Origin of the sequence: Neoroseomonas lacus (assembly GCF_014644535.1) — a bacterium.
GTDB classification, from domain to species: Bacteria; Pseudomonadota; Alphaproteobacteria; order Acetobacterales; family Acetobacteraceae; genus Neoroseomonas; species Neoroseomonas lacus.
Genome location: NZ_BMKW01000011.1, coordinates 55695 through 168245 on the forward strand (window position 1 = coordinate 55695; position 112551 = coordinate 168245).

Annotated in this window: 104 protein-coding genes and 1 pseudogene (2 of these 105 running past the window's edge); 53 read left to right on the plus strand and 52 right to left on the minus strand. The window is 70.2% G+C overall.

The window, feature by feature from the left end:
* Positions 1-62: the end of a DMT family transporter gene (locus tag IEY36_RS21035; protein WP_229681468.1), read on the plus strand. Its footprint begins 844 nt before the window's first position; only the last 62 of its 906 coding nucleotides appear in the window; the start codon falls outside the window, past its left edge; it ends in the stop codon at positions 60-62.
* Here IEY36_RS21035 and IEY36_RS21040 read toward each other — a convergent pair.
* From IEY36_RS21040 to IEY36_RS21050, 3 genes are all read right to left on the minus strand, one after another.
* Positions 35-841, minus strand: a complete 807-nt coding sequence (locus IEY36_RS21040; protein WP_188970503.1) for a GNAT family N-acetyltransferase — start codon at positions 839-841, stop codon at positions 35-37. The two genes, IEY36_RS21035 and IEY36_RS21040, sit on opposite strands and share 28 nt — an antisense overlap.
* A complete protein-coding gene (locus IEY36_RS21045; protein ID WP_188970867.1) occupies positions 838-1338 on the minus strand; it encodes a Fur family transcriptional regulator in 501 nt (166 codons plus the stop codon). The genes IEY36_RS21040 and IEY36_RS21045 overlap by 4 nt, the downstream gene beginning before the upstream one ends.
* Before the next feature lie 326 nt (positions 1339-1664).
* Positions 1665-2090 carry a MucR family transcriptional regulator gene (locus tag IEY36_RS21050; protein WP_188970505.1) on the minus strand — a complete coding sequence of 142 codons (426 nt, stop codon included), beginning with the start codon at positions 2088-2090 and terminating at the stop codon, positions 1665-1667.
* 105 nt (positions 2091-2195) lie between these two features.
* Between IEY36_RS21050 and IEY36_RS21055 the strand changes: the two genes are divergently transcribed.
* Entirely contained in the window at positions 2196-2441 is a 246-nt protein-coding gene (locus tag IEY36_RS21055; RefSeq protein ID WP_188970869.1) for a sulfurtransferase TusA family protein, read from the plus strand.
* Here the strand turns inward: IEY36_RS21055 and IEY36_RS21060 are convergent.
* Positions 2410-2874 carry a GNAT family N-acetyltransferase gene (locus tag IEY36_RS21060; RefSeq protein WP_188970507.1) on the minus strand — a complete coding sequence of 155 codons (465 nt, stop codon included), beginning with the start codon at positions 2872-2874 and terminating at the stop codon, positions 2410-2412. The two genes, IEY36_RS21055 and IEY36_RS21060, sit on opposite strands and share 32 nt — an antisense overlap.
* On the minus strand, positions 2871-3542 hold the full coding sequence (gene tsaB, locus IEY36_RS21065) for a tRNA (adenosine(37)-N6)-threonylcarbamoyltransferase complex dimerization subunit type 1 TsaB (protein ID WP_188970516.1): 672 nt from the start codon (positions 3540-3542) through the stop codon (positions 2871-2873). The genes IEY36_RS21060 and tsaB overlap by 4 nt, the downstream gene beginning before the upstream one ends.
* 197 nt (positions 3543-3739) lie before the next feature.
* Between tsaB and IEY36_RS21070 the strand changes: the two genes are divergently transcribed.
* Positions 3740-4708 (plus strand): Bug family tripartite tricarboxylate transporter substrate binding protein, encoded by a 969-nt coding sequence (locus tag IEY36_RS21070; RefSeq protein ID WP_188970518.1) that lies wholly within the window; start codon positions 3740-3742, stop codon positions 4706-4708.
* Between the two features lie 289 nt (positions 4709-4997).
* Here IEY36_RS21070 and IEY36_RS21075 read toward each other — a convergent pair whose 3' ends face one another.
* Complete coding sequence (locus IEY36_RS21075) at positions 4998-5651, minus strand: dienelactone hydrolase family protein (RefSeq protein ID WP_373290340.1); 654 nt, start codon at positions 5649-5651, stop codon at positions 4998-5000.
* A gap of 47 nt (positions 5652-5698) precedes the next feature.
* Between IEY36_RS21075 and IEY36_RS21080 the strand changes: the two genes are divergently transcribed.
* Together IEY36_RS21080 and IEY36_RS21085 are read left to right on the plus strand one after the other, a co-directional pair.
* Positions 5699-5875 carry a DUF4169 family protein gene (locus IEY36_RS21080; RefSeq protein ID WP_188970522.1) on the plus strand — a complete coding sequence of 59 codons (177 nt, stop codon included), beginning with the start codon at positions 5699-5701 and terminating at the stop codon, positions 5873-5875.
* A 5-nt stretch (positions 5876-5880) separates the two neighbouring features.
* On the plus strand, positions 5881-6267 hold the full coding sequence (locus tag IEY36_RS21085) for a RidA family protein (protein WP_229681469.1): 387 nt from the start codon (positions 5881-5883) through the stop codon (positions 6265-6267).
* A gap of 6 nt (positions 6268-6273) precedes the next feature.
* Here the strand turns inward: IEY36_RS21085 and IEY36_RS21090 are convergent, their stop codons facing one another.
* From IEY36_RS21090 to petA, 5 genes and pseudogenes are all read right to left on the minus strand, one after another.
* Positions 6274-7179, minus strand: a complete 906-nt coding sequence (locus IEY36_RS21090) for a hypothetical protein (RefSeq protein WP_188970526.1) — start codon at positions 7177-7179, stop codon at positions 6274-6276.
* Positions 7180-7360: 181 nt separating this feature from the next.
* Positions 7361-7978 (minus strand): annotated as a pseudogene (locus tag IEY36_RS30750) (acetyl-CoA hydrolase/transferase C-terminal domain-containing protein).
* A 137-nt stretch (positions 7979-8115) separates the two neighbouring features.
* Positions 8116-8883, minus strand: a complete 768-nt coding sequence (locus IEY36_RS21105; RefSeq protein ID WP_188970530.1) for a cytochrome c1 — start codon at positions 8881-8883, stop codon at positions 8116-8118.
* 2 nt (positions 8884-8885) lie between these two features.
* Positions 8886-10154, minus strand: coding sequence for a cytochrome b (locus IEY36_RS21110; protein ID WP_188970532.1), 1269 nt, complete (start codon positions 10152-10154; stop codon positions 8886-8888).
* A gap of 10 nt (positions 10155-10164) precedes the next feature.
* Positions 10165-10710 (minus strand): ubiquinol-cytochrome c reductase iron-sulfur subunit, encoded by a 546-nt coding sequence (petA, locus tag IEY36_RS21115; RefSeq protein WP_188970534.1) that lies wholly within the window; start codon positions 10708-10710, stop codon positions 10165-10167.
* A gap of 406 nt (positions 10711-11116) precedes the next feature.
* Between petA and hemF the strand changes: the two genes are divergently transcribed.
* From hemF to IEY36_RS21135, 4 genes are all read left to right on the plus strand, one after another.
* Positions 11117-12004, plus strand: a complete 888-nt coding sequence (hemF, locus tag IEY36_RS21120; RefSeq protein ID WP_188970536.1) for an oxygen-dependent coproporphyrinogen oxidase — start codon at positions 11117-11119, stop codon at positions 12002-12004.
* A gap of 96 nt (positions 12005-12100) precedes the next feature.
* Positions 12101-12553 (plus strand): (2Fe-2S)-binding protein, encoded by a 453-nt coding sequence (locus IEY36_RS21125; protein ID WP_188970538.1) that lies wholly within the window; start codon positions 12101-12103, stop codon positions 12551-12553.
* Positions 12550-14799 (plus strand): xanthine dehydrogenase family protein molybdopterin-binding subunit, encoded by a 2250-nt coding sequence (locus IEY36_RS21130; protein ID WP_229681470.1) that lies wholly within the window; start codon positions 12550-12552, stop codon positions 14797-14799. The genes IEY36_RS21125 and IEY36_RS21130 overlap by 4 nt, the downstream gene beginning before the upstream one ends.
* Before the next feature lie 480 nt (positions 14800-15279).
* Positions 15280-15954, plus strand: coding sequence for an RraA family protein (locus IEY36_RS21135; RefSeq protein WP_188970540.1), 675 nt, complete (start codon positions 15280-15282; stop codon positions 15952-15954).
* Between the two features lie 221 nt (positions 15955-16175).
* Here IEY36_RS21135 and IEY36_RS21140 read toward each other — a convergent pair whose 3' ends face one another.
* The gene (locus IEY36_RS21140) at positions 16176-17120 is read right to left on the minus strand and encodes a Tim44 domain-containing protein (protein WP_229681471.1); all 945 of its coding nucleotides are present in this window, start codon (positions 17118-17120) and stop codon (positions 16176-16178) included.
* Between the two features lie 152 nt (positions 17121-17272).
* On the opposite strand from IEY36_RS21140, the gene IEY36_RS21145 reads away from it, so the two are divergent.
* From IEY36_RS21145 to IEY36_RS21160, 4 genes are read left to right on the plus strand one after another with little or no spacing between them, the layout of a single operon-like run.
* Positions 17273-18493 carry a hypothetical protein gene (locus IEY36_RS21145; RefSeq protein ID WP_188970550.1) on the plus strand — a complete coding sequence of 407 codons (1221 nt, stop codon included), beginning with the start codon at positions 17273-17275 and terminating at the stop codon, positions 18491-18493.
* Complete coding sequence (locus tag IEY36_RS21150; protein ID WP_188970552.1) at positions 18490-19671, plus strand: hypothetical protein; 1182 nt, start codon at positions 18490-18492, stop codon at positions 19669-19671. The genes IEY36_RS21145 and IEY36_RS21150 overlap by 4 nt, the downstream gene beginning before the upstream one ends.
* 39 nt (positions 19672-19710) lie before the next feature.
* Positions 19711-20460: an ABC transporter ATP-binding protein gene (locus IEY36_RS21155; RefSeq protein ID WP_188970554.1), complete on the plus strand. Its 750-nt coding sequence runs from the start codon at positions 19711-19713 to the stop codon at positions 20458-20460.
* A complete protein-coding gene (locus IEY36_RS21160; protein ID WP_229681472.1) occupies positions 20457-21287 on the plus strand; it encodes an ABC transporter permease in 831 nt (276 codons plus the stop codon). The genes IEY36_RS21155 and IEY36_RS21160 overlap by 4 nt, the downstream gene beginning before the upstream one ends.
* 46 nt (positions 21288-21333) lie before the next feature.
* Here the strand turns inward: IEY36_RS21160 and IEY36_RS21165 are convergent, their stop codons facing one another.
* Positions 21334-21828 (minus strand): GNAT family N-acetyltransferase, encoded by a 495-nt coding sequence (locus tag IEY36_RS21165; protein WP_188970556.1) that lies wholly within the window; start codon positions 21826-21828, stop codon positions 21334-21336.
* Positions 21829-21891: 63 nt separating this feature from the next.
* Between IEY36_RS21165 and IEY36_RS21170 the strand changes: the two genes are divergently transcribed.
* From IEY36_RS21170 to IEY36_RS21180, 3 genes are all read left to right on the plus strand, one after another.
* The gene (locus IEY36_RS21170) at positions 21892-22530 is read left to right on the plus strand and encodes a histidine phosphatase family protein (protein WP_188970558.1); all 639 of its coding nucleotides are present in this window, start codon (positions 21892-21894) and stop codon (positions 22528-22530) included.
* 106 nt (positions 22531-22636) lie between these two features.
* A complete protein-coding gene (locus tag IEY36_RS21175) occupies positions 22637-23473 on the plus strand; it encodes a lipid-binding SYLF domain-containing protein (RefSeq protein ID WP_229681473.1) in 837 nt (278 codons plus the stop codon).
* Between the two features lie 252 nt (positions 23474-23725).
* On the plus strand, positions 23726-24856 hold the full coding sequence (locus tag IEY36_RS21180) for a YbfB/YjiJ family MFS transporter (RefSeq protein WP_188970562.1): 1131 nt from the start codon (positions 23726-23728) through the stop codon (positions 24854-24856).
* A gap of 298 nt (positions 24857-25154) precedes the next feature.
* Here IEY36_RS21180 and IEY36_RS21185 read toward each other — a convergent pair whose 3' ends face one another.
* From IEY36_RS21185 to IEY36_RS21200, 4 genes are all read right to left on the minus strand, one after another.
* Complete coding sequence (locus tag IEY36_RS21185; RefSeq protein WP_188970564.1) at positions 25155-26744, minus strand: hypothetical protein; 1590 nt, start codon at positions 26742-26744, stop codon at positions 25155-25157.
* A 19-nt stretch (positions 26745-26763) separates the two neighbouring features.
* Complete coding sequence (locus IEY36_RS21190; RefSeq protein WP_188970566.1) at positions 26764-28161, minus strand: amidase; 1398 nt, start codon at positions 28159-28161, stop codon at positions 26764-26766.
* Complete coding sequence (locus IEY36_RS21195) at positions 28161-28346, minus strand: hypothetical protein (RefSeq protein ID WP_188970568.1); 186 nt, start codon at positions 28344-28346, stop codon at positions 28161-28163. Before IEY36_RS21195 ends, IEY36_RS21190 begins: the two co-directional genes overlap by 1 nt.
* Before the next feature lie 118 nt (positions 28347-28464).
* Complete coding sequence (locus IEY36_RS21200; protein ID WP_188970570.1) at positions 28465-28875, minus strand: globin family protein; 411 nt, start codon at positions 28873-28875, stop codon at positions 28465-28467.
* A gap of 300 nt (positions 28876-29175) precedes the next feature.
* Between IEY36_RS21200 and IEY36_RS21205 the strand changes: the two genes are divergently transcribed.
* The 5 genes from IEY36_RS21205 to IEY36_RS21225 all read left to right on the plus strand — a co-directional run bounded on the left by IEY36_RS21205 (position 29176) and on the right by IEY36_RS21225 (position 33171).
* Positions 29176-30381 carry a CaiB/BaiF CoA transferase family protein gene (locus IEY36_RS21205; RefSeq protein ID WP_229681474.1) on the plus strand — a complete coding sequence of 402 codons (1206 nt, stop codon included), beginning with the start codon at positions 29176-29178 and terminating at the stop codon, positions 30379-30381.
* Positions 30382-30405: 24 nt separating this feature from the next.
* Entirely contained in the window at positions 30406-30933 is a 528-nt protein-coding gene (locus IEY36_RS21210) for a biotin transporter BioY (RefSeq protein ID WP_188970574.1), read from the plus strand.
* Between the two features lie 100 nt (positions 30934-31033).
* The gene (locus IEY36_RS21215; protein WP_188970576.1) at positions 31034-31936 is read left to right on the plus strand and encodes a hydroxymethylglutaryl-CoA lyase; all 903 of its coding nucleotides are present in this window, start codon (positions 31034-31036) and stop codon (positions 31934-31936) included.
* Positions 31937-32001: 65 nt separating this feature from the next.
* On the plus strand, positions 32002-32922 hold the full coding sequence (locus tag IEY36_RS21220) for a S1C family serine protease (protein ID WP_188970578.1): 921 nt from the start codon (positions 32002-32004) through the stop codon (positions 32920-32922).
* Between the two features lie 111 nt (positions 32923-33033).
* A complete protein-coding gene (locus tag IEY36_RS21225; protein ID WP_188970580.1) occupies positions 33034-33171 on the plus strand; it encodes a peptide chain release factor 1 in 138 nt (45 codons plus the stop codon).
* Between the two features lie 29 nt (positions 33172-33200).
* Here IEY36_RS21225 and IEY36_RS21230 read toward each other — a convergent pair whose 3' ends face one another.
* The 10 genes from IEY36_RS21230 to IEY36_RS21275 form a co-directional block, all read right to left on the minus strand.
* Positions 33201-33938: a TlyA family RNA methyltransferase gene (locus IEY36_RS21230; protein WP_188970582.1), complete on the minus strand. Its 738-nt coding sequence runs from the start codon at positions 33936-33938 to the stop codon at positions 33201-33203.
* Between the two features lie 103 nt (positions 33939-34041).
* Positions 34042-35214: a cobalamin-independent methionine synthase II family protein gene (locus tag IEY36_RS21235; RefSeq protein WP_188970584.1), complete on the minus strand. Its 1173-nt coding sequence runs from the start codon at positions 35212-35214 to the stop codon at positions 34042-34044.
* A 63-nt stretch (positions 35215-35277) separates the two neighbouring features.
* Positions 35278-36417 (minus strand): mandelate racemase/muconate lactonizing enzyme family protein, encoded by a 1140-nt coding sequence (locus tag IEY36_RS21240; protein WP_188970586.1) that lies wholly within the window; start codon positions 36415-36417, stop codon positions 35278-35280.
* 4 nt (positions 36418-36421) lie between these two features.
* On the minus strand, positions 36422-38341 hold the full coding sequence (gene dxs / locus IEY36_RS21245) for a 1-deoxy-D-xylulose-5-phosphate synthase (protein ID WP_188970588.1): 1920 nt from the start codon (positions 38339-38341) through the stop codon (positions 36422-36424).
* The gene (locus IEY36_RS21250; protein WP_229681475.1) at positions 38341-39255 is read right to left on the minus strand and encodes a polyprenyl synthetase family protein; all 915 of its coding nucleotides are present in this window, start codon (positions 39253-39255) and stop codon (positions 38341-38343) included. Before IEY36_RS21250 ends, dxs begins: the two co-directional genes overlap by 1 nt.
* A gap of 1 nt (position 39256) precedes the next feature.
* The gene (locus IEY36_RS21255; protein ID WP_188970880.1) at positions 39257-39484 is read right to left on the minus strand and encodes an exodeoxyribonuclease VII small subunit; all 228 of its coding nucleotides are present in this window, start codon (positions 39482-39484) and stop codon (positions 39257-39259) included.
* Between the two features lie 64 nt (positions 39485-39548).
* The gene (locus tag IEY36_RS21260; RefSeq protein ID WP_188970590.1) at positions 39549-40517 is read right to left on the minus strand and encodes a Bug family tripartite tricarboxylate transporter substrate binding protein; all 969 of its coding nucleotides are present in this window, start codon (positions 40515-40517) and stop codon (positions 39549-39551) included.
* Positions 40518-40592: 75 nt separating this feature from the next.
* On the minus strand, positions 40593-40871 hold the full coding sequence (locus tag IEY36_RS21265) for a hypothetical protein (RefSeq protein ID WP_188970592.1): 279 nt from the start codon (positions 40869-40871) through the stop codon (positions 40593-40595).
* 71 nt (positions 40872-40942) lie between these two features.
* Positions 40943-41872: a histone deacetylase family protein gene (locus IEY36_RS21270; protein ID WP_188970594.1), complete on the minus strand. Its 930-nt coding sequence runs from the start codon at positions 41870-41872 to the stop codon at positions 40943-40945.
* A complete protein-coding gene (locus tag IEY36_RS21275) occupies positions 41869-42108 on the minus strand; it encodes a sulfurtransferase TusA family protein (RefSeq protein ID WP_188970596.1) in 240 nt (79 codons plus the stop codon). Before IEY36_RS21275 ends, IEY36_RS21270 begins: the two co-directional genes overlap by 4 nt.
* Before the next feature lie 98 nt (positions 42109-42206).
* Here IEY36_RS21275 and gltS point away from each other — a divergent pair, with 98 nt between their 5' ends.
* The 6 genes from gltS (at position 42207) to IEY36_RS21305 (ending at position 49277) form a co-directional block, all read left to right on the plus strand.
* Positions 42207-43388 (plus strand): sodium/glutamate symporter, encoded by a 1182-nt coding sequence (gltS, locus tag IEY36_RS21280; RefSeq protein WP_188970598.1) that lies wholly within the window; start codon positions 42207-42209, stop codon positions 43386-43388.
* A 5-nt stretch (positions 43389-43393) separates the two neighbouring features.
* Positions 43394-44857: a TAXI family TRAP transporter solute-binding subunit gene (locus IEY36_RS21285; protein ID WP_188970600.1), complete on the plus strand. Its 1464-nt coding sequence runs from the start codon at positions 43394-43396 to the stop codon at positions 44855-44857.
* Positions 44858-44861: 4 nt separating this feature from the next.
* Positions 44862-45752 carry an ROK family protein gene (locus IEY36_RS21290; RefSeq protein WP_188970602.1) on the plus strand — a complete coding sequence of 297 codons (891 nt, stop codon included), beginning with the start codon at positions 44862-44864 and terminating at the stop codon, positions 45750-45752.
* Between the two features lie 262 nt (positions 45753-46014).
* A complete protein-coding gene (locus tag IEY36_RS21295; RefSeq protein WP_188970604.1) occupies positions 46015-46413 on the plus strand; it encodes a hypothetical protein in 399 nt (132 codons plus the stop codon).
* Positions 46394-47650, plus strand: a complete 1257-nt coding sequence (locus tag IEY36_RS21300) for a DNA polymerase IV (protein WP_188970607.1) — start codon at positions 46394-46396, stop codon at positions 47648-47650. Before IEY36_RS21295 ends, IEY36_RS21300 begins: the two co-directional genes overlap by 20 nt.
* 301 nt (positions 47651-47951) lie before the next feature.
* Positions 47952-49277, plus strand: coding sequence for a FliI/YscN family ATPase (locus IEY36_RS21305; RefSeq protein ID WP_188970609.1), 1326 nt, complete (start codon positions 47952-47954; stop codon positions 49275-49277).
* A gap of 29 nt (positions 49278-49306) precedes the next feature.
* On the opposite strand, the gene IEY36_RS21310 is transcribed toward IEY36_RS21305, so the two are convergent.
* Positions 49307-50281 (minus strand): Bug family tripartite tricarboxylate transporter substrate binding protein, encoded by a 975-nt coding sequence (locus IEY36_RS21310; protein ID WP_188970611.1) that lies wholly within the window; start codon positions 50279-50281, stop codon positions 49307-49309.
* Positions 50282-50391: 110 nt separating this feature from the next.
* Here IEY36_RS21310 and IEY36_RS21315 point away from each other — a divergent pair, with 110 nt between their 5' ends.
* Both IEY36_RS21315 and cls read left to right on the plus strand, forming a co-directional pair.
* Positions 50392-51633, plus strand: coding sequence for an amidohydrolase family protein (locus tag IEY36_RS21315; protein ID WP_188970613.1), 1242 nt, complete (start codon positions 50392-50394; stop codon positions 51631-51633).
* Between the two features lie 43 nt (positions 51634-51676).
* A complete protein-coding gene (cls, locus tag IEY36_RS21320; RefSeq protein ID WP_188970615.1) occupies positions 51677-53128 on the plus strand; it encodes a cardiolipin synthase in 1452 nt (483 codons plus the stop codon).
* Positions 53129-53134: 6 nt separating this feature from the next.
* Here cls and IEY36_RS21325 read toward each other — a convergent pair whose 3' ends face one another.
* From IEY36_RS21325 to IEY36_RS21340, 4 genes are all read right to left on the minus strand, one after another.
* Positions 53135-54502 carry an LLM class flavin-dependent oxidoreductase gene (locus IEY36_RS21325; RefSeq protein ID WP_188970617.1) on the minus strand — a complete coding sequence of 456 codons (1368 nt, stop codon included), beginning with the start codon at positions 54500-54502 and terminating at the stop codon, positions 53135-53137.
* A 19-nt stretch (positions 54503-54521) separates the two neighbouring features.
* The gene (locus tag IEY36_RS21330) at positions 54522-56105 is read right to left on the minus strand and encodes an ABC transporter substrate-binding protein (RefSeq protein WP_188970619.1); all 1584 of its coding nucleotides are present in this window, start codon (positions 56103-56105) and stop codon (positions 54522-54524) included.
* Between the two features lie 17 nt (positions 56106-56122).
* Positions 56123-57502, minus strand: coding sequence for an LLM class flavin-dependent oxidoreductase (locus IEY36_RS21335; RefSeq protein ID WP_188970621.1), 1380 nt, complete (start codon positions 57500-57502; stop codon positions 56123-56125).
* 321 nt (positions 57503-57823) lie between these two features.
* The gene (locus IEY36_RS21340; protein ID WP_188970623.1) at positions 57824-58678 is read right to left on the minus strand and encodes a branched-chain amino acid aminotransferase; all 855 of its coding nucleotides are present in this window, start codon (positions 58676-58678) and stop codon (positions 57824-57826) included.
* A 78-nt stretch (positions 58679-58756) separates the two neighbouring features.
* On the opposite strand from IEY36_RS21340, the gene IEY36_RS21345 reads away from it, so the two are divergent.
* The 3 genes from IEY36_RS21345 to IEY36_RS21355 all read left to right on the plus strand — a co-directional run bounded on the left by IEY36_RS21345 (position 58757) and on the right by IEY36_RS21355 (position 61526).
* The gene (locus IEY36_RS21345; RefSeq protein WP_188970625.1) at positions 58757-59986 is read left to right on the plus strand and encodes a phenylacetate--CoA ligase family protein; all 1230 of its coding nucleotides are present in this window, start codon (positions 58757-58759) and stop codon (positions 59984-59986) included.
* A 74-nt stretch (positions 59987-60060) separates the two neighbouring features.
* Positions 60061-60345: a UxaA family hydrolase gene (locus tag IEY36_RS21350; RefSeq protein WP_188970627.1), complete on the plus strand. Its 285-nt coding sequence runs from the start codon at positions 60061-60063 to the stop codon at positions 60343-60345.
* Positions 60346-60350: 5 nt separating this feature from the next.
* The gene (locus tag IEY36_RS21355) at positions 60351-61526 is read left to right on the plus strand and encodes a UxaA family hydrolase (protein ID WP_272873139.1); all 1176 of its coding nucleotides are present in this window, start codon (positions 60351-60353) and stop codon (positions 61524-61526) included.
* 273 nt (positions 61527-61799) lie between these two features.
* Here the strand turns inward: IEY36_RS21355 and IEY36_RS21360 are convergent, their stop codons facing one another.
* On the minus strand, positions 61800-62975 hold the full coding sequence (locus IEY36_RS21360) for a M20 aminoacylase family protein (RefSeq protein WP_188970629.1): 1176 nt from the start codon (positions 62973-62975) through the stop codon (positions 61800-61802).
* Positions 62976-63069: 94 nt separating this feature from the next.
* On the opposite strand from IEY36_RS21360, the gene IEY36_RS21365 reads away from it, so the two are divergent.
* From IEY36_RS21365 to IEY36_RS21400, 8 genes are all read left to right on the plus strand, one after another.
* Entirely contained in the window at positions 63070-64050 is a 981-nt protein-coding gene (locus IEY36_RS21365; RefSeq protein WP_188970631.1) for a Bug family tripartite tricarboxylate transporter substrate binding protein, read from the plus strand.
* A complete protein-coding gene (locus tag IEY36_RS21370) occupies positions 64050-65051 on the plus strand; it encodes an Ldh family oxidoreductase (protein ID WP_229681477.1) in 1002 nt (333 codons plus the stop codon). The genes IEY36_RS21365 and IEY36_RS21370 overlap by 1 nt, the downstream gene beginning before the upstream one ends.
* Positions 65048-65785, plus strand: a complete 738-nt coding sequence (locus IEY36_RS21375; RefSeq protein WP_229681478.1) for a TrmH family RNA methyltransferase — start codon at positions 65048-65050, stop codon at positions 65783-65785. The genes IEY36_RS21370 and IEY36_RS21375 overlap by 4 nt, the downstream gene beginning before the upstream one ends.
* 92 nt (positions 65786-65877) lie before the next feature.
* Positions 65878-66990 carry an ABC transporter permease gene (locus IEY36_RS21380; protein ID WP_188970633.1) on the plus strand — a complete coding sequence of 371 codons (1113 nt, stop codon included), beginning with the start codon at positions 65878-65880 and terminating at the stop codon, positions 66988-66990.
* 2 nt (positions 66991-66992) lie between these two features.
* The gene (locus IEY36_RS21385; protein ID WP_188970635.1) at positions 66993-67745 is read left to right on the plus strand and encodes an ABC transporter ATP-binding protein; all 753 of its coding nucleotides are present in this window, start codon (positions 66993-66995) and stop codon (positions 67743-67745) included.
* A 1-nt stretch (position 67746) separates the two neighbouring features.
* Positions 67747-68790: an MlaD family protein gene (locus tag IEY36_RS21390; protein WP_188970637.1), complete on the plus strand. Its 1044-nt coding sequence runs from the start codon at positions 67747-67749 to the stop codon at positions 68788-68790.
* Positions 68791-69396 carry a hypothetical protein gene (locus tag IEY36_RS21395; RefSeq protein WP_188970639.1) on the plus strand — a complete coding sequence of 202 codons (606 nt, stop codon included), beginning with the start codon at positions 68791-68793 and terminating at the stop codon, positions 69394-69396.
* 110 nt (positions 69397-69506) lie between these two features.
* Complete coding sequence (locus tag IEY36_RS21400; RefSeq protein ID WP_188970641.1) at positions 69507-70169, plus strand: hypothetical protein; 663 nt, start codon at positions 69507-69509, stop codon at positions 70167-70169.
* Between the two features lie 180 nt (positions 70170-70349).
* On the opposite strand, the gene IEY36_RS21405 is transcribed toward IEY36_RS21400, so the two are convergent.
* The 10 genes from IEY36_RS21405 to IEY36_RS21450 all read right to left on the minus strand — a co-directional run bounded on the left by IEY36_RS21405 (position 70350) and on the right by IEY36_RS21450 (position 84807).
* Positions 70350-72680, minus strand: coding sequence for a xanthine dehydrogenase family protein molybdopterin-binding subunit (locus IEY36_RS21405; RefSeq protein ID WP_188970643.1), 2331 nt, complete (start codon positions 72678-72680; stop codon positions 70350-70352).
* Positions 72681-73040: 360 nt separating this feature from the next.
* Positions 73041-76184, minus strand: coding sequence for an efflux RND transporter permease subunit (locus IEY36_RS21410; RefSeq protein WP_188970645.1), 3144 nt, complete (start codon positions 76182-76184; stop codon positions 73041-73043).
* A 6-nt stretch (positions 76185-76190) separates the two neighbouring features.
* A complete protein-coding gene (locus IEY36_RS21415; RefSeq protein ID WP_188970647.1) occupies positions 76191-77360 on the minus strand; it encodes an efflux RND transporter periplasmic adaptor subunit in 1170 nt (389 codons plus the stop codon).
* A gap of 121 nt (positions 77361-77481) precedes the next feature.
* Positions 77482-78315 (minus strand): universal stress protein, encoded by an 834-nt coding sequence (locus IEY36_RS21420; protein WP_188970649.1) that lies wholly within the window; start codon positions 78313-78315, stop codon positions 77482-77484.
* Between the two features lie 279 nt (positions 78316-78594).
* Entirely contained in the window at positions 78595-79362 is a 768-nt protein-coding gene (gene phnE, locus IEY36_RS21425) for a phosphonate ABC transporter, permease protein PhnE (protein WP_188970651.1), read from the minus strand.
* Positions 79359-80213 carry a phosphonate ABC transporter, permease protein PhnE gene (gene phnE, locus IEY36_RS21430; protein ID WP_188970653.1) on the minus strand — a complete coding sequence of 285 codons (855 nt, stop codon included), beginning with the start codon at positions 80211-80213 and terminating at the stop codon, positions 79359-79361. The genes phnE (IEY36_RS21425) and phnE (IEY36_RS21430) overlap by 4 nt, the downstream gene beginning before the upstream one ends.
* A complete protein-coding gene (gene phnD / locus IEY36_RS21435) occupies positions 80210-81121 on the minus strand; it encodes a phosphonate ABC transporter substrate-binding protein (RefSeq protein WP_188970655.1) in 912 nt (303 codons plus the stop codon). The genes phnE (IEY36_RS21430) and phnD overlap by 4 nt, the downstream gene beginning before the upstream one ends.
* A 224-nt stretch (positions 81122-81345) precedes the next feature.
* On the minus strand, positions 81346-82527 hold the full coding sequence (locus IEY36_RS21440; RefSeq protein WP_229681479.1) for an MFS transporter: 1182 nt from the start codon (positions 82525-82527) through the stop codon (positions 81346-81348).
* Between the two features lie 34 nt (positions 82528-82561).
* A complete protein-coding gene (locus IEY36_RS21445; RefSeq protein ID WP_188970662.1) occupies positions 82562-83953 on the minus strand; it encodes an FAD-binding oxidoreductase in 1392 nt (463 codons plus the stop codon).
* A gap of 5 nt (positions 83954-83958) precedes the next feature.
* Positions 83959-84807, minus strand: coding sequence for a dimethylarginine dimethylaminohydrolase family protein (locus tag IEY36_RS21450; RefSeq protein ID WP_188970664.1), 849 nt, complete (start codon positions 84805-84807; stop codon positions 83959-83961).
* Between the two features lie 112 nt (positions 84808-84919).
* On the opposite strand from IEY36_RS21450, the gene IEY36_RS21455 reads away from it, so the two are divergent.
* The 4 genes from IEY36_RS21455 (at position 84920) to IEY36_RS21470 (ending at position 89004) form a co-directional block, all read left to right on the plus strand.
* Positions 84920-85678, plus strand: coding sequence for an HpcH/HpaI aldolase family protein (locus IEY36_RS21455; protein ID WP_188970666.1), 759 nt, complete (start codon positions 84920-84922; stop codon positions 85676-85678).
* Between the two features lie 14 nt (positions 85679-85692).
* Positions 85693-86151 carry an acyl-CoA thioesterase gene (locus tag IEY36_RS21460; RefSeq protein WP_229681480.1) on the plus strand — a complete coding sequence of 153 codons (459 nt, stop codon included), beginning with the start codon at positions 85693-85695 and terminating at the stop codon, positions 86149-86151.
* 31 nt (positions 86152-86182) lie between these two features.
* Positions 86183-87775 carry a GMC family oxidoreductase gene (locus tag IEY36_RS21465; RefSeq protein WP_188970671.1) on the plus strand — a complete coding sequence of 531 codons (1593 nt, stop codon included), beginning with the start codon at positions 86183-86185 and terminating at the stop codon, positions 87773-87775.
* A gap of 68 nt (positions 87776-87843) precedes the next feature.
* Complete coding sequence (locus IEY36_RS21470; protein WP_188970673.1) at positions 87844-89004, plus strand: MFS transporter; 1161 nt, start codon at positions 87844-87846, stop codon at positions 89002-89004.
* 368 nt (positions 89005-89372) lie between these two features.
* Here the strand turns inward: IEY36_RS21470 and IEY36_RS21475 are convergent, their stop codons facing one another.
* From IEY36_RS21475 to IEY36_RS21485, 3 genes are read right to left on the minus strand one after another with little or no spacing between them, the layout of a single operon-like run.
* Positions 89373-90041, minus strand: a complete 669-nt coding sequence (locus IEY36_RS21475; RefSeq protein ID WP_188970675.1) for a M35 family metallo-endopeptidase — start codon at positions 90039-90041, stop codon at positions 89373-89375.
* Positions 90042-90087: 46 nt separating this feature from the next.
* Positions 90088-90807, minus strand: a complete 720-nt coding sequence (locus IEY36_RS21480) for a Crp/Fnr family transcriptional regulator (protein WP_188970678.1) — start codon at positions 90805-90807, stop codon at positions 90088-90090.
* Complete coding sequence (locus IEY36_RS21485) at positions 90804-92525, minus strand: tetratricopeptide repeat-containing protein (protein ID WP_188970680.1); 1722 nt, start codon at positions 92523-92525, stop codon at positions 90804-90806. The genes IEY36_RS21480 and IEY36_RS21485 overlap by 4 nt, the downstream gene beginning before the upstream one ends.
* A gap of 175 nt (positions 92526-92700) precedes the next feature.
* Here IEY36_RS21485 and IEY36_RS31135 point away from each other — a divergent pair, with 175 nt between their 5' ends.
* Genes IEY36_RS31135 through ggt form a run of 3 tightly spaced genes read left to right on the plus strand, consistent with a single transcriptional unit; the run spans position 92701 to position 96051 of the window.
* On the plus strand, positions 92701-94038 hold the full coding sequence (locus IEY36_RS31135) for a TIR domain-containing protein (RefSeq protein ID WP_188970682.1): 1338 nt from the start codon (positions 92701-92703) through the stop codon (positions 94036-94038).
* A 20-nt stretch (positions 94039-94058) separates the two neighbouring features.
* Complete coding sequence (locus tag IEY36_RS21495) at positions 94059-94346, plus strand: hypothetical protein (RefSeq protein WP_188970684.1); 288 nt, start codon at positions 94059-94061, stop codon at positions 94344-94346.
* A gap of 16 nt (positions 94347-94362) precedes the next feature.
* On the plus strand, positions 94363-96051 hold the full coding sequence (gene ggt, locus IEY36_RS21500) for a gamma-glutamyltransferase (RefSeq protein WP_188970686.1): 1689 nt from the start codon (positions 94363-94365) through the stop codon (positions 96049-96051).
* A gap of 36 nt (positions 96052-96087) precedes the next feature.
* Here ggt and IEY36_RS21505 read toward each other — a convergent pair whose 3' ends face one another.
* Positions 96088-97431, minus strand: coding sequence for an aminotransferase-like domain-containing protein (locus tag IEY36_RS21505; RefSeq protein ID WP_188970687.1), 1344 nt, complete (start codon positions 97429-97431; stop codon positions 96088-96090).
* A gap of 93 nt (positions 97432-97524) precedes the next feature.
* Between IEY36_RS21505 and IEY36_RS21510 the strand changes: the two genes are divergently transcribed.
* Genes IEY36_RS21510 through IEY36_RS21520 form a run of 3 tightly spaced genes read left to right on the plus strand, consistent with a single transcriptional unit; the run spans position 97525 to position 100278 of the window.
* Entirely contained in the window at positions 97525-98796 is a 1272-nt protein-coding gene (locus IEY36_RS21510; protein ID WP_188970689.1) for an aminotransferase class I/II-fold pyridoxal phosphate-dependent enzyme, read from the plus strand.
* The gene (locus IEY36_RS21515) at positions 98793-99422 is read left to right on the plus strand and encodes a glutathione S-transferase family protein (RefSeq protein WP_188970691.1); all 630 of its coding nucleotides are present in this window, start codon (positions 98793-98795) and stop codon (positions 99420-99422) included. Before IEY36_RS21510 ends, IEY36_RS21515 begins: the two co-directional genes overlap by 4 nt.
* A 16-nt stretch (positions 99423-99438) precedes the next feature.
* Positions 99439-100278, plus strand: coding sequence for a PhzF family phenazine biosynthesis protein (locus tag IEY36_RS21520; RefSeq protein WP_188970693.1), 840 nt, complete (start codon positions 99439-99441; stop codon positions 100276-100278).
* 378 nt (positions 100279-100656) lie between these two features.
* Here IEY36_RS21520 and IEY36_RS21525 read toward each other — a convergent pair whose 3' ends face one another.
* Genes IEY36_RS21525 through IEY36_RS21535 form a run of 3 tightly spaced genes read right to left on the minus strand, consistent with a single transcriptional unit; the run spans position 100657 to position 102691 of the window.
* Positions 100657-101241, minus strand: a complete 585-nt coding sequence (locus IEY36_RS21525) for a nucleotidyltransferase family protein (protein ID WP_188970695.1) — start codon at positions 101239-101241, stop codon at positions 100657-100659.
* Complete coding sequence (locus tag IEY36_RS21530) at positions 101238-101918, minus strand: N-acetylmuramoyl-L-alanine amidase (RefSeq protein WP_373290341.1); 681 nt, start codon at positions 101916-101918, stop codon at positions 101238-101240. The genes IEY36_RS21525 and IEY36_RS21530 overlap by 4 nt, the downstream gene beginning before the upstream one ends.
* 2 nt (positions 101919-101920) lie before the next feature.
* The gene (locus tag IEY36_RS21535; RefSeq protein ID WP_308423193.1) at positions 101921-102691 is read right to left on the minus strand and encodes a TerB family tellurite resistance protein; all 771 of its coding nucleotides are present in this window, start codon (positions 102689-102691) and stop codon (positions 101921-101923) included.
* Between the two features lie 137 nt (positions 102692-102828).
* Here IEY36_RS21535 and IEY36_RS21540 point away from each other — a divergent pair, with 137 nt between their 5' ends.
* The 3 genes from IEY36_RS21540 to IEY36_RS21550 all read left to right on the plus strand — a co-directional run bounded on the left by IEY36_RS21540 (position 102829) and on the right by IEY36_RS21550 (position 111010).
* Positions 102829-104457: an FMN-binding glutamate synthase family protein gene (locus IEY36_RS21540; protein WP_188970699.1), complete on the plus strand. Its 1629-nt coding sequence runs from the start codon at positions 102829-102831 to the stop codon at positions 104455-104457.
* 62 nt (positions 104458-104519) lie between these two features.
* Entirely contained in the window at positions 104520-108167 is a 3648-nt protein-coding gene (locus IEY36_RS21545; protein WP_229681481.1) for a hydantoinase B/oxoprolinase family protein, read from the plus strand.
* Complete coding sequence (locus IEY36_RS21550; protein WP_188970701.1) at positions 108164-111010, plus strand: AsmA family protein; 2847 nt, start codon at positions 108164-108166, stop codon at positions 111008-111010. Before IEY36_RS21545 ends, IEY36_RS21550 begins: the two co-directional genes overlap by 4 nt.
* 322 nt (positions 111011-111332) lie before the next feature.
* On the opposite strand, the gene IEY36_RS21555 is transcribed toward IEY36_RS21550, so the two are convergent.
* Positions 111333-112136 carry a crotonase/enoyl-CoA hydratase family protein gene (locus IEY36_RS21555; RefSeq protein ID WP_188970703.1) on the minus strand — a complete coding sequence of 268 codons (804 nt, stop codon included), beginning with the start codon at positions 112134-112136 and terminating at the stop codon, positions 111333-111335.
* Positions 112133-112551 carry the final stretch of an acyl-CoA dehydrogenase gene (locus tag IEY36_RS21560; RefSeq protein WP_188970705.1) on the minus strand. It continues 592 nt past the right edge of the window, so 419 of the gene's 1011 nt are visible here — the last part of the coding sequence; its start codon lies off the right edge, out of view — the gene reads right to left on this strand; its stop codon occupies positions 112133-112135. The genes IEY36_RS21555 and IEY36_RS21560 overlap by 4 nt, the downstream gene beginning before the upstream one ends.

Below are 112551 nucleotides of genomic sequence, written 5' to 3' on the forward strand. Positions count from 1 at the left end.
TGGGCCTCGCGGCGATCGACGGCCGGCCGCTGGCCTATGCTTCGCGGATCTTGCGCTGGTAGTGCTTCGAGTACTTCTCGGTGATCAGGTCTGTCTTCACCAGGACCGCGACGTCGGTGGTATTGAATTGCGGGTCGATCACCGCCCCTTCGCCGACAAAACCGCCAAGTCGCAGATAGCCCTTGATCAGCGGCGGCAGGCCGACGAGCGTGCGCTTCGTTTCGATGGTGGCGGGGTCCTTGCGCATCATCTCGACATAGCGGTCGGGCAGGGCGCGCGGGCGTATCGCTTCCGGCGCCATGTGATGGGAGGCCAGATAGGTCAGCTCGTCGGCCAGCGCATCGAGATCGGTGCCGGGCAGGGAGGCGCAGCCGAACAAGATGGCGATTCGGTGCCGCGCCACATAGGCGGCGATGCCGCTCCAGAGCAGTTGCAGTGTGCCGCGCGTCCGATAGGCGGCATCGACGCAAGATCGCCCGCATTCCACCAATTCGCCCTCGACGGCGAGGATGCGCGAGATGTCGTATTCGGCGGCCGAATACCAGCGGCCGAGCCGGGCCGCGGCGCCGCGGCGGATCAGCCGATAGGTGCCGACGACCGATTTGGCGCCCTCGCCCTTGTCGTGGTCCAGCACCAGCAGATGGTCGGCCACGGCGTCGAATTCGTCGCGGTCGCGCCGGCTGGCGGCCGTCGCCGCATCGGCATGGGCGCCCATTTCCTCGTAGAAGACGCGGTAGCGTAGCGCCTGCACGGCATCGATCTCGTCGGCATCCCGCGCCAGGCGTACTCCGAGGTTGCCGGAACGGAGTTCGCCGAAACCGGGGTCGTCACTGTCGTTCACGAGTCACGCCCGGCTTTGGGGCGCTTGGCCGGTGGCTCGGCTGCCCTGGTTTCGATGCGGCGGCCAAACAGTTCGAGCCGCTGCCCGACCAGGGTGAAGCCGAGCTTGCGCGCCAGGATGCGGGCCAGCGCCTCGAATTCCTCGTCGGCGAATTCGATCACCGTGCCGGTATCCACATCGATCAGATGATGGTGGTGGCCACGGTCGGCCGGGTCGTAGCGGGCGCGGCCGCCGCCGAAGTCGCGCCGTTCCAGGATGCCCTTTTCCTCGAGCAGGCGGACCGTGCGGTAGACGGTGGCGATGGAGACCTTGTTGTCGAGCACCAGCGCGCGGCGATAGACGTCCTCGACATCCGGATGGTCCTCGGCCTCGCTGAGGACGCGCGCGATCAACCGGCGCTGCCCCGTCATCTTGAGGCCGCGTTCGATGCAAAGCTGTTCGATCCGGGACGGCGTGTGGTCCTGGTTCGGCGGGCGGGCCTGGATGCGGCTCTCCATGCGGTGGTCGGTTCCCCGATCTGTCATGCGCCGATCCGGCGCGGTCGCGGACCATAATCCCGGCGGCCCTGTCAGGCCACAGCCAAGGCAAGACGGTTGCTGGTCGCCATATGGGGTGACGGCGCGTGGCCATACCATGCCGCACGGTGCTGTGATCGCCCCCATGCGGCTCGGCAGGCCGCGTCCCGTGACGGGCCGCGGACGGTATCCGGTCGCCTTGGCGACCGGAACCCTTGCCGATACGTCATGTCAGTCAGGTCGTCGCCTGCCATGACCGAGCGCCCGGCCGGGATCCGGCCTGGCCGAGTTCCCGGGGGGGCGGAACCTCAGCCCTTGGTCTTGCCGCGAGCGCGCGGCGTCGTGCCCAGACCGATTTTCTTGGCCAGCGAGGACCGATGGCGAGCGTAGTCGGGCGCGACCATGGGATAGTCGGCGGGCAGGCCCCAGCGCTCGCGATACTGCTCCGGCGACAGGTTGTAGGAGGTCTTGAGATGCCGCTTGAGCATCTTCAGCTTCTTGCCGTCCTCGAGGCAGATCAGGTAGCCCGGCGTGATGGACTTCTTGATCGGCACAGCCGGCTGCGGCCGTTCGGGCTCTGGCGCCGGGTGGCTGCCGACGCCCGCCAGCGTGCGGAAAACCTCCTGGATAAGGCCGGGAAGTTCCGCGGCCGGTACTGGGTTGTGCGAGACATGGGCAGAGACAATCTGGGCCGTTAGACCCAGAAGTTCGCCATGAAGATTGGATTCAGCCATTGTTGATGCCCCCTGGAACCGAAACAGGGGCATTTCTAGCTGTGCTGTGCGGTGCCGGCAATTGCCACTGGAGTGAATTCGATGACACGAGAAAATTCTACGTCGATGGGTGAAGAAACAACGGCCAATTCCACCCTAGACATAACGGGTGAGACTTGTCCGATGACGTTTGTTCGGGTCCGCCTGGCACTTGATCGTCTCTCGACGGGTGAAGTCCTTGAAGTGTTGCTGTCCGGCGAAGAGCCGCGGCGCAACGTCCCACGCACTGCCGTCGAGCAGGGGCACGCCATTCTCGCCCAGGTCGATGAGCCTGCCGGCATTACTCGCCTGCTGCTTCGCCGGGGCGGCTGAGGGCCAGGCGCAGGACGAGCGCATCCGCGCCGTCGGGGTAATAGGCGCGGCGCCGGCCGGCCTGGGTCGCGCCCAGCCCCGCATAGAGCGCACGGGCCGCGCGGTTGGTCTCGGCGACTTCCAGGAACAGTTCGGTCGCGCCGCGCCGCGCGGCCTCGGCCGCCAGCGCCTGCATCAAGGCCCGGCCGTGCCCCGCCTGCCGGGCCTCGGCCAGGACCGCGAGGGTCAGGATCTCGGCTTGGTCCGCCGCGATGCGGCCCATGATGAAGCCGAGCGGCGCCTCGCCCCGCGTCGCCAGCAGCGCGACATGGCCCGGCAATTCGAGTAGCAGGGCGATCGCCTGCTTCCCCCATTGGTCGGCCGGCGGGAAGGCCTCGGCATGCAGCGCGGCCAGCAATGCCGCCGATTCGGCGCCGACCGGGCGGATCGTCATGCCGGCGGGCCGGCTTTCGGTGCGCTGACCGCCGGCGGTTCGGCATAGAGCGGGGCGGCGCCGCGCGTGGGCAGGTCGCCGGCATGGCGGCGGGCGGCGACGCGGGCGACGGCATCGGCCAGGGGCAGGCCGGGGCGGGCCTCGACGGCGTCGCCGCGCGCGGCGAGTAGGCCGGCCACGGCCGCCGCGGCGTCACCGAGGAGGAGGACCGGCGCGGCGGCGGCCGGCAGCGCGTCGAGCGGCGCGACGACTGGCGGGGCGGGCAGCAGGCTGCCCGGGGCGAAGCACTCCAGCACGACGCGGCCGCGGCGATTGTCGATGGCGGCCCAGATCGCCCGGCCGGCCGCGGCGCCGGCGGGCAGGGCGGCGGCGAGGGCCTCGCCGGTGGTCACGCCGATGAGGGGCTTGCCAGCGGCCCGGGCCAGGCCCTCCGCCAGGGCGATGGCCGCGCGCAGGCCGGTGAAGCCGCCCGGGCCGACGCCGACCGCCACGGCATCGAGCGCGGTGGCAGCGAGGCCTGTCTCGGCGAGAACCTCCGCGACGAAACGCGGCAGCAGGGCGGGGTGGCCGCGCGCAGCCTCGGCCTGCCGGGACGCCAGCACCGCGCCATCGGCCAGCAGGGCGACGGAGCAGCAGGCGAGCGCGCCCTCGATGGCGAGAATCCTCATGCGGCGCGGCTTTAGAGCAGTTCCGGTCCGGGTGAAATCACCCGATCGGGCGAGGATGCGGTGCAGGCGCCGATCCAGCGCGCCAGCGCGAATGTGAGCCGTGCTGGGATGCGGCCGGACATCGGCCTCTTTCGTCGCGCCAATGAACGGGTCACGATGGCGGCAAGGACAGCATCAAGTCCAGGGAAGGAAACATCATGATGGTCACGCGGCGCGCTTTCGGATCCGGGGTGCTAGCGGCGCCTGCCTTGGTCATTGGTCACCGCGCCGGGGCGCAGGCCGCCTGGCCGAGCCGTGCGGTGCGCATCATCGTGCCGTATACGCCGGGCGGGGTGTCGGACATCACGGCGCGGCTGCTGTCGGACCCGCTCTCGACCGCCTGGGGCCAGCCGGTGCCGGTCGAGAACCGCGCCGGGGCCGATGGCGTGATCGGCACCGAGGTTGTCGCCCGCAGCCCGGCGGATGGCTACACGCTGGGGCTGGTCTCGGTCGGCCATCCAGTGAATGCGGCCTTCTACAAGCTGCCCTACGACACGATGCGCGACTTCACCTTCGTGACGCAGACCACCTCGACGCCGCTGGTGTTGTGCGCGCCGCGTGCCTTCGGGCCGAGCACGCCGGCGGAACTGGTGGATTATGCGAAGGCCCATCCGGGGGTGACCTTCGCCGGCACCGGCGGCGTGGTGCGGCTGGCCCCGGTGCTGTTCGCGCAGCGCACCGGGATCACGCTGGAATACGTGCCCTATCGCGGCAGCACCCAGGCGCATCCGGACCTGATCGCCAACCGGGTGAACATCATGTTCGACACGGTGCCCGCGGCCTTGCCGCATATCCAGTCCGGCGCGTTGAAGGCGCTGGCGACCACCGGGGCGCAGCGCAGTCCGCAGCTGCCGGACGTGCCGACGCTCGGCGAGGCCTTCCTGCCGGGGTTCGAGGCGGCGACCTGGGGCATGATCATCGCGCCGGCCAACCTGCCCGCGCCCGTGCTGGCGAAGCTCAACGCCGATATCCGCGCCGCGCTGCGGAACCCGACGGTGGTGGAGCGGCACAAGACCTTGGGGGCGGAGGTTGTCTCGAACACGCCGGAGGAAATGCGGGCCTTCGTCCAGGCCGAGATGGAGAAATGGGGGGCGGCGGCGCGGGCTTCGGGGGTGCAGCCGCAGTAGTCGGGGCGGAACCGGAGAGGGGCGTCGCCCCTCTCCGGACCTCACCCCACCAAAGGCTTAAGGCCTTTGGAAACCTCGCACGTGGTGTTGGGCAGGGGGTCGGGTTTCTCGGGACCAGAGCGCGCGCTTCGCCCGGTACTAGGCGTACTGACAGGTATTGTGCCCGCCGCGGCTTTTCCCTTTTGGCAGGCCCGCCAGGCCCAACGCCAAGTATTGGTGTCCAGAGGCCCTTAGGCCTTTGGCGGGGTGAGGTCCGGAGAGGGGCAGAGCCCCTCTCCGTTCTCCCACATCACAGATGCTTGCCGAAGAATGCCAGCGTCCGCTTCTGCGCCAGCTCGTAGTCGGCCTTCACATAGGACCCGCGTTCGTCGCAGCCGAAGCCGTGGCCGCCGCCATAGACGTGGATCTCCACGCCGGGCTGCGCCGCCTTGACTGCCGCGACATCGGTCATCGGGATGGAGGCGTCGGTTTCGCCGAAATGCAGCTGGACCGGGCAGCGCGGCTTCTCGTCCTTCGCCCCGGCGATGCCACCGCCATACCAGCCGCAGGCGGCAGAGAAGGCGCTGGAACGCGTTGTGCCGAACCAGGCGATGGTGCCGCCCCAGCAATAGCCGACGATGCCGCGCTTCACCCCGGCCGGCAGGGCGGCGGCAGCGGCGAGGATGTCGAGCATGGTGTGCCCGTCATCGATCTTGCCGCGCAGTTCGCGCCCCTGCGCGACGTCGGCGGCCTCGTAGCCGAGTTCGATGCCGCGGCCGACGCGGTCGAACAAGGCGGGGGCGATGACGGCGTAGCCTTCCGCGGCGAAGCTCTCGCACACGTTGCGCATGTGGTGGTTCACGCCGAAGATTTCCTGCACCACGACCAGGGCGCGGGCGGCGTTCTGTGGGCCGGCACGATAGGCGGACAGGCGATGGCCATCCGCGGCTGTCAGCGAGATCATGGGCATGGGCGTCTTCCCTTGGGGGTGAGGCGGCGTATCCTCACCGCATGGGCGAGATCGTCAACCTGAACAAGCTGCGCAAGGCGCGGGCCCGCCAGGATGCGCAGGCGGATGCCGCGGCGAACCGGGTGAAGCATGGACGCAGCAAGGCCGAGAAGACGCAGGACGCGCAGGCGGCCGCGCGCCGCAAGGCGCTGCTGGACGGCGCGAAGAAGGAGGAATGAGCGGCGTGCGCCACCATCTGCTGCCCGGCTTCCCGCCTTCCGTCTCGCCATCATCCCATGCGGTGGAGGCAGATGGCTTCGTCTTCCTGACCGGGCAGTTCCCGCGCGATCTGGACGACCCGGAGGCGCCGCTGCCCGTAGGCATCGCGGCGCAGACGACGCGCACCATGGGCAACCTGGCGCGCGCGCTGGGGGCGCTCGGGCTGGGGCTCGAGCACCTGGTGTCGGTGCGGGTGTATCTCGCGGCGTTCGAGCGCGACTATGCGGCGATGAACGCCGCCTATGCCGCCGCGCTGCCCGAGGGCGGCCGACCGGTGCGCACCTGCATCGGCGTCACCGCGCTGGTGCGCGGTGCGCTGATCGAGGTCGAGGCGGTCGCCCGGCGGCCGTGAGGTGGGTCAGAAGCCCCGGTTGATGGTGAAGGCGATGCCCTGGTTCACCAGCCGGCCGGCGGACGAACCCACCAGCGTGCCGTTGATGAGCGTGCCGTCCGTGCCGTTCGGGTTCGAGAAGGTGCTGGCGTAATTGCCGGTCTGCCGCTGCGTGGCCGAGAGAGTGTAGCGCACATCAACGAACCACGACGCGTCGAAGAACAGCGTCACGCCCAGCATGGCGGCGCCACCGAATACCCAGCCCTCGGTGCCGAAATTCTGTGGCGCGCCGGAGATGTCGCTGCGGGTGCCGTTGGTGTCGGCGAAGCCGATCAGCCCGTTCAGCTTGGTGCTCATGCGCGACAGGGTGGGCCCGGCGCCGAGATAGACGAAGCCGCCCGCATCGAAGGCATGGCCGATGAACGGCATCAGCGCGACCTGGTGGGTGACCTCGGTCTGGTAGGATTGCACGATGGCGTTGCCGGTGAAGGGCACCGGCGTGCTGCTGCCGGTCGGCGTGTAGGACCCGGCCTGCGGGATGCGGGCGTTCTGCACCGAGGCCGAGGCGTTCAGGTAGGTGTAGTTGAGGTTCGCGCCCCACAGCCAGGCGCTGTCGGTGAAGCGCTGGAAATAGCCGAGTTGCACGACCGGGGCGATCGCCGTGTCGGTGCCCATGCCGACGCTGCCGGGCCCGGCTGCCGAGCCGCTGGAGATGCGCGCCCCGTCGCGGAAGACGTCAGAGGTGCCGACGGCGTAGACGTCCTGCGTGCCGAAATTCGCGAGGTTCGCGCTGCCGCCGACACCCAGGTAGAAGGCGTGCTGCGGGACGGCGGGGGCGGCATGGTCCTGCGCCACCGCCGCGGCGGGCACGCCCACCCCGGCGGCGATGATTGCGGCGATGACATGGTGGCGGCGCGAGAGAGCGTGGTTCATCGATGTGACCTTCTTGGTCGTAGAGGGCATGGTTGCGCTGCGCGTCGTCCGCCCTCGGGGCAAGGTCACGGTCGGGCCGGCTGGCGCTTGCGGGGATCGTCTCAGGGAGGCGACCCGGGTATCGCCGGGCCTTCCTGTCAGCAGGATCGGCGAAGCTGGCCTTTCTCTCGTGTTTTGCGAATCACACAATCACGATAGTCGGGATACGGGAATTGTAGAGGCCCACTACGCGCTCCGGTGCTGATTTTCCCGTAAAATTCGCGATGTCGTTTTCAACGACGACGAACATCATGACCGTGCGCAGCGTCGTCATGATGGTGTCGGGCGTCGGGTCGATCACCATCCGACCTTTGTGCGCGCCAGGGCGTTCATCGGTCGAGGCCAGGCAGATGAACGGCTTGCCACCCTCCGAGGCATCGGCGCCGCGGATGAACTGCAGCTACCCGCCGGTGCCGCTGATATGTCGGTGGCCATCCGGCTCCGACGCCGCTTGGCCCTGCAGGTTGATCTGCGTCGTGTTGTCGATTGCCACCACGTGGCCACTGCTGGCAACGATGTCGGGTTTGTCGCGCACCGTGTCGTAGAGCACATGGCTGCCGAGGGCGGCGCTGTCGGTCGCCTTGGTCCTGGTCGAAGCTGTCGGGCCGATTGAAGCCGACGCCGTCGTCGAACCAGTCGCCGGACCGAAGGAGCGGCGCCGGCTCGGACGCCGAGATGCGGCGCGCGACCTCGGGCTGCATGCATGGCGACCTGTTCGACGCGTGCCGGCCTTGTGGGGCGCCGGCGCTTCACGGGACATGCGCAGTCATCCGCCCGGTCAGCCAGCCACGCGGGGCGCTGAACAGCAAAACGGCGGGCGGTGGTTGCCCACCTGACCCGCCGTTCCGAACCCGCTGCCGGGAAGGGGCCGCGCCACCCGAGGGCGGCGCACCCCGTTCAGTGCGCGTTCGCCCAGACCCGGCGCTTCACCGCATAGGCGATGCCGGCGAGGAAGGTCAGGAAGATGACGATCTTCACGCCCATGGCGCGGCGGATTTCCAGCTCAGGCTCGGCGGCCCATTGCAGGAACGTCGCGACGTCATGCGCCATGTTCTCGACCGTGGCCGGGGTATGGTCGGCGTATTCCACCTGGTCCGGGTTCAGCGGCCGCGCCATGGCGATCTGATTGCCCGCGAAGTAGCGGTTGTAGTTCATGCCATCGCCCATCACCATGCCGGCGGGCGGGTCGGCATAGCCGGTCAGGAGGGCGTAGATGTAGTTCGCGCCGCCCTCACGCGCCTTGGCCATCAGCGACAGGTCCGGCGGCAGGGCGCCGTTGTTCGCCGCGCGGGCCGCCTGCGGGTTCGGGAAGGGACTGTGGAAACGGTCGGACGGGCGGCCCGGCCGTTCGAACATCTGCCCTTCGTCGTTCGGCCCGTCCTGCACCTGGACCTGGGAGGCGATGGCCGCGACCTGCGCCGGCGTCAGGCCGAGTTCGGTGAGGTTGCGGTACGACAACAGCTGCATCGAGTGGCAGGCCGCGCAGACCTGCGAATAGACCTGGAAACCGCGCTGGGCGCTGGCGCGGTCATAGGTGCCGAAGATGCCCTGGAAGCTGAAATTGGCATTCGGGATGTGGACGGTCTCTCCGGCCGCATGGGCGGCCGGAGCGGCGAGGATCAGCCCACCGACGATGGCGAGGGCCTTGAGCGAAGTACGCAGCATGGTCAGGCCTTCTCCATCGGCTTCGCCGCGGCGCCGGCGGGCAGCGGCCCGCCACCGAGGACGGCGCGCGAGATGCTCTCGGGCAGCGGCAGCGGCTTTTCGAGCCGCGAGAGCAGCGGCAGGATCACCAGGAAATACGCGAAGTAGTATGCGGTCGCGAAGCGGCTCACGGTGACGAAGGGCTCTTCGGGCGGCTTGCCGCCGCAATACAGCAGCACGAAGAAGCAGACCGTCCAGAGCAGGAAGGCGATGCGCGCGATCGGGCGGAAGCGCATCGAGCGCACCGGCGAGCTGTCGAGCCAGGGCAGCACGAAGAGCAGCGCGATCGAGCCGAACATCATCAGCACGCCGCCGAGCTTGTCCGGCACTGCGCGCAGGATCGCGTAGAACGGCAGGAAGTACCATTCCGGCACGATATGCGCGGGCGTGACCAGCGGGTTCGCCGGGATGTAATTGTCCGGGTGGCCGAGATAGTTCGGCATGAAGAACACCAGCACGGCGAAGACGATGAAGTAGATTACCAGGCCGAAGCTGTCTTTCGCCGTGTAGTACGGGTGGAAGGGCAGGGTGTCCTGCGGGCCCTTCGGCTCGATGCCGAGTGGGTTGTTCGAGCCCGTGATGTGCAGCGCGACGATGTGCAGGAAGACGACGCCGACGATCACGAAGGGCAGCAGGTAGTGCAGGGAGAAGAAGCGGTTCAGCGTGGCGTTGTCGACGCTGAAGCCGCCCCACAGCAACGTCACGATCCATTCGCCGACCAGCGGGAAGGCCGAGAACAGGTTGGTGATGACGGTCGCGCCCCAGAACGACATCTGGCCCCAGGGCAGCACGTAGCCCATGAACGCCGTGGCCATCATCAGCAGGAAGATGACGACGCCGAGCATCCACAGCAGTTCGCGCGGCGCCTTGTAGGAGCCGTAGTACAGGCCGCGCCAGATGTGGATGTAGACGACGATGAAGAACATCGACGCGCCATTGGCGTGCACGTAGCGCAGCAGCCAGCCGAAATTCACGTCGCGCATGATGCGCTCGACGGAATCGAAGGCCATGGAGGTGTGCGGCGTGTAGTGCATCGCCAGGAAGATGCCCGTGGCGATCATGATCATCAGGTTGACCATGGCGAGAGCGCCGAAATTCCAGAAGTAGTTGAAATTCCGGGGCGTCGGGAAGGAGCCGTACTCCTTCTGCATCATGGTGAAGACCGGCATGCGCTGGTCGATCCAGCGCAGGACGGGGTTGGGAATGTCGCTATTGTGCAGGCCGCTTGCCATCGTCTCGCCCTCAGCCAATCCGGATCTTGGTGTCGGAGGTAAAGGCATAGGGCGGAATGTCGAGGTTCCGCGGCGCCGGTCCCTGCCGAATGCGGCCCGATGTGTCATAGGCGCTGCCATGGCAGGGGCAGAACCACCCGTCATACGGCCCCTTGTTGTCGGTCGGCTTCTGGCCGAGCGGAATGCAGCCCAGATGCGTGCAGATGCCGATCATGACCAGCCACTGCTCCTTCTGGACGCGCGACTGGTCGGTCGCGGGGTCCTTCAGGTCGCCCATCGGGACAGCGCGCGCTTCCTCGATGTCCTTGGGGGTGCGGTGGCGGATGAAGATCGGCTTGCCGCGCCACATGATGGTGACGGCCTGGCCCACCGTGATGGGGCCGAGTTCCGCGTCGGTGCTGGCCAAGGCGAGCACGTCGCGCGCCGGCTGCATCGAATTGATGAAGGGCCAGGCGATGGCGCCGACGCCCACGGCGGCGAAGGACGCCGTCACCAGATTCAGGAAGTCCCGCCGCGGCGTTTCGCCTGCCGCGGTGGCCTCGCCACTATCCGCCATGCCTCACCATCCCTTCCGCCGGCACGCCGAGGGGCGGAGCCGGCCGCATCAACCCGAACCGGGCGCCGACGTGGCGCCCGTAAAGCAGCTCAAGGCAGGCGCGCAGCCACACACGCTGCCGTCCCTGCGCGGCCGACCTTATAAGGGGCGGTCCGGCGGGGTGTCCATGGCACGACCACCACGCGCGGTCCTGACATGCAAGATGGCCAAACGGTATGCTTTTCGTGCCTCAGCGCGAGGCCGGAGGGGCCGCTTCCCTGATCGGTATCAAGCGCGGCACCCCTGACGCGAGGGAAATCATCCTCCGACACGGTGCATGGGCTTTTCGTCCGGCGCCGCGGATGCGATGCGAGGCAGCGGAGACGGCCGCGCGGGCAGCGTGGCCATCGCAGCGCAGGAGTGGACCATGACCGCCGTCGCCCCCGTGGACCACCCCCAGCTCGGCCCGGTCCGCGCCTGGTTCGAATTGTTGCGCGACCGGATTTGTGGCGAGTTCGAGTCCATCGAGGACGACCTCGCCTCCGGCCCGCATCGCGACCTGCCGGCCGGCCGCTTCGAGCGCACCGCCTGGACCCGCGCGGAAGGCGGCGGCGGCGTGATGTCGGTGATGCGGGGGCGGGTGTTCGAGAAGGTCGGCGTCAATGTCTCGACCGTCTTTGGAGAGTTTTCCCCCGAATTCCGCAAGCAGATCCCCGGTGCCGACCAGGATCCGCGCTTCCTGGCCACCGGCATTTCGCTGGTGGCGCATCTGCGCAATCCACGCGTGCCGGCCGCCCATATGAACACCCGCTTCATTGTCACCAGCCGCGCCTGGTTCGGCGGCGGCGGCGACCTGACGCCGATGTTCCCCGACAGCGCCGAGGCCGCCGAGGACGCCGCCGTCTTCCACGCCGCCTTCAAGGCCGCCTGCGACAAGGCGGACCCGACCTACTACCCCCGCTTCAAGCAGTGGTGCGACGAGTACTTCTTCTTGCCGCATCGCAACGAACCGCGCGGGTTGGGCGGCATTTTCTACGATTGGCTAGGCGACCGCACGCCGGGCCACGGGATCGAGGCGGATTTCGCCTTCACCAGGGATGTCGGCCTGGCCTTCCTCGAGGCATATCCGGCCATCGTCCGCCGCCGCATGCGCGAGGCCTGGACCGCGGAGGAACGCCGGCAGCAGCTGATCCGCCGCGGCCGCTACGTGGAATTCAATCTGATCCATGACCGCGGCACGCTGTTCGGCCTTAAGACCGGCGGCAATGTGGAGGCGATCCTGATGTCGCTGCCGCCGGAGGTGGCCTGGCCCTGAATCGATCTCGCCGGGGCGGCTGCGCATCGTCCGGGCTTTCCGGCGGCGGCCTGCGACCCCATCTCCGCCACCAACGCGCCATGACAAGGGGTGACGATGATTGAATTGACCGTCAACGGCACCGTTCGCCAAGTCGAGGTGGAAGCCGACACGCCCCTGTTGTGGGTGTTGCGCGAACAACTCGGCCTGACCGGCACGAAATATGGCTGCGGCATCGCCCAATGCGGCGCCTGCACCGTGCTGGTGGACGGGCAGGCGACGCGATCCTGCTCCCTGCCGGTCGAGGCGGCGGTCGGCCAGCCCATCGTCACCATCGAGGCGATCGAGGCGCATCCGGTCGGCGCCAAGGTGGTCGAGGCCTGGGTCGCCGCCCAGGCGCCGCAATGCGGCTATTGCCAATCCGGCCAGGTGATGGCGGCGACCGCGCTGCTCGCCACCACGCCGAAGCCGACGCCCGACGAGATCCGTGAGGCGATGACCAATATCTGCCGCTGCGGCACCTACAACGCCATCGCCGAGGCCATCACCCTCGCCGGGGCAAGCCTGTGAGCGGCGGTCTCGCGGCGGCCTTGCGCGGGGCGATGCCGCCCGGCCGCCCGGTCAACCTGTCGCGCCGGGGCATCTTCGCCGCGGCCGGGGCGGGGCTGTTCCTGGGCCTGGCGATTCCGCTCCGCGCCCCGCGTGCGCAGGGCTCGCAGGGGGCCGCGCTGCGTCATGCCGGCAAGGTCGCCGCCTATCTGCGCATCATGCCCGACGGCACGGTGCAGTTGCAGAACCCCTTCGTTGAGGGCGGGCAGGGCATCGATTCGGCCATCGCGCAGATCGTCGCCGAGGAACTCGACGCCGACCCGGCCGCCTTCTCCGTCACCTGCGCCCCGCCCGGCGAGGATTACCGGGTGATGCAGGGCGGCAATGGGCGCTTCACCGGCGGGTCGTTCTCGGTGCGCTCCTCCTTCGCGCATTTCCGCACCCTGGGGGCGACGGCGCGGGCGATGCTGGTCGCCGCAGCCGCCGAGCGGCTCGCCGTGCCGGCCGAGTCGCTGACCACGGCAGCCGGGCGCGTCATCCAGCCGGGCGGGCGGGAGCTGACCTATGGCGAACTCGCCGCGGCGGCGGCCTTGCTGGCGCCGCCGGCCAATCCGCCGCTGCGCGACCCCGCCGCTTTCCGTGTGATCGGCCAGCCCATCCCGCGGCTGGGGGTGCGGGAACGCTCCACCGGCAAGGTCACCTATGCGATCGACGTGACGGTCGAGGGCATGCTGCTCGCCGCGGTGATGCATGCGCCGCGCGCCGGCGCGGGACCCGCCGCGGTGACCAATGAGGACGCGCTGCGCGCGCTGCCCGGCGTGCACTCGGTGCATCGCTTGCCCGGGGCGGTCGCGGTGGTGGCCAATAGCTGGTGGCGCGCAAGAAGCGCGGTGACGCAGGCGCAGGTAGCCTGGCAGGCGCTGCAGGGCCCGGTGATGGAGGCGGATTTCACCGCCGAGGCGATGCTCGGCCGACTCAAGGCCGCCGCCGGCACCCAGGGCAACACCGCCGAGGAAGCCGGCGAGGTCACCCCCGCCTTCGCCGCCGCGGCGCGCGTCATCGAGGCCCAATATGACGCGCCCTACCTCGCCCATGCCCAGATGGAGCCGCCCTCGGCCACCGCGCGCTTCAACGCCGATGGGACGCTCGATGTCTGGGTGCCGAACCAGGCGCCGGACCTGTTCCAGGCCAGTGCTGCCCGCGTAGCGGGGATCGAGACCGACAAGGTGCGGCTCCATTCCCCGCCGCTCGGCGGCTTCTTCGGCCGGCACTTCGCCTATGGCTCGGGCAATGCGCATCCGCAGGCGATCCTGCTGGCCAAGGCCACCGGCCGGCCGGTGAAGGTGATCTGGAGCCGCGAGGAGGAATTCGCCCGCGACGCCTATCGCCCGCTCACCTTCGCCACTTTCCGCGCCGGGCTGGACGCGGCCGGGCAGATCGTCGCCTTCCAGGCCGCCGGCTATGGCGAGGGGCCAATCACGCGGCATTTCGGCAGCGGCGGGCTGGGCAACCCGCCGATCGACGGGTCGATCATGGAAGGGCTGACGGGCAAGCCCTATCGCTTCGCCACCAAGCGGATTGAATTCGTGCCGGTGCCGCATCCGCCGGGGGTCAATCTCGGCTTCTGGCGGTCGGTCGGGCATTCGATGAACGACTTCTTCTTCGAGAGCTTCCTCGACGAGGTCGCTGGCGCCGTCGGGCAGGACCCCTTCGCGCTGCGCCTGGCGCTGGTTTCGCACAGCGAGCGGCACCAGGCGCTGTTGCGCGGCGTGGCCGAGCTGGCCGGCGGCTGGCGGAGCGGGCCCTTCGACGCGCCTGATGGCACGCGGCGCGCCCGCGGCGTGGCGATGGCCTCGCCCTTCGGCACGGAGGTCGCGACCATCGCCGAGGTCTCCGTCAGCGATGGGGAAGTTGTGGTGCATGATCTGTGGGTCGCGATCGACCCCGGCCGCGCGGTCAATCCGCGTACCATCGCCGAACAGGTGCAGTCGGCAGCCGCGATCGGCCTGTCCTCGGCACTGTCCGAGGAGATCCGCTTCGAGGGCGGGGAGGTGGCGACGCGCAACTACGACACCTACCGCGTGCTGCGACGCGACCGCATGCCGCGGGTGCATGTGCGCGTCATCGAAAGCGGCGCGCCGATGGGCGGGATCGGCGAACCTGGGACGCCGGGGGTGCCGCCGGCGGTGGCGAATGCGATCTTTGCACTGAACGGGCAGCGGCTGCGCAGCATGCCGTTTGGGCGGACACGGCTGTCGGGGGCTTGATCTGGCAATTCGAGAGGGGCGCCGCCCCTCTCCAAACCTCACCCCGCCAGGGTGCCGGGCACCTTGGACCGCCGGAACCGGGTTTGGGGCATGGAGGCAACGGCGGCGTGGTGAAGGGCGGTCGGGCACCATGCCCCGCCCCGGTATCGGGCGCAGCGCATCGCTCGTTCGCGCGGCGTGCCCGCCCCGCTCAATACCAGGTGCTGGGCCGGGGCGGTCGAGTCCATTCGTGAAGGCCGTGCCGGGCACGGGCGTTCCTTCGGGTACCCGTCCAGCCTGTCATGCACTGAGCCAGGTATCGGTTTCCAAAGGCCTCGGGCCTTTGATGGGGTGGCTTGGAGGGGCAACGCCCCTCCAATCTTCGCGCCAATGGGGCAGAGCCCGTCCCGGTTCCGACCGCGACGCGCGTGACACACCCCTGGCCCCCGCCCGCCGCCCATGCTGGATTGCCCGCCCAACAATTTCGGGAATCACAGCCCCATGACCGTCGGCTTTCGCATCGCCCCCGTTACCCAACGCGTTGGTCCGGCGCTGATCGCCCGCGCCGCGGCGCTGCCTGCCGCTAATATCGGCGATGTCATGAGCCGTATGCAGACCATGCGCGGCGGCTTCCGCCCCTTCGGCGGCAGGAAGGTCATCGCCGGCCCGGCCTTCACCGTGCGCGCCCGCGCCGGCGACAACCTGCTGCTGCACCACGCCTGCGACATGGCCGCGCCCGGCGACATCATCGTCGGCGATGGCGGCGGTGACCTCGCCATCGCGCTGATGGGCGAGCTGATGATCGGCCACGCGCTGACGCGCGGCGTGCAGGGCATCGTGCTTGATGGCGCGGTGCGCGATGTCGAGGCACTGGCGGCGATGGATATCGGCGTCTGGGCCTGCGGCGCGACGCCCTCCGGCCCCTACAAGGACGGCCCCGGCGAGATCGGCCACCCGATTTCCTGCGGCGGCCAAGTGGTGATGCCGGGCGACCTGATCGTCGCGGATGCCGATGGCGTGGTGGTGGTGCCGCGCGCCGAGGCGGCCGAGGTCATCGCCCTGGCCGAGGCGCACAACGCCAAAGAGCAGAAGGCGCAGGCGGCGATCGACGCGCGCAGCTATGACCGCGCCTGGGTGCTGGAGATGCTGCGCGCCAAGGGCTGCGCCGGCGCGTGAGCCGGCGTCCTGGCCTCAGGCGCCGCCTCCGCGTGCTTGGCTTGCGCGCCGTGCACTGAGGCACGGGCCGCGGCGGGACGTCTCGGCGCGGTCGCGCTGTACGCTCGCGGCCCGATGCCGCGCACCGGGCCGAATGGTGCGGCGGGCGATACCGTCGCGCCCGACACAAAAGAGGGCCGGGGAACTCTTCCCCGGCCCTTCGGCATTGGCGCCGGCTGGCGTCAGGCCGTCTGCGTCTGCTGGATCGCCGAGAGCATCCAGTTGCCGCCCGGGCCCTTGCGCACGAAGGTCCACAGCTCGGTCGCCTCGGTGCGCACCGTGGTGCTGCCCTCGACCAGCTTGTTGGTCGCGTTGTCGAAGGTCGCATCCAGCATCGAGAAGCGCATCGCGACGGTGGCGTAGTCCTCGCCATCCTCGCTCCAGGCTTCCGACAGATCGCCCTGTTCAAGCTTCACGTCGCGCGTCTCGTTGCGCCAGTTGCGCGCTTCGAGGTCGCGCAGATCCTGCGCGAAATACGACACCATCTCGGGCGTCGAGACGGCGCGCAGCGCGGACAGGTCGCGCTTCGACCAGGCGATGTTGACGGCCTGCAGCGTCCGCTCGAAGGCCTGGAAGTCGCCCGGACCGATATTGACCGGCGCCGCGGCTGGGGCCGCCCCCTTCATGCCGCCCAGACCACCGAACTGCTTCGCCTCGGGCTGCGGCTGGAAGGCGTAGCCCGGCTGCGGCCCGCCGGCGGTGGCGGCACGGCGGCCGCGGATCAGCCGCACCACGAACATCACGGCGAAGCCGATCAGCGCGATCTGCAGCAGCATGCCGAGCATGGCGCCGAAGCCCGCCCCGCCGCCGAACAGGCCGAAGCCGAGCAACCCGCCGATCAGTCCGCCGGCCAGCAAGGCACCGCCGAACGACCCGAGGAAGCCGCGCTGCGGCGAGGCCACGCCGGGCGTCATGCCCGGGCGGGTCGGCGTGCTGGGCGTCGTCGCGGTGCGGCCGAAGGTCTGCGCGCTGCCCGGCGCGGTCTGCGTCGGCGGCGGTGCCGAATAGGTCCGGCTGCCGCGGCTGCCCGAGGAGGTGCTGCCGCCCGGCCGTGCCTCGGCCATGAACGGCGCGAGGACGAGGGCAACGGCGGCGAAGGCCGTCAGGAAGGCTGCGATGCGGCGCATGGGTCTTGGCGTCTCCGACATGAATTTCTGGCAATATAGGCGATCTGCTCGCCGATTTCGATGGGCATGCGCGCAACACTTCCTTCACCCGCCTTGCCGGATGCTCGGCGGGCGCGCGGACTGTCCCGCCGCGCCTCCGCAGGATGCAGGGTATGACACGGCAGGAAAATTCCGCCGCCGTTGGCGATGCCGGCGCGCCGACGGGGCCCGGCGCCGATGCGGTCAGGCGCGCCCTGCGCGGGCCGCCTGGCCGCGTGGCGTTGCGCCTTGCCGCACCTGGCCTGCCGGCCCGGCGGCGAGTCGCCCTGGCACTGCTCGAGGAAGCCGGCCGGCCGCGTGGCGGTAGCGTGATCGAGACCGCCGCGGGCGAATTGCTGCTCACCGAGGCGGAGGCCGCCGACGGCGCGCGTGTCGCTGCCCTGCTCGAACGGCTCTTGGGCGCGGCGCCGGAGCGACTCGACCTGCCCGATGCGGTGGCGATCCTGCTCACCCTGCCGGGGCTGGTGCCGGCCGCCGCCGCCAACGCCACCGCGCCCCTCGCCACGCGGATCGAGGCGCTGGCCGATGCCGTCACGCTGCCGGCGCTGCTGCGCCGGGAGGGCGTGCTGCATCTGGCCGCCGGGGCGCCGCAACGCTTGGTATTGCTGCGGTTGCGGGTGCCGGTCGAGGCGCTGGCGCCGCATCTGGGCGCCGCCGGGGCGGATGCCGATCTCGCGCGCCACGCGCATGACCGGCTCTGCGGACGCCTGCTCACCGAGCTTGCAGAGCCGCCGCGGCGGGATGAGCTGCTCGGCACCATCCCCACCGTGCCGCTGCTGATCGACCTGCCGCTGGCGCTGCTGCCCGACATGCCGGTGGCGAGCGGGGAGGACGACGCGGCCGCCGTCGCGCCCGCGCTGATCGCCACGCTCTCGGCGGCGGAGGCGATGGCCGACGGCCTCGCTCTGCGCCGCGCGGCATTGCGCCGGGCGGGGTGGGGGTTGGCGGTGCGAGGCCTCGATGCCGCCGCCCTCGCGCTGCTGGTCCCCGAGGCCTTGCCTGCCGACCTGTTGCTGCTGCGCTGGTCGCCGGCGATGGCCGAGCGGACGGCGGCCAGCGCGCTGCGCCGGGTGGACCCGGCGCGGCTGGTGCTGACGCGCTGCGACGGCGCGGCGGCGCTGGAATGGGGGGTCTCGGTCGGCATCACGCGCTTCGCCGGCAGCTGGATCGAGGCGCTGCTCGCCGCCCGACGGATGGCGGCCTGCCCGCAGGCGGGCGCCTGCACGCGCAGTGCCTGCGCCGCGCGCGCCGCCGCCGCCACGCCGGCGGGCCGTGCCGGCTGCGCGAACCTGTCGCTGCTCGCCGCGCTGCTGCCGATGGAGGCCGCGCCATGATCCTCGACGAGGTGCCGGTCCTGGGCGCGCTCGGCACGCCGCCCGGCGCTGCCGGTGCCGTTGCCCTGGCCGGGCTGGTGCGGGAGACCGTCGCTGCCGGGGTGGAGCGGCGGGTGCTGCTGTTTCGCCCGTCGCGCCTCGCCCCGGTGCGGCGCCATGGGCCGCAATTCGCGATGCTGGTGGGGGCGTGGGAGGGGCTGCGCCGCACCTCGCGCACGCGGGTCTTCGACCTGCCGCGCGGCGGGCTGGTGGCGGTCGAGGCGATGCCTGGTCATCACCTGGCCGAGACCGAACGCATCCTTGCCGGAATGCTGGAACCGCAGGAGGCGGCCGCCTCTGTCAGCCTGTTGCGGCTGCCTGACCAGGCCGCGGCGGTGTTGGCGGCGGTCGAGGAAGCGCTGGGCCTGCTTGCCGCCGTGCGAGCGGCCGCGCCCCCGCCGGCGGGCCGTGCCCCGGATGGCGACGCGATCGCCGCCGCCGAACGGGCACTCGCCTCGGCCGATGTCTCCGCCTTCCTGCGGCGGCGGAAGGTCTGCCGCCTGGTGCCTGGCGGCGGCGCGCCGGAACCGTTGCGCGAGGACCGGCGCCTGTCCCTGCTGGATGTCCGGGATGCGCTGCTGCCGGGGACCGAACTGGGCCTGGCGCCGGGGTTGGCGCGGCGGTTGCGGCGCGTGCTCGACCGCCGGCTGCTGGCCGGGCTGGCGCGCACCGAGGAACTGCGCGGGATCGGGCCGCTGAGCCTCGCCTTGGGGGTGGATGCGGTCACTTCGCCGGATTTCCTGCGCCTGGACGCGTTGTGGCCGGCGGCGCTGCGCGGTGCGCTCACCGTCGCCCTGGCGGCGGAGGAGGCGGCGATCGACCCGGTGGGCTTCGTCTTCGCGCGGGACCTGCTGCTGGCGCGCGGGCATCGGCCGATGCTGGAGGCGGCGGGGCCGGGGGCGCTGCTGGCGGTGCCGCCGGCCCGGGCGGGGATCGGCCGGGTGCGGCTGCGCTGGTCGGAGGCCTTGCCGGCGCTGGGCACGCCGGCGGCGGAGGCGCTGCGCGCCGCTTTTCCGGGCGAACGCGATGCTGTCGAGCTGTCGGGGGTCGATCGTCCCGCCGCCATTGCCTGGGGCTGGGAGATGGGCATCACCCTGTTCCAGGGCCGCCTGGTGGAGAGCCGCCGGCCAACGGGTTGAGCCTTGGCGCGCGGCGCCGGAGGGCCGATATGCGGCAGCATGGAAACGCCGGCGCTGCTCGTCGAGGGCCTCACCAAGACCTATCGCCCCGGCGACACGCCGGCGGTGGACGGGCTGACCTTCACCATGCCCATGGGCGAGACCTGGGGGCTGCTCGGTGGCAATGGGGCGGGGAAGTCGACCACCATCGCCATGCTGCTCGGGTTGCTGGTGCCGAGCGGGGGGCGCGTGGTCGCGCTCGGCCACGACATGGCGACGGACCGCTTCGCCGCGCTGGCGGGGATGAACTTTTCCTCGCCCTATATCGCGCTGCCGCACCGGCTCACGGTGGACGAGAATCTGCGCGTCTATGCGCATCTTTATGGCGTGCCGGACAGCAAGCGTCGCATCGCCGAACTGGTCGAGGAATTCGCCCTCGGCGATTTCGCCAAACGCCCGGCGGGGCAGCTTTCGGCCGGGCAGAAGACGCGGGTCGCGCTGGCCAAGGCACTGATCAACCGGCCGGCATTGCTGCTGCTGGATGAACCGACGGCGAGCCTCGACCCCGATACCGGCGATTGGGTGCGCAGCGCGTTGGAACGCTATCGGGCGGAGAGCGGCGCGGCGATCTTGCTGGCCAGCCACAACATGGCGGAGGTGGAGCGGCTCTGCTCCCACGTGCTGATGCTCAAGGGCGGCAAGGCGGTCGATGCGGGCAGCCCGGACGACCTGCTGCGCCGCTATGGGCGCGACGACCTGGAGGAGGTGTTCCTCGACATCGCACGCGGCCGGGCGAGGGAAGAAGCATGACCGGCATGGTGATCCCGACGAGGCCGCAGGGGTCGTCCGCGCGGCGCATCTGGGGGCTGATGTTCCGCCACCTGGCGCTGTACCGGCGCTCGTGGCCGCGGCTGCTGGAGCTGATGTACTGGCCGGTGCTGCAGATGGTCGTGTGGGGCTTCATCACCGCTTATCTCGCGGGGGTGCAGGGCAATACCGCCTCGGTCGCGGCCGGGGTGCTGCTCGGCGGCGTGCTGCTGTGGGAGGTGACACTGCGCAGCCAAATGGGCTTCGCCATCTCCTTCCTCGAGGAAGTCTGGTCGCGCAATCTCGGGCATCTGTTCGTCTCGCCGCTGCGGCCGTGGGAATTGGTGGCGGGGCTGGCGGCGATGAGCGTGTTGCGCACCGTCGCGGCGGTGCTGCCGGCCATGGTGCTCGCCTTCTTCCTGTACGGCTTCGGGGTGTGGACGCTGGGCCCGGTGCTGGTCGCCTACGTCTTTGCGTTGATGGCGATGGGCTGGGCGGTGGCACTCGCCGTCACCGCGCTGATCCTGCGCCATGGCGCCGGGGCGGAGGCACTGGCCTGGGGCGTGATGTTCGGCATCGCGCCCTTCGCGGCGGTGTTCTACCCGGTGGCGATCTTGCCGACCTGGCTGCAGCCGGTGGCGCTGGCCATTCCGGCGGCGCATGTCTTCGAGGGCATGCGCGCGGCGTTGATGGGCGGCACCATCGCCTGGGGGCACCTGGGCTGGGCGTTGCTGCTCGATGTGGTGTGGATGGCGGTGGCGGCGTGGATCTTCCTCGCGCAGTTCTATGCGGCGCGGGTCCGTGGGGCGCTGCTCAACATCGGGGAGTGATGCGGGGCCGCCCGCCGCATCGGCACGGCGGGCCGGCGAAGGATCGTCAATCCGGTGCGAGCGGCATCGCCAGGCGCCGTTCTGTCACGCTGCGGCCCCATTGTTCCGCGACGACCTCCTCCGTCAGGACGAAGCCGGCGCTGGCGTAGAGATGCGCGGCGGCGTCGAGGCCGGCCAGCGTCCAGAGATGGATTTGCGGTGCGGCGATACGTTGTGCCTGTGCGATCGCCTCGTCGAGCCAGCGGCGGCCCAGGCCTTTGCCGCGCAGCGCGGGGTCCATGATGAACCAGCGCAGATGGGCCGAGGCGGGGTCCTCGCCGCAATCCAGCACGAGCGAACCGAGCACGCGGCCGTCGCCCGTGGCACAGCGGAACAGGTCCCGCGCCGGATCGAAACGCAGCAGGAAGTCGCCGAGCTCGCGCGCCACCTTCGCTTCGAAGAAGGCGCCGAAGCCATGGCTCGCGGCATAATGGCGCGCATGCAGGGCGGCGATGTCGCCGATCGCGCCGGGGGTCCAGGCGTCATGGGTCGTGATGTCCATGTGGTGATGATAGCGCGCCTGCGGCCTCTCCCAATCCCCGCCGTGCTGGGGTAGAGGAGGCGCGTGACCCCAACACGATTTTTCCTTGTCCGCCACGCGCTGGTGGAGCCCTCCGCCCGCGCCGTGCTCTATGGCTCGATGGATGTCGCCCTGTGCGACCTGGCCTTGCGGGAGGAGGCGGCGTCGTATCGTTGGCTCGCCCGGCGGCTGCCGCAGCCGGCGCGCTGGTTCGTCACCAGCCTGTCGCGCACGCGCTTCACCGCCGCTGCCATCTTCGCCGCCGGCTATCCGGAATCCGCGCTGGAGCAAGAAGCCGATCTCGCCGAGCAGCATCTGGGCGAGTGGCAGGGCATTCCGCATGATGCGCTGCCGGCGCTGCTGACGCATCCGGCGCACCCCTTCTGGCCGCATGGCGGGGAGGAGCACCCGCCCGGCGGCGAATCCTTCCGCGAGGTGCAGGCACGCGTCGCCGCCGTGATGGAACGCATGGCGACGCTGCTGGAAGGCCAGGATGTGGTGATCGTCGCCCATGGCGGGTCGATCCGCGCCGTGCTCGCCCATGCGATGGGCCTGACGCCGGACCAGGCGCTGATCTTCAGCATCAAGAACCTGTCGCTGACGCGGGTCGAGAAACACGGTCCGGATTGGCGCGTCGCGGCGGTGAATGAGGAACCCTGGACACCGCCCGCGACGGAAGATTGAGCGGGCAGGACTGCCCCGGTCACGCATCTGCCATCGCGAAACCTTTGTCTTGCCCCGATAGACCGGTTAGAACATTGCCCCATCAATGGCTTGGGGGGTTTGGTTCATGCGCCGTCTTGCGTTTTTCGCCTTCGCCGCGCTGAGCCTCGTCTTCGGCGCGCGCGAGGCCCGCGCCCAGGGGGACCAGCAATCGCTCGTCGATCGGGCCACGCTCGCCTTGCACGAGGTGATGGACCTCGGCGAGGCGACGGCCGATGCGCGCTCGATGCTTGGCCGCGCCCGGGCGGCGATGATCTGCCCGCGCGTGTTTCGCGCCGGCTTCATTTTCGGCGCCCAGGGCGGCGATTGCGTGCTGGTCGCGCGCGATGGCAATGGGTCCTGGTCCTCGCCGGCCTTCTACACCATGGGCGGCGGGTCGATCGGCTTCCAGGCCGGCGTGCAGGATGCCCAGGTCCTGATGCTGATCATGAACGACAAGGCGCTTGAGGCGCTGCTGGAGCATCATTTCAAGTTCGGTGCCGATGCGGGCGTGGCGCTCGGCACGCTGGGGCGCGGCATTTCGGGTTCGACGACCGCGGCGGTGGGCGCGGATATCGTGACCATCGCGCGGGCACGCGGGTTGTTCGCCGGCGTCTCGCTGGATGGCAACTACCTCGACCCCCGCGCCGAATGGAACCGCGCCTATTTTGGCCGCGACGTCTCGGCGAACCAGATTGTGGTTGATATGGCGGCACATAACCCCGGCAGCGACCCGCTGCGCGCGGCGTTGATGCGGCTGTCCGAGGCGCCGGCCGCCAGCGAGGCGCCCCCGCAGGGTTCCGCCGCGCCGGTGCCGCAAGGCTCGGCCGCGCCGCGCGAGGTGATCACGCCCGCCCCCGGCAATAGCGGCACGCCGCAGGTGCGGACCGAGAGTCTGCCCTCGCCGCCGCGCGGGACGCGGTAATCAGGGCTGGAGGGCGTCACCCCTCCAGACCGCCCGACCGACTGATCGTGCCCGGCGTGGCAGATGCCCGGAATCGTCATGGCCGATGCCTTGCGCCCCGGCTGGTTGGCGCGCCATCTCGTTAGGTGATGCGGCACGCTGCGACAGGGGCCCGGCGCCCGGGCCACCCGAAGGGCGAGGCGTGTCATCGGAGACCGGCATGACCCCGAGACACGCGCGCAGCCCCGCCGCCGCGCGACCATGAACCGGCCGTTGTTTGCTCCCGCCCTGGCTGGCGCGGCGGCGACCTGTTCCGGCATCGGCCTCGCACGCTTCGCCTATGTCCCGTTGTTTCCGGCGATGGTCGCGGCGGGCTGGGTGGATGGCGCCGGCGCGGGTCTGCTCGGCGCGTTGAACCTCACCGGCTATCTGATCGGCGTGCTGTCGGCGCGCTCGGTGGCGCGGGCGCTGTCGGTGCCGCGAGCGCTGGATCTCGGCATGGGCTTGGCCGCGCTGGCGGCGGCCTGCTGCGCCTGGCAGGGCGGCCTCGCCTGGCTGGGCGTCTGGCGCTGCCTAGCCGGGATCGCCGGTGGCGTGTTGATGGGGCTGGCCGGGCCGGCGGTGCAGGCCGTGGTCCCACCGCAGCGACGCGGCGTGGCGGGCGGGTTGGTGCTGCTGGGCGTGGGGTCGGGCATCACGCTTGGCGCCTTGCTGGTGCCGGCGCTAGTGGTCGGGCAGGGGGTCGCGGCCGCCTGGCTGGGGCTCTCGGCGACGACGTTGCTGTTGTGGGCGGCGGCGCGGCGCTTCTGGCCGACGCCACCGCCGATGGCGGCGCAGACCCGCCAGCACGGGACGTTGCCGCCGGTGGGCAAGCTGGTGCTGTCCTACGGGTTGTCGGGCGCGGGGCTGGTGCCGCCGATGGTCTACCTGGCCGACCTCGCGGCGCGAGGGCATGGGCTCGGGCTGCAGGCGGGCGGGTTGATGTGGGTGGTGTTCGGCGTCGGCGCGGTCTCCGGCAGCCTGGCGGGCGGCGCCTTGGCGGATCGGCTTGGCGGGCGACGCGCGATGGTGCTGGCGCTGTCGGTGCAGGTGGCGGCGCTGGGCGGCGCGCTGTTGCCGGGGGTGCCGTGGCTGGTGGTCTCAGGGCTGCTGTCGGGGGTGGCGGCGGTCAGCGTGACGGCGGTGGCGTTGGCTGCCGCACGGGAACGCGCAGGGGCACAGGCCGGGCTGGTCTGGGTGCGCACCACGGCGGCCTTCGCGGTGGCGCAGGCGGTGACGGGCTTCGCCATGGCGGCGCTGTTCGGCGCAACCGGGGAAAGCCATGCGGCGATCTTCGCGGCCGGGCTAGGGCTGTCAGTACTATCGCTGCTGGTGGCGATGGCGGATCGGCCGACGGAGCGGTGACAGTGAAGGCCGGATGGGGCTTTGCCCCCTCCGGACCACCTCCACCAAAGGCCCGGGGCCTTTGGAATGCCGTCATCGGGTGCCGGGCGCCGTGGGTGCACTGGTGGGCAGCAGTGTGCGATGGGCGCCGCGGCCAAAGAAGATCCGCGGCGCCGGGCCCGACGCGTCCACCACCCTGCCCAGCGCCAAGTATTGGTGTCCAGAGGCCCTTAGGCCTTTGGTGGGGAGGGGTCCGGGGAGGGGCAAAGCCCCTCCACCGTCTTCCTGTCCTCAAGCGCAAGGACGGCGCCCCGCCCATTCACTTCAGCCGCCAGATCTCCACCGGCCCGCGTTCCTCGTAGACCACCGAGGCGAGGTCGTAGCGTTCTGCCAGCGCGTCCTCGATCATCGCCGCGATGCGGGGGCGCACCCGCGGCCACCAGCCGCGATCGACCACGATGGCCTGCGGATTGCTGGCCAGGATGCGGGCGACTTCCTCATTCGGGTCGATGCCGGTGACGCGCCAATGCTGGCCGACGAGCTGCCCGGGGAAGGCGTAGCGCGTCGCCAGCCCGGCATTGGCCATGACGTAGAGCACCGGGTGGTAGTTCGCGACCCAAATCTTGTCGCCCGGTTCGATCTCGCGGCGAATGGCGGCGGCGACCTCGCGCACCGGGTCGGGACCGCCGAGGCCGATCGCGCCGTAGAGTTCCGGCACGGTCGAGGAACGCCAGGCATCCATCGTCACGCCGCCGACCAGCAGGGCGAAGGCCGGTACCACCAGCCCGGCCCGTGCCGAATGTGCCAGCCGCCGCGCACCCAGGGCGGCGAGCAGGCAGAGCGGCGGCAGCCAGATCAGGTAATAGTGCTGGTAGTACATCCCCGGCATCACCACCGCCCCGGTGGCGGCGATGAACCAGGCGACGGCGACCCAGCGCAGCAGCGCGACCGGCCCGCGCTTGACCCGTGGGCGGATCAGCGCCGGCAGCAGCAGGGCGAAGGCCCAGAGCAGGATCATCACCACGATCAGCGTGAAGCGGCTGGCGTCGGTGATGGGGATTCGGCCGCCGGCATAGCGCAGCGGGGCAATGAAGGTGCCGGTGATGAAGGCGTCGAGCTCGCCCCGCAGCAGATAGGCGAAGCCCAGCAGCAGCGTCGGCAAGGCACAGAGCACGGTATAGACCGCCGCATAGCCAAGCACGCGGCGCCAGCGCATGAGCCCGCGCAGCACCGGCGGACCGACCAGTAGCAGCCAAGCCAGGCAGCCCTCGAAGACCGAGACCGGCTTGATCGCCAGTGCGCAGCCGATCAGCAGCCCCATCGCCACGATCTTGATGAAGGGCGGCGCCTCGTCGTGTTCGAAGGCACGGCGTGCGCTGCGCAGGCCGAGCGCCATCGACCAGGTGACGAGCGGCGCGAAGAGGATCTCGGTATTGGTGGCGAGCCCGCCCAGCAGCGTCGAATGCGCGAGGTACAGCAGCCCGGCGGCCAGCCCCAGCGCCGGTGGCGCGGTGGCAAAGCGCACGATGGCGAAGAGCCCCCAGGCGGTCAGCCAGGTGCCGACCAGGCCGAGCATGCGCGGCACCCAGATCGCCTCGCCGAATAGCCACATGATGGAGGCGAACAGTGCCGGCGCGCCGACCGGGTGCATGTCCCACACGCCGACCAGCGGCCAGTTGCCGTGCAGCCATTCGCGCGCCTGCACCATGTACAGGCCTTCGTCGGTGTCGATCACCGCGGGGACGAAGGCGAAGGCGCGCAACAGGCCCGCCGCAACTAGCAGCAGCAGCGGCACCGCCGCGCCGCGCAGCAGCCGCCGCATGCGGGGGGAGGGCGCGGTAAGGCCGGGCGCCGGCGCGGGTGTGAGCGCAGGTACGGGCCGGCTGAGGATGGAACTGTCCGGGCTCATGGCTGTCTCCGCGCGCGCCTTACAGCGCGGGGCGGAGGTCCTTCCAGGGCGCGGCGCGTTCATAGGCGGCGGCGGCGCGGTAGATCGTCGCCTCGTCGAAGAAACGCCCGACCAGCTGCAGGGCAAGCGGCAGCCCCTCGGCCTTGGACAGACCGCACATCATCGTCATGGCCGGGTGGCCGGTGACGTTGAAGGGAGTTCGGGCCTGGCGGGGATAGGTGATCTCGACCGCCTCGGGGTCGTCGATGCGGCAGGCCGGGTCCATGCTGGAGGCGGTCAGCAGCAGGTCGACGCCCGCGAAGGCGGCCTCGACGGCGGCGATCAGTTCGCGGCGGCGGCGCTGCGCCTGGACATAGTCCTCGGCGCGGACGAACAGGCCGGGGGCGAGGCGCTTGCGCGTCAGGTTGGAATAGCCCTCCGGCGCCTCGCGCAACCAGCGCCCATGGATGGCGGCGGCCTCGCCCATCAGGATGGCGCGGTTCACGCCGGCGAATTCGTTCAGCGAAGGCAGGGTGATGTTTTTCATCGTCGCCCCCTCCTTCGCCAGCAGCTTCGCCGCGGTTTCGAGGGCGGCGGCGACTTCCGGCGCGGCGGGCTGGTCCGATTCATGGAAATGGCGGACGAAGCCGATCGTCAGGCCCTTCAGGCCCTTCTTCATGTGGCGGCCGTAATTCTCCGCCTTGTGGGCGGCGGAGCCCGGGTCCTGCACGTCATGGCCGGCCATCACCGAGAGCAGCATGGCGTTGGAGGCGACGTCCTTGGTCATCGGCCCGACATGGTCGAGCGTATAGGCGAGCGGGAAGACGCCGCGGCGCGAGACGAGGCCGTAGGTCGCCTTCATACCGACGATGCCGCAATGGCTCGCCGGGTGGCGCACCGAGCCGCCGGTATCGGTACCGAGGGCGGCGGGCAGAATGTTCGCGCCGACGATCGACCCCGACCCGGAGGAGGAGCCGCCCGGATGGTGCGCCGTGTTCCATGGGTTGCGCGCCGGCGGAAAGGGCAGGTCGAAGGCCGGGCCGCCGATGGCGAATTCATGGGTGGCGAGCTTGACCGGGAACAGGGCGCCGGCGGCGCGCAGCCGGGCGACCACCGCCGCGTCCTCGGTCTTCATGTTGGTGAGCAGGTGGCGCGAATGGCAGGTGGTGACCTGGCCGGCGAGGTCGATGATGTCCTTCAGCCCGACCGGCAGCCCGTCGATGGGCGAGCGCGGCCCGGAGCGGGCGATGCGCCGCCCGGCCTTCTTCGCCTCATCCCGCGCGGCATCCCACAGCGGCAGGATGGTGGTGTTCAGCCGCGGTTCCAGCGCGTCGAAGCGGGCGCGCAGCGCGTCGAGATACTCGAGCGGAGCGATCCGGCGCTTCGCGATGGCGGCGGAGGCTTCGGCGAGGGTCAGTTCATGCAATTCGCCGTGCATCACCGGGCGGCCTTGGTAGCGGGGACGACATAGGCCGGGATCGGCTCGGCGCGCTCGTCCGACGGGTGGGTGAAGGCGCCGGCCAGGCGGCGGGCATGGCTCACGGCCTCGGCGATCTCGGCCTCGCGACCGAGCCACTTGTCCCCCAGGCCCGCCGCGCGGGCGAGCGCCTCATCCTCGGTCATGCCTCAGCCATCCTTGTCCCTGCTTGCGTGCCAACCTGCCGCAAAAGGGGCTGACGCGGAAGTTATCGGTGCCGGATGGCTTTGCTGTGGTCGCCCTGTGGTCGCGCTGTGGCGAGGATCAGGCGGGCGTTGCCTGCCGCATCACCCCCGCGAGCAGCGTATAGGCGGCGGTCCAGGCCTCTTGCGCCTCGGTGGTCCAGGCCGGGCCGAGGCCCTGTTCCAGGGTCCAGAACAGGGCGGCGCCGACGCTGTCATACTGGCTGTCGGCCACGCCATAGCCGGCGTGGCGGCGGGCCAACGCCTGCGCGGCGGGGATGATCTCCTCCGGCCGCGACAGGCCGGCGACCACGACGCCCAGCATGGTCATCAGCTTGCGCTTCTGTTCCGGCAGGGTCTCGGCCTTGAACAGCGGGCGGGCCGTGGGGTCGATCTCGAACAGCCGATCGTAGAACAGGTTGGCGGCGGTGTCGGCAATCGGCACCACCTGCTTCCAGGTCGTCTGCACGATGCGCGTCTGGTCGGGGGACATGGTCGTTCCTGTATCGGGTGAGAGGGTCAGCATGGCGCAGCGTCATGGCGCGTTGCAGCAAGGATTGTTGCCGGCACGGAAAAAAGATGGGGGCGGCAGCCGTCTGGCGCCGCCCCCGAAGGCTGGCGGCCCGATAAAGGGGGGCCGGGGCACCGGGAGGGAGGAACCCGGGCCGTCCAGGATGTCGGGGCGGCAGAGCGCCCCGGCAGGAGCATTCTGCCACAGGACCAATTGCCGAACCGTTGCCAAGATCACCACGCAATCTTCGCGACCGCGACGTTCCGGCCTATGGGTTGGGACATGACGCATGCGCCCAAGCTGCCCCTCGCCGGGCTGAAGATCGTCGAGCTCGGCCACTACATCGCCGCGCCCTTCGCCACCCGACTACTCGCGGACCTCGGCGCCGAGGTGGTGAAGGTGGAACCGCCGGGCGGCGACCCGGTGCGTGGCTGGGGCAGTTCAGTCGACGGCAATGCCGTGTGGTTCAGCGTGCATGGGCGCAACAAGCTGTCTGTGACGCTCGACCTGAAGAAGCCGGAGGACCGGGCGAAGCTGGTGGCGCTGCTCAAGCGCGCCGATGCGCTGGTGGAGAATTTCCGCGCCGGTTACCTCGAACGCATCGGGCTCGGGCCGGATGTGCTGCATGCGGAGAACCCACGGCTGATCATCGGGCGGATTTCCGGCTACGGCCAGGAAGGGCCCTATCGCGACAAGCCGGCCTTCGGCGCCATTGGCGAGGCGATGGGCGGGTTGCGTCACCTGACCGCCAATCCGGGCCAAACGGAATACGCGCCGCCGCGCTGCGGCGTGTCGATCAGCGACGACCTCGCCGGCATGTATTGCGCCATGGCGGTGGTCGCCGCCTGTTGGGAAGTGAAGGGCAATCCGGCGGCCAGGGGCCGCGTGGTGGATGTCGACCTGGTCAGCAGCGTGTTCTCGCTGATGGAGGGCATGCTGCCGGAATACGGGCTGTTCGGCTGGGTGCGGCAGCCGCAGGGCGCGGCGATCAAGACCGCAGCGCCGACCAACACCTATCCCTGCGCGGATGGGAAGTGGCTGTGCATCGCCGGCAATTCCGACCTGATCTTCAAGCGGCTGATGGCGGCGATCGGCAAGCCCGAATTGGCCGCCGACCCGCGCTTCGCCACCAATGCCGGGCGCTGCGCCGAGGTGGGCGAACTCGACGCCGCGATTGCCGACTGGACGCGCACGAAGACCGGCGCCGAGGCCGAGGCGATCCTCGAAGCCGCCGAAGTGCCGTGTTCGCGCCTGTTCGACATGGCCGATTGCGCCAATGACCCGCATTTCCGCGACCGCGGCTGGGTGATGGAGGTGGCCGACCCGCTGCTCGGCCCGGTGCTGCACCCGGCCGCGCCGTTCCGCTTCGATGGTGTCACGCCGCAACAAATGGTGCGCTGGCCGGGGGTTGCCGCCGGCGCACATAACGCGATGGTCTTCGAGGCGCTCGAGCGCGGCGAGACCGCGCCACTGACCGCTTCCGCCTGATCCCTGCCTGGAGATTCCCGCCTGATGACTACCGTATCCCTCGCGCCGCAGGGCGCGCGCGCCGCCGTTCGTTTCTGGGGCCTCGCGTTGCTCGGTTCCGCCGCGCTGGCCGCTTCCGCCCAGGTGGCGGTGCCGATGTGGCCGGTGCCGGCGACGATGCAGACGCTGGTGGTGCTGTTGCTCGGCGCCTTCGGCGGGGCGCGCTTCGGCGTGGTGGCGGTGGCGCTCTATCTCGCCGAGGGGGCGGCCGGGCTGCCGGTCTTCGCCCATGGGACGGGCGGGCTCGCCGTGCTGGCCGGGCCGACGGCGGGCTATCTGCTCGGCTTCCTGGCGGCGGCGTGGGTCGCCGGCCATGCCGGGCGCGGCTGGCTGCGCGCCGGGGTGGTGCTGACCGTGGCGCATCTGGTGGTGTTCATCCCGGGTGTCGCCTGGCTGGCCGGCTTTGTCGGGGTCGAGCGCGCCATCGCGGCGGGGTTCGGAGCCTTCGTGCCTGGGCTGGTGGTGAAGACGGCGCTGACGCTGGTGCTGCTACGGGCGGCCCGGCGGGTCTAACGGCGGCCTTGTGGCGGCGGGCGCAGCCTTGCGTTGCCGCCGCCCCGCGCCGGGGATACACCGGTCCCAACGCCCATGGGCCGGAGGAAGGAATAGTCGGATGACCGAGACCGCCATCATCAGCGAGGTCGCGCCGCGCGACGGCATCCAGTCGATCACCGGCGCGCTGGTCAGCACCGAGGCCAAGATTGCCCTGATCCAGGCCTGCTACGATGCCGGGCTGCGGCGCATGGAGGTCGGCTCCTTCGTCTCGCCCAAGGCGATCCCGCAAATGGCGCAGACCGAGGTGGTGCTCGCCGCCTGCAGGAAGATGCCGGGGCTGGAATCGACCGTGCTGGTGCCGAACCGCCGCGGCTTCGACACCGCCATCGAGCATGGCGCGGACCGGCTCGGTTTCTTCATGTCGGCGACGGCCGGGCACAACAAGGCGAACCTCAACCGCACGCGGGAGGAGAGCTTCGATGAGTTGGCGAAACTGGTGCAGGACACGCCGAAGGGCACGCTGATCCGCTTCAACCTGTCCTGTGTGTTCCATTGCCCGTTCGACGGCGTGGTGCCGGAGGCCGAGGTGATGCCTTGGATCGAGCGCATCGTCGCGCTGAACCCGGAGATGGAGATCGCGCTCGCCGACACCACCGGCAATGCGAGCCCCGACCAGGTCTCCCGCGTGTTCCGCCACGCCATCGGCACCTGGGGTAATCGCTTCGCCTTCCACGGCCATGACACCTACGGCATGGGCGTCGCCAATGTCTCCGCTGCCTGGGAAGCCGGCTGCCGGGTGTTCGACAGCGCGGCGGGCGGCATCGGCGGCTGCCCCTTCGCGCCCGGTGCGACCGGCAATGTGGCGACCGAGGATGTGGTGTGGATGTTCGGCCGCATGGGTGTCGCCACCGGCGTGGATTGGCGCCGGCTGCTCGTCGCCGCCGACATGGCCGCCGCGATTCCCGGCGCGGTGCCCGGTGGGCGCATGCGCGCGGTGCCGGCGGCGCGGCTGGCGGCGTGACGCGGCGCCTGGCCGCCTCGCGCGCCCTTTCGCGGGCGGTCCGGGCACCCAATCTGTCGGGGCGTATGCGATACGCTTCCGCCCTGGTCGTTCTGCTGCTCTCGGCCGCCTGTGCGCCGGAGGGCTTGGCGCCTGACGGCGCCGGGCCGGGGCCTGCCGCGGCCAGTGAGGACGGCACGATCGTCACCGATTACGGCGGCGGGACGGCGCCCGTGGCGCAATATGTCCGCCGCTCCGACGGCACCGCCGTACCTGTTCAGACAGCCCCCGCCACGCCGCCCGGCGCCCCGGCCGCCACCCCTGGTAAGCCGGCGCCGAATGATGCGGTGGCCGAAGCCCCCGACCGCGCGGATCGGCGGGAAGGGCGGCCGATCGGCACCGGCTCGGCCTTTGCCGTCGCCACCAACGGGCTGGCGGTGACCAATGCCCATGTCGTGCGCGGCTGCCGGTCCGTGACGGATGACCAGGGGCGGCCGGTACGCATCGTGGCGATGGATCGCGGCCGGGACTTGGCGCTGATCAATGTGGGGCACAGCTTCCCCTCGGTGGTGCGGTTCCGCGACCGCGCCACGGTGGACCTCGGCGAGACCGTGTTGGTGTTCGGCTTCCCCTACGGGCAGGCGCTCGGCACCGGCATCAATGTCACCAACGGCATCGTCACCGGGCTAGCGGGGCCGGGTGGCGATGCGTCGCGCTTCCAGATGAACGCGGCGGTGCAGCCGGGCAATTCCGGCGGGCCGGCGGTCGACGATGCGGGGCTGCTGCTGGGCGTCGCGGTGGGCCGGCTGAACGACATCGCCGTGTTGCGCGCCACCGGCAGCCTGCCGCAGGGCGTCAACTTCGCCATTCGCGCTGCGCAGGTGGAAGGGTTCCTCGCCGAGCAGGGCGTGCGGCCGGAGCGTGGGTCGGGTGGCGGCGGCACCGGGGCGCGGGCCGTCTCGGCGGCCGTGGCCCCAGCGGTGTTCCAACTGCTCTGCCGCGGGTGAGCGGCATCACACCCTTGTGCCCGGCATCTGCCGCAACCTTACCTTGATTAAGGCGCTTTTCACCTCGACTGTGGCGATTGTGCGGTGCGAAGCACTGGCCTGGAGGGTTGCATGTCCGAAGCCGAGACCGAGCGACGCGAGGCTGAGCTGGACCGCCTGCTGAACGATCCGGAGACCCGGATGGACGCCGAACGGGTTTGGGCGATCCTGGCGGAAATCGCGCGCGAGAGGCCGCAGCCGGGCCGATGATGCGCCCGGCCGGGGCGCGGCTTCGACCGTTAAGCCTTTAGCGACGCGATCAGGAATTCGCGGTTGCCTTCCGGCCCGGTGATCGGGCTGGCCTCGATGCCCAGCACGCGCCAGCTTGGCACGGCCGACCACCAGTCGCGGATCATGGCGCAGACCTCCTCATGCACCGCGGGGTCGCGCACCACGCCGCCCTTGCCGACCTTCTCCGGCCCGGCCTCGAATTGCGGCTTGATCAGCGCGACCGCGAAGGCGCCCGGTGCGGCCAGCCCCAGTGCCGCCGGCAGCACCGTGCGCAGCCCGATGAAGGAGGCGTCGCAAACCACCACGCCAGGCGGTTCCGGGATCTGCTCGGCGGTTAGGTGACGGGCATTGGTGCGTTCCAGCACCACCACGCGGGGGTCGTTGCGCAGTTTCCAGTCGAGCTGGCCATGGCCGACATCGACTGCATAGACCTTGGTGGCGCCCTGGGTCAGCAGCACATCGGTGAAGCCGCCGGTCGAGGCGCCGACATCGAGCGCGACGCGCCCCGCCGGCGACAGGCCGAAATGCGCCAGCGCGTGGGCGAGCTTGATGCCGCCGCGGCTGACCCAGGGATGGTCCTGGCCGCGCACCTCCAGTGGCATGCCCTCGGCCAGCAGGTCGCCGGCCTTGGCGACGCGGCGCTCGCCGGAGAACACCTTGCCGGCGAGGATCAGCGCCTGGGCGCGGGTGCGCGATTCCGCGAGGCCGCGTTCCACCAGCACGACATCGGCGCGTTGCTTGGCCATGGTCTCAGCGTGTCGGCGCCGGCGCGTCGGCGACCGGCTTGGGCGGGGCCGGTGGCGGTGCGCCGTGGGTGAGGCCGCGCGCCTGGCAGAGCCAGCACATCGCTCAGCCCCCGAACAGGCGGCCGGAGGCGATGCGCGCGCCCTCGGCCATGCTGCGCATCTTGGCCCACACGACATCGGGCGTGACGCGGCCGCGCCCGGCGGCGGTGTCGAAGCCGCAATCGGTGCCGGCGAGCACGCGCGTCGGGTCGCCCACCGCCTGGGCTGCGCGTTCGAGGCGCTCGGCGACGACTTCGGGGTGTTCGACGAAGTTGGTGAGGGTGTCGATCACGCCGGCGACGAGGATCTGGTCGTCATCCATCGGGTGTTCCGCGATGACGCGGGTTTCGTGCGCGTGCCGCGGATTGGCGAAGGGCAGCACGAAGCCGCCGACGTGCGCCTGGCGGATGATCGGCCAGATCTCGGCGAGCGGCACGTCGAGGTCGTGCGGCGCTTCGTAATTGCCCCAGCAGACATGCAGGCGCATGCGGTCGCGCGGGATGTCGGCGATGGCGGTGTTGATGGTGGCGACGACGCGTTCGACGAAGTCGAGGAAGTCCGCCAGCGGCCGGTCGCGGTAGGAGACGTGGCGTTCCAGCGCGAGGTCCGGGCAGTCGAGTTGCAGCACATGGCCGGCGCGATGGATGGCTTCGTATTCGACGCGCAGGGCGGCGCCGAGGGCGGCGAAATACGCATCTTCTGTGGCGTAGTGGCGGTTCTGCACGATGGAGCCGACGATGCCCGGCGAGGGTGCGGACATGAAGGATTCGACGTAGCGGCCGGCGAGAGGTTGCAGCGCCTGCGCGAAGTCGGCGAGCTCGTCGTCGATCGCCGTGGTATCGGGATAGGCGACGGGGCCGATCGCGGCGGGCAGATGCGCGGTGTTGCTGACCGCCACCTTCTCGGCATTGGCGTCGATGAAGGCCTGCTTGTAGTCGGGGTAGTTGTCGAGGTCGCCGAAGCCGGCGCGGCTGCTTTGCCCGCCAATGCCGGTCAGGCGGTGGCGGATGTAGAGTGCGAAGGAATCGCGTTCCTGCTCGCCATTGTTGATGACGTCGAGGCCGGCTTCGACCTGGCGCGGCAGGATGACGCGGGTCGCCGCCTTGCCTTCGCGCGTGATGTCGGCTTCGTCGACGGCCTCGCCGCGCGTGCGGCGGGCGAAGAGTTCGGTCAACGCCTTCGGGCGCGGCAGGCTGCCGGTATGCGTCGTCAGGATGCGGCCTTCAGAACGGCGCATGGTGATCCTCCCTTATTGTGTCGGGCGCGAGGATGCGTCGCGCGGGCTTGGGGCGCCAGAGGGTCAGGCGCGGAAGCGGTCCAGCGCGGCGCGGTCGATGGTGATGCCGAGCCCCGGGCCTTGCGGCACCGCGACACGGCCATCACGCGCGGCGATGTGGTCGACCAGCAGCGCATCGCGCACCGGATGCGGGGACCTGTCGAGTTCCAGCAGCGGGGCGCGCGGGAACAGTCCCGGCGGATTGTCGGGGATGACGGCGAGAAGGTGCAGCGAGGCGGCGAGCGCCACGCCCGTGCCCCAGACATGCGGGTTCACGCGCATGCCGAAGGCGCTGGCCATGTCGGCGATCTTCTTGAGTTCCGAGATGCCGCCGCAGGCCGCGACGTCGGGCTGTAGGATGTCGGCGGCGCGGCGGGTGATCATGTCGCGGCAGCCCCAGCGGGCGAAGCAGGCCTCGCCGCCCGCGACGGGAATGGGCTGGCGTGCCTTGACCTCGAGATAACCGTCGATGTCCTCGGGCGGCACCGGTTCCTCGAACCAGCCGATGTCGCAGGGCGCGACCGCATTGCCGAAGGCGATGGCGGCCGGGGCGTCATAGGCATGGTTGCAATCGACCAGCAGGCCGACATCCGGGCCGATGGCGGCGCGGAAGGCACGCGTCAGCGCGATGTCCTCAGCGAGGCCCCAGCCGGCTTTCAGCTTCAGCGTGCGGAAGCCTTCCGACAGGCGATGCTCGGCTTCCTCGGTCAGATAGGCGAGATGGTCGTCGCGTTCGCGGCGATAGAAGCCGGTGGCGTAGGCTTCGATCTCCATGCGCAGCGGGCCGCCGAGCAGGCGGTGCACCGGTTCGCCCAGCACCTTGCCGGCAATGTCCCACAGCGCGATGTCGATGGCGCTGATCGCCTCGACGACGATGCCGCGTTGGCCGTGGTCGCGCAGGCGATTGTACAGCGCCTGCCACAGCGCCTCGCGTGCGATGGCGTCCTGGCCGATCAGCAGCGGTGCCAGCCAGGTGACGATCGGCGCGGTGAGTTCCGGTGGGCCGAAGGCCTCGCCCCAGCCGGTGATGTCGTCCTCGGTGGTGATCTCGACCAGCATGGCGCCGCGGCGGCGATACCAGGCTTGCGAATAGGCGAAGGGCTCGGTCAGGTCGGCCATCAGCACATGCGGCTGGACCGCGCGGATGATGGTGCCGCGGGCCATGGCGTCAGGCCCGCGCCGGCAGCACCGCAGCGGATTGCCCCAGCGCGGCGAGCGCGGTCGCGACGATCTGCGGCGCGTTCAGCCCGGCCTCGTCATACTGCTTGCGCGGCGCGTCATGGTCGATGAAGCGGTCGGGCAGGCACATCGGGCGGATCTTGAGGCCGCGATCGAGCAGGCCGCGCATCGCGAGATGATGCATCACCAGCCCGCCGAAGCCGAGGATCGAGCCTTCCTCGATGGTGATCAGCACCTCGTGCTCGCGGGCGAGACGCTCAACCAGCGCGGTGTCAAGCGGCTTGGCGAAGCGTGCATCGGCAACGGTGCAGGAAAGGCCATGGGTGGCAAGTTCATCGGCCGCCTTCAGGCATTCCGGCAGCCGTGCACCATAGGACAGGATGGCGATCGAGGTGCCCTCGCGCAGCATGCGGCCGCGGCCGATCTCGAGCACCGAACCGCGCGCCGGCAGGTCGAGGCCGAGGCCCTCGCCACGCGGATAGCGGAAGCCACAGGGCCGGTCGTCGATCGAGGCCGCGGTGGCGACCATGTGCATCAGCTCGACCTCGTCGGCGGCGGCCATCAGCACGAAGCCAGGCAGGCAGCCGAGATAGGCGATGTCGAAGATGCCGGCATGCGTCGCGCCATCGGCGCCGACCAGCCCGGCTCGGTCCATGGCGAAGCGCACCGGCAGCGACTGCAGCGCGACGTCGTGCATCACCTGGTCGTAGGCGCGCTGGAGGAAGGTGGAATAGATCGCGCAGAACGGCCTCATCCCTTCCGTCGCCATGCCGGCGGCGAAGGTGACGGCGTGCTGTTCGGCGATGCCAACATCGAAGCAGCGCTTCGGGAACCTCTTCGCGAAGGCATCCATGCCGGTGCCGGAAGGCATGGCGGCGTTGATCGCGACGATGCGGTCATCCGCCTCGGCCTCAGTGATCAGGGCGTTGGCGAAGACCTTGGTGTAGGAGGGCGGGCCGGGCGGCGCCTTGGCCTGTTCGCCGGTGATGACGTTGAATTTCTGCACGCCGTGATACTTGTCCGCCGCCGCTTCGGCCGGCGCGTAGCCCTTGCCCTTCTGCGTCACGACATGCAGCAGGATCGGCCCGGCATGGTCGGTGTCGCGCAGGTTGCGCAGGATCGGCAGCAGGTGGTCGAGATTGTGCCCGTCCACCGGGCCGACATAGTAGAAGCCCAGTTCCTCGAACAGCGTGCCGCCGGTGAACCAGCCGCGGGCGTATTCGTCGGCGCGGCGCGCGGCGCGTTCGAGCGGCCCGGGGAAGCGCTTGGCCAGTCGCGCCATCATGTCGCGCACCGACAGGAAGGGGCGCGAGGAGATCAGCCGCGACAGATAGGCCGACATCGCGCCGACCGGCGGGGCGATCGACATGTCGTTGTCGTTGAGGATGACGATCAGGTTCGCCTTCGACGCGCCGGCATTGTTCATGGCTTCATAGGCCATGCCCGCGCTCATTGCGCCGTCGCCGATGATGGCGATGACGTGGCGGTCGTCGCCCTTGAGGTCGCGCGCCACCGCCATGCCGAGGCCGGCGGAAATGCTCGTGCTGGAATGCGCCGCGCCGAAGGGGTCGTATTCGGATTCCGAACGCTTGGTGAAGCCCGACAGCCCGCCGCCCTGGCGCAGGGTGCGGATGCGGTCGCGCCGCCCGGTCAGGATCTTATGCGGATAGGCCTGGTGGCCGACATCCCAGATCAGCCGGTCATTCGGCGTGTCGAACACCGCATGGACGGCGAGCGTCAGCTCCACAACGCCGAGCGAGGCACCCAGATGCCCGCCGGTGACGGAGACGGCGTCGATCGTCTCGGCGCGCAATTCATCGGCCAGCGACTTAAGCTGCTCGGTCGAGAAATTGCGCAGGTCGGCCGGGACGGTCACGCGGTCGAGCAGGGGGGTGACAGGGCGGGTCATCAATTCCTCCGCGCGATCGCGTAGGCCGCGAGCGCCCGCAACAGATCGGCACGATCGCCCAGCACGTCCAGATGCGCCGCCGCCTGGGCGGCCAGTCGCTGCGATTGCGAACGGGCGCGCGGCAGGCCGAGCAGGCCGACCAGTGTCGCCTTGCCGGCCGCCTCGTCCTTGCCGGTGCGCTTGCCGGCCTCCTCGGGGGAGGAGGTGGCGTCGAGCAGGTCGTCGGCGATCTGGAAGGCGGCACCAAGGTCGCGGCCATAGGCGGCCAGCGCATGGCGCATCTGCAGCGGCGCCTTGCCGAGGATGGCGCCGGCCTCGGCGGCGAATTCGATCAGCTTGCCGGTCTTGAGCATCTGCAGGCGGCCGATCTGGGCTTCCTCCATCGGGCCGCCGGCGGCTTCGGCCAGCATGTCCATCATCTGGCCGCCGCACATGCCGCGCGGGCCGGCGGCGCGGGCGAGGTTGCGGCACAATTCGATGCGCACCGCCGGGTCGGCATGGGTGTCGGGTTCGGACAGCACGTAGAAGGCATTGGCCTGCAACGCATCGCCGGCGAGCACCGCGGTCGCTTCGTCGAAGGCCTTGTGGACGGTGGGCTTGCCGCGGCGCAAATCGTCATCGTCCATGCAGGGCAGGTCGTCATGCACCAGCGAGTAGGCGTGCAGCATCTCGATCGCCGCCGCCGTGCGCAGGGCGGTGTCGCGGCCGACGCTGAATTGCCGGGCGCATTCCAGCACCAGGAAGCCGCGCAGCCGCTTGCCGCCACCCATCGAAGCATAACGCATGGCATCGAACAGCCGCGCTTCGGGACCTTCCGAGGGCGGGATCAGCATGTCGAGCGCGAGGTCGATATCGGCGGCAGCCTCGGCCATCGCGACGCGCAGCGCTTCGTCCGCGGCCGGGAGCGTGTCCATGTTATTCGACATCCCTGAGCGTCAGCCCGGCGGGGCCTTCGACAATGGCCTGCACCTTCTGCTCGGCCTCGGCGAGCTTGCGTTCGCAATGCGCCCGCAATGCGGCGCCACGCTGATAGGCGGCGACCGAGGCCTCCAGCGCCCCCTGTCCGCTCTCCAGCGCCTTGACGATACCTTCGAGCTCGGACAGCGCCTGCTCGAAGGTGAGGGTTTCGATATCGGCGGGCATCTCGCCCGCCTCGGTCCGTTTACTGGCCATGCCCGGTCATTGTACCGCCAAAGGGAGGCGCGGGCTATTCCGGCTCGATGCCAGCCTGGCGGATGGCGTTGGTCCATTTCACCGTCTCGGCGCGGACGAAGGCGGCGGCCTCGGCCGGGGTCGAGGAACGGATGTTCATCCCGAAGGTGCCCAGGCGCGCGCGGACTTCCTCGGTGGCCAGGGAGGCGACGGCGGCGGCGTTCAGCTTCGCAACGCGGTCCGCCGGGGTGCCGGCCGGGGCGAACAGGGTGAACCAGGCGATCACCTCGTAATCCGGCAGGCTGGCGGCCTCGCGCACCGTGGGCACGTCCGGCACGGCGGCGGAACGCTCGGCCGAGGTGACGGCAAGGATGCGCAGCGTGCCCGCCTGGGCCTGCGGCAGGATGACGGCCTGGTCGGCGATGAACAGGTCCACCCGGCCCGACAGCACGTCCTGCACCGCGAGCGGCGAGGAGCGGTAGGGCACGTAGAGCATCTTCACATTGGCCTGTGCCGCCAGGGATTCCGTGGCGACGCGCTGCGAGGAGGAGGCCGAGGCAAAGGTGATCGCCTCCGGCCGGGCGCGTGCGGCGGTGATCAGCTCGGCCAGCGTCCGGTACGGGCTGTCGGCCTTCACGGCGACCAGCAGCGGCACGGTGGCGATGGTGGAGACGGGGATGAAGCCGTTCTCCATGTCGAAGGGGACGCGCTTGAACAGGGCGTTGGCGGCGGCGTTGGTGGAGTTGGTGCCGATCAGGACGGTGTTGCCGTCGGCGGGCGCGCGGGCGACGGCCTCGGCGCCGATCAGGCCGTTGGCGCCGGCGCGGTTTTCCACCACGACGGGCTGGCCGAGGGTCGGGCGCATGCCGTCGGCCACCACGCGGGCGACGGTGTCGGTGGCGGAGCCGGGGGCGAAGGGGACGATGGCGCGGATGGGCTGGTCGGGCCAGGCGGCCTGGGCGACGGCGAGGCGCGGCAGCAGGGTTGCCGCCGGCAGGGCGGCGAGCAGGGCGCGGCGGTTCATCGAGAATTCTCCTCCCCGGATAAGCACGGGAGGGGATAGGGCGCGGCTGGCCGCGCGGCAAGCCGAGGTGGCCGGTCAGCCGTGCTCGAAGACTATGGCGACGCCGTTCCAGCCCGCGATCGGATCCTCGACCAGGACGGAGGCGGTGGGAGTGGGAAGGCCGGTCAAATCAGAGCGATTGATGCGCACAGTGATCTGCTTCGTCAGGTGGTCCACCGCGACCCTCGCCTTCTCCTTGAGCGGGTGCCAGTCGGCGCCGGTCCAGATGAAGGCTGCCCCTTTCTGGTGGACGAGCATGGATTTGTCGTCCGGCGACCTGACCTTGATTTGGCCGAGTGCGATGACGTGCGACATGTTCGTTCTCCATTCGGAACAAACATCGGCAATCTTGTACGGTATCACAACGAAAATCGGTTTGGCTGCCGCTACGCCCGCATCAACGCCCTAACATGCGCTGCCGTCGACCGCCCCAGCGCCTCCAGGTCATACCCGCCTTCCAGCATCGACACGACCCGCCCCTCGCAGCAGCGATCCGCCAGCGCGCAAAGCGCTTCCGTCAGATACGCGAAGTCCACCTCGCGCACCCTCAGCTGCGCCAGCGGGTCCGCCGCATGCGCGTCGAAGCCGGCCGAGATCACCAGCAGGTCGGGCGCGAAGGCCTCGACCGCCGGGATGATGTGGTCGACCCAGGCGGCACGGAACGCCTCGCCATCCGCACCCGGCGGCAGCGGCACGTTGAGGATGTTGCCGACGCCATGCTCCGCCGCGTCCCCGGTGCCCGGATAGAGCGGCCATTGATGCGACGACCCGTAGAAGATCGACCCGTCCGCCTCGAAACAGGCCTGCGTCCCATTGCCGTGATGGACATCGAAATCGACGATGGCGACGCGCCTGGCGCCATGCACCGCCTGCGCGTGGCGGGCGGCGATCGCGGCGTTCGCGAACAGGCAGAACCCCATCGGCCGCGCCGGTTCACAGTGATGCCCCGGCGGGCGCGTGGCGCAGAAGGCGCGGCGAAATTCGCCCTTCATCACCGCATCCACCGCGGCGATGCTCGCACCCGCGGCGCGCAGGGCGGCCTCGGCGCTGCCCCAGGACATGACAGTGTCGCCATCGAGGGCAACCGTCTCATCCGGTTCCGGCCGGATCGCCAGGATCGCCGAGACGTAGTTCTCCGGATGCACTCGCGTCAGTTGCTCGACGGTGGCGAGCGGCGCCTGGTCGCGGATCAGGTCGACGAATTCCCCGGCATCGAGCGCCTTCAGCACCGACCGCAGCCGGTCCGGGCATTCCGGGTGGTGCGGCCCCGGGTCGTGGTGCAGGCAGGCACGATGGGTCAGCAGCAGCACGCTCACGCGGGCGGGTCTTCCCGCTTGCGGATGACGAAGCGGTAGGCGCCCGCCTGTTCCCCGAACGAGACGAGCTGGTGACCGGTTTCCTTGCAGAAGGCGCGGAAGTCGGCGACCGAGGCCGGGTCGGTGGCGAGCACTGTCAGCCGCGCCCCGGCCGGCAGGCCGCGCAGCGTCTTGTTGGCCTTGAGCACCGGCAGGGGGCATGTCAGCCCCTTCACGTCGAGCAGCGTTTCACCCATCGGGGGATTGCACCACCCGCCGCCTCGCGGGGCAAGCGTGGTGAACGGGGTTCCGCGCCGCGCGGGCCGCGGTGCACAGTGGCGATGGAGGTGCCCCCATGACGCTCGATTCGACGGGAACGCTCGCGCTGGCCGCGGCGATCCTTCTGGCGGGGCGTTTCCTCAATGCCGGCATCGCACTGCTGGCGCGCTACAACATTCCGCAGCCGATCTCGGGCGGCCTGGCCTTCGCGCTGGTCGCGGCTGGGCTGCATGCTTGGTCGGGGCTGATGATCGAGACCTCCGCCGTGCTGCGCGGGCCCTTGCTGCTGGCCTTCTTCGCCTCGGTCGGCCTGTCGGCTGATCTCGGCCGGCTGCGCCGCGGCGGGCCGAAGCTGATGCTGTTCCTCGCCTGCGTCGTGCCCTTCCTGATGGCGCAGAACGCGCTCGGCACCTTCATGGCGATCCTGCTCGACCAGCACCCGCTGATCGGGCTGATCGGCGGCTCGGTCACGCTGGTCGGCGGGCATGGCACCGGGGCGGCCTATGCGCGGATTTTCGAGGAGACGCACAGCCTGGCCGGGGTGATGGGCTTGGCCATGGCCTCGGCGACCATCGGGCTTGTGCTGGGTGGCGTGGTCGGCGGGCCGGTCGCGCAATACCTGCTGCGCGGGCGGGCGCCGATCGAAGCCGGCGCGGTGGCGGCGGCCGACGAAGCGGTCGAGCCCGCCACCACCGAGGGGGCGATCGTGACCACCTGCCTCGTGCTGTTCTGCCTGCTGCTCGGGGGCTGGATGGCCTGGCTGACCCAGGGTGCGCCGATCGCCCTGCCGGATTTCCTGTGGTGCCTGTTCGCCGGCGTGGTCGTGCGCAACCTGATCGCGCCGCTGATCCGGCTGCCGGTGTCGGATGCCTCGGTGGATTTGGTGGGCAGCACGGCGCTGGCGCTGTTCCTGGCGATGACCATGGCGACGATCCGGTTGTGGGAACTCGCCGCCCTGGCCGGGCCGCTGATGATGATCGTCGCCTCCCAGGCGGTTTTCGCGGTGATCTATGCTGTGCTGGTGGTCTATCGCATGATGGGCCGGGATTATGAGGCGGCGGTGGCGACCGCCGGCTTCCTCGGCTTCTCGATGGGGGCGACGGCGACGGCCATCGCCAATATGCAGGCGGTGGCCGGGCGTTATGGGCCGGCGCCGGTTGCCTTCCTGGTGGTGCCGCTGACCGGGGCCTTCTTCATCGACCTCGCCAATGCGCTGGTGCTGACCGGCGGATTGTCGCTTCCGATCTACGGGGAGTAGGGGCCATGCTGCGTCGCCTCCTTCTGTTCGTCGTGCTGCTGGTCGCCCCGCCGGCCCTGGCCATGCCCGACACCGAAGCGCTACGCGCCATGGTGGCCGCCCGCATCGTCGAGGCGGCCGGGCCGGGGCTGCTCGAGATCGAGAGTTTCCGTCGCATGGGCCAGGCGCCCGACCCGGCGGGCGGGGCGCGCATCGCCTATTTCGCCGCGCGGCTGCGGCTGACGCGCGACCATGAATTCGGCGCCTGGGACGGGCGCAACCTGCAGGCCCTGGCCGCCGCGCTGGGGGCGGCGCCGCGCGCCATCCTCGGGGCCAATCGCGACGGCAATCGGGCCGGCGACGTAATTCGCGTCAATGGCGCGCTGCGCCTGCGCGAGGAGGCGGGGCGCTGGGTGCCGCTGGCCTCCGCCGCCTGGGACGATACGCCGCCAGCCAATTTCGACGGGCCAGGCGCGCAGGCCGAGCGGCTGCTCGCCGCCATCGGCACCGCGTTGACCGCCGGCGGGCGCGCGGCGGGGGCCGAGATGACGCCGGTAATCGAACAGGAACTCGCCCAGGCCTGGCGCAACATCGAGGCACGGCAGGCACGGCTGCGCCATGGCGTGCCAATCGCGGGCGGCGCCGCCGGGTCAGAATATGCGCGCCTCGCCGAGGCGATGACCCGGATGCCGCCAGGGCCCGGCCTGGGCCGCACCGTCGCGCTGGCCTCGGCCGGCAGTGTCGAGAATCTGCGCCTGATCGCCAACCGTACCGCGCTCGCCGGCATCGCGCAGGCCGATGTCGCGCTGGCGGCGCTGCAGGGCGGGACGCCGGCCTGGGACCTGCCGGCGATACCCGACCTGCGCGCCATCGCAGCGCTGTTTCCCGAAGCGGTGCATGTCGCCGTGCCGGTGGCATCGGGCATTCGCCGCATGGCCGAACTCGCCGGGCGGCCGGTCGGTGTGGGCGTGTCGGGCTCGGGGGCGCGGGTGACGGCCGAAGAGGTGCTGCTCGCCCATGGCCTCGATGCCACGACGACGCCGCGCGTGGCGCTGGCGCCGGAGGCGGTGGCGGCGGCCTTCGCCGACGGGCGCATTGCCGCGGCGATCGCGGTCAGCCTGGCGCCGGCCCAGGCGGAGTTGCGGCTGGCCGATGCGCTGCCGCTGCGCTTCCTCCCCCTGGAGGAGGCCGCCATGGCCAGTTTGGTCGATGCGCAGGGGCCGTTGATCCGCTTCGCCATCCCGGCCGGCACCTACCCCAACCAGGACCTGGCGGTGCCGACGCTCGCCACCCAGGCCGTGCTGGTCGCGGCTGACACGTTGACGCAGGCCGAGGTCACCACCTTGTTGATAACGTTGCTGGACGGGCAGGGGCTGGTCGCCGCGGGCGGTCCGGCGGCGATGATGATCCGGCGGGAGACGGCGGGCGGGCCGCTGCCGCTACCGTTCCACCCGGCGGCGATCGCGTTTTTCGACCAAGGCAGGAGATAGGGTATTGCGGTTTGGCATCGACCTCGGCGGCACCAAGATCGAAATTGTGGCACTGGACCGGGAGGGGGCGGTGCGCTTGCGCAAGCGCGTCGCCACGCCGTCCGGCTATGCCGCGACGGTCGAGACGATCGCCGCGCTGGTGCGCGATGCGGAGCACGAGACGGGCGGGCGCGGGACGGTCGGCGTCGGCATTCCCGGCAGCCTCAGCCCGGCCACCGGCCTGATGCGCAATGCCAATTCCCAGGCGCTGAACGGGAAGCCGCTGGACCGCGACCTCGGCGCCGCGATCGGCCGGGCGGTGCGCATCACCAACGACGCCAATTGCCTGGCGATGAGCGAGGCGGCGGATGGCGCCGGGGCGGGGTATCGCACCGTCTTCGCCGTCATCATCGGCACCGGTTGCGGCGGTGGCATCGTCTCTTCCGGCCGGCTGCTGGACGGGCCGAACGGTACTGCGGGGGAATGGGGTCACACGCCGCTGCCATGGATGCGGGCGGAGGAATTCCCCGGGCCGCGCTGCTGGTGCGGGCGAGACGGCTGCCTGGAGACCTTCCTGTCCGGCCCGGGCCTCGCCGCCGATTGCGACGGGCCGGGGGCACGCGATGCCGGGTCGATCCCGGCTCGCGCGGCGGCCGGGGAGGCCAAGGCGGCGGCGGCGCTGGCGCGGCACACGGACCGGCTGGCGCGCGCGCTCGGGCAGATCGCCAATATCCTCGACCCGGATGTGGTCGTGCTCGGCGGTGGCTTGTCGAATATGCAGCATCTGTACGTCGATGTGCCGCCGCTGATGGCGCGACACGTACTGGGCGACGTGGCGCGCACGCCGATCGTGCAGGCGAGGCACGGGGATTCGTCGGGCGTGTTCGGGGCGGCGCGGTTGTGGGATACGCCGTGAGGCGCGGCGGTGGCACGGAGAGGGGCGCCGCCCCTCTCCGGACCTCACCCCGCCAAAGGCCGGGAGGCCTTTGGAAACCGATACCTGGGGCGGGGCCAGGCCGTCATGCCGGCCCGCGCAAGACGCTCCGGGCGCTGGAGCGGGTCTCGGCACGTGGCCTTGCCGTGGGGCACGGCGCCAACAGATGGCAATCCAAAGGGCACTGCCCTTTGGTGGGGTGGTTTGGAGGGGCAACGCCCCTCCACGGCGGCGACCCGCCAGGATGACGCCGGGCTTGACCTATGGCGGCCTCGCCTTCCTGGCCGGCGCGGTGCTGGGGCCGCTGCGCGAACTGATCCTTGCCCCACGGATCGGTGGATTGCCGGCGGCGCTTGCCGAAGCCGCCGCCATGGCCGCCTTGCTGTGGCTCGCCGCGCGGCATGTCATGGCGCGGCTGGTGCCGCCGATCCCGAAGCGGGTTCGAGCGACGGTGGCCGGGGTCGCCCTGCTGGTGGTGATCGCCCTGGATGTCCTGCTGCGCCTGGCCTTGCAGGCGAGCGGCCTCGCCGAGGGCCGCGCGCCGCGCAGCCCGGCGGAGCAGGCCGTCATGCTGCCGCTGCTCGCCTGGCTCGTCGTCTTGCCCTTCATCATGGGCCGCTGCCATGCCGACGCTGTGTCGTGACTGCCTGCACCGCGTCGAGCCCGCCGTCACGCGGTGCGTCGCCTGCGGGTCGCGCCGCGTCGTCTCGCACCCCGAACTGTTCCGGCTGACCGTCGCGCATGTCGATTGCGACGCCTTCTATGCCAGCGTCGAGAAACGCGACCGGCCGGAACTGCTGAGCCGCCCGGTGATCGTGGGTGGTGGCAAGCGCGGCGTGGTCTCGGCCTGTTGCTACATCGCGCGGACGCGTGGCGTGCGCAGCGCGATGCCGATGTTCAAGGCGCTCGCGGCCTGCCCGGATGCCGTGGTGATCAAGCCTGAGATGGCGAAATACGTCCATGAAGGCCGCCGCATCCGCACCATGATGGAGGCGCTGACGCCGCTGGTGCAGCCGATGTCGATCGACGAGGCGGTGCTCGACCTGGCGGGGACCGAGGCGCTGCACGGCGCGCCGCCGGCGGTGGTGCTGGCGCGCTTCGCCCTGGCGGTGGAACGCGAGGTCGGCGTTACCGTCTCGATCGGCCTGGCGGCGAACCGGCTGATGGCGAAGCTCGCCGCCGAACGCGACAAGCCGCGCGGCTTCGCGGTGATCGGCGCCGATGAGGCCGCCGGATGGTTGGCGCCGCAGCCCGTCTCGCTGCTGCCCGGCGTCGGGCCGGCGATGGCCAAGCGGCTGCAGGCGGCGGGGTTCTCGACACTGGGGCAACTCGGCGCGCTGGAGCCGCGTGAGGCGATGCGCCGGTTCGGTGATGAAGGGCCGGCGCTCGCCGCCCGCGCGCGGGGCGAGGATGCGCGGCGGGTGAACCCCGACCGCGAGACGAAATCCATCAGCGCCGAAACCACCTTCGAGACCGACATCGCCGCGCGGGAGGCGCTCGAAGCCCCGTTGTGGCGGTTGTGCGAGAAACTGGCGCGGCGGCTGACGGAGAAGGGCTTCGCCGCCGGTGGCGTCACGCTGAAACTGAAGACGGCCGCCTTCGCCACCCGCACGCGCGCGGCGCGCCTGCCGCAGCCGACGCGGCTGCCGGATGTGCTTTTCGCCGCCGTGCGGCCGCTGCTGGCGAAGGAGGCGGACGGCACGGCCTTCCGGCTGATCGGGATTGGCGCGCAGCCGCTGGCGGCGGCGGCGGACGCCGATCTCGGTGACCTCGCCGATCCGGAGGCGCCGAAGCGCGCGGCGCGCTGGGCGGCGGTGGAGACGCTGCGGGCGAAGTTCGGCGACGGCGCGGTGATGCGCGGGCGCGGGCTGCGGAAGTGAGGCTGCGCCATAGGCGCGAAGATTGGAGGGGCCTTGCCCCTCCAAACCACCCCACCAAAGGCCCGAGGCCTTTGGAAACCGATACGTGGCGCAGGGCATGAAAGGCAGGACGGGTACCCGAATGAACGCTCGTGCCCAGCGCAGCTTTCGCAAGTGTTCCCTCCCTCATGCCCGGCACCAGGTATTGGTGTCCAGAGGCCCTTAGGCCTTTGGTGGGGGTGGTCCGGAGGGGGCAAAGCCCTCTCCGGTTTCCAACGCCGATTAACGCCCCGCCAAGCTCTCCTGGCGCAACTATCGCCGCATGCCGCCAGACCTAGCCGCCGCTGCCGCCGTCATCGACGCTCTGCCATACGAGACCATCCATGGCTCCGTCGCCGGGCTTGGCGGGCTCGGCGTCACGCTGGAGGGTTTCGGCCCCTTGGCGGCGATCGGCGACAGGGTACGGCTGGAAGCACCCAACGGCATCTCGATTCTGGCCGAGATCGCCGCCTTCCGCGACGGGCGCGCCGAGGCCATCGCCATGGGCCCGCTGGCTGGCCTGTCGGATGGGGTGCGCGCGGTACTGGCGCCGCGCCCAGCGCTGGCGGTCTCCGAGGCCTGGCTCGGCCGTGTGCTCGACCCGATGGGGCAGCCGATGGATGGCCTGCCTGCCCCCGTGCCCGGGGCGCGCCCGCGCGTGACCCATGCGCCCGCCCCTCCGGCGGGGCAGCGGGCGCGGCTTGGCCCGCGCATGGCGCTGGGGGTCCGGGCGCTCGACCTGTTCACGCCGGTACGGCAGGGGCAGCGGCTGGGGCTGTTCGCCGCCTCGGGCGTCGGCAAATCGACGCTGATGGCGATGCTGGCTGGCGGTGTGGAGGCGGAGGTCATCGTCTTCGCTCTGGTCGGCGAGCGCGGGCGGGAATTGCGCGAATTCATCGAGGACGACCTCGGCCCCGAGCGGCTGGCCAGGTCCGTGGTGGTCTGCGCGACCTCCGACACCGCGGCGCCGGTGCGGCGCGAGGCCGCCTATGCCGCCATGACCGTCGCCGAGCATTTCCGCGACCAGGGCCGCCAGGTGCTGCTGCTGATGGACAGCGTGACGCGCTTCGCCCTGGCGCTGCGCGAGATCGGGCTGGCAGTACGGGAGCCACCGGCGACGCGCGGCTTCCCGCCCTCGGTCTTCACCGAATTGCCGCGGCTGCTGGAACGCGCCGGGCCGGGGCCGGATGGCTGCGGCGGCGCGATCACTGCCCTGTTCACCGTGCTGGTCGAAGGCGACGACCATGACGAGCCGATCGCCGATGCAGTGCGCGGCATCCTCGATGGTCATGTCGTGCTCGACCGCCGCATCGCCGAGGCGGGCCGCTATCCGCCCATCGATGTGTTGCGGTCGCTGTCGCGCACGGCGCCGGCGGTGCTTGACCCGCATGAGCGGCCGTTGGTGGCCGAGGCGCGGCGGGTTCTCTCAACCTTTGGCGAGGTGAGGGATCTGGTGCGGCTGGGGGCCTATCGCAGCGGGAGCGACCCGGTTTCGGATGATGCGGTGCGGCTGGCCCCGGCAATCGAGGCGGTGCTGGCGCAGGGCAAGTCCGAGCCGAGCGATCCGGACCAGGCCTTCGGTGCCTTGGCCGTGGCGCTGGGCGGGTAGCGTGACAACCGGCCGGCCTGTCGCGGCCTTCAATCCACCCGGATATTGCCGACGCGGATCACCTCCCGCCACCGGGTCAACTCGTCGCGGATCAGGGTGGTGTAGCCTTCGGCGCCCATCGTGCCGGGGCGTACGCCGATGCTGGCGAAGCGCTGCTGAACCGCGTCGCTGGTCAGCGCCGCGCCGATCTCCGCCTCCCAGCGTGCGGCGATCTCGGACGGGATTCCGGCCGGGGTGGAGAAGCCGAACCAATTGGTCGAGGTGACGGTGGCGAGGCCCGCCTCGGCGAAGGTCGGCACGTCGGGCAGGGCGGGCGAACGCTCCGCCTCGCTGGTCGCGATCGGCCGCATGCGGCCGCCACGGATGTTGCCGATGGCGGTCGGCAGGCTTTCCATCAGCGCGGGGATCTGCCCGCCCATCAGGTCGGTCATCGCCGGGGCCGAACCGCGATAGGGCACATGCGTCAGCTCGACGCCGGCCGTGCGCGCAAGCAATTGCCCGATCAGATGGTTCATCGTGCCATTGCCGCCGGAGCCGTAGGTGATCTCGCCCGGCCGCGACCGCGCCAGCGCCAGCAGTTCCGCGACGTTGGCGACGGCGACATTCGGCCCGACGATCAGCACGGAGGGAAAGGTGCCGACCAGGTGGATATGGGTAAAATCCGCCAGCGGGTCGTAGGGCACATTGGCGTAGAGCACGGGCCCGATGCCATGCGAGGCCGCCGAGGACATCATCACGATATGCGTGTCGCCGCGCGCCTTGGCGACCAGGTCCGCGCCGAGCATGCCGCCGGCGCCGGGACGGTTCTCGATGACGATGGGTTGGCCGAGCTTGTTGCCGAAATGCTCGCCCAGCGTGCGGGAGAGAATGTCCGCCGCGCCACCGGGCGGGAAGTTCACGATCCAGCGGATCGGCCGCGCCGGCCAGGCCTGCGCGGCGGCGATGCGAGGTGCGGCGAGCAGCGGCGCGGCGAGCAGCGTTCGGCGAGCGATGGTGATGGACATGGTTTCCTCCGGCAGGGGCAGGGTATGGCACGGACAATGCAAGCCCCACGCCATCGACGCGCCGCGGCCGGCGTGGTTCGATCCGCCCGAATGCCTGCCGGAGCCTGCCGATGGATTTCGACCTGTTGCTGCGCCATGTCCGCCCGCCCGAGGCGAAGCCCGGCGCGCCGCCCGTGGATATCGGCGTCACCGGCGGCCGCATCGCCGCCATCGCGCCGGCGCTGCCCGGCACGGCGCGCGAGGAAGTGGATGGCGGTGGGCGCCTCGTGTGTTCCGGCTTCGTCGAGACGCATATCCATCTCGACAAATCCTGCATCCTGGCGCGCTGCGCCTGCGAGGCGCAGCGGCATCCGCATGGCGCGATGGAGCGCGTCTCCGCAGTGAAGCATACCTTCACGGTGGAGGACGTGACCGAACGCGCGTCACGCACCATCGAGAACTGCATCTTGCATGGCGCGACGCGCATGCGCACGCATGTCGAGGTGGACCCGAAGGTCGGGCTGCGCGGGCTCGAAGGCGTGAAGGCACTGATCGAGAAATACCGCTGGGCGATCGACCTCGAGATTTGCGTCATGCCGCAGGAGGGCCTGACCAACAATCCGGGCACCGACGAGTTGATGGTCGCGGCGCTGCGGAACGGCGCGACGGTGGTGGGTGCGGCACCGAACTACGACAGCGATCGGGCCGCGCAGATCCGCCGCGTCTTCGAGATGGCGCGCGACTTCGACATCGACATCGACATGCATCTGGACAGCGGCATCGCGGCGGACGATCTCGACACGCTGCTGGTCTGCGACCTCACCGAGCAATACGGCTGGGGTGGACGTGTCGCCGTCGGCCATGTCACGAAGCTTGCGGCGGCACCTTGGGCGCGGTTGGACGCGGTGGCGAAGCGCATGGCCGGTGCCGGCGTCGCGCTGACGGTGCTGACGGCGACGGACCTGTATCTCGGCGGCCGCCACACCGACCACAACGTGCCGCGCAACGTGGTCGATGCGAACCGACTGGCCGAACAGGGCGTGCTGTGCTCGGTGGCATCGAACAACATCCTGAACCCCTTCACGCCCTTCGGTGACGGGCAGTTGCTGCGCCAGGCGAACTTGCAGGCGATCGTCACGCATCGCGGTTCGGACGCCGAGGTGCGCGCGGTGTGGAACATGACCACGCGGGATGCGGCGAGGCTGCTGCGCCAGGACGACTACGGCATCGAAGTCGGCAACCCTGGAGACCTGGTGGTGCTGGATGCGGAGACCCCCGAGATGGCGCTGCGCACGGTCGCGCCGGTGCTGGCGGCGTTCAAGCGCGGCCGGCGCACGATGACGCGCGACAAGGCGCGGCTGCATCGGCCGTAGCACGGATGGACAACGTCATCGGACCAGGGCTTGTAGGCAGGTGATGCTGACATCCGTCCATCTCGTCCTGGTCGTTGCCTTCGCGGTGGCCCATGGGCTCGTCATCCTGCGCGCCCTGCTGGTGGACGGAAGGGACCCCATGTCGCGCGCGGCCTGGGTGCTCGCCCTGCTGCTGCTGCCGGGCGTGGGGGTGGGGCTGTACCTGCTGGTGGGCGAGCCGCACCTGGCGCGACGGCTGCGCCATCGTTCGGTCGTCGTCCTCGATCTTCTCGCGGGACGGGTACAGGCCACCAGCCAGGCGTCGGCGGCGGCGCGGGACGCCGTGCCGGAACGCTTCCGCCCGGCCTTCCGCCTGTGCGAGGCGCTGGCGCGCTGCCCGACGGTTGGCGGCAATGCCGCGCGTCTCGCCACCGATTCCGATGCGGCCATCACGGCGATGGTGGCGGCGATCGATGCCGCGACATCGACGGTCCATATCTCCTTCTATATCTGGCTCGCCGACAACAATGGGCTGAAAGTCGTCGAGGCCCTGCGGCGGGCGGCGCAGCGCGGTGTCATATGCCGCGTCATCGCCGATGGCATCGGGTCGCGGCCGCTGGTGCGGTCACGCCACTGGCGCGACATGGGCGAGGCCGGCGTGCGGCTGCAGAGCGCCTTGCCCGTGGCGCGTGGCGCGCTGATGTTCCTCGGCAGCCGCGTCGATCTGCGCAATCACCGCAAGATCGTCGTCATCGACAACCGAATCACCTTCTGCGGCAGCCAGAACTGCGCCGATCCGGCCTTTCGCATCAAGGCGCGCTTCGCGCCCTGGGTGGATATCATGCTGTGCTTCGAGGGGCCGGTCGTGCTGCAGAACCAACTGCTTTTCGCCAGCGACTGGATGGCGGAATCCGGCGAGGACCTGACCGAGGTGCTTGCCGTGCCGCCGGGTCCCGCGAGGCCGGGCGGGTTTCCCGCCATCGCCTTCGGCACCGGCCCCAGCTCGCCGCGCGGTGCTATGTCGGATGTGTTCGTCGCCCTGCTCGGCGGCGCGGAGCGGGAGGTGGTGATCTCCACGCCCTACTTCGTGCCGGATGCGCCGTTGCTCGCCGCATTGGTTTCCTGCGGCCGGCGCGGTGTCGAGACCACGCTGATCCTGCCGGCGCGAAACGATTCCTGGGCGGTCGGCGCCATCAGCAAGGCGTATTACCCTGAACTGCTGGCCGCCGGCATCCGCGTGTTCGAATTCCATGGCGGGTTGCTGCACGCGAAAACGCTGGTGGCGGACCGTTGCGTCGGCCTGGTCGGTTCGGCGAACATGGATCGCCGCAGCATGGACCTGAATTTCGAGAACAATATCCTGCTCTGCTCCGAGGCGACGGCGCGCGAGATCCGCGCGCGGCAGGATGCCTATCTGGCCGACGCCACCGAGATCTTGCCGGAGACGCTGCGGCGGCGCTCCATCCCGCGCCGCCTGTGGGAGAATACGCTGACGATGTTCAGCCCGGTGCTGTGACGTGCCTCAATCCGCAGCCTGGGCGCGCCGCGCGGCGGTGTAGCGGTTCTCCGGCACGCGCAGGCCGAGATTCTCCCGCAGCGTCCTGCCTTCATACGCCGTGCGGAAAATGCCGCGCCGCTGCAATTCGGGGATGACCAGGGTCGAGAAATCCTCGAAGGGCTTCGGGTAGTAGTTGCAGATGACGTTGAAGCCGTCGGCGGCATCCTTCTCCAGCCATTCCTGCAGCTCGTCGGCGATGTATTCGGGCGTGCCGACCAGCACGCGATGGCCCTGCGCGGCGGAGACCGAGCGCGCGACCTGAAGCAGCGTCATGTTGTTCTTCTTCGCCATGTCCATGATCAGCTTCTGGCGCGACTTGGCGGAATTCGCCTCCGGCAGGTCGGGCATCGGCCCATGCAGCGGGTAGGAGAAAATGTCGATGCCGCGGGTGAAGCGTGCCAGCGCGGCCAGCGCCACATCGTCGGGTAGCAGCGCCTGGAGCTGGTCGTATTTCTCCTGCGCTTCCTCCATGGTGCGGCCGATCACCGGGGTGATGCCGGGCATGATCTTGATGTCGTCCAGCGTACGCCCGTATTTCGCCGTGCGGCCTTTCACATCGGCGAAGAACTCCCGCGCGGCTTCCAGCTCCGTCTGCGCGGTGAACACCACATCCGCGGTGCGCGCGGCGAGTTCCCGCCCGGGTTCCGACGAACCCGCCTGCGCCACTACCGGCCGGCCCTGCGGCGTACGCGAGACATTCAGCGGGCCGCGCACATGGAAGTGCTTTCCGTGGTGGTCGAGGAAATGCATCTTGTCCACGTCGAACCAGACGCCGCTGTCCTTGTCGCGCAGGAAGGCGTCGGCCTCCCAGGAATCCCAGAGCCCGGCAACGACTTCGTAGAATTCGATGGCGCGCTCGTAGCGCGCGGCGTGGTCGACATGGGTGTCGAGGTTGAAGTTGGCGGCTTCGTCCTCGATCTGCGACGTCACCAGGTTCCAGCCGCAACGGCCATTGCTGATGTGGTCGATGGTCGAGAAGCGGCGGGCGATGTTGTAGGGCTCGTTGAAGGTCGTCGTCGCCGTCGCCACCAGGCCGATATGCGAGGTGCCGACGGCCATGGCGGCGAGACACGCGGTTGGCTCCAGCTTGACGATGCGCGACAGCCGGGTGCGCGTCATGTCGCCGGCCTTGAGCGCATCGCTGCCCGCCACCGCCACCGTGTCCTGGAAGAAGATGGTGTCGTACAGGTGCTTCTCGGCCATCTGTGCGAGGCGCATGTACCAGCCGAAATCCATGTCGGTCTCGGCCACCGCATCGGGGTGGCGCCAGCCGGCCAGGTGGTTGCCGGGCACCGACAGGAAGGCACCGAGCTTGAGCTGCTTCTTGGTCACGACGTTTTCCCCCAGATGGTCAACGGGCGAGGCGGATGCCGGTCGCCATGGTGTATTGGTCTCCGCGCGGCACCAGCGTCATGTTCTTCGCCGTACCCCAGCCGGAGCGGACGAAGAAGACCGGGATGATCGCGGCTTCCTCCATTGCGCGCCGCACCGCCTGTTGCGTCAGTTCCTCGCGCCTCGTGTCGTCGAGCGTAGTCTCGATCTGGCCGAGCAGCCCATCCAGCACCGCATCGGAATAGCGGCCGCGGTTGGATGCCCCGTGGCGCAGGTCGTTGTTGTAGGTGCGCAGGATGGAGTTCATCCCCTCCGGCGCCGCGCCCGTGGTGGTGAAGAACATCGAAAGGGACACCGAGAATTCCGGATTGCCGTTCGCACCCCGATTGGCGCGGCGGAAGAAGATGGATGACGGCAGCGCCTCCACCTCGGTCCTGATGCCGATGGCGGTCAGCATCTGGCCGATCGCCTGGCAGCTGCGCGCATCGCCGGCGAAGCGGTCGCCGGTGCATTGGATGGTGAGGCCGAAGCCATTCGGATACCCGGCCTCGGCGAGCAGCGCGCGCGCACGCGCGGGGTCATAGGCCGGCACGGGCAGGTCGGGGACATAGCCGATGAAATTCGCCGGCGCGATCTGCCCCGCCGGCTCAGCGCCGCCCTCCATGGCCCGTTCGGCGAGTGCGGTGCGGTTGATGGCATGCGACAGCGCGAGGCGCACGCGCCGGTCGCGCAGCGGGTTGTTGGGCAGTGGCTGGCCATCGGGGCCGGTGACGAAGGTCGAAACCGCACGTCCGCTGTCGATGTACATGTAGAAATTGAAGCCCGAGGTCGCGGTGACCAGTTCGCTGCGCGGGTCAGCCCGCACGCGACCATACAACGCGGGCGGCACCGCATCGACGACGGAGACATCGCCGGCGAGCAGCGCCGAGACGCGCGCGCTGTCATTCGGAATGAAGCGGAACACCACGCGTTCCCATGGCTCGGTCGGTGCCCAATGATGCGGTGCGCGTTCGAGCGTGACGTCGCTGCCGGGCGTGAAGCGCACCCAGCGATACGGCCCGGTACCGACCGCGGCGCGGCCACCGTTGAAATCCTGCTCGGTTGCCGTGGTGCCGACCGCGACGGCGGAGACGATCATGATGGCGGCGAGATTGCTCGGCAGCAGCGGCGAAGGCCCGTCGGTGCGGATGCGCACGGTGCCCGCATCGACCGTCTCCACCGCTACGATGCTGCGCGTCTGCGCGCTATAGGTGCGGAGGCCTTGCGCGGCCGCCGCCCGGCGGATCGAGAAGGCGACGTCTTCCGGTGTCAGTGGCGTGCCGTCATGGAAGGTCACGCCCTCGCGGAGCCGGAATTCCCAGGTGTTGTCGTCCACTACGCGCCAGGATTCGGCGAGGCCCGGGACCGGTCGCAGGTTCTCGTCCTGGAACACCAGCGACTCATACACGTGCATCTGCACATTGCGGTTCGGACTGTAGGACTGGTGCGGATCGGAGCCATCCACCGCGGCCTTCATGCCGATGCGCAGCGTCTGCGCGGCAGCGGGCGATACGGCGAGGCCGCAGGCAAGCAGCAGGGCGATGCCCAGCGTGTGATTGCGCATCGTCGTGCTCCAGGTCTTCATTGGGCGGCGCTGCCGAGTTGTTGGGCGAGGGCGGCGCGGCGCGCGGCGGCGGCGGGGTGTTCGGGCCAGGCAAGGCCGAGATTCTCGCGCAGCGTGCGGCCTTCATAGGCGGTGCGGTACAGCCCGCGGCGCTGCAATTCGGGGATGACCATCTCGACCACCTCCTCGAGCCCGCCGGGCAGCCAGGTGGGCAGCAGGTTGAAGCCGTCCGCGCCGCCGCCGTGGAACCATTCCTCCATCGCGTCGGCGATGTCGGCCGGCGTGCCGACCACCATGCGATGGCCGTTGCCGCCGGCGATGGACAGATACAGCTGGCGGATGGTCAGGTTTCCGCGCCGCGCCATCTCGAGGAAGATCGTACCGCGACTGTGGTCGCGCCGGTCGGCGGGGTCCGGTTCCGGCACCGGGCCATCGAGATCGTATGCCGACAGGTCGCCGAGGTAATTCGCCAGCGCGCCGAGGCCAGCGACCGGCTGCACCAGTTCCTGCAGCACCTCGTAGCGGTCCTGCGCTTCCTGCCGCGTGCGGCCTGGCACCGCCATGATGCCGGGCATGATCTTCAGATGCTCCGGCTCGCGGCCGTACCGCGCCATGCGGCCCTTCACGTCGTCGTAGTAGGCGCGCGCATCCTCGATGGTCTGCGAGGCGGCATAGATCACATCCGCCGTCGCGGCGGCGAGTTCGCGCCCCTGGTCCGAGGCGCCGGCCTGGATGATGATCGGCCGCCCCTGCGGCGTGCGCGCGACGTTGAGCGGACCCTTTACACGGAAATGCGCGCCCTCGTGGTTCAGCACATGGACCTTGGCGGGGTCGTAGTTGAGCCCGGAGGCCTTGTCGCGGATGAAGGCGTCGTCTTCCCAGGACTCCCAGAGTCCCTTGACCACCTCGACGAATTCGGCGGCACGGTCGTAGCGGCCGGTCTTGGGCGGGGCGCCGACCAGGCCGAAATTCTGCGCCTCCATGTCGGTCGCGCTGGTCACCACATTCCACGCCGCGCGCCCGCCGCTGATGTGGTCGAGCGAGGCGAACTTGCGGGCGATGTGATAGGGCTCGTTGTAGGTCGTGGAGGCCGTCGCCGCGAGGCCGACATGGCTGGTCACCATCGCCAGCGCGGAGAGCAGCGTCAGTGGTTCGAACTGCACGTTCTTGCTGGTATGCGATAGCGCACCGGCCGGCACGTCGTTGAAGCGGATGCCGACGCCATCGGCAAGGAAGGCCATGTCGAGCAGGCCGCGCTCGGCGGTCTGCGTCACGCGCACGGCGTGCTGGAGCTCCATGTTGCCGCCGGCCGAAGCGTCTGGGTGCCGCCACCCCGCGAGGTGGTAGCCCATGCCGATCATGGAGACGCCGAGGCGGATCTTGCGTGGGGCAGCCATGGGTGTGGCCCTCCGGTCCCGCGTGATGGCCGCGCGCCGGATGCGGCGCTTGGGTCAATCACCTTCCGGAGAGAAGCAGACACCCGGGATGGCGGCGTGGCAATCCGTGTCGTGGGCGCAAAATAGAGGCCGCCGCGCCCGGTTGAACGCGGCGGCGGCAATGCCTGCGGAAATCCTGGGCAAGGCGCCCCGGTGCCATACCGTTCAGCTTTCAGATGACGGGGTCGTCGGAAAGGCGAACGGTATGGTGCTCAGGAGCAGTATCGCGGCTGCGCGCGAAACCAGGATTCTGATACGGATCAGCCGCAAGGTTGGCCGGTATCAGACGACTTTCGGGGCGGCTTCCATCCAGCGCCAGTACATCTCGCGCGCCTGCGTCGCGAAGCGGCCGATCTGCATGTCGCGCCCGTTGTAGCGGGTGCAGGGCTGCACCTTGGCGTAGTTGCCGGTCGAGAAGATTTCGTCCGCAGCCTCGAGCTCGGCCGGCTTCACCGTGCGTTCCTCGACCGTCACGCCGGCATCCTTGAACAGCGTGATGATGCGCTGCCGCGTGATGCCGTTGAGGAAGGTGAAGTTCGCCGCCGGCGTGACGACGCGCCCATCCTTGGCGAACCACAGATTGGCCGAGGCGAATTCCGCCACATGGCCCATCGCGTCGCACATCACTGCATTGTCCGCACCCTGGGCCGCGGCAAAGGCCGAAGCGCGCGCGCCGTTCGGGTACAGGCAGGCGGCCTTGGCATCGGTCGGCGCCATTTCCGGCGTCGGGCGGCGGAACGGCGCCATCACGGCCGAGAAGCCCGCCCAATTCGGCATCGGGTTGTCATAAACCGACAGGATGAAATCCGTGCTGTCGGGGTCCGGCCGCGCGGCGCCGAGGCCCTTGCGGATGAAGAACATCGGACGGATGTAGAGCTCGGCCTCGGGCCCCATGCGGCGGATGCCTTCGCGGCACAGGGCCTCGATCTCGGCGGCGGTCTTGGTCGGCTTCATCAGCATCGCCTTCGCCGAGGCGACGGCGCGGGCACAGTGACGGTCGAGGTCGGGCGCCCAGCCCTTGATGGCACGGCCGCCGTCGAAAATCACCGAGCCCAACCAGAAGGCATGGTCCATCGGGCCGACAATCTTCGGCTCCTCGGTTGTCCATGTGCCATCGTACCAGAACACGCCGGCCATCTTTCCCTCCAGGCTCGTCAGGCGGAGGATGTGCCACGAAGGCAGCACCCAGAGAAGAGCCTGCCAGGAAGGGACGCCATGGGAGAATTTTTTGACGCGCGCGAGACGCGCAGTGCCGATGCGCGGGACGCAGAGCTGGCTCGCCTGTTGCCGGAGGTGGTCATGGCTGCTGCGCGGGCCCCGGCCCAGGCGACGCGGCTCTCGGGCATCGACCCGGTCACGGTGACCGGCCGGCCGGCGCTGGCGCGCATCCCGGTGCTGCGCAAGGCCGATCTGCCGGCGGCACAGAAGGCCGACCCGCCCTTTGGCGGCCTTGGGGCGACCGCCCCAGGGTCCTTCGCGCGGCTCTTCATGTCCCCGGGGCCGATTTTCGAGGGCGAATCCCGAAGCCCTGACCCCTGGCACCTGGCGAGTGCCTTCGTCGCGGCCGGATTCCGGGCCGGCGACGTGGCGCTGAACACCTTCGCCTATCACCTGACCCCGGGCGGTTGGATGATGGATCATGGATTGCAGGCGGTCGGCTGCGCGGTGATTCCGGCCGGGCCGGGCAATACCGAGGCGCAGTTGCAACTGATCGAGGCCTATCGGCCCACCGGCTATGCCGGCACGCCGGACTTCCTGAAGATACTGCTTGATGCGGCCGAGCCGGGCGGGCGCGATGTGCGTTCGATCCGCAAGGCGCTGGTCTCCGGCGCGGCCTTTCCGCCATCATTGCAGGCGGAGATCAAGGCGCGCGGCATCGACGCCTACCAGATGTACGGCACCGCCGATCTCGGCTGCGTCGCCTACGAGACCGCCGCGCGCGAAGGCATGGTGGTGGCCGAGCAGGTACTGGTCGAGATCGTCCGCCCCGGCACCGGCGACCCGGTGGTTGATGGTGAGGTCGGCGAGGTCGTCGTCACCGTGCTGGATCCGGCACATCCGGTGCTGCGCCTGGCGCTCGGGGACCTCTCGGCGGTACAGCCTGGCGTGTCGTCCTGTGGGCGGACCAACATGCGGATCACCGGCTGGCGCGGCCGCGCCGACCAGACGGCAAAGGTGAAGGGAATGTTCGTGCGGCCGGAGCAGGTGGCCGAGATCGCGCTGCGTCATCCGGGCGTGGGGCGGCTGCGCCTGGTGGTCACGCGCATGGCGGAGCAGGACGCGATGACCTTGCGCGTGGAGGCGCCGGCGGCGGCGGGGCTGGCCGATGCGGTGGCGGCGTCGTTGCAGGCCGTGACGCGGCTGCGTGGCACGGTCGAGATCGTGCCCTTCGGCAGCCTGCCGAATGATGGAAAAGTCATTGCGGATGAGCGACCTGTCGGGTGACCGGGGCAGCCCGCGTTGACCACCCTCCGCCGCCGCCCTAGCGTCGTGCCACAGTACCAAGGGGAGGGCACGACATGACCGTGCATTTCTGCGTCCATGACGAAGGCGATTCCGCCGGCGTCGTGGTCGTCGAGGGGATCAAATCCGGCCAGACGCTCAACGGCTGGATCATGGACCAGGACCGGATGATCGAATTCCCGGCCAAGTCCGACATTCCGATCGGCCACAAGGTCGCCATCAAGGCGATTGCCAAGGGCGACACCATCATCAAGTACGGCGTGGATATCGGTAAGGCCGTCGCCGACATCGGCGCGGGCGAACATCTGCACGTCCACAACGTCAAGACGAAGCGGTGGTAAGCGCCATGGGCATCAATCTCAAGAACGCCACCTTCGAAGGCTGGCGCCGCGACAATGGCCGCATGGGCGTGCGCAACCACGTGCTCATCCTGCCGGTGGACGACATCTCCAATGCCGCGGCCGAAGGCGTGGCGCGCAACATCCAGGGCACGCTGGCGATCCCCCATGCCTATGGCCGCCTGCAGTTCGGCGCGGATCTCGACCTGCATTTCCGCACCATCATCGGCACAGGCTGTAACCCGAATGTCGCGGCCGTCGTGGTCATCGGCATCGAACTCGGCTGGGCGTCGAAGGTGGCCGAGGGCATCGCCGCCACCGGCAAGCCGGTCGAGTATTTCGCCATCGAGCAGAATGGCGACATCAACACGATCGCCGCCGCCTCCCGCGCCGCCTATCGCATGGTGAAGTACGCGACCGCGCTGAAGAAGACGCGCGCGCCGATGGTGGACCTGTGGGTGTCGACGAAGTGCGGTGAATCCGACACGACCTCCGGCCTCGCTTCCTGCCCGACCGTTGGCGATTCCTTCGACAAGCTCTGGGAGAACGGCAATACGCTGGTCTTCGGCGAGACAACGGAGCTCACGGGCGGCGAGCACCTGGTCGCGGCGCGGTGCAAGACGCCCGAGATCCGCGCCGACTTCATGCGGATGTTCGACCGCTACCAGGCGATCGTCGAAGCCAACAAGACCTCCGACCTGTCCGACAGCCAGCCGACCAAGGGCAACATCGAGGGTGGCCTGACCACCATCGAGGAAAAGGCGCTCGGCAACATCCAGAAGATCGGCAAGAAGTGCACGGTCGATGGCGTGCTCGACAAGGCCGAGATGCCGACGCATCCGGGCCTGTGGTTCATGGATTCATCCTCGGCGGCAGCCGAGATGGTGACGCTCTGCGCGGCCTCCGGCTTTGCGGTGCACACCTTCCCGACCGGTCAGGGCAACGTCATCGGCAACCCAATCCTGCCGGTGATCAAGCTGACGGCCAATCCGCGCACCATGCGGACCATGTCCGAGCACGTCGACGTGGACGTGACCGGACTGCTGCAGAAGCAGATGAACCTGCACGATGCCGGCGAGGCGCTGCTCGACTGCATCATCCGCACCGCGGACGGTCAGTTCACCGCGGCGGAAATCCTCGGGCATCGCGAGTACAGCCTGACGCGGTTGTACGAGAGCGCGTGACGTGCCCCGGAGAGGGGCTTTGCCCCTCTCCGGACGTCACCCCACCAAAGGCCCGAGGCCTTTGGAAACCGATACTTGGTGTTGAGCAGAGCGGGGCTTTTGCGGGAGCGGGACGCCCGCTCCGCCCGTTGCCAAGCGGATTCCCTGGCACTGGGCCCGGCGCGACTTTTCTTGTCCTGGCCAGACCATCGGGCCCGACGCCAATTCAAGGTGTCCAGAGGCCCTTAGCCCTTTGGCGGGGCGGTTTGGAGGGGCAGCGCCCCTCCAACCGTCTCACCCCACCCGCGGCATCTTCTGCTCGACCAGCGTCGCCATCATCCCCGCCCCATACGGGATTGCGGCGTCGTTGAAGTCGTAATGCACGTTATGCACCTCGCATCCCCAGGCATCGCCAACGCCGTTGCCGACATGGATATACGCGCCGGGCTTCTCCAGCAGCATGTAGGCGAAATCCTCGCTGCCCATCACCGGCGAGCGGTTGCGTTCGACATGCGCCTCGCCGACCAGCGCGGCGGCGGCGTCGCCTATCGCGACCGCTTCTTCCGGTGTGTTGATGGTGGGCGCGGCGATCTCGCGGATGATCACCTCGGCGGTGGCGCCAAAGCCGGCGGCGATGGATTGCGCCACCATGCGCATGCGCTCCTCGACCAGGCGCATCGTCTCCACCTTGAAGGCGCGCACGGTGCCCTTCATCGTCACGCGGTCGGGAATGACGTTGTGGGCGTCACCCGCATTGAAGCCGGTCACGCTGATCACCGCCGAATCCAGGGCGGCGACGTTGCGCGACACGATGGTCTGCAATGCTGAGACGATCTGTACGCCGACGATCACCGGATCGATCGTCGATTCCGGCCGCGCGCCATGCCCGCCGCGACCCTGCACGATGATGTCGAAGAACAGCGCGCCGGCCATCACCGGACCGGGGCGGATGGCGAATTTCCCGACCGGCAGGCCGGGGCGGTTGTGCAGCCCGAACACCGCATCGCAGGGGAAGCGATCGAACAACCCGTCAGCGAGCATCGCCTGCGCGCCGCCGCGGCCTTCCTCGGCGGGTTGGAAGATGAAGTGGACGGTGCCGTCGAAATTTTTCGTCTCCGCGAGATACCGCGCGGCGGCGAGCAGGATGGTGGTGTGCCCGTCATGCCCGCATGCATGCATCTTGCCGTCGATCGTGGAACGATGCGCGACGTCATTCGCCTCGGGCATCGGCAGCGCGTCCATGTCGGCGCGCAGGCCAATGCGGCCTTGGCCATTGCCGTTGCGCAGCACGCCGACCACGCCGGTCCTGCCGATGCCGCGATGCACCTCGATGCCCCAGGAAGCGAGGCGTTCAGCCACCAGCGCGCTGGTGCGTACCTCCTCGAATCCGAGTTCGGGATGGGCATGGAAGTCTCGCCGCCAGGCGGTGAATTCATCCTGCCAGTCGCGGATCCGGTCCACTGCGCTCACGCGTCACTCCATCGCTGTCGGGGAAAGCAAACCCTATAGGGCGCGACGCGCGACTGAGCTACCGTTGCCCCAACGATAAGACCAGGAGAGGACCATGTTCATGCTCAATCGCCGTTCTCTGCTCGCCGGCATTCCGGCCGCGACGCTTCTGCCCGTTGCGGCGCGGGCGCAGGGCGCCTTCCCCGACCATCCCGTCCGCTACATCGTGCCTTTCCCGCCGGGTGGCCTCACCGACATCATGGCGCGCCTCGTCGGGCAGAAGCTGTCCGAAATCTGGAACAAACCCGTCATCATCGAGAACCGCGCCGGCGGCAATGCGCTGATCGGCGCCGACGCGGTCGCCAAGAGCGCGCCGGACGGCTACACGCTGCTCGCCATCACCATGACGCATACGGTCAACGCCACGCTGTTCCCGAATGCGCCGTTCAATTTCCGTGAGGATTTGACAACGGTCTCGGTACTCGGCTCGCTGCCGCTGGTGGTGGTGGTGAATGCGGAGAAGAATCCGTCGCGCAGCCTGGCCGACCTGATCACGCGGGCGCGCACCGAGCGGATGAATGCGGGTTCCTCGGGCAATGGGTCGCCGCCGCATCTCGGTCTCGAATTGTTGCGCATCGCGGCGCATGCGGGCGACAATCTGCAGCATGTTCCCTATCGCGGCGGCGCGCCGGTCATCACGGATCTGGTCGCTGGCAACATCGATTTCGTCGTCGCCAATCTGCCGGAATGCATCGCGCAGGTGCAGGCAGGGCGGCTGCGCCCGCTCGCCATCACCTCGGCCGAACGCCACCCGCTGCTGCCCGATGTGCCGACGGTCAAGGAACTTGGTCAGCCGGGGCTCGAAATGACCAATTGGACCGCGATGATGGTGCCTGCCGCGGTGCCTGCGCCGATTCTCGCACAGATCGAAGCGGCGACGCTCGCCGCCATCCGCGACCCGGACGTGTCACGCCGCGCGCGCGAGGGAGGCTTCACGGTGGAGGGCTGGGATCGTACACGGTCCATCACATTCGTTACGGCGGAGACCGCGCGCTGGGCGCGGTTGGTCCAGGAAGCAGGATTGCGCGCGGACTGATGCGGATATCTCTCGACGACGCGGAAGCGCTCGCGCGCACCGCCCTGGCCGCCGCTGGCGCGGGGCCTGACATGGCGGCGGCGACCGCCCGCGCCCTGGCGGCGGCGGAAGCCGCCGGCCAGGCCGGACATGGCCTGTCGCGCGTGCCGCAATACGCGGCGTTCCTGAGCAACGGCCGCGCCGATGGCGCCGCAGTGCCGCGGATCGTCAATGAACGTGGCGGCGCGGTGCTGGTCGATGCACGGCACGGCCTCGCCTATCCGGCGCTGGCGCTGGCGGAAGCGGAAGCCGCCTGGCGCGCTCGCGCCCATGGCGTCGCCTTTGCCGGCGTTACCAATTCGCACCATTCGGGCGCGATGGGCCTGCCGGTCGCGCGACTGGCCGGGCAGGGGCTGGTGGCGCTGGCCTTCACCAATTCGCCGGCGGCAATGCCGGTGCCCGGCGGCGCGCGCCCGCTGATGGGCACCAACCCGATTGCCGCCGCCTTCCCGCGCCGCGGCGGACCGCCGCTGGTTATCGACATGGCGCTGTCGGAAGTCGCGCGCGGCAAGATCATGGTCGCCGCCAAGGAAGGTCGCCCGATCCCCGAAGGCTGGGCGGTCGACGCGCTCGGCCGGCCGACCACCGACCCGAAGGCCGCCTTGTCGGGCGCGATGCTCGCCATGGGTGGGGCCAAGGGCGCGCTGCTGGCGATGGTGGTGGAACTGCTGTGCTGCGCCCTGACCGGTGCCGCCTTCGGCTTCGAAGCCGACAGTTTCTTCGAGGATGCCGGCAACCGTCCGCGGCTGGGCCAGGCATTGCTGGTAGTGGACCCTGGCGCCCTCGCCGGCACCGACGCCTTCGCCGCCCGCATCGAGACTTTCGTCGCCGCCATGACCGCCGAGGATGGCGTCCGCCTACCCGGCAGCCGGCGCGACGCGTTGACGGCGCGCGCCGCATCCGATGGCGTCGATATCCCCGACGCGCTGCATCAACGCCTGCTGGCCCTCTCCGCATTGTGAGCGCCCAGCAGGACCTGGACCGGCATTGCGGGCCGGCCGCCGTCGCCGCGTTGTTTGCGCGCCGGCCGCAGGATGTGATGCGCCTGTTCCACACGCCGGAGCGCCGGCGCGAGGCCGGACCGCATTGCGCCATCATGGCGCGTCATCGCCGTCCCTATCGGGAGGTGACGGCCGCCGACCTCGCCCGCATTGCCGGCACGCAGCACAATGGCGGGCTGGTGGCGCTGGCGCTGCCGCGGCCGGTGCTGGCGCTCGATCCGCGCAACCTGCCGCCGTCCATCACCGCGACGCGCGTCACGCCGGTGCTCGATGGCATCGGCAATCCGCACAATCTCGGCGCCATCGCGCGCTCAGCGGCGTTTTTCGGCTGTCGCGCCCTGCTGCTGTCGGGGGACCCGCGCCAGGCCGGGTTGTCGGATGCCGCCTTCCGCACCTCGGAGGGTGGGCTGGAAGCCCTGGACATCTATGGCGCGGCGGACCTCCCTCTGGCGCTGCGCGGCATCGCGCCCGGCATCCTGACGGTCGCCGCGGTGGCGCGCGGCGGCGTGCCGCCCCAGGCGATCCCGCGCGACACCGCCATCGCCCTGGTGCTGGGCAATGAGGAGGTGGGGCTCGGCGCCGCGACGCTCGGCGCCTGCGCGATGCGCGTGACGCTGCCGCCGGCCGGGCCGGTCGAGAGCCTGAACGTCTCGGTCGCCGCCGCCGTGCTGATCCACACGCTCAGCGGCGGATGATGGGCACGGGCCGGGCTTCATGCGGGCCCGCTCATCGGGATGTGCCCCGGTAGGGGCTTGCGGTGCGGTGCGGTATCGGTCCAATCGAGCGGATGGACGCAAGCCCGGGCGACGCGACAGCGCAGATCGAGGCGCTCACCGAAGGCGGCAGCCGCGTGCTGCGCGTCAGTGGGCGCATCGACATCGCCGCCGCCGCCCGGCTGTGGCCCCAGGCGATGAAGGCGGCGCAGGGCGACCCGATCGCCGCGCTCGACCTCAGCGACCTTGAATCGGTCGATTCCGCCGGCGCCGTCATGTTGCTGACCGCCGCGCCGGATGCCGAACTGCGCGGCGCGCCGGACCAGGCGGCAGCCGTGCTGGAACGCACCCGCAAGGCGCTCGCCACCATCCCGCCACCCGGCCCGCCGCCGCCATGGCACCCGATCACCGCGATCGGCCGCGCCACGGTGGGCAAGGTGCGCAACGGCATAGCGGGCGTGGCCTTCATGGGGGAGGCGCTGGTCACCATCCTGCGCACCCTGGCCCGCCCGCGCCTGCTGCGCTGGTCGGATGTGCTGCGCCACCTGGACGAAGTCGGCACCCGGGCCTTTCCGCTGACCCTGCTGCTCGGCTTCCTGATCGGCGTGATCCTCGCCTACCAGTCCTCCATCCCGTTGCGGCGTTTCGGGGCTGAGGTGTTCGTTCCGAACCTCGTTGGCATCTCGCTGTTGCGCGAACTGGGGCCACTTCTGGCCGGCGTGGTGCTGGCCGGGCGCACCGGCTCGGCCTTCGCTGCCGAGCTCGGCACCATGACGGTGAATGAGGAAGTGGACGCGCTGAAGATCATGGGGATCGACGCCACCGCCATGCTGGTGCTGCCGCGGCTGATTGCGGCGACGCTCGCCATGCCGGTGCTGGCGATGCTGATGAATGTCGCGGGTCTCGCCGGCATGACCTTGATCATGGGCACGCTCGGCTACCCCTGGGCTTCGGTGCAGAGCCAGTTGCAGCAGTGGCTGTCGCTGCAGGACCTGGCCGGCGGGCTGTTCAAGGCGGCCTGCTTCGGGCTGGTGATCGCGGGCATCGGCTGCCGCGCCGGGCTGTCGGCCGGGCGCGGGCCGCGCGCGGTGGGCGACGCGGCGACCGCGGCGGTGGTCGGCGGCATCGTCGCCATCGTCATGATGGATGGCGTCTTCGCCGTGCTGTTCTTCCGGCTGGGCATCTGACCATGGCCGAAGACCCTGTCATCCGCGCCGAGGGCCTGTCCGTGCGCTTCGGCAGCAAGACCATCTTCAAGGATGTCAGCTTCGAGGTCCGCCGGGGTGAGATTTTCGTGATCCTCGGTGGGTCGGGCTGCGGCAAGTCCACCCTGCTCAAGGCGTTGATCGGCCTTGTGCCGCTCGCCGCTGGCCACGCCTGGCTGCTGGGCGAGGAACTGGCCAAGGAAGACGACAACGAGCGGCGTGCCTTGTTGCGCCGCATCGGCGTGATGTGGCAGTCCGGCGCGCTGTTCGGCAGCATGACCCTGGCGGAGAATGTCGAATTGCCGCTCGAGGAACATACCGACCTGTCGCGCCCGGCGCGTGAGGCGCTGGCGCGGTCCAAGCTCGGCCTGGTGGGGCTCGGCGATGCCGCGGCCAAGTTGCCGGCGGAGATTTCCGGCGGCATGGCGAAGCGGGCCGGCATCGCCCGCGCCATGGCGCTCGACCCACCCCTGCTCTTCCTCGACGAGCCCGGGGCGGGGCTCGACCCGATCACCTCGGCCGGGCTCGACAAGCTGATCAAGGACATCGCGCGCGACACCGGCACGACCTTCGTGGTGGTGACGCATGAACTGCAGTCGATCCTGGCAATCGGCGATCGCTGCATCATGCTGGACAAGGAAGCGCAGGGCATGATCGCCGAAGGCGACCCACGGCAGCTCAAGGCGGAGAGCACCCAGCCCACCGTGCGGGCCTTCTTCCGGCGGGAGGCCGCTTAGCATGGCCCGTTCCGGACGTTCGCTCTATCTGCGCGTCGGCACGCTGGTGGTGGTCGGCGCCGCGCTGGGGATCGGCTTCATCCTGTTCCTCACCTCTGGCGGCTTCGGGTCGCGGCAGGTGATGTTCGAGACCTATGTGCGGGAATCGGTCGCCGGGCTCGAGGTCGGCGCGCCGGTGCGCTTCCGCGGCGTGGCGGTCGGGCGGGTCACCGAACTCGGGCTGACCTCGGTCGTCTATGGCGTATCCGGTGGCGGCGTGGACGACGCGGCGAACCGGCTGGTGCTGATCCGTTTCGCCCTCGACCCCAGGCGCTACGGCAATTCGTCGGTCGAGAATGCGGTGCGTGCCGGCCTGCGGGTGCGCATGGCCAGCACCGGGGTCACCGGCGTCTCCTATCTCGAGGCCGATTTCGTCGATCCGGAGCGGTTCCCGCCGATCGTGGTGCCGTGGACGCCGGCCTACCCCTACATCCCGTCCATTCCGTCCACCATCAGCCAGGTGACCTCCGCCGCCGAGCGGCTGATGAGCCGCCTGTCGGATGTCGACCTCGAAGCGCTGTTCGGCTCCGCCACGGACCTCATCCAGGATCTGCGCAGCCAGGTGAGCGGCCAGGGCGACCTCGCCCTGACCCTGCGCGAGGCGGCGGCGACGATGACCGCGCTGCGCGAGGCGATCGAGGGTGCCGAGTTGGCCGCCACGGTGCGCGATGTGCGCGTGGCGGTGAACCGCGTCGGCGGCGCCGGCCAGGCCGCAGAGGAACTGCTACAAGGCCCCGCCGTGGCTGGTGCGGTGAACAACATCAGCCAGGCCGCGGCCGATTTGCGCACCTCCATTGCGCGGCTGCCGGCGGTGATCCAGTCGCTCGAACTCGCGCTGCGCAGCGTGCGCGGCACCACGAGCGATGCGCAGGCCGACCTCGGCCCGCTGCTGCGCGACCTGCGCGCGACCGCCGCCAGCCTGCGCGACACCGCCGAGGCGCTGCGCCGCAGCCCCTCGCAATCGCTGTTCGGCCAGCCGCCGCCGCCGCCACGGGACCGACGCTGAATGACCCATCGCCGAAGCCTTCTGCTTGCCCCGCTTGCCCTCGCCGCCTGTTCGGTGCTGCCCGACCGGCCCTATCTCGAGACGCAGCGCTTTCCGCTGGAACCGCGACGGATCGGGGCACCGCGGACCGGGCGCGGTCGGCGTACGCTGCTGCTGCGCACGCTGCGCGCCGGGGCGGGGATGGAGACGCGCAACCTGCGCATCATCCGCCCCGACGGCACCGAGAGCCTCGATTTCTACGCCGAATGGGCCGCGCCGCCGGCCGAGGCCGCGGAGCAGTCGCTGCGCCGCTGGCTGATCGATTCGCATCTGTTCGCCGCCATCCTGTCACCCGGCAGCCGGGTGACGCCCGACTTCGTCATGGAGGGCGAGATCACCGCGCTCGCTGCCATGCAGGGCCAGGGCGTCGGCCGGGCGGAACTGACGCTGCTGCTGGTGGATGAACGCAATGGCAGCCGGCTGGTCGGGCAGCTGGTGACGGATGGCACGGCCCCGCTCGCGAGCGGCACCGCGCCGCCGACCGCCGAGCAGGCGGCGGCGGCGATGTCGGCGGCGCTCGGCAATGCGTTGGCTTCGCTGGAACAGGCGCTGGCGCGCTACGCCTGAAATGCTTCGCATGGTGTGATGTGGCGCTGTTGGCGCTGTCATCGGGCTCGGCTAGCGTATGCGCGGAATGAACGGGCGACATGCCCGGACCCTCGGGAAGGAGAGCCCGCATGCTGTTCAGACGTCTGGTCATCGCCGCTGCCGCCGTTCTCGCCATGGGGGGCCTGGTCCCCGTGGCGCAGGCGCAGACCGGCGACCCATCCTTCAACCTGGTAAACCGAAGCAACCGGGTGATCTACGAGGCCTACGCCTCGCCCTCCTCGGACAGCAACTGGGGCCAGGACCGGCTGGGCCAGAACATCGTGCCGGCGGGGCGCAACTTCGTCATCCGCCTGCCGCAGGGCGAATGCATCTACGACCTGCGCGTCGTCTACGACCGCCAGGGCGGCCCGCCCGAGGAACGCCGCAACGTCAACCTGTGCAACCTGACCGAGGTCGTCTTCGACGGCCGGCCGCAGCAGGGCGGGCAGCAGCGGCAGGCGCCGCAGCAGGGCCAGACCCAGGGCCCGCGCGGCAACCCGTCCTTCAACCTGGTGAACCAGGGGCAGGTTGTGGTGATGGAGGTCTATGCCTCGCTGGCCACCGACCAGAACTGGGGCCCCGACCGGCTTGGCAATGACACCGTTGCGCCGGGCGCCACCTTCCCGATCCGGCTGCCGGAAGGCGACTGCATGTACGATATGCGCTTCGTCTACCAGAACGGCCAGTCGCAGGAACGCCGCGGGGTGAACCTGTGCGATGTGACCAACGTGACGGTGCCGCTGCCGCAGTAAGCGGGCTGGCAAACTATGAGGGCGGACCTGCGAGGGTCCGCCCTTTTTGTTCCCGCGGAGCGCATGCGCCCACGCCGGCGACGCAGCCGGCCCATCCTGCCCGGCGCCAACAAGTGCCATTCCAAAGGACACTGTCCTTTGGTGGGGTGATCCGGAGGGGCAAGGCCCCTCCGGCCTTTCTCAGGCTGCGGCCTTCGCCAGCGCCTTCCACACCGCCTCGGGCGTCGCCGGCATGTCGATGGTGGCGACGCCGGATTCCGCCAGCGCATCGACCAGCGCGTTCATCACCGCCGGCGGCGAGCCGACCGCGCCGGCCTCGCCCGCGCCCTTCACGCCCATCGGGTTGGTTTCGCAGAGCACCTCGATCAGGTCGACATCGATGTCGGGCAGGTCATCCGCCCGTGGCACCGCGTAGTCCATGAACGATGCCGAGATGAGCTGTCCGCTCTCGCCGTCATAGGCGGTGCGTTCCAGCAGCGCCTGGCCGATGCCCTGGGTCACGCCGCCATGCACCTGCCCACGCACGATCAGTGGGTTCAGCGCATGGCCGACATCGTCCACCACGATGTAGCGCGGGATGGAGACGATGCCGGTCTCGGGGTCGACCTCCACCTCGGCGACGTGGCAGCCATTGGGGAAGGTGTGGGATTTGATCTCGGCGGTTTCCTGCGCGTCGAGGATGGTCGCCTCGATGCCGGCCGCGACCTTCTTCCGCTGCGCGGCGGCGAGGTCGAGGATGCCGATGCTGCGGTCGGTGCCGACCACGGTGAAACCACCCTCGCGCGGAGTGAATTCGATGTCGGCGACGGAGGCTTCGAGGTGTTCGGACGCCGCCTTCTTGCCCTTCTCGACCACCGTCGCGGTGGTCACCAGGATCGCCTGGCCCTCGGAATAGAGGCTGCGCGCGCCGCCGGTGCCGCCGCCATCTGGCAGCGTGTCGGAATCGCCCTGCTTGACGCGGATCTTCTCGATCGGAATGCCGAGTTCGAAGCTCGTCATCATGGCATAGGCGGTCTCGTGCCCCTGGCCGGTGGATTGCGTACCGACATAGACATCGACGAAGCCGTCATCGGCGAACTTCACCGCGGCATTCTCGGTCGGCGCGCCGCCGGTGGCCTCGAGGTAATAGGCGAGGCCGATGCCGCGCTTCTTGCCGCGCTTCGCAGCCGCGGCCTTGCGGGCGGGGAAGCCGGCCCAGTCCATTTTGGTCAGCGCGGCATTCATCAGCATGGCGAATTCGCCGGAATCGTACCGCTGCCCCATCGCCGAGGTGTAGGGCATGGCCGAGGACGGCACCATGTTCCGCTTGCGCAGCTCGATGCGGTCGATGCCGACCTCGCGCGCCGCCGTATCGATCAGGCGTTCGACCAGGTAGTTGCTCTCCGGCCGCCCGGCGCCGCGATAGGCATCGACGGGCACGGTGTTGGTCATCACGCCGATGACTTGCGCGTGGATCGCCTGGAAGCCATAGACCGAGGCGAGCACCTTGGTCCCCGCCCCGGTCGGGATGAAGGGGGCGAAGGTGCTCAGATACGCGCCCATCCCCGCCCAGTTCTTGGTGCGCATCGCGAGGAACTTGCCGTCCTTGTCGAGCGCCAACTCGCCGATGGTGATGTTGTCGCGGCCATGGGTGTCGGACTGGAACGCCTCGGTGCGTTCCGACGTCCACTTCACTGCGCGGCCGATCGCGCGTGCCGCGAAGCAGGTCAGCACGTGCTCGGGGTAGATGAAGATCTTCATCCCGAAGCCGCCGCCGACATCGGGGGTGACGACGCGGAAATTGTCGGTCGAGACGTTGAAGATGTTCTTGGCCAGCACGTTGCGGACCAGCCAGGAGCCCTGAGTATTGGTCGTCAGCGTCCAATGCTGGCGCCCGGCGTCGTAGTCGGCGTGCGCGGCGCGCGCTTCCATCGAATTGACGACGACGCGGTTGTTCACCACGCGCAGCGTCGTGACGTGGGCGGCCTGCCTGATCAGCGCGTCCACCTTGGCGGCGTCGCCGATATGCCAGTCGAAGCAGGTATTGTTCGGCGCGCTCGGCCAGATCTGCGGCTGGCCGGCCTCGGTCGCCGTGGCGAGGTCGGTCGCCGCCGGCAGCACGTCGTACTCCACCTCGATCGCCTCGGCGGCATCGCGCGCCTGGGTGATGGTCTCGGCGGCGATGAAGGCGACCGGGTCGCCAACATAACGGACGACGCCGTCGGCCAGCACCGGATGCGGCGTGTCCGAGGTCGGGCTGCCATCGACCGACTTCACCGGGGCGAGGCAGGGCAGGTGGCCGATGCCGGCAGCGGTGAGGTCCGTCGCGGTCCAGACGCCGAGCACGCCAGGCATCGCCTTCGCGGCAGCGGTGTCGATCGAGGCGATCCTCGCATGGGCGTGCGGGCTGCGCAGGACATAGCCCTGCGCCTGGCCCGCCACGGCGACGTCATCCGTGTAGCGGCCGCCACCCTTGAGAAGGCGCGGATCCTCGACGCGACGGATGGATTGGCTCAGGCCGAACTTTGCCATGCGCGGGGTCTCCCTTGGTTCCTGAGCCCATCATCTGCGATGCGGGGCGGGAAAGGGAAGGGGGGACGGTCCTGACGCGGCGGAGAGGGGCGCCGCCCCACTCCGGACCTCACCTCGCCAGGGGCACCTAACGATGTTGCACAGCAAAGTCGTTGGGTGCCCATCGGCCGGGGGGCCTTCGGAAACCGATACCGGGTGTCGGGTGGAAGGGCGCAGCGCGACCCGCGAAACACCCGCTGGGCACCGAGGCGGGTTTCGGCATCGGTCCCGGAGCGGTGCCCAATGCCAACAGATGGCATTCCAAAGGGCACTGCCCTTTGGTGGGGTGGTCTGGAGGGGCGACGCCCCTCCAGCCTTCACTTACGACACAGCGGCCTTCCGCCCGAACTTCCGTTTCGACCATTCCCGCATGCTTTGGAACACGACATAGAGCATCGGGATGATGAAGATGCCGATGACCGCGGCACCAATCATGCCGCCGAACACCGCCGTGCCCACCGCGCGACGCGACAGCATCGCCGCGCCCGTAGCGAAGACCAGCGGCACCAGGCCGAGCACGAAGGCGATCGAGGTCATCATCACCGCGCGAAAGCGCAGCCTGGCCCCCATGATCGCCGCCTCGCGGATGGAAAGGCCTTCCTCGCGCTTTTCCTTGGCGAATTCGACGATCAGGATGCCGTTCTTGGCGGCCAGCGCGATCAGCACCACCAGGCCGATCTGCGCATAGATGTCGAGCGGCATCTTGGCGACGAACAGCGCCCCGAAAGCCGACAGCACGCCGACCGCCACCGACAGCAGCACCGGCACCGGGATGACCCAAGATTCGTACAGCGCGACGAGGAACAGGTAGGCGAACATCACTGCCAGCGCGAGGATGTAGGCCGTCTGCCCGGAGGCGAGCTTCTCCTGATACGCCGTGCCGGTCCATTCATAGCCATAGCCGCGTGGCAGCACGCGGGCCGACAGGGCTTCCATCGCCGCAAGCCCCTCGCCCGAGGAAACCCCCGGCCGTGGTGCGCCGTTGATCGAGATGGCGCGGTAGTTGTTGTAGCGGAAGATGGTCTGCGGCCCGAGCCGCGTCTGCACATCGGCGACCGCGCGCAGCGGCACCATCTCGCCACGGTTGTTGCGCACATGGATGCGCCAGATGTTGTCGACGTCGCGCCGGTCGGCCGCCTCGGCCTGCAGGTTCACCTGCCAGGTCCGGCCGAACAGGTTGAAGTCGTTGACATAGAAGCCGCCCAGCGTCGCCTGCAGCGTGGCGAAAACGTCCGAGATGCGCAGCCCGAGCGCCTGTGCCTTCTCGCGGTCGAGGTCGAGAAACAGCGTCGGATTGGTGGCGTTGAAAGTGGAGAAGACCGCGGTCAGGTTGGGGTCCTGGTTCGCGGCCACCACCAGCGACAGCATCACCGCGCCAAGGTCCGCCGGCGGCCGGCCCTCGTAATCCTGCAGGATGTATTCGAAGCCGCCGCCGGTGCCCAGGCCGATGATCGGCGGCAGGTTGAAGGCGAAGACATTCGCCGTACGGATCGCACTGCCCGCGCCGAAGACCCGGCCGATCGCCGCCTGCACCGACATCGCCGCCGTGGTGCGGTCGGCGAAGGGCTTCAGCCGCGCCACCAGGAAGGCGGAATTCGACTGCGCGCCGCCATCGATCAGCGAGAAGCCGACGATCGCCAGTGTCCCCTGCACCGAGGGGATGGCTTTCAGGATTTCCTCGACCTGGACCACCGCCTCGCGCGTGCGGGAGACGGAAGCCCCCTGCGGCAACTGCACCTGCACGAAGAAGGCGCCCTGGTCTTCCTGCGGCAGGAAGCCCGAGGGCGTGATCTTCGACATCTCCCAGATGCTGAAGAAGAAGACGCCGGTCAGCACGATGGACAGGATCGACACGCGCACCAGCCGCGTCACGATCCCGGCATAGCGGTCGCGCACCCAGTCGATGCCGCGCAGCCAGCGGCCCATGATGCCGGGCCGATGCCCGCCGGCATGCGGGTGCGGCCGCAGGAACACCGCGCACAGCGCGGGCGAGAGCGTCAGCGCATTCATCGCGCTGATGATCATCGCCGCGCTGATCGTCACCGCGAACTGGCGGAACAACTCGCCCGACAGGCCCGGGATGAAGCCGATCGGCACGAAGACCGAAAGCAGCACGAGCGTGATGGCGATGATCGGCGCGGTGATCTGCGCCATCGCCTTCTTGGTCGCCTCGGCGGGGGTGAGGTGCGGTTCCTCTTCCATCACCCGTTCGACATTCTCCACCACCACGATGGCGTCATCGACGACGATGCCGATGGCCAGCACCATGGCCAGCAGCGAGATGGTGTTCGCCGAATATCCGAGCGCGAGCAGGATGATGAAGGCGCCGATCAGGCTGACCGGCACCGCGATGGTCGGGATGATCGTCGCGCGCATGTTCCCCAGGAACAGGAACACCACGATGACGACGAGGATGAAGGCCTCGATGAGGGTCTTGATCACCTCGTGGATCGTGTCGTTCACAAAGTCCGAGGTGTCGAAGAAGACGCGGTGGTTGACGCCCGCCGGGTAGCGGGTGCGCATTTCGTTCAGGGCCTGCCGTACATTCTCGGCGGCCGTCACCGCATTGGCGCCGGGCTGGAGATAGACGCCGAAGGTCACCGCCGGCTTGCCGTCGAAGCGGCTCTCGGTGTCCATGCTGGCGGCGCCGAGTTCGACGCGCGCGACATCACGCACCCGCAGCACCGACCCGTCGGGGTTGGCGCGGATCAGGATGTCGCCGAACTCCTCGGGCGTGGACAATCGTCCGCGGGTTTCGAGGTTGATCTGGAACTGCTGGTCATCAGGCACCGGCCGGCCGCCAAGCCGGCCGACGGGTGCCTGCACATTCTGCGCCTGAATCGCCGCGACCACGTCCGATGGCGTGAGGTTGAGGCTGATCAGCCGGTCCACCTCGAACCAGATGCGCATGGAATAATCCATCGCGCCGAACAGGTTCACCTGGCCGACGCCGGGCACGCGGGCCAGCCGGTCGACGATATTGATGGTCGCGTAGTTCGACAGGAACAGCGGCGTGTGCTCGCCGCTCTCGGAATACAGGAAGATGAACTGCAGCACCGCGGAGGACTGCTTGCGCACGGTCACGCCCTGGCGCTGCACCTCCTGCGGCAGTCGCGCGAGCGCGGCCTGCACGCGGTTGTTGACGTTGACGGTGGCGAGGTCCGGGTTGGTGCCGAGCTGGAAAGAGACGTTGAGGCTGTAGGACCCGTCATTGGCGCTGTTCGAGCGCATGTAGATCATGCGGTCGACGCCATTGACCGAGGCCTCGATCACCTGCGCGACGGTCTGTTCGATGACGGTCGCCGAGGCGCCGGGGAAGCGAGTGGTCACCGAGACCTGCGGCGGCACGATGTCCGGCAGCTGGGAGACCGGGATGCGCAGCATCGCCAGCGAGCCGGCCAGCGCCGTGACGATGGCGATGACCATCGCGAAGCGCGGCCGGTCGACGAAAATGGCTGAGAACACGGGCGCTCAGCCCCGCGCCGGAGTGGCGGCTCGTGCCGGCGGCGGCGCTGCTGGCGCGGGATTCACCGGCTGGCCTGGCCGGACGCGCTGCACGCCGTCTACCACCACGGTCTCGCCGCCCTGCAGGCCGGTCTCGACGACCGCGACCTCGCCGGTCGAACGGCCGAGGGTGATGTTGCGCCGCTCCGCCTTGTTGCCCTCGCCGACGATGAAGACATAGGCCCCCTGCTGGTCCTGCAGCACGGCGGCGCGCGGCAGGGTGATGGTCAGCACCGGCTCCGCGCCTTCCAGATAGACGGTGACGAACTGGCCATCGATCAGGAAGCGCGGGGTGACCGGCGTCTCGCTCTCGGTGGCGCGGCGCACCGGGTTCGGGATCAGCGCGCGGATCAGGATGGTGTCGGTGTTGCGATCGATCTGGTTGTCAACGAAGTCGACGCGGCCGACCTGGTCATACATCCGCCCATCGGCGGTTCGGATGCGCACGCGCAACGCATCAGGCCCGCCGCGCCCTTCGAAGCGGTTGCGCAGGTCGAGCGCGGTGCGCTGGCTGACCGTGAAGGCGACGCGCATCGGGTCCTGGCTCACGATGGTCGCGAGCGTTCCGGCATCCGGCCCGACGACATTGCCGACCGACAGCAGCGCGCGACCGATCTGCCCGGCCACCGGCGACTTGATGTCCGTGTAGTCGAGGCTGATCTGCGCGACGCGGACCGCCGCCTGGGCCGACAGCACCGAGGCCGCGGCGGTGCGTTCGGCCGCCTGCGCATTGTCGAGCGCGACCTGCGTGCCCGCGCCGGTGCGCCGTAGATCCTGCGCACGGCTGAGTGCGACCCGCGCATTCTCGAGCGTCGCGGTGGCACCAGCGAGACTCGCCTGCGCCTGTTCGAGCTGCGCCTCGAAGGGGGCGCGCTCGATGCGGAACAGCACCTCGTTCTCGGTGACGTCGCCGCCCTCGCGGAACAGCCTTTCCTGCAGGAAGCCGACGACGCGGGCGCGGATGTTGACGCGGTCCGTGGCCTCGACCCGGCCGACGAATTCCGATGTCTCGGTGACAGGGCGGCGTTCGGCGGTGATGACGCCCACCGCGGGTGGCCCCTGCGGTCCGAACTGCGCGGCGGCCGGCTGCGCACCGGCGAGGAGCAGCGCGACAGCGCCGGCAAACAGTCGATTCATGACGACATCCATTGGCGAACCCCGGAGATGGGGCGGGCTTGTGCAGGGCGTCAAGCCCGCCCGAGCCTCGTTCGAAACTTAACAGTCTCCAATAAAATTTCCGTGACGAGCGGATGTCGCTTCAATGGGCAACGAAAACCGGGCAGGGCGAGGCGGTCAGCAGCTTCTCGGTCTTCGACCCGCGGAACAGGTTGCGCAGGCCGGAATGCCCATACGCGCCCATCACCATCATGCGCGCGGGCATGGCCGTCGCTTCGGCGAGCAGCGCGTCGAGCGGATGGCTGCTGACCACCGCAACGGGTTCTGCCGTCAGGTCGTGGCTGCGCAGATAGGCCGACCCTTCCTCGGCGAGGCGCTGCGCGTCCGGCTTGGCGGCGGCGATCGAGAGCACCTTCACCGGCAGGCCGGCGCCGATGCCAAGCAGCGCGAAAAGCTGCATCGCCCGCATCGAGGAGATCGACCCGTCATAGCCGACCAGCACGCCGCCGGCCGCCGGCACCGGCTCGGCCGGGACAACGAGCAGCGGGCGCGCGCCGTCGCGCAGCAGCGCCTCGATCACCGGCGCCAGGCCGCCGTCATTGACCTCTAGCCCGAGCGTCGCATCGCGGCCGATGACGAGCAGGTCATGCGAGGCACCAACGGCGAGCAGCGCTTCCTCCGGCGCCTCGGTCAGGCGCTGCTTGGTGAAGGGCGTATCGCCGGCGGCCACGATGCAGGCGGCGAAGGCCTGGTCGGCCTCGGCTTCCAGCCGCTGGGCGCGGGCGGCGTCGCGCCGTTCCTTGAAGGCGCCGGCACCGGGCGGCACGGCTTCATTGGCGTCGCGCGCATGCGGCCAGTCGAGCACGGTGGCGGCGGTCAACGCGGCGCCGGTCTGCCGGGCCAGCGCGAAAGCGAGGTCCCGCGCCCGGGTGGAGCCCTCGGTATCGTCCAATGCGACCAGGATACTGCGCAGCATGGCTCAACCCTCGCCCAGGATTCTGGAGCCTGTCCCGCACGGGCGGAGCCTGGCGCCGTGTCATTCCCGCCCGGCGGCGGGACCGCGCAGCGCCGACGCAAGGGCGATGATCGGGCCGGTGCCGGCAGATGGGCACACGCTCTAACGCGGATCGCCCCTGGCGCGAAGCCTGGCGGGCTGTCCTGACGCGCCGGCACCGGCCCGCGCGCCCGTCCATCCAGGATGCTGACGTCGGGCGGCCGGGTGGGGGGGCGGGCCGGCGCCGGCCGGAACACACGCTCACGGGCGGATCAACCGCAGCCGTAGCGTGCGGCTGGCCCAGTCGATCACCGCCACGGCGGCGAGGATCATCAGGATGATGAAGGCCGCCTCGTCCCAGTTGTTGATGCGGATCCTGTCCGACAGCGCGAGGCCGATCCCCCCGGCGCCGGCCACGCCGAGGATGGTCGCCGAGCGCGTGTTCGATTCCAGCGTGTAGAGCACCTGCGAGAGCATCACCGGTGCGACCTGCGGCAGCAGCCCCAGCCGCACCGCGAGCAGTCGGCCCGCCCCGGCCGCGCGCACCGCCTCCACCTGGCGGCGATCGGCCGCTTCCAGCGCCTCGCTGAACAGCTTCGCCAGGGTGCCGATATCCGGCACCATCAGCGCCAGGATGCCGGCGAAGGGACCCATCCCCACCGCCGAGACGAAGATCAGCGCCCAGACCAGCGTGTCAACGCCGCGCAGCCCGTCATAGAGCCGCCGCACGGAGAAGCGTAGCAGCGCGGAACCGACCACATTGCCGGCGCCCAGCAGCGACAGCGGCAGCGCCAGGCTGGCCGCCAGCACGGTGCCGAGGAAGGCCATGGCGAGGCTCTGGGCGAGGCCTTCGAGCAGGTCGGGCAGGTCGCCGCCTGGGCTCGGCGGCCACATCAGCGCCAACAGCCAGCCAAGCCGCGACAGCCCTTCCCAGACGCGGCCGGGCGAGGCATCGACGCGCCACAGCGCCGCGGCCAGCAGCAGGAAGCCGGTGGCGAAGATCACCGGCGCGGTGCCGAACCGCCTCATGCGCGCGGCCCGATCACGCGCCGGCGCAGCCGTTCGCACAGCAGGTCGATGGCCGCGACGGTCGTCAGGATCAGCACCACGATGGCCGAGATGTCCGGGTATTCGAACTGACGCACGGCGAGGTAGAGTTCCTCCCCGATGCCGCCGGCACCGACGATGCCGAGCACGCTCGCCTCGCGCATGTTGATCTCGAAGCGCAGCAGGCCATAGCTCAGCACGCCCGGCATCGATTGCGGCAGCACGCCGAAGCGCATCTGCTGCGCCCAGGACCCGCCGGCCGAACGGACGCCATCGACCGGGCCGTGCTGGGCGTTCTCATGTTCCTCGGCGAACAGCTTGCCGAGCGCGCCGGTGCTGTGCACCGCGATCGCCAACATGCCGGCGAAGGAGCCGAGGCCGAAGGCGTAGACAAAGATCAGCGCCAGCACGAGCACCGGCACTGTGCGCGCCAGTTCCAGCAGCCGCCGCGCCGGCATCACCGCCCAGCGCGGCGCGAAGGTCGCGGCGGCGGGGAAGGAGAGCAGCAGCGCCGCCAGCCCGCCCAGCACCGTGCCGGCATAGGCGATCAGCAATGTATCCCCCAGCAGGCGCAGCCAATGGCCGAGGCCCCACATCCACTCGGCGAGGTCGGCACCCAGCGTGTCCAGCCGCAGCGTCGGGATGGTGCGCCAGATGTAGTCCGCCGCCATTGGCAACCCGGCGGCGAGGCGCCGTGGATCGACCTCGCCGACCCGCGCGGCGAGGATCACGGCGGCGAGGAAGACCGCGGCGCCGACCAGCAGCGTCCGGCGCCGTGCCAGCGCGGCCTGCCGCCAGCGCCCTGCGGCGGCGCTCTGCGCGAGGCTGGTCACGTGCCGCGGTTGCGGCGACGCGCCAGGTTCTCCTGCACCACCTCGATCACGTCGAGATAATCCTCATGCGTCGCCGGCGCGATGCCGCGGGCGTCGGAAGCGGCGACGCGGAAGGCGGCGGGGTCCTCGGTTGGCAGCGCCATCACCGCGGCGATCCAGTCGCGTTTCAGGCTCTCGGGCAGTTCCGTGCGCAGCACCCAGGGAGAGTTCGGGATCTCGGGGCTGGTCCAGATGATCCGCGTGCTGCCCGCCGGGATCATCCCCTTCTCCTCCATGCGCTGGATGTTGCCGCGCGTGGCACTGTTCCAATAGGTCGCGCCGGCATCGTAGGTGCCGTTGAGCACGGCGATGACGCTCTGCTCATGGCTGCCGGAGAAGCCGGTGCGCGAGAAATAGGTGGCCGGGTCGAAGCCGCCGCGACGCAGGAAATAGGACGGAAAAGCGAACCCCGAGGTCGAGTTCGGGTCGGCGAAGGCGAAGGACTTGCCGCGCAGGTCCTCCATCCGCTGATAGGGGCTGTCGGCCTTCACGAAGGCGACGGAATTGTACCCGGTGCGTCCGTCATCGCCGATGTCCTTGGCGAAGGCGACGACGCGATCGCCCATGACGCGGCGTGCGAGTGCGTAGTTGGCCGGCCCGATGCGGGCGAATTCGATGTTGTTCGATCGCATCGCCTCGACCACGCCGGCATAGTCGGTGGCGCGATAGACGCGCAGCGGCACGCCGAGCTTGCGCTCCATATAGGCGGCGAAGGGCTGCTGGCGCGCGATGGCGTCGCGTTCATTCTCGGCCGAGGAGATGCCCAGGCGCAGTTCGCGATACTGCGCGCGCCAATCGGCCTGGCCGAGGGCCGGGCGGGCGAGCACGGCGAGGGCGGGCAAGCCCAGGAACAGGCGGCGCGAGGACATGGCGGGTCTCCGGTGCAGGACGGCGCCCCGGTGCCATGGCGATCGCGACGCTTCGGTGACGCGATGATGAATTGCCCGTGATGCAAGGCTTTGGCGGGCACAAGCGGCCCGCTTGTCCGGCCTGGAGCAGGTCCCGATCGGGCGACGCCACCTGATCGGGTGAAGAGGCGCGCATAGGCAACAGCCAAGGGGTGGATTCCGTGAGCTGGAGCGAACGGAACCCCCTAGCGCGGCCCGGGCAGCCGTAGGAAGGCCAGGGTGCAGACCGAAAGCGCCGCCGCGAAGACCAGCAGCGCCGCCGCCAGCCCACCCGAGGCGGCCGCGACGCCCGAGGCCGCCTGCAGCACCGCCGCGCCGCCGAAGAACGACACATTCATCGCCGACAAGGCACGGCCGACGCGTTCGGGCGGCACCGCAGCGCGCACCAGGGCGAAGCAGATCACCTGGGTGGAGACCAGCAGCCCGAAGGCGAACAACAGCAAGGCATCCGCCGCCACCCCCCAGCCGAGCGCGCCGCCGGCGACGATCAGCACGATCGCCGCCGCGGCACCGAGTTGCCCGGCAGCCAGCATGCCGCGCCGGTGCCGCTGGAAGCGCCTCTCCAGCATGCCGGCAACGGCAGGGCCGATGATCAGCGCGATGGTGCAGGCCAGCAGCACATTGCCCGCCGGCACCCGCGCCAGGCCCTTCACCTCCATCAGCCAGGGCCCGCCCCATAGCCCGCGCACGCCGAGCACCGCGGCGAAGGAGGCGAAGGCGATCACCACCGGCCCGCGAATGTCACGCGACAGGCCAAGAGTGACGACGTCGCGCGCATCCTCCAGCATGGACCGTCGCGCCTGCGGCGCGACGCGCACTTCCCGCACCACGACCGCGACGGTGAGCGCCGCGCCCAGCGCCAGCATGGCGCAGGCGACATAGCCGCTGCGCCAACCGGCATGGTCCACCAGCAGCGCCAGCGGGCTGGCGGACAGCAGCATGCCGGTATTGCCGAAGGCCTGGATCACACCGCCCCACAGGCCGAACGCCTGCGGCGGCAGGTTCTTCGCCGCATAGGTCATGGGGCACATCAGCATCCCCGAACAGCCGACGCCGAGCACCAGCTGCGCCGCCAGCATCGACCATGGCCCGGTCGCCACCGCGCCGAGCGCCGCGCCCACCGCCGCGATGGCCAACAGGGCCAGCGCCGTCGGCTTCACGCCGAAGCGGTCGAGCGCCACGCCCACCGGCAGCATGGTTAGCGCGAAAGCGGCGGGAAAGGCGCCGGTCAGTGCGGCGAGGCCATCCGCGCTGACGCCGAGGTCGGCCTGCAGCACATCCGCCGCCATCGCCGGCAGGGTCCGCACTGCATTCGAGAATACATGGCCGAGGGTGAGGGCGAGGATCGCGATGCCGAGCGCGCTCACGCCGCCACCGCGCCCGCCTGGCTGTCCATGCCGGTCAGTTCCGGAAGATCTTGCCCGGATTCATGATGCCGCGCGGGTCGAGGCTCGCCTTGATGCCGCGCATGACCGCGAGCGCTTCCACCCCATGTTCCTGTTCGAGGAATTCCCGCTTGCCGAGGCCGACGCCATGTTCGCCCGAACAGGTGCCGCCCAGCGCGAGGCCCTGCGCGACGATGGCGCGGTCGAGCGCCCAGGCCTTCTCCAGCCCTTCCTGGCTGCCTTCTGGGAACAGGATGAGGCAGTGGAAATTGCCATCCCCAACATGGCCGACGATGCAGGAGGTCAGGCCCGACGCCTTGGCGGTTTCCTTCGCCTGGACCACCGCTTCGGCGAGGCGCGAGATCGGTACGCAAACGTCGGTGGTGATGCCGCGATGTGCCGGCTTTAGGTTCACCGCCGCCCAATAGGCATCGTGCCGCGCCTGCCACAGCCTGTTGCGCGCCTCGGCATCGGTCGCCCAGGCGAAGCCGGAGGCGCCAAAATCGGCGGCGATCGCCTCGACCGATTCCGCCTGTTCCTTCACCGAGGCATCGGTGCCGTGGAATTCGAGGAACAGCGTCGGCAGCGGCGCGAAGCCTTCCAGCTTCGAATATTTGATGCAGGCTTCCATCTGATCCTCGTCGAGCAGCTCGATGCGCGCGACAGGCACGCCGGTCTGCATGACGGTGATGACGGTCTCGACCGCCGCGGCGAGCGTGGGGAACTGGCACACCGCCGCCGACATCGCCTCGGGGATGCCATGCAGCCGCAGCCGTACCTTGGTGATGACGCCGAGCGTGCCTTCCGAGCCGATGAACAGCCGCGTTAGATCATAGCCGTTCGATGCCTTGCGCACCCGCCCGCCGGTCTCGATGACACGGCCATCCGCCAGCACCACTTCGAGCCCCAGCACATTTTCCCGAATGGTGCCGTAGCGCACGGCGTTGGTGCCCGAGGCACGCGTCGCGCACATGCCGCCGATCGTCGCGTGGCTGCCGGGGTCGACCGGGAAGAACATGCCCTTGTCGCGCAGGAAGGCGTTCAGTGCCTGCCGCGTAACGCCCGGTTCGATCAGGCAGTCCATGTCCTCCTCGTTGACTTCCAGCACTGCCGTCATGCGCGACAGGTCGAGCGAGATGCCGGCGCGGACCGGATTCACATGGCCTTCCAGTGAAGTGCCGGCGCCGAAGGGCGTCACCGCCACGCCATGCTGGTGGCACAAGGTGAGGATGCGGCTGACCTCCTCGGTCGTCTCCACGAAGGCGACGGCGTCGGGCAGCGTCGGCGTCGTGGTGTCCTCGCCGCGGCTGTGCTGTTCGCGCACCGAGGCATTGACGGAAAGCCGCTCGCCGAGAAGGTCGCGCAGGGTGGCGATGACGGTCTCGACAGGCGTGGTGGTGAGGGACATCGGGCTTACTCCACCCGCCCGAGTGGGCAGGTCAGGCAATGGGGGCCGCCGCCACCGGCGGTGAACAAGGACAGATCGGGGTCGAGCACGGTCAGCCCCTCGGCCCGCAGCGCCGCGTTCAGCGCCGCCGACCCGCGGGCGGATACCACCTGATCCCTACCCAGCGCCAGGATGTTGCAGCCGAGTTGCATCGCGTCGCGATACGCCACGTCGATGCAGCGAATGCCATGCCCGGCGAGCCAGGCGACGAAGTCGGGGTCGAGCACATCTAGGCAGGCCACCGCCAGCCCGGGCGCCGCCATGCAGAACAACACGTCGAGATGCAGGAAATGTTCGTCGAACACCTCGACCCGCACCTCCCAGCCTTCGCCGCGCAGCCAAGTGGCGAATTGCTCGGCGCCCGCAAGGTCGGTGCGCCCGCCCGAGGCACCGACACAGGCGAGCCCCGGCCGGATGATGTGGATGTCGCCGCCTTCCAGCGTGCCGGCGCTCGACTTGCGCCAGAAATCCCCGCCATGGAAGTCGATGACGGCGGCGTATTCGCCACGCCGCTGCGGCCGTTCGAGCTGCGTCAGCACCGGCCCCCAGGGCGTCACCACCGCCGAATCCCGCGTATAGGCCATGTAGGGCAGGTGCGGTTCGGGTGGCAGCACGTGCACCCGCGCACCGCCCTGTTTCAGCGCCGCGACCAACTCGCCATGCTGCGCGGCCAGCGCCATGGCCGAGGGCTGCTGCGCCCCCGCCAGCGTGCGCCGGACGATCGAATTGGTCGGTATCCAGCGATAGTGATCGGGCGGGCAGACCAGCACATCGGTCAGCGCGCCGGTCTCGGAATGGACGGCCCAGGATGACATGGCCGAACCCTGCCCCGCCCCCCGCGCGGCGTCCAGCACCGGGGTTTGACGCTTTTCGGGACCCAGCCTAGCGTCCCTGCCATAGCAGCCCAACAAGAGAGGAAGCAGCGCCATGGCAAATGCGGTCAAGGAAGCGTGGAAGGCCGGCAAGGCCGTGGTGAATGGGTGGCTCGCCATCCCGAACGCGTTCTCCGCCGAGATGTATTCGAAGTGCGGCTGGGACAGCGTGACCGTCGACATGCAGCATGGCGTTCAGGACTACCTGTCCTGCGTGGCGTGCTTCCAGGGCATCCAGCTCTCCTCCGCCACGCCGATGGTGCGCGTGCCGTGGAACGAGCCCGGAATCGTCGGCAAGGTGCTCGACGCCGGCGCCATGGGCATCATCTGCCCGATGGTGAACACCGAGGCCGAGGCCCGCGCCCTGGTGCAGTACGCGAAGTACCCGCCCGCCGGCACCCGTTCCAACGGGCCGATCCGCGCCGGTGCCTATGGTTCCTCGGGCAACTACCAGAAGACCGCCAATGATGAGATCCTGATCATCCCGATGATCGAGACCAAGACGGCGATCGAGAACATCAAGGCGATCCTCGACGTTCCAGGCATCGACGGAATCTATGTCGGTCCCTCGGACCTCTCCTTCTCCTACGGCAAGGAGCCGAAGCTCGACGTCGAGGACCCGGAAATCCTGGCGATCTACGACATGCTGCTGACGGAGACGTCCAAGCGTGGCATCGCGGCGGGGCTGCACAACGGCTCCCCGGCCTATGCCAACAGGATGATCCAGAAGGGCTTCAAGCTGGTCACCATCGCCAATGAGGTCGGGCTGATGTGCCAGGCCGCGACGGCGGCGGTGAAGACCGCGCGGGGCTGAGGATGGACGGCGCGGTGAAGCGGCAGCCAAGCCGCGCCGACTTCCGGTTCTTCCTGTCCCACCGGGTGCGTTACGTCGAACTCGACACCCAGGGCATCGTCTTCAACGCCCATTACCTGACCTGGTATGACGAGGCGGTGTCGGACTACATCCGCGCCGCCGGCTGGGCCTATCAGGATGAGGTGAAGGCTTCCGGCGCCGATTTCCACGTCGTCCGCGGCCTGGTCGAATACAAGGTCGCGATCGGCCGCAAGGCGGAGATCGAGATCGGCGCCCGTTGCACGCGCATCGGGCGTTCCTCGGTCACCTTCCAGCCGGCCGTCTTCCCCGCCGGCGGCGACACGCTGCTGGCGACCGGCGAGATCGTCTGGGTGCTGACCGACCAGGCGACGCGCCGGCCCATCCCCGTCCCCGACAAGCTGCGCAGCATGCTTTCCGTCTTCGAGGGGATGGATTTCAGCGCCGCACCGTAGGACGCTGCCGCGAACACTGCGGAAGCTTGGGATGGAAACGGATTATCTGATCATCGGCGCCGGGTCGGCCGGCTGCGTCGTCGCCGCGAGGCTTTCCGAGACCGGCGCGCGCGTCACGCTGCTGGAAGCCGGGCCGAAGGACCGCCATCCCTGGATCCACATCCCGGCCGGCATGCTGAAGCTGCTGCAGAACCAGAACCTGGTGAACTGGGGCTATGTCGCCGAACCGGACAAAGCGGTGAACGACCGCGAGATCCGCTGGCCGCGCGGCCGCACGCTGGGCGGCACGTCATCAATCAATGGCATGCTCTATGTCCGCGGCAATCCTGCGGATTTCGACACCTGGACGCAGATGGGCTGCCGCGGCTGGTCCTATGCCGATGTGCTGCCCTTCTTCCGCCAGTCCGAAACCTATCGAAACGGCGGCGACACCAATTTCCGCGGCACCGACGGCCCGCTGCAGGTCGAGGATTACCGCACCATCCTGCCGCTGACCCATCGCTTCATCGAGGCGGCACAACAGGCCGGCCACCCTTTCCGCAAGGACCTCAACGGCGAGGAACAGGAAGGCGTCGGCTATTCCCAGATGACGCGTGTCGGTCGCTGGCGTGGGTCGACCGCGCGGACGTATCTGCGCGCCGCCGGCGACAGCGTTCGCGTTGAAACCGAGGCCCAGGTCAGTCGATTGCTGTTCGACGGCCGCCGCTGCATCGGCGCCGAATTCCGCCAGGGCGGCGAGCTGCGCCGCATCACCGCGACGCGCGAAGTGGTCCTCTCCGGCGGCACGGTGAATTCGCCGCATGTGCTGCAGATCTCCGGCATCGGCCCGGCGGAACACCTTCGCTCCCTCGGCATCGAGGTGCTGGCCGACATGCAAGCGGTCGGCGCCAACCTCCAGGACCACTACGTCTCCCGCGTGCAGCACCGGGTGAAGAACAGCCTGTCCACCAACCAACTGGCGCGCGGCGTGCGGTTGGCCGGCGAGGTCGCGCGCTTCTTCCTGCGCGGCAATGGCGCGCTGACGTTTGGCGTCACCACCGCGCAGGTCTTCGCGCGGTCGCGCGACAGCCTGGCCAGCCCCGACCTGCAATTGCTGTTCACGCCGGCCTCCTACGCGCTCGGCCAGTTCGGCGTGCTCGAGAAGGAACCCGGCATGACCTGCGCCATCTGCCCGGTGAAGCCGGACAGCCGCGGCACCGTGATGGCGCGTTCCGCCGACCCCTTCGAGAAGCCGGCGATCCGCCCGAACTACCTCTCGGCACGTTCCGACCAGGCGCTGCTCGCTGCCGGCATCCGCATGGTGCGCGACATCTTCGCGCAACCCGCCATCGCGCAGCATAGCGTGCAGGAAATCCTCCCCGGCCCCGGCGTTGCCAGCGATGACGAGATGCTCGCCTTCAATCGCCAATACGGCACCACGATCTACCACCCGGTCGGCACCTGCCGCATGGGCGAGGATCCCGCCAGCGTCGTCGACAGCCGCCTGCGCCTGCGCGGCTTCGAGGGCCTGCGGGTGATCGACGCCTCGGTGATGCCGACGCTGACCACCGGTAACACCAACGCGCCGACCATCATGATCGGCGAAAAGGGCGCGGCGATGATTAAGGAGGATGCAGCGGCGTAGCGCGGGGACACATCTGCGCTGCTTATCCGGCTTGGCGGCAACGCGCCCCGGGCTGAGGATGCGTGGCGATGAGCATTGCCACCAACCGCGCCCTGACTGTCGCCGTGCTGGGCACGACGCAGACCCTGTCCTGGGGGGCATCCTATTATCTGCCCGCCATCCTCGCGACACCGATCGCCGCCGAGTTCGGCGTCTCGCGCGCCACCATCTTCGGGATATTCTCCCTGGCGCTGCTGTTGACGGCGGTGCTCGGCCCGGCGGCCGGCCGCGCGATCGACCGGCGTGGCGGCCGCGACGTGCTCGCGGTGTCCAACGTCGTCTTCGCCATCGGCCTGGTGATGATGGGCCTGGCGCCGGGGCTGCCGGTGTTCTGTCTGGCCTGGGCGGTGATGGGCATGGCGATGGCGATGGGGCTGTACGATGCCGCCTTCGCCACCCTCGCCGGGCTGTACGGCAAGGATGCGCGCAACAGCATCACCGGCATTACGCTGATCGCCGGCTTCGCCAGCACGGTGGGTTGGCCCACCTCGGCCTTCATGGAGGCTGAATGGGGCTGGCGCGGTGCCTGCTTCGGTTGGGCGGCGTTGCAGATCCTGCTCGGTCTGCCGCTCAACCGCCTGCTGATCCCCCGCGTGCCGCCGCCGGCCAAGGCGGCACCGGTCGCGACCGCCTCCGGGCCCGAACCGCAACTGCGCGACATGGTGCTGCTCGCCTTCGTGCTGGCGACGGCGGGATTCAGCGCGGCGGCGCTTGGGGCGCATCTGCCCGGCCTGCTGCAATCGGCCGGCGCCACGGCGGCCGCGGCGGTGGCCGCCGGCACGCTGCTCGGCCCGGCGCAGGTCGGCGCGCGGATCCTGGAATTCAGCTTCCTGCGCAACATCAATCCGCTGGTCTCGGCACGCATCGCCGTGGTGGCGCATCCGCTCGCCGTCGCCGTGCTGATGCTGGGCGGCGCGCCGATGGCCGCGGTCTTCGTGCTGATCCATGGGGCGGGGAACGGGATGCTGACCATCACGCGCGGCACGCTGCCCCTCGCGCTGTTCGGCCCGGTCGGCTACGGGCACCGCCAGGGGCTGATCACCGCCCCGGCACGCGCCTCCCAGGCCTTCGCGCCGTATTTCTTCGGGCTGCTGGTCGATGCCGTCGGTGTGCAGTCACTGTGGCTGACGGCGGGGCTCGGCATGGCCGCGCTGGGCGCGCTGTTCCTGCTGCGGATGCGGGAGGCGTGATGAGCGCGCCACGCCGTCCCTGATCGGGATCGAGGAACCGACAGGGGCCTCTTCCACCAAAGCCCGAGAGCAGATCGCCGTTGGATGGAATCACCCGACCGGGTGACGATGCTCGCCCAAGATTGGCGGGAGCAGACGGCGTGAACGCGCGTGACGGCAGCCTGCTCCAAGCGTCTCGGGACACGGCCCCTTGGCGCCGAGGGCAGGATCGGCGCCGAGACCCACCATGGTGCACAGACCGTGCAGAGCGGGGGCAGCATACCCACGATGCCCGGCACCAGACGACGGCTTTCCAAATGACACTGTCATTTGGTGGGGTGGTTTGGAGGGGCAAAGCCCCTTCAATCCCCACCAACCGACACGCGCCACTACCGCGGCAGCGTCTCGACGAAATACTCGTAGTTATCGGCATTCTCCGCCGCCTGGGCGGCGTTCTCCTTCGCCAGCCGCATCGCCCCGCTCGGCCGATAGGCATGGTCCACCGTATTCGCCGCGATGTGCGAGGTTTCGTGGATCAGGATGCCCCAACGCGCATCCGTCCCCTCCATCCGCGCGCGGAAATAGGGCGGGCAGAGGCCGAGCACGAAGTCCCGGCCCCGCGCATAGGCGAAGCGCCCGCCCGGGCAGCCGGCCGGGTCGTTGCAGCGGATATCGACCGCTTCCATATCCGCCAGCCGCGCCGCCGTGACCTCCAGCGAGAGGCGGATCGTCTTGCGCGGCGCATCGCCGAACCAGCGCCGGACATGGGGGTCGTCGGGCCGGTCGCGCACCAGCGCGATGGCGGCGGCAAGCCGCGTGCGCGCCTCGGCCAACGCGTCGTCGATCAGCGCGCGATGGGCCGGCGCGCAGGCGGGGCCCGGCATGTCGGCGGCGGTCACCACGGCCGGCGGCGGCTTCTCGGTGGGCAGCGGCACCTGCAGCACCTGGCGGTTCGGCTCCAGCGCCGGCGGTTTCTCGGTCGGCAGGCCGGACGGCACATCCGTCGCCGCCATCAACAGCAGCGCGGCGGGCAGCAGGGGGAACAACAGTCGGTTCATCGCGCTCGATCATGCCACGGCGCGAGCGGCGGCGCGCTGAATTGCTTCACATGCCGTCCCGCGGCCCGGCGGCGACGGCGGCCAGCCCGGCCTCATCCAGCACGAACAGAAACGCCTTCTCGGTGTCGTAGGCCACGAGGTTCGACCCGCGCCAGGCATTCAGGATCGAGATGATGCTGCGCGTCGTCGCCCCCAGTAGGTCGGCGAGGTCGCCCTGCCGGAAACGCGCTGCCAGCCGCACGCCGCGCTCGGTCTTCACGCTGTCGGTCTTGAGCAGGTAAAGCACCTGGCGCGCGAGCCGCACCTCGAGCGGCGCGAAGGTCGCATCCTGCAGCAGCCCGAAGGTGCGCCGCAGCCGGGCCGAGAGCATCCGCGCCAGCGCCAGGCCGAGCGCCGGTTCGCTCTCCGCCGTCTCCAGGAAGGCGGCGGCCGGGATGCGGGCGAGTTTCACATCTCCCATCACCAGCGCATCGGCGCTGCGCGCGGCGCCGTCGAGCACGCCGATCTCGCCGAATATGTCACCGGCGCGGAACACCTCGACCATCAGCCGCTTGGCCGCGGTGTCCGGGGCGCCGACGCGCACCCGCCCGCGGCCCTCGAGCACGGCATAGACGGCATCGGGCGCATCGCCCTGGGCGAAGAGCGGCGCGCCATCCGGCGGGGCGACGCGCCGCGCGCCCTCGGCCAGCCGCGCCAGCGCCGAAGGCGGCAGGTCGCGGAACAAGGTCATGCCGCCGAGTTCCTCGGCGAGGCGCGTGTCGCTCATGCCATATCCTCCTCGAAGCCCGAGCGCCGCAGCGCATAGAGCGGCATTGACCCGAAACTCTTGGCCGTCGGGATGTGGCCGGCATAGTCGCAGGCGAGACCAGCCCCGCGCGGCAGCAGCGCGACCTCGCAGGCAAAGGCTTCGGTGGCGAAGATCCGCCCCGGCGGCGTGACCGGTTCGATCCGCGCCGCGCGCGTCATCGCCCTGCCGGAATATTTGTGCGCGCGCTGTACCGAATCGTACACCGGCAGCATCGGGCCAAAATCCAGCGCGAAGCGCGGGTGGATCGGCGGTTCCTGGGTCTCCAGCGCGGCGCGCATGTCGAAGGCGCAGGCGGCGGCGCCGGTTATCTCCTCGAAGGTGATCTGCACCGCGTCGCCCCAGCAGTTGCAATAGGTGAAGGGGTGGCGTTCCAGCGCCGCGCCCATCGCCACCAGCGGGCCTTCGTAGAAGCGCGCCAAGCCCTCATCGTCCAGCGCGCTGAAGCGCGGCAGGTCGCCGAACAGCACCGCCATGGGCCGCCGCCGCGGCTCGGGCAGCGCCTCGACCGGACCGTTGCGCGGCCAGGGCCAACCGAGGAACAGCGACTGCCCGCCGGCGTTCGTCCAGGCCGCCACATCCGCGCCGGTGCCGGCCGACCCGCGCGAGGGCACCTGGTCCCAGGCGGCGACCTGCACCGCCGTCCCGTCGCGATGGCGGGCATGCAGCCGCGCCAGCCCCATGGCGCGCCGCGCCGCCATGGCGAGGTGCAGGTCATCGCCGGCGAAGGGCCGTTCATCGAGATGCATCAGGCGCACGCGCGGCAACAGCGCACGGTAGCGCGCGACCCAGCGTTCGCCGGCCGGCAGGACGGACGCGGCCTCATAGGTGTCGGCGTCGCAGGGCAGCACGACGGTCGGTGTCACCCCGGCGCGCAGCAGCGCCTCGACCGCCAGGATGTCGAGCCCGGCGGCCAGCCCGCCGAACGCCATGCCGACGCGTTGCGCGGCAATGGTCGCATCGAGCGTCGCGCTGATCAGCCCTTCGATCGCCGGGTCGTCCTGGCCGGGCTTGGGCATGTGGCCGGTGTAGTGCAGTACAGCCGGGATGCGCAGCGCATCGACGATGGCGGGCGACACGCCGAGCGCGATCGCCTCCCGCCGCAACTGCCGTCGCGTGGTGGCGCGGGCCGACAGATCCGACCCCGCGCGCGCCTCGGCTTCCTCCAGCGCGGTGCGGGCGGCGAGTTCGCGCCCGGCCAGCAGTTGCGCCTCGGCCTCGGTCGCCGCCGACCAGTAGTCGCCTGCATCGCGATGGCCGCGCAGCACGTCCTCGGCGATCGCCACCGCACGCGGCCGGTCGCCGCCCAGCAGATGCATGGCGGCGGCATTGACGCCGTGCCAGCCGGCGCCGCCGCGACGCCATAGATCCTCATAGCGCCGCGCCGCCTCGGCGAGCAGCGGGCCGCGCGCGGCGACCGGGCGTTCGAAGGCGCGGTCCTTGATCAGCCGGGCGCCGAGCGCGGCGATCTCCGGGTCGGGTTCGGCATCGAGGCGGAGCTGGTGGAACAGGTCGAGCGCGCGGCCCGTCGCGCCGGCGCGCGCGATGGTCAGCGTGGCGCGATACCGCAGCGCGGGGTCGTCGGGGTGGTCGGCCATGGCGGCCATGGCCCTGTCATGGGCCGAAAGGAGGAGGCCTTCAGCCTCCAGGGCCAGGACCTCCGCAAGGGAGTCGGACATCGGTTCCTGCCGCGCGTGTGGCGTGATCCTAGAAGGCGGGCGCCGCGCCGGGCAATGTGTGGTCTCAGATTCTGTTAGGGAACACGCCATCCGGCGCCGGACGTTCCAAACGGACTCCAAGCGCATGGCGCTGTCGCGCCGCCTGTGCGAGAAACCGCACGTCCGGACGCCGCCCATGCCACATGACGTCTTCCTGAGCTACGCGTCTACCGACCGTGCCGCAGCCGAGGCTGTCTGCGCGGCGCTGGAGACGCGCGGCATCCGCTGTTGGATCGCCCCGCGCGACGTGCCCGCCGGCGCCGATTGGGGCGAGGCTATCCTGACCGCGATCGGCCGCGCCCACGCCATGGTGCTGGTGCTGTCCCGCGCCACCGCGAATTCCGTCCATGTCAGGAACGAGGTCGTCACCGCGGTCTCGCAATCACTCGCCCTGGTGCCGGTGCGGATCGAGGATTGCCAGCCGGGCGGCGCCCTGCGGCTGCATCTGGCCGGGTCGCATTGGCTCAATGTCTTCCCCATGCCGATCGAACAGCATGCGGATGTGCTGGCGGTCGGCGTGCGCCTGGCGCTGGCGGCGGATGCGACGGTCGAGATCCCGCGCGCCCAGGCGATGGCCCTGGTCGCGGCGGCGCGTGCCTCCCATGCGGCGGCCCCTGCCGTGGCGCCGCCCGCGCGAGCTGCGCCACCGCGCGTGGCGCCGGCCCGTGCCGTGCCGGCTGGCGTAGCGGTTGCCCAGGCCTCGGCCGAACCGACCGGGTCGCGCCGCCGCGCTGGGGCGGGGGTGATGCTTGGGCTTGGCGTGGTGCTGTTACTGATGGTGCTTGGTGCCGCGGCCTGGTTCCTGGAGCCGCGCCTGCGCAGCTTGTTGGGCGCCGCGCCCGCCGCCCCGTCGGCGGTGACGGGCACGGCGGCGCCCGGGCGTGCCGATGCTGCGCCGTCCGCGATGACGGACAGGGCCTCGGACCGATCGGCCGACCCGATCGAGGCCGCTGTCGCCGACCGGGCCCGGCATGCCGGGGTCGACCCCGCCCGAAACGGTGGTGCCGTCGCGACGCCGGCCGATCCACCACCGCGTTCACTCGCGCCGTCGGCGTCGCTGGCCGGACTCGGCGGACTCATCCCGCTGCCGGATGCGGGCGTGCCTGCACCGCTGGCCTCGGTGCCTCGACCCACTGCGGCGCCATCATCCCCCGACCCGCTGCCGGCCAGCATCCCCCCGCCGGTTGCCGCCCCGGCGACGCGGCTGCTGAACGTGGCGAGCATCACCATCTCCCGCCTCTTCGTCTCCCCGGTGAGCGCGGGGGTGGGCCGCGAGGATTGGCTCGGCAATGCGCAGATCACGCCGGGCAATGCGGTGCAGATCCGCGCGCCGGAGGGGCAGGGTTGCGTCTTCAACATCCGCGCTGTCTATGTTGGTGGCAGGACAGAGGATCGTCCGGGGGTGGATCTTTGCGCGGCGCCGGAACTGCGTTTCGAGGGTGGCAAGAACGCGGGTGGGGCATCCTCGCGCTGAGCCTGCTGGCCGCGCCCGCCATGGCGCAACAGGACCAGCGACCGCACCCCTTCATGGTGATGAACCAAGGCCCGGCGACCATCGTCGGGCTCGAATTGTCGTCGGTGGGGCAGGGGCAGTTCGGCCACTCCCTGATCGGTCGCGTCGAATTGCCGCCGGGCAATGCCCTGCATGTCACCCCGCCCTCCGGCTCCGGCTGCCTCAACGACCTGCGCATTCGTTGGTCCGACGGACGTGCCGAGGAGCGCCCGCGCGAGGACCTTTGCCAGGCCCAGCGCGTGCTGCGCCTGACCACCCCATCCCCCTGAAGGACGCATCGCCGACATGACCCTGGATTGGACCCTGCGCGCCGGCACGCGCTTCACCACCGAGAAGCGTCCCGCGATGGGCACCAAGGGCATGGTGGTGACGAACCACCCGCTCGCCTCCGCCGCCGGCGCGGAGATGCTGGCGGCCGGCGGCAACGCCGTGGATGGCGCGATCGCCGCGCTGTTCACCCTCACCGTCGTCGAGCCGATGATGGTCGGGCTACTCGGCGGCGGCACCGCGCATCTGCGCCTGCCGGACGGCACGCATACCGTGATCGACGGCATGGCGACCTGTGCGGCCGCCGCGCGGGCCGACATGTTCACCCCGGCCCAGCCGGACAATCCGCGCGCGCTGGAATCGGTCGGCCGCACCAATACGGTGGGCGGGCTGTCGGTGGCGACGCCGGGCAACCTCAAGGCGTGGTGCGAGACGCTGGCGCGCTTCGGGTCGTTCTCGCTCGCCGATGTCATGGCGCCGGCGATCCGCCATGCCGAACGCGGTTACCGCGCGACGCCCTACCTCGCCGAATGCGCCAAGGAAGCCGCGCCCGACATGGCGAAGGACCCGGCGATCAGCGCCATCTATCTGCCTGGTGGGATGGCGTTGCAGCCCGGCCATCGCGTCGTGCAGTCGGACTATGCCGAGACGCTGAAGGCGATCGCGCAGCAGGGTGCGGCGGCGCTGGATGGTGCGCTCGGCCAGGCCGTTGCCGATGGCATCGCGCGCGCCGGCGGCATCGTCACGGTGGATGACATCCGCGGCTATCGCACCGTGGAACGCACCCCGCTGCGCGGCCCGTATCGCGACGTCGAGATCGTGCTTCCGCCGCCGCCGGCATCGTCCGGCGTGCATGTGTTGCAGATGCTGAACATGCTCTCGGGCTGGGACCTGCGCGCGCTCGGCTTCGGGTCTGCCGACACGCTGCACCTGCTCGCCGAATGCCTGAAGATCGCCTTCGCCGACCGCGCCGCCGCCTCGGGCGACCCGGCCTTCGTGGATGTGCCGGTGGAGAAACTCATCTCCGCCGCCTATGGCGCCGAGCGCCGCGCGCTGATCGACATGGCCCGCGCCCAGGTCTGGGGTCCCGGCGTCGCGGCTGAAAGCCCGAACACCACCCACATCACCGTGGCGGATGGGGAAGGGCGCATCGTCTGCTCGACCCAGACCATCAACTCCACCTTCGGCGCGCGCTTCATCGTCCATGGCACCGGGATGATCCCGAACAACTACATTGCCACCTTCGACCCGCGGCCGGGGCGCGCGCTGTCCATCGCGCCCGGCAAGCGCGTCACCACCTCGATGGCGCCGATGATCGTGCTGCGCGACGGCAAGCCGGCCTATGCCCTCGGCATGCCCGGCGGGTTGCGCATCTTCGGATGTGTCATGCAGGGCATGCTGAACTTGGTCGATCACGGCATGTCGTTGCAGGAAGCGGTGGAAGCGCCGCGGCTGTGGACGCAGGGCGATGCCGTGGAGATGGAGCCGGCCTTCGGCGAGGCGGTGCGCGCGGCGCTGGCCGAACGCGGGCACGAGATCGCCCGCATGCCGCATGTCGGCGGCGGGATGGGGGCGATCGCCTTCCACCCAGACGGCACGATGGAGGGTGCCGCCTGCTGGCGCGCGGATGGGACGGCGATCGGAGTCGGCGGCGGGTTGGCGCGGGAAGGGGTGCGGTTTTGGCCGGATTCGGCCGGGGCGCGGTGAGCGCCTTGGAGAGGGGCGCCGCCCCTCTCCGCGCGCCTACTCCGACACGCTCTCCGGGCCCGCCGCAAGCAACTCGGCGAGCACCGCGACCCCCTGCTCCATCGCCGTCATCGACGGTGAGGAAAACGCGATCCGCACCCCGTTCGGCGCATGCCCCGGCTGCGACGCGAAGGCGCTTGATGGCGTGACGGCCACCCCGCGCCGGGCGGCTGCCGTGGCGAAGGCGTCAGACCGCCAGGGTTCCGGCAATTCCAGCCACAGATGATAGGCGCGCGGGTCGCCATGCAGCGCCTGCCCCTCCAGCCCGGCACGCAGCACCGCCTGGCGGGCCTGCGCGTCCAGCCGCTTCTGCGCTTCCAGACGGCGCAGCAACCCGCTTTCCATCCAGGCCGTCGCAGCGGCCAAGCCGATCGGCGAGGCATGCCAGGCGCCGGCGCGGATCGCCGCCGCCACGCGCCGCCGCAGCGCCGCCGAGGGCGCCGCGATGAAGCCGCTGCTCAGCCCCGGCGAGGCGCGCTTCGACAGCCCGTCCACCAGCAGCACGCGGTCGGGCGCGAGGGCGATCAGCGGCGGTGTCGGCGCGTCGTCGAGGAAGCCGAAGACGGCGTCCTCGATCAGGATGATCTCCTCGCGCGCGGCGAGGGCGGCGAGGGCCCGACGGCGTGCCTCGGACATGGTCGCGCCGGTCGGGTTGTGGATGACGGGTTGGAGGTAAATTGCCTTCAGCGGGCCGGTGCGGGCGGCCGCCTCCACGGCCTCGGGGGTGACGCCCTCGGCATCCATTGCCAGCGGCACGAGCACCAGGCCGAGCCGCAGCGCGGCGGCCTTCACCGCCGGGTAGGTCATCGCCTCGATGCCGACGCGATCCCCGGCGCCGGCGCAGGCTGCCAGTGCGGCGGCGATCGCCTGCCGGCCGCCACCGGTGAACAGGATCTGCTCCGGGCTGGGCGCCCAGCCGGCACGGGCGAGGTGGCGGGAGGTGGCCTGGCGCGCCGCCTCATGCCCGGCGGCGCCGACCGGGCGCATCGCCTTGGCGGCGCGCTCGGGGGCAAGCGCGTCTCGCAGCGCCTCCGCCAGCGCCTCGGCCTGGCCGGGCACGGCGGGGAAGTTGAACTCGAAATCGATGACGCCGGGGCGACCGGGCTCGGCGAGTGGCGGTGCGGCGAGCCCGGCGCGGACGAAGGTGCCGCGGCCGACCTCCCCGGCGACCAGCCCGCGCCGCGCCAACTCGGCGTAGACGCGATTGGCTGTGGAGACGGCGATGCCGCGCCCATAGGCATAGCGCCGCACCGGGTCGAGCCGCGCGCCGGGGCGCAGCCTGCCGGTGGCGATCTCGACGGCCATGGCGTCGGCGAGGCGGCGGTAATCGGTCTCAGGCATATTGATCTCAGGACAATATCGCGATTGATCCGAGGCATTGTGTCGCACACCTTCAGCCCCGTTGTCGCCAGCCGTGATGCGGAGACTCTCGCCGTGACCCTACTCTCCCCGGAAGCCCTTGCCGCGCAGGGCGCGGAAGCCCGCGCCGCCTATGCCCGCCTCGCTGCAGCGGGGCTGAAGCTCGACATGACGCGCGGCAAGCCGTCGCCGGAACAGCTCGACCTCGCCGACGGCATGCTGGCGCTTCCCGGCAACCGGGATTTCGTCACCGAAACCGGCGAGGACGCCCGCAACTACGGCGGCTTGCAGGGGCTGGTCGAGGCGCGGCGGCTGTTCGGCGCCATGCTCGGCGTGTCGCCCGAGGCGGTGGTGGTGAACGAGAATTCCTCGCTCGCCGTGATGCATGACTGCATCGTCTGGGCGCTGCTGAAGGGTGTTGCGGGCGGCAAGCCGTGGGTCGGCCAGGATGTCGCCTTCCTCTGCCCGGTACCGGGCTACGACCGGCATTTCGGCCTGTGCGAGGGCTTCGGCATCCGCCTGATCCCGGTGCCGATGACCGGCGAAGGCCCCGACATGGATGCGGTGGAACGCCTCGTCGCCGACCCGGCGGTGAAGGGCATGTGGTGCGTGCCGGTGTATTCCAACCCGGATGGCGTGACCTATTCGGACGCGACGGTCCGGCGCCTCGCGGCGATGCCCACCGCCGCGCCGGATTTCCGCCTGTTCTGGGACAATGCCTATGGCGTGCACCACCTGACCGAGAACCGCCCGGCACCGCATGACATCCTTGGCCTGACCGCGGCGGCCGGCCACCCGGACCGCGCCTTCATCTTCGCCTCGACGTCGAAGATCACCCTGGCCGGGGCGGGGCTCGCCTTCTTCGCCGGGTCGAAGGGCAATGTCGCCTGGTACTTGGAACAGGTCGGCCGACGGACGATCGGGCCGGACAAGTTGAACCAGCTGCGCCACACCCGCTTCCTGCGTGACCTCGACGGCATCCATCGCCACATGGCAGCGCATCGCCGCTTGATCGCGCCGAAATTCGCCGCGGTGCTGGAGGCGCTGGACACCCGCCTCGGCGGCCTCGGCCTGGCGCGCTGGACCACGCCCGAGGGCGGCTACTTCATCACCGTCGAGATGCTGCAAGGCTCGGCCAAGCGGGTGGTGGAATTGGCGCGCGGCCTCGGTATCGCGCTGACGCCGGCCGGCGCTACCTCGCCCCATGGCCGCGACCCGACCGATGCCGTGCTGCGCCTCGCGCCGACCTATCCCTCCGTCGAGGATGTGCGCGCCGCGGCCGAGGGCATCGCGCTGTGCATCCATCTCGCGGCGCTGGAGGCGGCGGGGCTCGACCGCGCGGCGTGACCACGCCGCTGCGCATCCTCGGCAAGGCCTCCTCGATCAATGTCCGCAAGGTACTGTGGACCTGCGTCGAGGCCGGCATCCCCTTCACGCGCGAGGATTACGGCAGCGGCTTCATGCCCACCGACACGCCCGGCTTCCTGGCGATGAATCCGAACGGGCTGGTGCCCGTCATCGCCGTGCAGGACGGCTTCCTGTGGGAGTCGAACAGCATCTGCCGCTGCCTCGCCGGCATGGCGGGACGGGATGACCTGCTGCCGCGCGATCCGCTGGCCCGCGCCCGGGTCGAGATGTGGATGGACTGGCAGGCGACCGAGCTGAACAGCGCCTGGCGTCCTGTCTTCATGACCTTGCTGCGCGGTGCGACGTCCTTCACCGTGGCGCAGCTGACCGCCGGCATCGCCGAGTGGAATGCCAGGATGGCGCTGCTCGACGCGCAGCTGGCACGCACCGCGGCCTTTGTCGCCGGGCCGGCCTTCACCCTCGCCGATGTGGTGATCGGCCTGTCGGTCAATCGCTGGCTGATGACGCCGATCGAGCGGCCCACCTTGCCCGCCGTCACGGCATATCTCGACCGGCTCGATGCGCGCCCCGGCTGGCGCGCCCACGGCCACAACGGCCTTCCCTGACACCTGGAGGACATCCATGCCCCGTTTCGACTTCCAGCAGGTCGACGTCTTCGGCGCCACGCCCCTCAAGGGCAATCCGCTGGCGGTGGTGCTCGGCGCCGATGGGTTGAGCGACGACCAGATGGCCGCCTTCGCCAATTGGACCAACCTCAGCGAGACGACCTTCCTGCTGCGCCCGACCGACCCGGCTGCCGACTACCGCGTGCGCATCTTCACGCCGTCGCGGGAGCTGCCCTTCGCCGGGCATCCGACGCTCGGTTCCTGCCACGCCTGGTTGCAGACGGGCGGCGTGCCGAAGGGCGCCGACATCGTGCAGGAATGCGCCGTCGGCCTGGTGCCGATCCGGCGCGGGGCGGGTGGCCTCGCCTTCGCCGCCCCGCCGCTGATCCGCTCCGGCCCGGTCGCGCCCGACCTCGTCGAGCGCATCCACACCGGCCTCGGCCTACCCAAGGAAGCCGTCACCAATGCCCATTGGGTCGATAACGGCCCCGGCTGGGTCGCGGTGAAGCTGCGTTCGCGCGCCGATGTGCTGGCGGCGGTGCCGGACTACGCGGCGCTGGGGCCGCTGGTGCTGGGCCTGGTCGGCCCCTGGGACCCGGCGGTGGACGGCACCGAGGCGCAGTTCGAAATCCGCGCCTTCGTCTGCCGCGAGGGATACGAGGACCCGGTGACGGGCAGCCTGAATGCCTCGCTGGCGCAATGGCTGATCGGCACCGGGCAGGCGCCGGAATCCTATGTCGCGCGACAGGGCACGGCGCTGGGGCGCGCCGGCCGGATTGCGCTGCGCCGGCAGGACGGCGCGATCTGGGTCGGCGGCGCGACGGTGACCTGCATCGAGGGCCGCGTCGGCATCTGATCGGTGCGGCGCATGATCTGGCCGGTGGACCGAGAGGGGCTCTGCCCCTCCCGGACCCTCCCCGCCAGAGACCTAAGGGCCTCTGGACACCTCGACTTGGCGCCGGGCGCCTAGGGCAGAATAAGCGGCGAGACCCGCTCTCGCGCACGGCGCGTGTTTTGGGGGCAGCGAGCCTGCACGGCCTCGCGCCAACAGTTGGCTTTCCAAATGACACTGTCATTTGGTGGGGTAGTTTGGAGGGGCAAAGCCCCGCCATCCTTCCCGAGCGCAGGTCATCAACCAGGGCCGTTGGTGAGGCAGGTCCGGGGGGGGGGGCGCGCCGCTGACCCGTACGAGCCCCGCGCCAATCGGGCAGAACCCCGCGCGCCGCCGCCGCGATTACCGGGCCAGCACCTGCAGCGCCGGCCAGCGCGCCGCCCAGCCCTTGGCGGCGATGCGGGCGACCATCGCCGCCGGATGCGCCCGATGCGCCGGTGTCGGCCGCGCGACCAGCGCCAGCAAATCGGCTAGGCCATGCGGGGCCAGGATCTCGACGCCGCCCGGCCCGAGCCGCGCGGCGATCGCCGTCGCCGTCTCGGGCCAATGCGCCAGGGCGTCCGCCAGGTCGTGATACGGCGCGTGGCCGTTGCGGCCAGGCATGCGCGCCTGGTTGGTCACCGACCAGGGCAGGCCGGGGGCTGCGGCCAGCAGCTTCGCCTCGGCGGCAGCGTCGCGCGCGGCCGACACATCCGCCATGTCGAAGAACACCACATCGAGGTCGGCGGGCGGGATGGCATCGGGGTCGCGCCCGGTCAGCGCATCCCACACCGCGTTGCGCAGGAAGCCGGCGCCAATCCACGCCCTGGCCGGGCCGTGCGAGGCAATGGTCGACAGGCGCGTCATCATGGTCGGCTGGCTCAGCACGAAGCGGGACAGCCCCGCCGCGTCGCGCATCCGGTCGGCATCGTTCTGGGTATGGGTCATCTGGTGCAGGCCGCGGCGACGGCGGTGAGGCGCGCCATCGTGGCCTCGTCGGCGATGCCATCCGCGCGTCCCGGCAGCCAATGGCGCTGGAAGGCGGTGAGCAACACCGAGAGCGGCAAATCCGTTCGATAGCCGATGGCGCCGAGCAGGTTCATCGCATCCTGCGGGGGCGTCGGCAGCGGGTCGTCGGCTGGCCACAGCCCGACGCCATTCGCGGCGAGGCCCTGCCAGTCGAACAACTCGCCGGGGTCCTGCTTGCGGTCCGGTGCGATGTCGCTGTGGCCGACGACATTGCGCGGCGGGATCGGGTGGCGGCCCAGGATATCGAGGCACAACTCGCAGACCGCCGCCATCTGCAGGGCGGGGAAGTCGCGATAGCCCCATTCGTGGCCGGGATTGACGATCTCGATGCCGACCGAGCGGGCGTTCAGCGCCTCGTGGCCGCGCCAGTGCGACGTCCCGGCATGCGCGGCGCGACAGTCTTCCGGCACCAGACGGAAGATGCGGCCATCCTCCTTGACGACATAGTGCGAGGAGACCTTGGCCACCGGGTCGCGAAGCCGCGCGATCGCCTCGGCCCCTGTGCGCATGCCGGTGTAGTGCAGCACCAGCATGTCGATGGGGGTGCCCGCCGGACGGTCGTCCCGGTTCGGGCTGGGGGCTTCGATGACGCGCAGGGTCAGAGGCCGCGCTCCCGCTTGATCCGGTCCCAGGCGGCATTGATGTCCGCCACCTTGGCTGTCGCGCGCTTGACGAATTCCTCCGGCACGCCGCGCGAGGCCAGGCTGTCGGGGTGGTTCTCCCGCATCAGCTGGCGCCAGGCGAGGCGCACCTGTTCGTCGCTCGCCTCCCGCGTCAGGCCGAGCACCGGATAGGGGTCTTCCATCTGCTGCGCCGCCGCGCCGCGCGGGGTGCCGCCCTTGGCGCGCTGCCAGGCCGCGGCATCGAGGCCGAAGCGGGCATGGATGCCGCGCAGCATGTCACCTTCGAACTTCGTCACCGGCCCATCGGCGCGGGCGATGCGTACCAGGGCGGCGAGCACATCCTCCAGCATCGTCTTGTTGTCGGCGAAGGCCTCGCCGAGCTTGTCGGCGAAGGGCTCCCAGCCCTCGGCGGTCTCGCGCGCCTGGTCGAACAGCCGGCCGACATCGCGCAGCCCTTCATCCGGCACGCGGAACATCTGGCGGAAGGTCTCGATCTCGGCGCGCTTCACCGGCCCGTCCACCTTGGCGAGCTTGGCCGAGAGCACCACCACCGCGAACGAGAACAGGTTCTCCTTGCCGCCCAGCATATGCACCATGTCCGCGGCATTGGGCGGGATCCGCCCGGCACCCGGAATCGCCCCCTGGTCGGCGGCATGGCCGAGCGCTGCGCCCATCATGGCGCCAAAGGGACCGCCCATGGCGAATCCCGCCATGCTGCCCAGGATCTTGCCCCAGAAACCCATCATGCCGCACCTGCTAGCACGGCAGCGGGTCCCGCGTCAGGCGCGTTCCCGCGAGATCTTCATCATGGCCGGCCGCATCTCCCCTGACCCGGGGCCTGGCGTTCGGCTAGCGTCCCGGCAACCCGAAGGATTCGCCCGAGATGCAGACCTGGCAGCTGGCCTTCACGCCGCGCTACATCACCCTGACGCTGGCCGCGCTTGGCAGCCTGCTGTGCCTCATGGTCATCGCTGCCATGCCTTCGGTCTGGGGCTGGTGGCTGCCCGCCCTCGCCTTGTGCGGCGGTCTCACCGCCCTCGGCATCCGCGACATCACCCAGACGCGCCACGCCGTGCTGCGCAACTACCCGATATCCGCGCATCTGCGCTTCCTGCTGGAGGGCATCCGGCCCGAGATGCGCCAGTACTTCTTCGAGGATGAGAAGAACGGCACCCCCTTCAGCCGCGACAAGCGCGCCGTGGTCTATCAGCGGGCCAAGACGCAGCTCGACAAGCGCCCCTTCGGCACCCAGTACGAAGTCTATGAGCAGGGCTTCGAGTGGCTGCACCATTCGATTGCGGCGCGGCCGCCGCAGGGGCCGGATTTCCGCGTCACCATCGGCGGGCCGGACTGCGCGCAGCCCTATTCGGCCTCGGTCCTCAACATCTCGGCGATGAGCTTCGGCTCGCTCAGCGCCAATGCCATCCGGGCCCTGAACGAAGGCGCCCGGCGCGGCGGCTTCGCCCACGACACCGGGGAGGGTGGGCTCAGCCCGCATCACCTGGCCCCGGGCGGCGACATCATCTGGGAGATCGGCTCGGGCTATTTCGGCGCGCGCACGCCCGACGGCGTCTTCGACCCGGAACGTTTTGCCGCCACCGCCGCGCATCCGCAGGTCAAGATGGTCGAGCTCAAGCTCAGCCAGGGGGCCAAGCCCGGCCATGGCGGCGTGCTGCCGGCGGCGAAGGTCTCCGCCGAGATCGCCGACACCCGCGGCGTCGCCCTTGCCGTCGACTGCATCTCGCCTTCCACCCATTCCGCCTTCTCGACGCCGATCGGCCTGCTGCAGATGATAGCAGAGATGCGCCGGCTGTCGGGCGGCAAGCCGGCCGGCTTCAAGCTGTGCATCGGCCATCGGTGGGAGTTCCTCGCCATCTGCAAGGCGATGCTCGAGACCGGAATCTACCCCGACTTCATCGTGGTGGACGGCAAGGAAGGCGGCACGGGTGCGGCGCCGATGGAGTTCATGGACCATCTCGGCACGCCGCTGCGCGAGGGGCTCGACTTCGTCCACAACGCGCTGATCGGTATCGGCGCGCGGAACCGAATCCGCATCGGCGCCAGCGGCAAGATCGTCACCGCCTTCGACATGATCCGCGCCATGGCGCTCGGCGCCGACTGGTGCAACGCGGCGCGCGGCTTCATGTTCGCGCTCGGCTGCATCCAGTCCCAATCCTGCCACACCGACCGCTGCCCGACCGGTGTCGCCACCCAGGACCCGACGCGCCAACGCGCCCTGGTCATCCCCGACAAGGCGCCGCGGGTGCATAACTTCCATGCCCAGACGCTGCATGCGCTGGCGGAGCTGGTGGCCGCCGCGGGGCTCGACGCGCCGGGCCAGGTGCGGCGCGAGCACCTGATCCGCCGCATCTCCCCCCATGAGGTGGCGAGTTTCGCGACGCTGTATCCCGCGCTGGCTCCGGGCGCGCTGCTGGCGGGCACCGACGATCCGCGTTTCGCCACGGCCTGGGCCCTGGCGCTGCCGGACAGCTTCGCCCCCGCCTCGGCGTGACCATCGGCCGCTTCGGCTTGTCCTGACGCGGCCGCGCTCGCATTCTCCGCCCGCATTTCCTGATGGACGGGGTTCTCATGGCGGGTTGGCAGTTCTGGATCGATCGCGGCGGCACCTTTACCGATATCGTCGCGCGCGATCCGGACGGGCGGCTTTCCACCCGCAAGCTGCTCTCCGAGAACCCCGAGCGCTACCGCGACGCCGCGGTGGCCGGCATTCGCGAGACGCTGGGCCTGCCCCCCGGCGCGTCGATCCCGCCCGGCACCATCGAGGCGGTGAAGATGGGCACCACCGTCGCCACCAATGCGCTGCTGGAGCGCAAGGGCGAACGCGTGCTGCTGATCGTCAATCGCGGCTTCGGCGACATGCTGCGCATCGGCAACCAGGCGCGGCCACGGCTGTTCGACCTCGATGTGAAGCTGCCGACGCTGCTGCATGAACGCGTCGCCGAGATCGGCGGCCGCGTCGCGGTGGATGGCACCGAACTCGAAAAACTCGACGAGGACGCCGCCCGCGTCGCGCTGAAGGCGGGCTTCGCCGAGGGCATCCGCGCCGTCGCGATCGTGCTGATGCATGCCTGGGCGCATCCGGCGCATGAACTGCGCATTGGCGAGATCGCGCGCGAGGAGGGCTTTTCGCAGGTCTCGCTGAGCCATCAGGCCAGCCCGCTGCCGCGCATCGTCCCGCGCGGGGACACGACCGTGGTGGATGCGTATCTCTCCCCGGTGCTGCGCCGCTATGTCGACCAGGTCGCGAGCGAATTGCACGGCGACCATAGACCGGCCGGCCCGGGCGAGGGCGTGCGGCTGTACTTCATGCAGTCGAATGGCGGGCTGACCGAAGCCGGCCGCTTCCAGGGCAAGGACGCCATCCTCTCCGGCCCGGCCGGCGGCATTGTCGGCGCCGCGCGCACCGCGGCGATGGGCGGCTTCGACCGCATCATCGGCTTCGACATGGGCGGGACGTCCACCGATGTCGCGCTCTATGCCGGCGAATTCGAACGCGCCTTCGAAACCGAGGTCGCCGGCGTGCGCATGCGCGCGCCGATGATGGCGATCAACACGGTAGCCGCCGGTGGTGGGTCGATCCTGCATTTCGACGGCGCCCGCATGCGCGTCGGGCCGGACAGCGCGGGCGCCGTGCCGGGCCCGGCCTGCTATCGCCGCGGCGGTCCGCTCGCCGTGACCGATGCCAACGTCATGGTCGGCAAGATCCAGCCGAAGCATTTCCCGGCAATCTTCGGTCCTGACGGCGACCAGCCTTTGGACGCCACGATCGTGCGCGCGAAATTCGACGCGTTGGCCGCCGAGATCGCGCAGGCCACCGGCACCAACCAGGACCCGCGCCGCGTCGCCGAAGGCTTCCTGCGCATCGCCGTCGCCAACATGGCCAATGCCATCAAGCAGGTCTCCATCCAGAAGGGCCACGACGCAACGCGCTTCGCCCTGCAATGCTTCGGCGGCGCGGGCGGGCAGCATGCCTGCCTCGTCGCCGATGCGCTCGGGATGGAAACTGTGTTCATCCACCCCTTTGCCGGCGTGCTCTCGGCGTACGGCATGGGTCTCGCCGACCAGGCGGCGATCCGCGAAGGCGCGATCGAAGCGCCGCTCGATGCGGCGACGATGGACAGCCTCGCCGCGCGGCTCGACGCGCTGGCCCAGGATGGCCGTGCCGAACTGGTGCTCCAGGGCGCCGACCCCGCGCGGCTGCAGGTCGCTCGCCGCCTGCATCTGCGCTACGCCGGCACCGACGCCTTCCTGCCGGTGCCCTTCGCCGACCACGCCACGGTGCTGGAGGTCTTCACCGAGGCCCATCGCCGCCGCTTCGGCTTCGCCACGCCGGAACGCCAGGTGATCGTCGAGGCCTGCATCGCCGAGGTCACCATGCCCGGCGAGCGCGTCGCCGAACCGGCGCTGCCCGAGCGTGGCGACGGCACGCCCACGCCGATCGACACGGTCGAGATGTGGAGCGAAGGCGCCGCCCATACCGCGCCGCTGTTCGACCGCGACGCGCTGCTGGCCGGCGATGTCATCCCCGGCCCGGCGCTGATCCGCGAGGCGATCGCCACCACCGTGGTCGAGCCCGGCTGGACGGCGGAACTGACCGCGCTCGACCACCTCGTGCTGCGACGGACCTCGCCCCGCGCGGCGGCGCTGGCGGCGACGACCGACCGGCCCGACCCGGTGATGCTCGAACTGTTCAATAACCTGTTCATGAATGTCGCCGAGCAGGCCGGCGCCGTTCTGCAGAACACGTCGCTTTCGGTGAACATCAAGGAACGTCTCGACTTCTCCTGCGCCGTCTTCGACGCGCAAGGCTTCCTCGTTGCCAATGCGCCGCATGTTCCGGTGCATCTCGGCGCGATGGGCGAGAGCGTGCGCACCGTCATCCGTTCGCGCAGCGCGACGCTGAAGCCGGGTGACGTGGTGGCGCTGAACAACCCGTCCAATGGCGGCACGCACCTGCCCGACATCACCGTCATCACGCCGGTCTTCGATACGGCGGGGACGGAGGTGCTGTTCTTCGTCGGCTCGCGCGGCCACCACGCCGATATCGGCGGGCTGACGCCAGGCTCGACGCCACCCGGCTCGAAGACGCTGGAGGAGGAAGGCGTCGTCATCGACGACTTCCTGCTGGTCGATGGCGGTCGTATCCGCGAGGCCGAATTCCGCGCCATCCTCGCCGGTGCGAAGTACCCCGCGCGCAGCCCGGACGTGAACGTCGCCGACATCAAGGCGCAGGTCGCATCGAACGAAAAGGCGGTGCAGGAACTGCAACGCGCCGTCGCTGAATTCGGCTTGGCCACCGTGCGCGCCTACATGAAGCACGTGATGGACAATGCGGAGGAGTCCGTCCGCCGCGTGCTGGAACGCCTGCCGGATGGCGCGTTTGAGACCACCATCGACGACGGCGCGCCGCTGAAGGTCTCGGTGCGCGTGGACCATGAGAAGCGCCGGGCGGTGATCGACTTCACCGGCACCGGTCCGCAGCGCCCCGACAATTTCAACGCGCCATCGGCGGTCTGCCGCGCGGTCGTGCTCTACTGCTTCCGCTGCCTGGTCGGTGAGGACATCCCGCTGAACGATGGCTGCCTTAAGCCGCTCGAGATCATCATCCCCGAAGGCACCTTCCTGAGCCCTCGCCCCGGCGCGGCGGTCGTCGCCGGCAACACCGAAGTCAGCCAGATGACCTGCAACGCGGTGCTCGCCGCGCTGAATGCCTGCGCCTCGGCCCAGGCGACGATGAACAACGTGCTGTTCGGCGATGCCACCTACCAGTACTACGAGACGGTCTGTGGCGGCGTCGGCGCCGGCCCCGGTTTCAACGGCGCCGGCCCGATCCAGACGCACATGACCAACACGCGCATGACCGACCCCGAGATCCTCGAGCTGCGCTACCCGGTGCGGCTGGAGGAATTCTCGATCCGCCACAGTTCCGGCGGTGCCGGCCACTGGCGGGGCGGCAACGGGTCGCGCCGGCGCATCCGCTTCCTGCGCCCGATGGAGGCGGTCATCGTCGCCTCCCGCCGCACCGTCGCGCCGCATGGCCTGCATGGTGGCGCCGATGGCCTTGCCGGCCGCCAATGGGTCGAACGCACCGATGGCCGCATCGAGACGCTGAAGGGCAGCGACCGCGCCAGCCTCGCCCCCGGCGACGTCTTCGGCCTCGAGACGCCGGGCGGCGGCGGCTGGGGGGCGCCGACCGGGTGAGGAAGCGCCTCCTCCTTCCGCTGCTGGTGCCGGTCGCGTTGCTGGCCGCGGCCTGGTTCGGGCCGCGCCTGTTCGACTGGGAGGCCCAGCGCGGCCGCGTCGCGGCGATCGCCACGGCGCGGCTCGGCCGCCCTGTCACGGTGGAAGGCCCGCTGCGCGTCACCCTGCTGCCGCAGCCGATGCTGGAAGCCGACGATGTGCGCGTCGGTGACGATGACGGTGCGGAACTGGGCGTCTCGGCCCGCGTGCTGCGCCTTCAGCTCGGCCTCGCGCCGCTGCTGACCGGGCGGCTCGAACCGCGCGACCTGGTGCTGGTCGGGGCCGTGATCCGCCTGCCCTGGCCGCCCGAGACCCTCGCGGCGCTGCGCCCGCCCCCCTGGCTGACCGGCTTCGACGCCCGCATCGAGGATAGCCGCGTCGAAGTCGGCGGCGCGGTGCTGGAAGGCGTCTCGGCCCGCCTCGCCGCGCCCGGCCCGCTCGATGCCGTGCGCACCGAGGGTAGCTTCACCTGGCGCGGCGCCCCGGCGCGCTTCGAGGCGGTGCTCGGCCGCCCCGGCTTCGACGGCGTCGCCACGCTCGACGTCGCGGTGGCGGCGCAGGGCGCCAATGTCTCGGCGCGTGGCGCGCTGGTCGCCGAGGGCGGCTTCGAAGGCCGCATCGAAGCCTCGGGGAGTGACCTCGCGGTGCTGATGGCCGCGCCGCCGGGCCCGTTCCGCGCCACCGGCCGCGTCAACGTGACCGGGGAGGTCGCGGCGGCGGACGACCTCGCCATCGACCTCGCCGGCGTGACCGGGCGCGGTGCCGCGACGTTCCGATTCCGCCCGGAACCGCGGCTCGACATCGCGCTGGCACTGGCGCGGGTCGACCTTGATGCTTGGGTTGCGGCCCTGCGCGGCGCGCAGACGCCGCCCCTGCCGGTCGGGCTCGACCTCTCGGCCGAGGCCGCCGCCTTTCGCGGCCAGACCATCCGCCGGCTGCGCGGCGGCGTCTTTCGCGAGAATGACCGGATCACCCTGACCGACATCTCGGCGCAGCTGCCCGGCGAGACCGAGATCGAGGCCTCTGGCGCCACTGCCGGCAATCGCCTCGAACTCGCGCTGCGCTTCACCGGCCCCAGCCTGCGTGCCGCCGCTGCCGCCTTCGGCCTGCCGGTGGAGCGCTTCGACCCGTCCCGCCTGCGCGCCTTCGATGGCCGCGCGCGGCTGGTGCTCGAACCCACCCAATTGAGCGTGCCGGAACTCTCCACGACGCTCGATGGCGCGCGGATCAGCGGCGCCGGGGTGTTCCGCTTCGGCGCGCGGCCCGCCCTCGGCCTGGGGTTGACGATCGACCGGCTGGTGCTGGACGGGCTGCTGCCGCCGCCGGCCGACTGGGCGCCGCTGATCGCCGGCGGCATCGAGGTCGATGCGAATCTGCGCCTCGCCGCCGAATCCGTCGTCTGGGGCGGCGTCACCGCCGGACGCGCGGCGATCGATGCGGTGATGGAACGCGGGCGCATCGGCTTGCGGCGCGCCTCGGCGCAGATCGGCGGCGTGGATGTGACCATGGCCGGCAGCTTGGCGACCGGCACCGCGCCGCGCATCGGTGACCTGGTGCTGGAAGCCTCCGGCGCGAATGCGGCCGGCGTCGCGACCATCGCCGCGCCCTACCTCGCCGTGCCGGCGGCCCTGGCGGCGCAGCCGCTGCGCCTGCGCGTCACCGGCGGCGGGCCGACCGAGGCGCTGGCGCTGGCGGCGGAAGGCGAACTCGGCGAATTGCGCTTCGACGGCCAGACCGCGCTGAACCTGCCGCAGCAACGATTCGGCGGCAATCTGACGCTGCGTCATCCGGGTGCGCCGCGCCTCGCGGTGCTGTTCGGCGCGCGGGAGCGGCCGGCCTGGCTCGGCGAAGGGTCCTTCTCGCTGATCGCCACGCTGGCCGGCGGGCGGTCGGGGGTCTCGGCGGACAGTCTCGAACTGGTGGCCGGCGCGCTGCGCGCCCGGGGGCAACTGGCGCTGGCGCTCGATGGCGCGCGGCCGCGCCTGACCGGCCAACTCACGGCCGAACGCCTGCCACTGCCCGACCTCGCGCTGCGCGACAACGACCCGCTCGGCTTTGGCGTGCTGGGCGCCGTCGATGCCGACCTCACCGTCGCCGCCGCCGAGGTCGTCGCCCCCGACCTGCCGGCGCTGGGTGACCTCGCGGCGAAGCTGAAGCTTGAGGCCGGACGGCTGGCGCTGGAGGATATCCGTGCCCGGCTCGGCGGCGGCGCGCTGGAAGGCTCGGTGACCCTTGATGTCGCGGCGGTGCCGCCGGTGCTCGCAGGCTCGCTCGGTCTGACCGGAGCGACGTTGACCAGCCCACTGTTCGGCCTGCCGATCGACCTCACATCCGGGCAGATCGACGCCCAGGGTCGTTTCACCGCCAGCGGTCACGCCCCGGCGGCGCTGCTCGGCAGCCTGTCAGGCGAGGGGCGGCTCGCCGTGGTGAACGGCGTGCTGGCCGGCATCGCCTTGCGCGACGTCGTCAACGCCGCCGGTGGCGACGACCCGACCCAGGCCGAGGCCAGCATGCGCGCGGCGCTGGTCGGCGGCGCCACGGCGATGGAGCGGCTGGAAGGCGGCTGGCGGGCGGCGGCCGGGGTGGTGACGCTGGATGGGATGCGCATCGCCGGAGAGGGCGGCGTCTCGGGCGGGATCGAGGGCAGCATGGATCTGCGCCGCGGCACGCTGGACCTGCGCTTCCTGGTGCAGCCGCCGCCGGCCGAGGCCCCGGCGGTAGCGCTGCGGGTCAGCGGGCCGGCGGAGACGCCGCGTCGTCAGCCGGAATTGGCGGATTGGGCGCGCTGGCGGGCGACGCGGTGATGGTGGCGCAGAGAGGGGCGTCGCCCTATGCGCGCGCAGATTGGAGGGGCCCTGCCCCTCCAAACCACCCCGCCAAATGACAGTGTCATTTGGAAAGCCATCTTCTGGTGCTGTGCGGGGAAGAGGCGCTGCGCCCGCGGAGCGCGCCTGGCGCGCAAAGGCGGGTCTCGGCGTTGATCCTGACCGTGGCGCACGGTGCCAAGTATCGGTTTCCATAGGCCCTTAGGCCTTTGGTGGGTGAGGTCCGGAGAGGGCAAAGCCCTCTCGGGTTCCACCGCGCCACAGCGCAATCTTCGCCCTTATTGCGCGGCGCCCCTCCGGCTCACCGCCCCTCGAAGCTCGGCGCCCGCTTCTCCAGCATCGAATCCACCGCTTCGCGATGGTCCCGCGTGCCATGCGCGAGCGCCTGGTACGCCGCCGACATCTCCAGCAGCGTCGACAGCCGCATATGCTGGCTTTCGCGCAGCAGCCGCTTGGTCAGCCGGACCGCCTGGGGCGGGTTCACCGCGATGCGGCCCGCCATTTCGCGCGCCGCATTCAGCAATTCCTCGGGCGCGACGACCTTCGAAACCAGCCCGCAGGCCAGCGCCTCGGCCGGGTTGATGGCATCGCCGGTCAGCGACATCTCGAGCGCCTTCGACATCCCCACCACCTTCGGCAGCAGATAGGCGCCGCCATCGCCCGGCACGATGCCGACCTTGACGAAGCTCTCGGCGAAACGCGCCGTCTCCGACGCGATGCGGATGTCGCACATGCAAGCGAGATCCAGCCCCGCGCCAATCGCCGGTCCGTTGATCGCGGCGATGGTCGGGATGTCCATCTCATACAGCGCGAGCGGGATCATCTGGATGCCGAAGCGGTAGGATTCGCGAATCTCCGCCCCGGTCTCGCCCTGGGTGATCCCGGTCTTGTCGCGCATGCCCTTGAGGTCGCCACCGGCGCAGAAGGAACTGCCCGCGCCGGTCACGATCACCACCCGCACATCAGCGTCGCGGTTCAGCGCGCGGCAGGCATCGGCCACCTCGGCGCATTCGGCGGCGTTCGAGATGGCATTGCGCTTCTCCGGCCGGTTCAGCGTCAGCGTCACGACATGGCCGTCGCGTTCGATCTTCAGGAAGGCGGTCATGCGGCGGGTTCCTCGTCGCGGTCGGTGATGAAGGTCCAGAGCGGGCCGGCCTCGGCCTGCACCAGCGCGCCGAGGCGCGCGGACCAGAAGCGTTCGGTGCCGCCCTCCTCGCGCCAGGACCACAGGCGGCGCGTCAGGTGATGCAGCGAATGTTCCTCGGTAATGCCCATGGCGGCGAGCACCTGATGGGCGATGGCGGCCCCCTTGGCCGCAGCCTCCCCGGCGGTGACCTTGGCGCAGCCGATCTCGAAACCCGCACCGGCCAACCCACGCCGGTCCGCGGCCCGCGCGGCGGCGGCGGCGGCGACCGAGACGGCCGAGGTCTCCGCGGCAAACACCGCGAGCTGCTGCTGCACCGCCTGGAAGCGCCCGATCGGCCGACCGAACTGCTTGCGCGTATTGGCGTGGTCCACCG

What these genes read in the sequence shown, in the direction of transcription:
- IEY36_RS21545 (WP_229681481.1), top strand. Translation starts at nt 104,520, where the DNA reads ATGGACGGGGTTCTCATGGCGGGTTGGCAGTTCTGGATCGATCGCGGC.
- ggt (WP_188970686.1), top strand. Translation starts at nt 94,363, where the DNA reads ATGACCCTGGATTGGACCCTGCGCGCCGGCACGCGCTTCACCACCGAG.
- IEY36_RS21105 (WP_188970530.1), bottom strand. Translation starts at nt 8,883, where the DNA reads ATGCTGCGTACTTCGCTCAAGGCCCTCGCCATCGTCGGTGGGCTGATC.
- petA (WP_188970534.1), bottom strand. Translation starts at nt 10,710, where the DNA reads ATGGCGGATAGTGGCGAGGCCACCGCGGCAGGCGAAACGCCGCGGCGG.
- IEY36_RS21315 (WP_188970613.1), top strand. Translation starts at nt 50,392, where the DNA reads ATGGATTTCGACCTGTTGCTGCGCCATGTCCGCCCGCCCGAGGCGAAG.
- IEY36_RS21260 (WP_188970590.1), bottom strand. Translation starts at nt 40,517, where the DNA reads ATGAACCGCCGCGCCCTGCTCGCCGCCCTGCCGGCGGCAACCCTGCTG.
- IEY36_RS21235 (WP_188970584.1), bottom strand. Translation starts at nt 35,214, where the DNA reads ATGCGCCGTTCTGAAGGCCGCATCCTGACGACGCATACCGGCAGCCTG.
- IEY36_RS21335 (WP_188970621.1), bottom strand. Translation starts at nt 57,502, where the DNA reads ATGGCTGCCCCACGCAAGATCCGCCTCGGCGTCTCCATGATCGGCATG.
- IEY36_RS21305 (WP_188970609.1), top strand. Translation starts at nt 47,952, where the DNA reads ATGCCGCCAGACCTAGCCGCCGCTGCCGCCGTCATCGACGCTCTGCCA.
- IEY36_RS21250 (WP_229681475.1), bottom strand. Translation starts at nt 39,255, where the DNA reads ATGGACACGCTCCCGGCCGCGGACGAAGCGCTGCGCGTCGCGATGGCC.
- IEY36_RS21275 (WP_188970596.1), bottom strand. Translation starts at nt 42,108, where the DNA reads ATGGGTGAAACGCTGCTCGACGTGAAGGGGCTGACATGCCCCCTGCCG.
- IEY36_RS21520 (WP_188970693.1), top strand. Translation starts at nt 99,439, where the DNA reads ATGCCCCGTTTCGACTTCCAGCAGGTCGACGTCTTCGGCGCCACGCCC.
- IEY36_RS21145 (WP_188970550.1), top strand. Translation starts at nt 17,273, where the DNA reads ATGACACGGCAGGAAAATTCCGCCGCCGTTGGCGATGCCGGCGCGCCG.
- IEY36_RS21195 (WP_188970568.1), bottom strand. Translation starts at nt 28,346, where the DNA reads ATGACCGAGGATGAGGCGCTCGCCCGCGCGGCGGGCCTGGGGGACAAG.
- IEY36_RS21215 (WP_188970576.1), top strand. Translation starts at nt 31,034, where the DNA reads ATGACCGAGACCGCCATCATCAGCGAGGTCGCGCCGCGCGACGGCATC.
- IEY36_RS21190 (WP_188970566.1), bottom strand. Translation starts at nt 28,161, where the DNA reads ATGCACGGCGAATTGCATGAACTGACCCTCGCCGAAGCCTCCGCCGCC.
- IEY36_RS21070 (WP_188970518.1), top strand. Translation starts at nt 3,740, where the DNA reads ATGATGGTCACGCGGCGCGCTTTCGGATCCGGGGTGCTAGCGGCGCCT.
- hemF (WP_188970536.1), top strand. Translation starts at nt 11,117, where the DNA reads ATGACCGCCGTCGCCCCCGTGGACCACCCCCAGCTCGGCCCGGTCCGC.
- IEY36_RS21185 (WP_188970564.1), bottom strand. Translation starts at nt 26,744, where the DNA reads ATGAGCCCGGACAGTTCCATCCTCAGCCGGCCCGTACCTGCGCTCACA.
- IEY36_RS21220 (WP_188970578.1), top strand. Translation starts at nt 32,002, where the DNA reads ATGCGATACGCTTCCGCCCTGGTCGTTCTGCTGCTCTCGGCCGCCTGT.
- IEY36_RS21415 (WP_188970647.1), bottom strand. Translation starts at nt 77,360, where the DNA reads ATGAATCGACTGTTTGCCGGCGCTGTCGCGCTGCTCCTCGCCGGTGCG.
- IEY36_RS21090 (WP_188970526.1), bottom strand. Translation starts at nt 7,179, where the DNA reads ATGAACCACGCTCTCTCGCGCCGCCACCATGTCATCGCCGCAATCATC.
- IEY36_RS21160 (WP_229681472.1), top strand. Translation starts at nt 20,457, where the DNA reads ATGACCGGCATGGTGATCCCGACGAGGCCGCAGGGGTCGTCCGCGCGG.
- IEY36_RS21225 (WP_188970580.1), top strand. Translation starts at nt 33,034, where the DNA reads ATGTCCGAAGCCGAGACCGAGCGACGCGAGGCTGAGCTGGACCGCCTG.
- IEY36_RS21075 (WP_373290340.1), bottom strand. Translation starts at nt 5,651, where the DNA reads ATGATCTCGCTGACAGCCGCGGATGGCCATCGCCTGTCCGCCTATCGT.
- IEY36_RS21450 (WP_188970664.1), bottom strand. Translation starts at nt 84,807, where the DNA reads ATGTCATCCTGGGCCGTCCATTCCGAGACCGGCGCGCTGACCGATGTG.
- IEY36_RS21390 (WP_188970637.1), top strand. Translation starts at nt 67,747, where the DNA reads ATGGCCCGTTCCGGACGTTCGCTCTATCTGCGCGTCGGCACGCTGGTG.
- IEY36_RS21470 (WP_188970673.1), top strand. Translation starts at nt 87,844, where the DNA reads ATGAGCATTGCCACCAACCGCGCCCTGACTGTCGCCGTGCTGGGCACG.
- IEY36_RS21300 (WP_188970607.1), top strand. Translation starts at nt 46,394, where the DNA reads ATGCCGACGCTGTGTCGTGACTGCCTGCACCGCGTCGAGCCCGCCGTC.
- IEY36_RS21345 (WP_188970625.1), top strand. Translation starts at nt 58,757, where the DNA reads ATGGGAGAATTTTTTGACGCGCGCGAGACGCGCAGTGCCGATGCGCGG.
- IEY36_RS21310 (WP_188970611.1), bottom strand. Translation starts at nt 50,281, where the DNA reads ATGTCCATCACCATCGCTCGCCGAACGCTGCTCGCCGCGCCGCTGCTC.
- IEY36_RS21230 (WP_188970582.1), bottom strand. Translation starts at nt 33,938, where the DNA reads ATGGCCAAGCAACGCGCCGATGTCGTGCTGGTGGAACGCGGCCTCGCG.
- IEY36_RS21535 (WP_308423193.1), bottom strand. Translation starts at nt 102,691, where the DNA reads ATGATGGGTTTCTGGGGCAAGATCCTGGGCAGCATGGCGGGATTCGCC.
- IEY36_RS21480 (WP_188970678.1), bottom strand. Translation starts at nt 90,807, where the DNA reads ATGAGCGACACGCGCCTCGCCGAGGAACTCGGCGGCATGACCTTGTTC.
- IEY36_RS21495 (WP_188970684.1), top strand. Translation starts at nt 94,059, where the DNA reads ATGGCGCAACAGGACCAGCGACCGCACCCCTTCATGGTGATGAACCAA.
- IEY36_RS21475 (WP_188970675.1), bottom strand. Translation starts at nt 90,041, where the DNA reads ATGAACCGACTGTTGTTCCCCCTGCTGCCCGCCGCGCTGCTGTTGATG.
- IEY36_RS21330 (WP_188970619.1), bottom strand. Translation starts at nt 56,105, where the DNA reads ATGCGCAATCACACGCTGGGCATCGCCCTGCTGCTTGCCTGCGGCCTC.
- IEY36_RS21455 (WP_188970666.1), top strand. Translation starts at nt 84,920, where the DNA reads ATGGCAAATGCGGTCAAGGAAGCGTGGAAGGCCGGCAAGGCCGTGGTG.
- IEY36_RS21175 (WP_229681473.1), top strand. Translation starts at nt 22,637, where the DNA reads ATGCGCCGTCTTGCGTTTTTCGCCTTCGCCGCGCTGAGCCTCGTCTTC.
- IEY36_RS21385 (WP_188970635.1), top strand. Translation starts at nt 66,993, where the DNA reads ATGGCCGAAGACCCTGTCATCCGCGCCGAGGGCCTGTCCGTGCGCTTC.
- IEY36_RS21155 (WP_188970554.1), top strand. Translation starts at nt 19,711, where the DNA reads ATGGAAACGCCGGCGCTGCTCGTCGAGGGCCTCACCAAGACCTATCGC.
- IEY36_RS21405 (WP_188970643.1), bottom strand. Translation starts at nt 72,680, where the DNA reads ATGGCAAAGTTCGGCCTGAGCCAATCCATCCGTCGCGTCGAGGATCCG.
- IEY36_RS21240 (WP_188970586.1), bottom strand. Translation starts at nt 36,417, where the DNA reads ATGGCCCGCGGCACCATCATCCGCGCGGTCCAGCCGCATGTGCTGATG.
- IEY36_RS21445 (WP_188970662.1), bottom strand. Translation starts at nt 83,953, where the DNA reads ATGTCCCTCACCACCACGCCTGTCGAGACCGTCATCGCCACCCTGCGC.
- gltS (WP_188970598.1), top strand. Translation starts at nt 42,207, where the DNA reads ATGACGCTCGATTCGACGGGAACGCTCGCGCTGGCCGCGGCGATCCTT.
- IEY36_RS21080 (WP_188970522.1), top strand. Translation starts at nt 5,699, where the DNA reads ATGGGCGAGATCGTCAACCTGAACAAGCTGCGCAAGGCGCGGGCCCGC.
- IEY36_RS21340 (WP_188970623.1), bottom strand. Translation starts at nt 58,678, where the DNA reads ATGGCCGGCGTGTTCTGGTACGATGGCACATGGACAACCGAGGAGCCG.
- tsaB (WP_188970516.1), bottom strand. Translation starts at nt 3,542, where the DNA reads ATGAGGATTCTCGCCATCGAGGGCGCGCTCGCCTGCTGCTCCGTCGCC.
- IEY36_RS21285 (WP_188970600.1), top strand. Translation starts at nt 43,394, where the DNA reads ATGCTGCGTCGCCTCCTTCTGTTCGTCGTGCTGCTGGTCGCCCCGCCG.
- IEY36_RS21135 (WP_188970540.1), top strand. Translation starts at nt 15,280, where the DNA reads ATGACCGTCGGCTTTCGCATCGCCCCCGTTACCCAACGCGTTGGTCCG.
- IEY36_RS21110 (WP_188970532.1), bottom strand. Translation starts at nt 10,154, where the DNA reads ATGGCAAGCGGCCTGCACAATAGCGACATTCCCAACCCCGTCCTGCGC.
- IEY36_RS21165 (WP_188970556.1), bottom strand. Translation starts at nt 21,828, where the DNA reads ATGGACATCACGACCCATGACGCCTGGACCCCCGGCGCGATCGGCGAC.
- IEY36_RS21465 (WP_188970671.1), top strand. Translation starts at nt 86,183, where the DNA reads ATGGAAACGGATTATCTGATCATCGGCGCCGGGTCGGCCGGCTGCGTC.
- IEY36_RS21485 (WP_188970680.1), bottom strand. Translation starts at nt 92,525, where the DNA reads ATGTCCGACTCCCTTGCGGAGGTCCTGGCCCTGGAGGCTGAAGGCCTC.
- IEY36_RS21050 (WP_188970505.1), bottom strand. Translation starts at nt 2,090, where the DNA reads ATGGCTGAATCCAATCTTCATGGCGAACTTCTGGGTCTAACGGCCCAG.
- IEY36_RS21540 (WP_188970699.1), top strand. Translation starts at nt 102,829, where the DNA reads ATGCAGACCTGGCAGCTGGCCTTCACGCCGCGCTACATCACCCTGACG.
- IEY36_RS31135 (WP_188970682.1), top strand. Translation starts at nt 92,701, where the DNA reads ATGCCACATGACGTCTTCCTGAGCTACGCGTCTACCGACCGTGCCGCA.
- IEY36_RS21380 (WP_188970633.1), top strand. Translation starts at nt 65,878, where the DNA reads ATGGACGCAAGCCCGGGCGACGCGACAGCGCAGATCGAGGCGCTCACC.
- phnD (WP_188970655.1), bottom strand. Translation starts at nt 81,121, where the DNA reads ATGTCCTCGCGCCGCCTGTTCCTGGGCTTGCCCGCCCTCGCCGTGCTC.
- IEY36_RS21525 (WP_188970695.1), bottom strand. Translation starts at nt 101,241, where the DNA reads ATGACCCATACCCAGAACGATGCCGACCGGATGCGCGACGCGGCGGGG.
- dxs (WP_188970588.1), bottom strand. Translation starts at nt 38,341, where the DNA reads ATGACCCGCCCTGTCACCCCCCTGCTCGACCGCGTGACCGTCCCGGCC.
- IEY36_RS21555 (WP_188970703.1), bottom strand. Translation starts at nt 112,136, where the DNA reads ATGACCGCCTTCCTGAAGATCGAACGCGACGGCCATGTCGTGACGCTG.
- IEY36_RS21370 (WP_229681477.1), top strand. Translation starts at nt 64,050, where the DNA reads ATGCGGATATCTCTCGACGACGCGGAAGCGCTCGCGCGCACCGCCCTG.
- IEY36_RS21205 (WP_229681474.1), top strand. Translation starts at nt 29,176, where the DNA reads ATGACGCATGCGCCCAAGCTGCCCCTCGCCGGGCTGAAGATCGTCGAG.
- IEY36_RS21365 (WP_188970631.1), top strand. Translation starts at nt 63,070, where the DNA reads ATGTTCATGCTCAATCGCCGTTCTCTGCTCGCCGGCATTCCGGCCGCG.
- IEY36_RS21350 (WP_188970627.1), top strand. Translation starts at nt 60,061, where the DNA reads ATGACCGTGCATTTCTGCGTCCATGACGAAGGCGATTCCGCCGGCGTC.
- IEY36_RS21420 (WP_188970649.1), bottom strand. Translation starts at nt 78,315, where the DNA reads ATGCTGCGCAGTATCCTGGTCGCATTGGACGATACCGAGGGCTCCACC.
- IEY36_RS21200 (WP_188970570.1), bottom strand. Translation starts at nt 28,875, where the DNA reads ATGTCCCCCGACCAGACGCGCATCGTGCAGACGACCTGGAAGCAGGTG.
- IEY36_RS21355 (WP_272873139.1), top strand. Translation starts at nt 60,351, where the DNA reads ATGGGCATCAATCTCAAGAACGCCACCTTCGAAGGCTGGCGCCGCGAC.
- IEY36_RS21150 (WP_188970552.1), top strand. Translation starts at nt 18,490, where the DNA reads ATGATCCTCGACGAGGTGCCGGTCCTGGGCGCGCTCGGCACGCCGCCC.
- IEY36_RS21255 (WP_188970880.1), bottom strand. Translation starts at nt 39,484, where the DNA reads ATGCCCGCCGATATCGAAACCCTCACCTTCGAGCAGGCGCTGTCCGAG.
- IEY36_RS21060 (WP_188970507.1), bottom strand. Translation starts at nt 2,874, where the DNA reads ATGACGATCCGCCCGGTCGGCGCCGAATCGGCGGCATTGCTGGCCGCG.
- IEY36_RS21140 (WP_229681471.1), bottom strand. Translation starts at nt 17,120, where the DNA reads ATGCGCCGCATCGCAGCCTTCCTGACGGCCTTCGCCGCCGTTGCCCTC.
- IEY36_RS21505 (WP_188970687.1), bottom strand. Translation starts at nt 97,431, where the DNA reads ATGCCTGAGACCGATTACCGCCGCCTCGCCGACGCCATGGCCGTCGAG.
- IEY36_RS21210 (WP_188970574.1), top strand. Translation starts at nt 30,406, where the DNA reads ATGACTACCGTATCCCTCGCGCCGCAGGGCGCGCGCGCCGCCGTTCGT.
- IEY36_RS21265 (WP_188970592.1), bottom strand. Translation starts at nt 40,871, where the DNA reads ATGTCGCACGTCATCGCACTCGGCCAAATCAAGGTCAGGTCGCCGGAC.
- IEY36_RS21125 (WP_188970538.1), top strand. Translation starts at nt 12,101, where the DNA reads ATGATTGAATTGACCGTCAACGGCACCGTTCGCCAAGTCGAGGTGGAA.
- IEY36_RS21055 (WP_188970869.1), top strand. Translation starts at nt 2,196, where the DNA reads ATGGGTGAAGAAACAACGGCCAATTCCACCCTAGACATAACGGGTGAG.
- cls (WP_188970615.1), top strand. Translation starts at nt 51,677, where the DNA reads ATGCTGACATCCGTCCATCTCGTCCTGGTCGTTGCCTTCGCGGTGGCC.
- IEY36_RS21395 (WP_188970639.1), top strand. Translation starts at nt 68,791, where the DNA reads ATGACCCATCGCCGAAGCCTTCTGCTTGCCCCGCTTGCCCTCGCCGCC.
- IEY36_RS21295 (WP_188970604.1), top strand. Translation starts at nt 46,015, where the DNA reads ATGACGCCGGGCTTGACCTATGGCGGCCTCGCCTTCCTGGCCGGCGCG.
- IEY36_RS21400 (WP_188970641.1), top strand. Translation starts at nt 69,507, where the DNA reads ATGCTGTTCAGACGTCTGGTCATCGCCGCTGCCGCCGTTCTCGCCATG.
- IEY36_RS21045 (WP_188970867.1), bottom strand. Translation starts at nt 1,338, where the DNA reads ATGGAGAGCCGCATCCAGGCCCGCCCGCCGAACCAGGACCACACGCCG.
- phnE (WP_188970651.1), bottom strand. Translation starts at nt 79,362, where the DNA reads ATGAGGCGGTTCGGCACCGCGCCGGTGATCTTCGCCACCGGCTTCCTG.